This window comes from Klebsiella sp. JN_Kp121 (assembly GCF_040062145.1).
Classification (GTDB): Bacteria; Pseudomonadota; Gammaproteobacteria; order Enterobacterales; family Enterobacteriaceae; genus Klebsiella; species Klebsiella aerogenes.
The window spans coordinates 685078-800420 of sequence record NZ_JBEAHX010000002.1; the positions used below are offsets into that span (position 1 = coordinate 685078).

A 115343-nucleotide genomic window follows, 5' to 3' on the forward strand; every position below is an offset into this window, starting at 1 on the left:
CTATCTGCAGCATATTCCGGGTGCTTTCGTCAGCATAGGGAGCGCCAGTGAATTCGGCCTGCATCATCCGGCCTTTAATCCGGATGAAAACGTCATTGCCCCAGCCGCGCGCTATTTCGCGGATCTGGCGGAACAGGCATTACACCATATTTAATTTTTGACAGGGTAAGGGGTCACTATGTCTGAAAAACGGCAATTACGTCTGGGGACGATTTTACATGGCGCCTCAGGAAATATGTCCGCCTGGCGTCATCCGGCGGCGCTGGCGGATGCCAGTATTAATTTTGAATTTGTGAAAGAAACGGCGCAAAAAGCCGAGCAGGGGAAACTCGATTTTATTTTTGTCGCCGACGGGTTATATATTAACGAAAAATCCATCCCGCACTTTTTAAATCGTTTTGAGCCGTTAACGGTATTATCAACGCTGGCGGCGGTGACCGATCGTCTGGGGCTGGTCGGCACGCTCTCCACCTCCTATAGCGAACCGTTCACGACCGCGCGACAGTTCGCCAGCCTTGACCATTTAAGCCACGGGCGCGCTGGCTGGAACGTGGTGACGTCGCCGCTGGAAGGCTCGGCGAAAAACTTCTCTCGCGCCCAGCATCCCGATCATGCGCTGCGCTATCGCATCGCCGACGAATATCTTCAGGTGGTTAAAGGATTATGGGATTCCTGGGAAGACGGCGCTTTTGTGCGTAATAAAGAGAGCGGTCAGTTTTTTGATAAAAATAAACTGCATACGCTTAATCATCATGGCGATTTCTTTAAAGTCGCTGGTCCTTTGAATATTGCCCGCACGCCGCAGGGACGGCCCATTATTTTCCAGGCCGGCGCCTCCGATGACGGCAAAAAATTAGCCGCTCGCCACGCCGATGCCATTTTTACCCACCAGGAATCGTTAGCCGAGGCGCAGGCGTTTTATCAGGATGTCAAAAGCCAACTGGCTGCCTATCAGCGCAGTGCGGATCAACTGCATATTTTCCAGGGCGTCAGCGTAATCGTCGGTGACGACGCGGAGGATGCGGAGCGTCAATACCAGACCACGGCGGCGCTGGTCTCGATCGACGACGCGTTGAATTACCTGGGTCGTTACTTCGAGCATCATGATTTTGCGCAATATCCACTGGATGAACCCTTCCCGGATATTGGCGACCTTGGGCAAAACAGCTTCCGCAGCACCACCGATGAGATTAAACGCAATGCCCGTGAACGGGGATTAACCCTGCGCCAGGTGGCGCTGGAGGCCGCCAGCCCACGCCCGCGCTTCTCCGGCACGGCCAGCGATGTCGCCGACGGCTTACAGCTGTGGTTCGAGCAACGCGCCGCCGATGGCTTCATTATTCAGGGCGGCACGCCGGAAACCTTCCCGCGTTTCGTTGATGAAGTGGTGCCATTGCTGCAGGCGCGCGGATTGTTCCGCCGCGACTATCCAGGCACCACGCTGCGGGAAAGCCTGGGGCTGGATCTGCCCATTAACCAATTCGAAAAATAATAAAAGAGAACCGCGCTATGCAGAAATCAACGCTATTGCTGGCCTTCGCGTTGGCAATTAGCGCCCCGTCGTGGGCGCAGGACGTCAATATCAATGGCACCGGAGTTAGCCTGGAAGCCAATAAAACCCCGATTCATACGGCAAAAAATCCGCAGGCAATTGCACTGTTGCCGAAAGATCTGCACCTGGCGGTGCCGGGGAAATTTACCGTCGCGGTTGCGGCGCTAAACTCGCCGCCGCTGACGGTGTTTTCTGATGATAACAAAACGTTGCTCGGTAGCGAGGCGGATATTGCGCGTCTGGTGGCTGACAGCCTCGGCCTCGAAGTCAACGTTGTTCCGACCTCGTGGGAAGACTGGCCGCTTGGCGTCGCCTCCGGCAAATATGATGCCGCGATCAGCAATATTACCGTCACCAAAGAGCGCAAAGAGAAGTTCGATTTCGCCACTTATCGTAAAGATTCGCTGGGTTTTTACGTTAAAAGCACCAGCCCACTGAACAAGATCGACAAAGCGGAAGATATTGCCGGGCTGAAGATTATCGTCGGCTCCGGCACCAATCAGGAGGCAATCTTACTCGCATGGAATGCGGAAAACGTTAAGCGCGGGCTTAAACCGTTTATACCGGTCTACACCAAGGATGACGCCGCACAGACGCTGGCTCTGCAAACGGGCCGCGCCGATGCTTACTTTGGCCCTAACGTCATAGGCGCCTGGAAAGCGGCCCTTACTGGCAAAACCAAGCTGGTGGGCAGCGTGGACGGCGGCTGGCCGAAGGCGGCGCATATCGCGGTGACGCTGAAGAAAGGCAGCGGTCTGGTCAATGCCGTCCAGGCGGCGCTGAATGGCGCTATCGCCAGCGGCGATTATGCCAAAGTGCTCAATCGTTGGGGCGAAGGCGTGGAGAGCATTCCACAATCGGAAATTAACCCCGCCGGGCTGGGCGATTAACAGGAGGCGCTATGAGCGAAGCATTCCGTGATATCTCTCCGGACGCGCCGGAGCTACAGCCGATTATTAGCGGCCTATTTGCCGAGTACGCCGCCCGTTACGGCGACTATTTTTCTCGTGATGCGGAAGTGGAGTTAACCGAATGGTATCTGCCGCCGCAGGGGCTGTTTATTGTACTGGAGCGTGACGGCGAAATCATCGCCACCGGCGCTTACAAGCCGAAAGATCCGCACACCGCGGAAATTAAGCGGATCTGGACGCATCGTCGGCTGCGTCAACAGGGGCTGGCAGCCAGGGTTGTACAGGAACTCGAGCGCCGGGCGGTGCTGGCAGGGTATAGCCATATTTATCTCACCACCGGTTTTCGCCAGCCGGAAGCGGTAAAGCTCTATTTAAGCCAGGGGTACGAAGCACAGTTTGACCTCACTCGCGACCCGGAAGAGTACAGCCGCCCGCCTTATGATGGGCGGTTGCGGTTCACTAAAGCGCTGGCGGTTAGCGCCCTCAGCCACAGCGCTTAAGGAGGCGTCATGCAATCATCTGAAACGATTAAAGTGGTTCCGGCTCGCTATCCGCTGCGCGTCGCCGGGGCGGTATTGGCCCTACTGGTGCTGGCGGTCGTCGTGCAGTCGGTCGCGTTCAACCCGCGCTGGGAGTGGGGGGTGTTCGCACACTGGTTCTTCGACCCGGTGATCCTTGAGGGGTTGGGGCAAACGCTGCTGCTCACGCTACTTGGTACCTTTTTAAGCGTCATCTTCGGCGGCCTGTTGGCGCTGGCCCGCTTGTCGTCGTCGTGGCTGCTCAGCAGCCTGGCATGGGGATATATCTGGCTGTTTCGTTCGCTGCCGCTAATCGTGGTGTTGATCATTCTGTACAACTTTTCATATCTCTACGACAGCTTATCGTTGGGGATCCCCTTCACCGGCATAACCTGGGCGAGCTACCAGACTATCAACGTACTGGGGCAGTTTTCCACGGCAGTGGTCGGTCTGACGCTGGTGCAGAGCGCCTATACTGCCGAAATTATCCGCGGAGGCTTTTTGGGCGTGGATCACGGGCAGTATGAGGCCGCCGCCGCGCTGGGACTCCCCGCCTGGCGACGTACGCTGCGGATCATTTTGCCGCAAGCGCTGCGCACCATTCTGCCTGCGGGGTTCAATGAAATCATTAGCCTGGCAAAAGGGACGGCGATGGTTTACGTGCTGGCGATGCCGGAATTGTTCTACACCATTCAGATGATCTATAACCGCACCCAGGAAGTGATCCCGTTACTGATGGTGGGCGCCGCGTGGTACCTGGTGATTACCAGCGTGCTTTCTGCAATTCAGTACCTGGTTGAACGCGCGCTGGCGCGCAGCGAACGGCGCTCAGCGGTGAACAGCGTGCGTAATAATCGCGTTAACCAACCGGCTCGTCAGCCGCAGGAGGCCGTCCATGCTCAACTCTCGTAATGGTCATATTTCGATAACCGGGGTCAGTAAATACTTTGGTCGTCATAAAGCGCTGGATGATGTCTCCCTGGAGATTGCGCCGGGAACGGTGACGGTGATCCTGGGGCCGTCCGGTTCGGGAAAATCGACGCTGCTGCGCACCATTAACCATCTTGAACGGGTCGATGAAGGGTTTATCCAGATTGATGGCGACTATATCGGCTATCGCCGTCAAGGCGACAAGCTGTATGAGCTGAAAGAAAAAGAGATCCTCCGCCAGCGGGTTAACGTGGGCTATGTATTTCAGAACTTCAATTTGTTCCCGCATCTGACGGTGCTGGAGAATCTGATTGAAGCGCCGATTGCCCATAAACAGGCCAGTCGCAAAGAGGCGATTGCTCGTGCGTATGAACTGTTGGACATTGTCGGTTTGCGCAACAAAGCCGATGCCTGGTCACGGCATCTTTCCGGCGGCCAGCAGCAGCGCATCGCCATCGCCCGCGCGCTGGCGCTCAATCCGCGCGTGATCTTGTTTGATGAACCTACTTCCGCGCTGGATCCAGAACTAGTTGGCGAAGTGCTCGATGTAATTAAAAAACTTGCCCGCTCCGGGACGACGCTTGTGGTGGTAACGCATGAAATCGGCTTTGCCCGCGAGGTTGCCGACCAGGTGGTGTTTATGGTCGATGGCAAAATCGTTGAACAGGGCAGCAGCGATGAAGTGTTAAATAATCCGCAACACCAGCGCACCCGGCAATTTTTATCACGGGTGCTGGCATGAGGAAATTAGCTGCCGCTCTCATGCTGCTCCTGAGCATCAGCGAGGCGCGCGCCGAACTTGATTTGCGCGCCAATGAACGGCCATTGCCGGTGACGCGAGATGATAACGCGATTAGCAAAATCCCGCCGAACTATCGTTTTGTGGAGCCCGGCGTGCTGACGGTGGCGATTTCGGCGTTAAATTCGCCGCCGCTGGCGCTGCTGGCCAGCGACAACCGTACGCGCATCGGCAGCGACCCGGACATTGCCCGTTTACTGGCGGGTAGCCTTGGACTGAAACTGAAGCTGGTGCCTACGGCCTGGGAGGACTGGCCTTTGGGGATCGCGTCAGGGCGTTACGATGTGGCATTGATTAACATTGCGGTGACCGAGAAGCGCAAAGAGAAGTTCGATTTCGCCACCTACCGCGTTGACTCGCTGGCCTTTTCGGTCAAATCAACCAGTGAGATCACGCGGATTTCAGATGCGCAGGATCTCTCGGGGCGTAAAGTCATTGTCGGTTCTGGCACCAACCAGGAGCGGATCCTGCTGGGGTGGAATGCGGAAAACGAAGCCGCCGGCCGTCAGCCGGCGTTACCGGTTTATCTTACTGACGATGCCTCCGGCAATTTGTATATTCAGTCGGGAAGGGCGGATATCTTTTTTGGCCCGCAGTCGGTGGCCTCTTATAAGGCTGCATTAAACGGGAAAACTAAAGTCGTCGGGTTGGGACCCAAAAAAGCCTGGGTGGCGACTACTACTAAAAAAGGCAATGGGCTGGTATACGCGCTGCAGGCGGCGCTAAACGGCGCGATCGCTCGCGGCGAGTATCAGCAGGTGCTCGCGCGCTGGGGGGAACAGGGGGAGGAAGTCAGGCAATCGGAGGTCAATCCGCCGGGGATAACCTATTGATGCAATGATTATTCATAGCAGGGATTGCTATACTCATGGCTACATCGTGTGTCTTTTTAATGGATTAATCACTGTGGCTGAAAACCAACTCTTACTGGAGCAACGCTGGCAGCACCATCGTGAACCCGCGTTGCTCGCCGCTTCCGGCGGCGCTATCGACACCATCAGCTTCATCACCTTGTTTGGCCTGTTTACCGCCCACGTCACGGGAAACCTGGTGGTGGCCGGTGCAGCACTGGCCACCAACAGCGAAGGTATTTTATCCAAACTGCTCGCCATTCCTGTTTTTATGCTGGCAGTGGCGCTCGTTACGCTGGTTATCAAACGTCGAAAAATTATCACGCCACGCTTCCTTGGCGGCTTGTTCGTCGTCGAGATCCTGCTGTTACTGCTTTTCGGCCTGTTGGGGCTGCTGTGGCAGCCCTTTGTCGGCGCGGATAGCGCGACCGCGTTAATCACCGGCATGGCAGGGGTAATGGCGATGGGGGTGAGGAATGCAACCACCCGTTTATTATTACCCACCACCAGCCCGAGTACGATGATGACCGGCAACGTCACGCAGTTAACCATCGATGTGGTGAACTGGTGCCAGGCGCCTAACCGCGAGAATAGAGAGAAAATCAAAAAATCGGGGGCTTCGGTGCTCGGTTTTCTGCTGGGCGCAGGGCTCGGAGCGCTGGGCTACATCCTGGCGGGCTTTTACTCGGTACTTATTCCGGTGGTACTGGTGGCCATCGTCGCCTGGCGCGAATTCAGCGCCGCGCGGAATTAGTGCTACGCTAAAAGTTTTCTACGCGGGAGCTGACGATGATGAAATTGTATGGCGTGCCGGGGTGGGGCTCGGCGATAAGCGAGATGATGCTAACGTTGGCCAATATCCCTTATCACTTTATCAATGTCGATGGCTTTGACCAGCCAGGCGCGCAGCGAGAGAAACTGTTGGCGATCAACCCGCTGTGTCAGGTGCCCACTTTGCTGCTGGCTGATGGCAGCGTAATGACGGAGTCGGCGTCGATAGCGCTGATGATCCTCGACGAGCGCCCGGATCTGGCGCCGCCAGCCGGTACGCCACAGCGCCGGCAGTTTCAACGTTTGCTGATCTGGCTGGTGGCTAACGTTTATCCTACCTTCACCTATGCCGACTATCCCGAACGTTGGACAGCCTCAGCGCCTGACGAACTGCGTGAGAGCTGTCAGCAATACCGCAAATCACTGTATCTATGGCTGGAACAACAGCTGGCTGCCGCGCCTTACGCCTTGGGCGGGGATATCACGCTGTTGGATTGCTATATTGCCGCGATGTACAGTTGGGGGCCGCGCCGAGAGTGGTTCGCGGCGCATACGCCAAAGTTTGCCGCCGTGGCGCAGGCGGTTTATCGCCGTACGGAGCTGCAGCAGGTACTGCATGACAACAATCTTCTTTAAAGCACTAATTGTGACTTGCATCAGGAAACCTGTGATAGTTTTAAATTCCCAAGAATAAGGAGCCTGCTATGCCACATGTCGATATTAAATGTTTTCCCCGTGAACTGAGCGAAGAGCAAAAAAATGCGCTGGCTGCGGAAATCACTGAAGTTCTGATCCGCCATCTTAGTACAAAAGACAGTTCAGTTAGCGTTGCGCTCAATCAGGTGCAGCAGAGCGACTGGCAGCAGGTATGGGATAATGAAATCGCGCCGCAGATGGATTCTTTGATTAAGAAACCGGGATACCGAATGTAAAAGACCGGCCGCCGTTAGCGCATTTTCGTCACGCTAAATAGACTACCATCGGCCGAGGTCAATTTTACTTGAGCGAAAGATATGCCACTTTATTGATTCAGATCAATAAAAGTGGCTTTTTTTTGATTTCCATACCTTTCATTAATTTACCTTTTGTAAAGTAATTGGCCATTTAAGAATAATCCTAATCAACATAAATAACTGATAATACTGCACTATATAGTGCATTGCGCTTTATATGTATTTAAATGTAGTTTTATGTTTTGATTATTATGCATATCAAAATTGTTTAGGCGATTGCTGATTTGCCATGTAACCTGCCTTTGAAATGATGATTTTTATCATGGAGAGATGAATGATAATAGGTAGTGCGTTACTTGGTTACCAATTAGAGGATGATTTTTTTTACTTCTTGAAGTACCGGGAAATAGCTACTGTAAGTGGTAATAGAAAAAACATCCGTCTACGAAAAACGATGGCCTGTTTAATTGAGTATTTATTTGAACATGGTCTTGAAAGAATGGTTAGTGATGAAGAGTTGATGGTACATGTCTGGGAGAAAAATGATTTAAGGCCCTCATCACAACGTTTATGGCAAGTGATGCAAAATTTACGTCGGATCCTGAAGGATATCGGCATCGAACAAGAGATTATATTACGCGTTAAGACTCAGGGTTATTATATCAATAGTCATTACGTTACGAGTGTTTATTCGGTAAGAACTCATAAACCATTCTGCCAGAATAATGATGCGACCGTTCAGCTTTGTGAGCTGTCCGAGCTAAATTAATAGCCATAGGGTCTGCCGTATTCAAGGTATGCCTGTCGTTTTCATGTTAAGGTTATAAAATTGAAGGTGATAATTAATAGTAAGGATATTTGGTTCCGACTGGGCGTGGAACACTGTCTGCAACAGATAGCTTCTGACGATAATGAGATCGATTACGCTGATTTGGATTTTTGTAATCATTCTATACAGCAAGCGGATCTCATTATATTGCCGTTACATGGCTATCAAGATTACAAGCATATTTATGCGCTATCTCAATTTTATCAGGGCATGATTCTGGGTGTGAGCACCTCCAGAAACGTTCACTCACGGCGGCTTTTATTTCGCCAAAATATATTATGGATAAGCAGTCGTGAAACCATAGACAATGTTCAAAAATTATTGTTAACGATCAAGCATCGGCAATTATATCATCATGATGGTCAACCGGATTTTAGTGTAATGAAGGCAAAAGATGGGGCTCCGCTCAGCGAAAGAGAAATGATGATTATTGATCATGTCGCCAAAGGCACTCCGGTGAACGCCATTGCCAGAGCGTTGGGACTGCGGGTAAAAACCATTTATGCGCATTTAGATAAAATTAAAGCTAACTTCAACCTTAAAGGTGGAAGTCACTTTCATCGCTTCATGATAAGCCCGCCGTCTTATCACTTACTCTAAAAGATGGTGAAAGGGAATGACGGCAAAGTTGCCGTCATTCTGTTAATTATGTGGCGTATTCGCCTGCACGTGACGGCCGCTGGCGACAAAATTGCCGGTACCGAGATGGTGAATAGTATTGAGTTTGTCATCATCAAACTGCCAGCGCCCGCTGACGAAGGCTCGTTCATCGGCCGCGGCGGCAACTACTTCGCCAAACAGCGTATCGTATTGCTCTTGTGCCGCGGTGGCGGGTAGCAGACGGCATTCCATCCACGCCAGGCATTTCTCTTCAATTAACGGTAGCCCCAGTTCGGGCCCATTCACCACCGGGATTCCGTAAGCATTGAACTTATCTTCATCACGCCCGCTCACGCTGCCGACTGCATAGACCCAACTGGCGGCGGCCACGCCCGGCACCACAATGCCAAAGGCGCCGTTACGCTCAATGATCTCCCGCGTCCAGGTGCTTTTATCCACCACAATAGCCACTCGCGGCGGGGCAAACTCAACCGGCATCGACCAGGCGGCGGACATCACGTTACGCCGTCCTGACTGCGCATCATAACTGGTGATCATAATGGTCGGGCCGTGGTTGAGCAGGCGGCTGGCGTACTGAAGTTCCACGTGGCGAAAACGGCTCATAAGCGTTCCTTGGTGAGTGGGCGGATGCCTGTAAGTAGTTTATTCACAATACAAAGGTAATCAATACATCAACGGCTATGTAAATCAGATATCAGCTGGCGCGATCGCACAAAATACACCGTCGCGGGGAAAAAATAGGCTATAAATGTCGGACACCAAAAGCTGGAGGCGTTGATGACCCCATTTTTAAGCGCGTATTTTACTCGTCTGGCCTGGACGGGAACCCCCGATGTTTCCATTGACACCCTGCGAGAGTTGCATAGCCATCATAATAGCGCGATCCCGTTTGAAAACCTGGACGTTCTGCTACCGCGTGAAATCCACCTTGACGATCGGGCGCTGGAAGAGAAGTTAATCACCGCCCGCCGCGGCGGCTACTGCTTTGAACAGAACGGGCTGTTGCAGCGGGCGCTAAGCGAGATCGGTTTCTCGGTTCGCAGCCTGTTGGGCCGCGTGGTGCTGGCGAATCCGCCGCAGATGCCGCCGCGCACCCATCGCTTGCTGCTGGTGGAGGTCGAAGGCGAACGCTGGATTGCTGATGTCGGCTTTGGGGGGCAAACCCTGAACGCGCCGATTAAGCTGCTGGCCGATATTCCGCAGCATACGCCGCATGGTGTTTACCGCCTGGTGCATGAAGGCGATGAGTGGACGCTGCAGTTTAATCATCATGAACACTGGCAGTCGATGTACCATTTCGATCTGGGGCGACAATATGCCTCTGATTATGTGATGGGTAACTTCTGGTCGGCGCACTGGCCGCAGTCCCATTTCCGCCATCATCTGCTGATGTGTCGTCATCTGCCGGACGGCGGAAAAATGACGCTCACCAATTTCCATTTTACCCACTGGGAAAATAACCATGTAGTGGAGAAGGTGGATCTTGCGGACGTGTCGGCGCTTTATGAAACGCTGCAAACCCGCTTCGGACTTGGTGTAGATGACCCGAAGCACGGCTTCAGCGAAGCCGCGCTGGCAGCAGTGATGGCGGCGTTCGATACCCATCCGGAAGCCGGGAAGTAACGCTGATGACGACGGCGAAGAAAGCGCAGTTTCGCCGTTGTAGGCCGGATAAGGCGTAGCCGCCATCCGGCATAAAGGCTGGAGCCGGGGCTGATGAATATGACCCGGAGTCGGCGCAGGCGCCTCGTCCGGGCTATTGGTAAACGGGCATGGCTGGGGCCGCCAGCGCTCAGCGCCGGGAGCGCACCACCTGGTAGCGGCGGGTGAAATACTCTATCGGCGCGCTCCAGACGTGAACCAGCCGGGTGAACGGGAAGATAAGGAAGATAGTCATTCCCAGCACCAGATGGACGCGATACACCCACGCGACGCCGTCCAGATGCGCCGATGCGCCGCCGTGGAAGGTGACTACCGCCTGCGCCCAATCCACCAGTTTCAGCATTTCGCTGCCGTCCGTATGCTGGGCGGAGAACGGGATGGTCGTCAGCCCCAGCGCGCACTGAATCAGCAGAATGCACAGGATCAGGATATCCGCAGTGGTGGAGGTGGCGCGAATGCGCGGGTTGGTCAGGCGGCGCGCCAGCAGGCCAATACCGCCGACCAGAGTCAGTACGCCGCAGACACCGCCCAGCACCATCGCCATTACCTGTTTCTGCGACATCGGCAGGAACCATGAATAGACCCAGTGCGGCGTCAGCATCCCGAAGAAGTGGCCGAAGAAAATGCCGAGGATGCCGATATGGAATAAGTTCGACCACAGCACCATGCCCCGTTTATCGAGCATCTGGCTGGATGACGCGCGCCAGGTATACTGCCCGTAGTCATAGCGCAGCCAACTGCCCACCAGGAACACGGTGCCGCAGAGATAAGGGTAGATATCGTAAAAGAAGACGTTTAAGTACTGTATCATTTCGGGCCTCCGGCGCGGATGTCGACGTACTGCGGCGCCACATCCTGGCTAAAGCGTCGTTGATAAGCTTGCATTGGCGAGCTATCGCAAGCGGTTGCATTATCTTCAATAAACTTCACCTGTTCCTCTTCCCACACCGCATCCAGCGCCTGGCGCGTGTCGTCACGCTTCTCACTCGCTACCTGCCTGGTGACACTGTCACTATTAAGTGGGCTATCCGCCAGCGCAAGAAGGGTGTCAAAGAGTTGATAGTAATCGCATTCGCGCTGCTTTAAGCGTCCACCGAGCAACGCCAGAATAGGCGCGACGTTCTGCAGTCCTTCACGGGCATCGGCTAATGGGAGAATGCTGAGGTATTCAAGATATAAAGGCAGGTGGTCCGGCAGTTCGCGACAATCGATCTGCAGGCCCGCCTGTTCATACTGGTTCATCAGATCGACCATCGCCTGGCCGCGATCGCGTGATTCGGCGTGAACGTGTTCAAACAGCAACAGCGAGGTGGCGCGACCGCGTTCAAATACCTCACACCATTCGGCCTGGCGGTCGAGCAGCGGCGCCGCCAGTAATCGCCTAACAAACGGCGTCAGGGCAGGCGCATCGGCGCTGACCAGCGCCAGCGCCTCCTCGCGGTTATCCCACAGCGCGTCGTCGGGATACTCCAGCAACAGAGCAATGACTTTGAGGATCCGCATTACTCTCCCTCCCCATGTCGACGAACGTCCCCGACGTCAATAGCGTCGATGCGACGACTGTTGAACAGGTTGAATTTAGTATCAGAACCATGGCAACCATCGCCGAAGGTAAAACCGCAGCCGTTGCGTTCAGGGAAGGCGTCCTCCGCCAGTTCGCGGTGGCTGGTGGGGATCACGAAGCGGTCTTCATAATTGGCGATCGCCAGGTAGCGATACATCTCTTCCACCTGTTCGACGCTGAGGCCCACTTCTTCAATCGCACGGGTATCGGTCACGCCTTCGACGGTTTGCGAACGTTTGTAATGGCGCATCGCCATCATGCGTTTTAACGCGCGCAAGACCGGGCCGGTATCACCGGCGCTCAGCAGGTTCGCCAGATACTGTACCGGTATACGCAGGCTTTCTACCGCCGGCAGGATGTTACCGTTACTCGGCAGGCCGCCAGCGTCGGCGACCGACTGAATCGGCGACAGCGGCGGCACGTACCAGACCATCGGTAAGGTGCGGTATTCCGGGTGCAGCGGCAGCGCCAGCTTCCAGTCCATCGCCAGTTTATACACCGGTGATTTCTGCGCGGCGTCGATCACGTTATGTGGAATACCCTGTTTCAACGCCTCTTCGATGACCGCCGGATCGTTGGGGTTAAGGAACACATCACACTGGCGCTCGTAGAGGTCGGTTTCATGTTCAGTGCTGGCCGCTTCTTCGATACGGTCCGCGTCGTACAGCAGCACGCCAAGGTAGCGGATGCGGCCAACGCAGGTTTCTGAACAGACTGTCGGTTGCCCGGACTCAATACGCGGATAGCAGAAGATGCATTTTTCCGATTTGCCGCTCTTCCAGTTAAAGTAGATTTTTTTGTACGGACAACCGCTGATGCACATCCGCCAGCCGCGGCATTTATCCTGGTCGATCAGCACGATACCGTCTTCTTCACGCTTATAGATGGCGCCGCTTGGGCAGGTCGCTACGCAGCTCGGATTGAGGCAATGTTCGCAAAGACGCGGCAGATACATCATGAAGGTGTTTTCAAACTGGCCGTACATCTCTTTTTGCATCGCTTCGAAGTTGCGGTCTTTGGCGCGTTTTTCAAACTCGCCGCCGAGCAGTTCCTCCCAGTTTGGCCCCCAGGTGATCTTATCCATCCGTTCGCCGCTAATCAGCGAACGCGGGCGGGCGGTAGGCAAGTATTTGCCCTCCGGCGCGTTGTGCAGGTGCTGATAATCGTAGGTAAAGGGTTCGTAATAATCGTCAATCTGCGGCAGCACCGGGTTGGCGAAAATCTTCGACAACACGCTGACGCGGTTGCCCAGACGCGGAGTAAGCTTGCCGCTGATACCGCGGATCCAGCCGCCTTGCCACTCGTCCTGATCTTCCCAGTTTTTGGGGTAACCAATACCTGGCTTGGTTTCCACGTTGTTGAACCACGCATATTCCATCCCTTCGCGGCTGCTCCAGACGTTTTTACAGGTGACGGAGCAGGTATGGCATCCGATGCATTTATCCAGATTCAGCACCATTCCGACTTGTGAACGTATTTTCATTTCTTCGCCTCCTGTACCTGGTCACGACCTTCGCCATCCAGCCAGTCAATATTTTTCATTTTGCGGATCATAATGAACTCGTCGCGGTTGGAGCCGACGGTGCCGTAGTAGTTAAAGCCGTAAGCCAGTTGGGCATAGCCGCCAATCATATGCGTGGGTTTAGGACAGACGCGGGTCACGGAGTTGTGGATGCCGCCCCGGCGACCGGTCACCTCCGAACCAGGAATGTTCATAATGCGTTCCTGAGCGTGATACATCATGGTCATGCCCGGCGGCACGCGCTGGCTCACCACCGCACGCGCGGTGAGGGCGCCGTTGGCGTTGAAGGCTTCGATCCAGTCGTTATCTTCAATCCCCAGTTCTTTTGCGTCGGTTTCGCTTAGCCAGACGATGGGCCCGCCGCGCGACAACGTCAGCATCAGCAGGTTTTCGCTATAGGTCGAGTGGATACCCCATTTCTGATGCGGGGTCAGGAAGTTCAGCGCTTTTTCCGGGAAGCCGTTTGGCGGCACTTCCTTCATCTGGCTGACGCTGCGCGTATCGATCGGTGGGCGATAGGCCACCAGACTCTCGCCGAAGGCGCGCATCCAGGGATGATCCTGATACAGCTGTTGCCGCCCGGAGAGGGTACGCCACGGGATCAGTTCGTGAACGTTGGTATAACCGGCATTATAGGAGACATGTTCGCTTTCCAGACCAGACCACGTTGGGCTGGAGATGATCTTGCGCGGCTGCGCCTGAATATCGCGGAAGCGGATTTTCTCATCCTCTTTATTCAGCGCCAGATGAGTGTGGTCGCGGCCGGTAAATTCTCCCAGCGCTTGCCAGGCTTTCACCGCCACCTGGCCGTTGGTTTCCGGCGCCAGGCTTAAGATGACTTCACTGGCGTCGATAGCGCTGTCGATACGCGGACGGCCTTTGGCCGGACCGTCTGGCTTGACGTAGTTAAGTTTGCCGAGGAAGTCGACCTCGCTTTGCGTATTCCACGAAATGCCTTTACCGCCGTTGCCGAGCTTATCGAGTAACGGCCCCAGCGAGGTGAAGCGTTCCCAGGTGGCCGGGTAGTCACGTTCAACCAGCGCAATTGACGGCGCGGTTTTGCCTGGAATGAGATCGCATTCGCCCTTGCGCCAGTCGAGGACATCGAACGGCTGTGACAGCTCCGCCGGAGAGTCATGCTGCAGCGGTACCAGTACCACATCGGTCTCTTTATCAAGGTGGCCGACGCACACTTCAGAGAAACTTTTGGCGATGTCCTTGTAGATTTCCCAGTCGCTTTTCGCCTCCCAGGCCGGGTCGACGGCGGCGGAAAGGGGGTGGATAAACGGGTGCATGTCTGAGGTGTTCATATCGTCTTTTTCATACCAGGTGGCGGTCGGCAGGACGATATCGGAGAACAGGCAGGTACTGGACATGCGGAAATCGAGGGTCACCAGTAGATCAAGTTTGCCCTCGATCGCCGCGGTCTGCCACTCGACTTCCTCCGGCTTCACGTCAGCGGTGGAGCCAAACTCCTCGCCCTGAATACCGTTATCGGTACCGAGCAGGTACTTGAGCATGTACTCATGGCCCTTACCGGACGAACCCAGCAGGTTCGAACGCCAGATAAACAGGTTGCGCGGGTGGTTGTTGCCGCTATCCGGCTGCTCGGCGGCAAAGCGAATATCGCCTGCTTTTAACGACTGGACGGTGAAATCGGCCGGTGACAGCCCGGCGGCCTCGGCCTGCTGCCTGATGCTCAGCGGATTAACGTTAAGCTGCGGCGCGGAAGGCAGCCAGCCCATGCGCTCGGCGCGAACGTTGAAGTCAATCATATGGCCGCTGAATTTGCTGGCGTCGGCCAGCGGCGACAGCAGCTCCTGAGCGGTCAGTTTTTCGTAGCGCCACTGGCTGGCGTGGTTGTAGAAATAAGAGGTACTGTTCATCTGCCGCGGCGGACGAGTCCAGTCCAGCGCGAACGCCAGCGGCAGCCAGCCGGTCTGCGGGCGCAGTTTCTCCTGGCCGACATAGTGCGACCAGCCGCCGCCGCTCTGTCCGACGCAGCCGCAGAACACCAGCATGTTGATCATCCCGCGGTAGTTCATATCCATGTGGTACCAGTGGTTCACACCGGCGCCGAGGATAATCATCGAACGGCCATGGGTTTTATGCGCCGTATCGGCGAACTCGCGGGCGATTTGTTCGATATGTTGACGCGGCACGCCGGTGATCTGCTCGGCCCATGCCGGGGTATAGGCTTTGACATCCGCGAAGTCGCGCGCGGCATTGGCGTCGTCAAGACCGCGATCCAGACCGTAGTTAGCCAGCACCAGGTCATACACGCTCACCACCAAAGCGCTCTCACCATTGGCCAACGGTAGCTGTTTAGCTGGCAGCTGATGAAGCGTTACCGGCTCCTGCTTCACGCTGCGGAAATGCGGGTTTTCGTTGCCGCCGAAGTAGGGGAAACCGACCGACACCACGCTATCGTGCATATCCAGCAGCGACAATTTTAATTCGACGTCCCGGCCGTTAGCCTGTTGTTCGAGATTCCATTTGCCTTTTTCGCCCCAACGAAAGCCGATGGAGCCGTTCGGCGCGACCAGTTCGCCATCGGCGTTATAGGCGACGGTTTTCCATTCCGGGTTATTACTTTCTCCCAGCCCGTCAAGCAGGTCGGCGGCGCGCAGCATACGGCCAGGCGCATAGCTGCCGTCGTCACGACGGTCGAGCATTACCAGCATCGGCATATCGGTATAGGTACGGCAGTAGTTGAGAAAGTAATCGCTTGGGTTATCGAGGTGGAAGGTTTTGAGGATCACGTGGCCCATCGCCATCGTCAGCGCGCTGTCGGTACCTTGCTTCGGCGCCAGCCACTGGTCGCAGAGCTTGGCGACTTCCGAATAATCCGGAGTAATGGCGATGGTTTTGGTGCCCTTGTAGCGCACTTCGGTGAAGAAGTGCGCGTCCGGGGTCCGGGTCTGCGGGACGTTTGAACCCCAGGCAATAATGTAGCTGGAGTTATACCAGTCGGCGGATTCCGGCACGTCGGTCTGTTCGCCCCAGGTCATCGGTGAGGCGGGGGGTAAATCGCAGTACCAGTCATAAAAGCTCAGGCAGGTGCCGCCGATCAACGATAAATAGCGGGTACCCGCGGCGTAGGAAACCATCGACATCGCCGGGATCGGCGAAAAGCCCGCGACGCGGTCCGGACCGTAGTTTTTGATGGTCCAGACGTTGGCTGCGGCGATCAGTTGATTTAACTCTTTCCAACTGGAGCGAACAAAACCGCCTTTACCGCGGATTTGTTTGTAGCTGCGGGTTTTCAGGGGGGCCTGCATGATGCTATCCCAGGCCTGTACCGGGTCGGGATGCTGTGTAAGTGCTTCGCGCCACAGCTCAATCAGCCGTTTGCGCGCCAGCGGGTACTTCAGGCGGTTGGCGCTGTAGAGATACCAGGAGTAGCTGGCGCCGCGCGGACAGCCGCGCGGTTCGTGATTTGGCAGGTCCGGTCGGGTGCGCGGATAATCGGTCTGCTGGGTTTCCCAGGTGACCAGACCGTTTTTGACATAAATTTTCCAGCTACAGGAGCCGGTACAGTTCACACCGTGCGTGGAGCGGACAATTTTGTCGAATTGCCAGCGTTGCCGGTAGCTATCTTCCCAGTCACGGTTATTGTCGTAGACCTGACCGTGGCCGTTGGCAAAGGTCTCGCGTTTCTGCTTAAAGTAGCGAAAGCGATCCAGTAATTTACTCATGACATTTCTCCTGCTCCGCTAATGTCCGGCATCGTGCCATCCGGTAAATAGGTCGTTATGGTTGTGCTGGTTTACGGCGCCCGTAGACCAGCCAGGTCACCAGCACGCAAACCACATAGAAGACAAAAAAGACTTTCATCGCGCCCACCGGCGAGCCGGTCATGGCCAGAGAGGTACCGAAGGCTTTTGGAATAAAGAAGCCGCCGATGGCGCCAATTGCAGCGATGAAACCGAGCGCGGCGGCGGTATCGGTCACCGCTTCATGCTGGGCCTGTTCGTCGCTGCCGCCGCGCTTTTTCACGCTATCAATGGTGAGCTGACGGAAGATCACGGCGATCATCTGGAAGGTGGAACCGCTGCCAAGCCCGGCGGTTAAGAACAGGCCCATAAACACCACGTAGAAGGCGAAGAAGCTGCCGGAACCGGAGCCCGGCAGGGTGAGGAAAAGCAGCCCGGTAAAGACCGCCATCAGAATGAAGTTGACCAGCGTCACCCGTACGCCGCCCAGGCGGTCGGAAATGATACCGCCGAAGGAGCGCGCCAGCGCGCCGATAAACGGGCCGAAGAAGGCCAGTTTCAGGATATCGACATCCGGAAACTGGGTTTTCGCCAGCATCGCGAAGCCGGCGGAGAAGCCAATAAACGAGCCGAAGGTGGCCAGATACAACAGACTTAGCAGCCACATATGCGGGCGTTTCAACACCGGTAGCTGATCGCGAATTGAAGCTTTGGAACTGGCAATATCGTTCATGCCGAACCACGCGAAAACGGTGGCGATAACCAGTAACGGCACCCACAGCAGCGGTGAGTTGCCAAGCCACAGCATGGCGCCGCCAGGTTGCTCAACGCCGCGAACGCCCAGAAAGGTAAAAATCGGCAGAAAGATAAAAATAGGAGAGACCAGTTGCATCACGCTGACCCCGAGATTGCCGAGCCCGCCGTTAATCCCTAATGCGCTGCCTTGTTTGGCCTTGGGGAAGAAGAAGCTGATGTTGCCCATACTGGAGGCGAAGTTGGCGCCGGCAAAACCGCAGAGTAACGAAATTGCGATAAATACCCAGTACTGGGTAGTTGGATTTTGTACTGCCAAACCCAGCCATAAACAGGGAATCACTAGAATAACCGTGCTAATAACCGTCCAGTATCGCCCACCCATAATAGGTACCATAAAGGAGTAGGGTACGCGTAATATTGCGCCGGAAAGCGAAGGTAGCGCCGTTAATAAAAAGAGCTGGTCAGTAGTGAAATTAAAACCCACTTTATTGAGATTGACCGCAACTGCGCTAAATAACATCCAGACGCAGAAGGCGAGTAACAGACAAAATACGGAAATCCATAAGTTCCTGCGCGCAATCGCTTTTCCTTTATTTTCCCAGAAGGCTTCATTTTCTGGTCGCCAATCTTTTAAAAGATAATGATTCTTTTTATCACCTTCTATCGACATAACACCCTCACTAAAGCGTACGAGATCAAAAGGATAAATAAAAAACAGCTGAAACTATGCAGGCTGGAATTAAGCTTCAGCTGTTTTTAATAATTGTATTGTTTGAGGATAGATAAGAATCGAGGCGTGAAAGAATTCACGCCGACAATGAAGGGCGGTCAATTGTTACTAAATGTAACCTAAACCTGAGGGAGTTCCAGCGCGATATAATGTTTTAAGTAACGGATAAATGCCGCGTCGTCAATCGCTTGCATCCCCAGCGCGTAAATGCCATCCAGCCCGCAAACCAGAGCAATCAGACGCCAGGCGATATTATCAGCCGTATCCTGCGGCTGAAATTCACCGGCTTCGGCGCCGCGGTTAATCGCCGTGACCGTTTCATCATGCCACATGCTCATGGTAAGCAGATATGCGGCCTTAATTTCCTCATCGCTATCGGACAAAATCTGCGCTTCCCGCCACAGGCGGATATAGGGTTCGAGACGGCCATCTTCGCTGCCAAGTAATGAAAACAGGCGTTCGCTCCAGGAGGCGTCATCGGTCAGCAGTTGAATATCGAGCATTTCGCGGATCAAACGGATAAAGGCCTGCGCTTTCAGCTCGCCGGTCGAGGTAAAATGATGATGTAACTGACCTGCGGCGACGCCGGCTTCGCTGGCTATCTGTCGCACGGTCATGGCGCTGAAGCCGCCATTTAGCGCCACTCGCATGGCGGCCTGCATGATAACTTCCCGACGCGCTTCCCGATTTAAATAGTGCATAGCGACCCGTAACCAAGAGGTGATGGGATGATGGTAACAAAAAGTTGGACAGGCGTTCAACAATCCGGCAGGATCGCAATCCTGGACGCGTGTCCAATTTGATAAATTGAGGAAAAGAAGTATGTCTCGGCAATGGTTAACGCTGATGGCGATTTTGCTGGTTTATATCCCGGTGGCGATTGACGCAACGGTACTGCATGTGGCCGCCCCGACGCTCAGCGTCGCGCTTGGCACCAGCGGCAATGAGCTACTGTGGATCATTGATATCTATTCGTTGGTGATGGCCGGTATGGTGCTGCCGATGGGCGCATTAGGCGATAAAATCGGCTTTAAGCGCCTGTTGCTGCTCGGTAGCGCCATTTTTGGCATCGCTTCGCTGTGCGCCGCGCTGTCGCCGTCGGCGATAACGCTGATTATTTCCCGCGCGCTGCTGGCGGTTGGTGCGGCGATGATTGTGCCGGCGACGCTTGCCGGGATCCGCGGCACTTTCGCCGAAGCCAGCCAGCGTAACATGGCGCTGGGATTATGGGCCGCGGTGGGCTCCGGCGGCGCGGCATTTGGCCCGCTGGTGGGCGGCATGCTGCTGGAACATTTCTACTGGGGATCTGTTTTCCTGATCAACGTGCCAATTGTGCTGCTGGTCATCGCCATCAACGCTAAGGTTGTGCCTCGTCAGCCCGCCCGCCGCGAGCAGCCGCTGAATCTGCCGCAGGCGCTGATCCTGATTGCGGCCATTCTGATGCTGGTATTTAGCGCTAAGTCAGCGTTAAAGGGGCAGTTGGCGCTGTGGCTGATTGTGCTGGTGGCTATCGGCGGCGCGGCCATGTTGACCTGGTTTGTCCGCAAGCAGCTGTCGATGCCGACGCCGATGGTGGATATGCGTCTCTTCACCCACCGCATTATTTTGAGCGGGGTGATGATGGCGATGACCGCGCTCATTACGCTGGTCGGTTTTGAATTGCTGATGGCGCAGGAGCTGCAGTTTGTGCATCAGAAAACACCGTTTGAGGCCGGGCTGTTTATGCTACCGGTGATGGTCGCCAGCGGCTTTAGCGGGCCGATTGCCGGAATGCTGGTATCTAAACTGGGGCTGCGGCAGGTGGCGACCGGCGGTATGTTGCTGAGCGCGTTGAGTTTCCTGGGGCTGTCGATGACCGACTTCAGCACCCAACAGTGGCAGGCGTGGGGGTTAATGACGCTGCTGGGCTTTAGCGCCGCCAGCGCGCTGCTGGCGTCAACGTCGGCGATCATGGCGGCGGCACCGAAAGAGAAGGCGTCGGCGGCAGGCGCCATTGAAACCATGGCCTATGAATTGGGCGCGGGGCTTGGTATTGCGCTGTTCGGCCTGATCCTGACCCGTAGCTACAGTTCGGCGATTGAACTGCCTGCCGGGATTGGTGGTGAGGCAGCGGTACAGGCCTCATCGTCCATCGGCGAGGCGATGAAGGTGGCGCAATCGCTCCCCGCGATACCGGCAGATTCACTGATTGCGGCGGCGAAAACCGCGTTCATTAGCGCCCATAGCATTTCGCTGGCGACGGCTGGCGTTCTGCTGTTGTTGCTGGCGCTGGGGATCTGGCGCGGGCTGGCCAATACGCCGGCGCCACGGTAATGTCATAGCTGAAGAGAAAGCTCCATCGCCGCGCGACGCAGCGGCGCGAGGGCTTTCTCCTTCAGCGCCGCGGCGCTCATCGAAGAGGCGGGGACGCCAACGTTGAGGGCCGCCACCACCTGGCCGCTGCGCGACAGCAGCGGTACCGCAAGCGAGCATAATCCAACTTCAATTTGCCTGTCCGCCAGCGCATAGCCCTGCATGCGAACTTTAGCTATTTCCGCGCGTAATGCCGTGGGGTCGCACAGGGTATGCGGGGTGTAGCGCATAAGATGTGCGCGTGACAGTGTCACTTCAAGTTGTTCTTCTGGCAGCGCGCTCAGCAATACCCGTCCCATTGAAGTCGTCCATGCCGGGAGGCGACTGCCGCGTCCCAGATCGACGCTCAGTAAGTTATTGACCGCCGCGCGGGCGATATACAGTACGTTGTCGCCATCAAGCGTGGCGGCGGAGCAGCTTTCACCTAACGTCTTACCAAGATTGTCCAGCGCCGTTTGCGCCACCTTCGCCAGCGGGGTTCCCGCCAGATAGGCGTGGCCCACTGCCAGCACGCGCGGCAGAAGTTCATAGCTGCGGCCGTCCGGGCTGTGCACCATCCCCAGCGCCGCCAGGGTATACAGGCAGCGGCGCACCGCCGCGCGGGAAATTTGCGTTTTTTGACTTAACTGCGAAATGGTCAGCCGCTGGCGCTGGGGAGTAAAAGCATTGAGCACCTCCAGCCCGCGGGCGAGTGACAGCATAAAATTGGGGTCGTGCTCGGCCTGCCTGGCGCTCAGCGTAGTGTGGGTATTGTCGCTCATTGCATCTTTCTCCGTTGCAACGTAAAGCTCACGGGGAATTACTATACCGCGCGCAAACCAGGGCGCGCCGAATTGTGCCTGTTTTACCACCTCGATCACATTATTAACCGCAATTTAACAAGCGTGCCGATAATCGCACAACATTTCGATTATCGCCGTTGACCATCCGCCAGGCTGGACCCTATTGTCAAAGCACAGACATCCCCGTTATGGATGTGGGTACAAAAAGTTATGCATCTTTCAGGAACAAAAAATGACTGCGACCGTAGAACGCATTGAGAGCTGGTTAGTGGATGTACCGACTATCCGGCCACATAAATTATCGATGACCACCATGGGCTGCCAGACGCTGGTCATCGTGCGCATTACCCGTTCCGATGGCGTATGCGGTATCGGTGAAGCGACGACCATCGGCGGGCTGAGCTACGGCGTCGAGAGCCCGGAGGCTATCGCATCGGCCTTGAACCACTATTTGACGCCGCTGCTGAAAGGGCAGCCGGCCGATAATCTGAATGCGCTGACGGCGCGTATGAACAGCGCCATTAAAGGCAATACTTTCGCAAAGTCTGCCATTGAAACCGCGCTGCTGGACGCCCAGGGGAAAGCCTTAGGCTTACCGGTCTCGGCGCTGCTCGGCGGCGCGCTGCAAACGTCGTTGCCGGTGCTGTGGACGTTAGCCAGCGGCGACACCGCAAAAGATATTGCCGAAGGGGAAAAGCTGTTAGCCGAGCGCCGCCATCAGGCATTCAAGTTGAAAATTGGCGCGCGGGAATTAGCCACCGATCTCCGCCATACCCGCGCCATTGTCGAAGCTTTAGGCGATCGCGCCAGCATTCGCGTTGACGTTAACCAGGCCTGGGATGCCGCCACCGGCGCGAAAGGGTGCCGAGAGCTGGCGGCGATGGGGGTCGATCTCATCGAACAGCCGGTGAGCGCGCAGGACAATGCAGCGCTGGTGCGCCTGAGCCAGCAAATCGAGACAGCGATTCTGGCGGATGAAGCGGTCGCGACCGCATACGATGGTTATCAACTGGCGCAGCAGGGCTTTACCGGCGCTTACGCGCTGAAGATCGCCAAAGCGGGCGGGCCGAATAGCGTGCTGGCGCTGGCCCGCGTCGCGCAGGCGGCGGGGGTTGGCCTGTATGGCGGCACGATGCTGGAAGGAACCGTGGGTACCGTTGCTTCTCTGCATGCCTGGTCGACATTGCCAATGCAGTGGGGAACCGAGATGTTCGGCCCGCTGCTACTCAAAGACGATATTGTCAGCGTTCCGCTGACCTTTGCCGACGGTCAGGTGGTGTTGCCGCAAACGCCAGGGCTCGGGGTGGAGCTGGATGAAGACAAGCTGCGCTTCTATTCCCGTAAAGCATAACAGGAGAAAATAATGCTATTTAAAGTTGATATGACCGTTAATATTCCGATCGGTTTTCCTGCCGCCGAAGCGGATGAAATTAAACAACGCGAAAAAGCCTATTCGCAACAATTACAACGTGAAGGCAAGTGGCGACATATCTGGCGTGTCGCCGGTCTTTACGCCAATGTCAGCATTTTCGATGTAAAAGATGCCGAAGAGCTGCATCAAATTTTAATGGGATTGCCGCTGTATCCATTTATGGATATTCGCGTAGAGGCGCTGTGCCGTCATCCCTCGTCGATTCGTGAAGACGATAGCTAATAATAATAACGTCGACCTCATGCCGGGGGCACCCGGCAAATATCCTACAATGATAAGAGAGAATAATTATGAGTAATGCTTTCGTACAACAAGAAGCCGTGCAGAAATTATTACGTGAAGGCGCGGGTTTAAATGTCCCTGGCGGTAATGAACGCTTTAAAGCCATTGTCCACCGTTTACTGGAAAATATCTGCACGCTGATCGATGACTATAACGTCACCGAAGAAGAGTTCTGGCATGCGGTGAACTATTTGCACGAGCTGGGTGGGCGCCAGGAGGCGGCGCTGCTGGCTGCGGGTCTTGGTCTTGAGCACTTCCTCGACCTGCGTCAGGACGCTATCGACGCGGCGGCGCATCGTGAAACCGGTACCCCGCGCACCATCGAAGGGCCGCTGTATGTAGCCAATGCCCCGCTGGCCGACAGCCATGCCCGCATGGATGATGGCACCGATGCCGGCGAAGTGATGTGGCTGCACGGCCAGGTTAAAGATAATCAGGGCCAGCCGATTGCTAACGCCATCGTTGATATCTGGCACGCCAATACCCTGGGTAATTACTCGTTCTTCGATCAAAGCCAGAGCGACTACAACCTGCGTCGTCGTATTCGCACCGGCGCCGATGGCCGCTATAGCGTGCGCAGTATCATGCCATCCGGCTACGGCTGCCCGCCGGATGGTCCAACTCAGAAGTTGCTGGACCAGTTAGGCCGCCACGGTAACCGTCCGGCGCACATTCACTTCTTCGTCTCCGCGCCGGGCCATAAACATCTGACCAGCCAGATCAACCTCAGCGGCGACAAATACCTGTGGGATGATTTTGCCTTTGCCACCCGCGATGGTCTGATTGCCGACCCGGTGAAAGTGAGCGACCGCGAGACGATTGCACAGCGTGAACTGGACGGCGAGCATACCGAAGTGCGCTTTGATTTCACCCTCTGTAAAGCGCTGAGCCCCGACGAAGAGCATCGCGGCGCCCGTCTGCGCGCCAAAGAGTAATCTGCTTTAGCGGCCCCGGTCACGCTGCTGGCCCGGGCCGCGCTCTACACCCGATAGTCACCACATTTGCCAAATATCTTTAATCCTGAATCCTGCAGGAGGAGTTAACTCATGCAAAAAACGCTATCAGCGCTTAAAGACAAAATTAACAACGCGTTAATTGTCGACCGTGAAAATCATATTTACCGTTGCCACCGCTCTATATTTACCGACCAGCAGTTGTTTGATTTTGAAATGAAACATATCTTCGAAGGAAATTGGGTTTTTCTTGCCCATGAAAGCCAGATTGCCGAGCCGGGAGATTATTATACCCTGACGCTGGGACGGCAGCCGGTTATTATTACCCGTGATAAAAAGAATGAATTGCATGCATTAATTAATAGCTGCGCCCACCGCGGCGCCATGTTATGCCGACGCAAAACCGGGAATAAAAATTCGTTTACCTGTCCGTTCCACGGCTGGACCTTCAGCAATAACGGCAAATTATTAAAAGCCAAAGATGAGAGCACCGGCGCCTATCCTGACACCTTCAAACATGAAGGGTCTCACGATCTGCAAAAACTGCCGCGTTTTCAGTCTTACCGCGGTTTCTTATTCGGTAGCCTCAATGCCGACGTGCAGCCGCTGGAGGCGTATCTCGGCGAAACCAGCAAAATCATCGATCTGATCGTCGATCAGGCGCCGGAAGGGCTGGAAGTGCTGAAGGGCTCGTCGAGCTACGTTTACGAAGGCAACTGGAAGCTGGGCGCAGAGAACGGCGCCGATGGTTATCACGTCAGCGTGGTGCACTGGAACTATGCCTCAACCATGTCACGCCGCAACTATGAAGCGGAAGGGACGCATGCGGTTGACGCCAACGGTTGGTCAAAGAGCGTCGGCGGCGGCTACGGTTTTGACAATGGCCACATGTTGCTGTGGACCCGGGCGCTGAACCCGGAAGTGCGCCCGGTCTATGCCCACCGCGAGCGTCTGCAGGCGGAATTCGGCGAACTACGCGCCGACCAGATGGTCAATGAAACCCGCAACCTGTGCCTGTACCCCAACGTCTATCTGATGGATCAGTTTTCTACCCAGATCCGCGTGATCCGCCCGATTGCGGTCGATAAAACCGAAGTCACCATTTGGTGCTTTGCGCCTAAAGGCGAAGCCGACCAGGCGCGGGCGCTACGCATCCGCCAGTACGAAGATTTCTTTAACGTCAGCGGGATGGGGACGCCGGACGATCTGGAAGAGTTCAGCGCCTGTCAGCGCGGCTATCTTGGCGAAAATCTGGCATGGAGCGACCTCAGCCGCGGCGCGCTACGTTGGGTCGACGGCCCGGATGAACACGCCAGGCATGCGGGCTTTACGCCGCGGCTAAGCGGGGTGAAATCGGAAGATGAAGCGCTGTATATCGCCCATCATCACCATTGGCAAACGGTCATGCTGGCGGCGCTGGAACAGGAACAACAGCGTTACGACCAGTCTATTACCCAGCGCGTGGAGGTGGCCTGATGTTGAATCTCGAACAAGTTCGCCAGTTTCTCTATTACGAAGCCCGTCTGTTAGATGACCGTCAGTGGGATGAGTGGCTGAGCTGTTACAGCCCGCAGGTGGTCTACTGGATGCCGGCATGGGGCGACGATGACCAACTGACGCGCGACCCGCAAAAAGAGATTTCCCTTATCTACTACCCCAACCGGGAAGGACTGGAAGATCGCGTCTATCGCATTAAAACCGAGCGTTCCGGCGCCAGTACGCCGGAGCCGCGCACCACGCACATTATCAGCAATGTCGAGCTGATGGGCGAAAGGGATGAGGGGCTTGCGGTGCGCTACAACTGGGTTACGTGGAGCCATCGCTATCAACACACGGATGCCTATTTTGGCTCTACCTGCTGCACGCTAATTGAGCAGGACGGCAGGCCGCAGATCGTTCGTAAAACGGTACGCCTGAATAACGACTATATCCGTCAGGTTATCGACGTTTACCACATTTAAGAGGCGCTTATGACTTTTAATATTGCTCTTAATTTCGAGGACGGCATTACCCGCTTTATTCAATGCCATGCCGGGGAGAAGGTGCTGGATGCGGCCTATCGCCAGAAGGTAAACCTGCCGATGGACTGTTCGGACGGCGTTTGCGGCACCTGCAAATGCCATTGCGCCAGCGGTGAATACGATCTGGGTGAAGATTATCTCGACGAGGCGTTAAGCGACGACGAGGCGCAGGCTCGCCAGGTGCTGACCTGCCAGATGGTCCCGACCAGCGATTGTGTGATCGATGTGCCGGTGGCCGCCGCGCAGTGTAAAACCGCGCTGACCAACACCGGGGCGCAGGTGCGGCAGGTGAATTTACTGTCCGATACCGCCATCGAACTGGTGGTCGCGCTGGATGAGCCGCTGGCTTTTCTGCCGGGGCAATATATCAATATTCAGGTGCCGGGCACGACTCATGTGCGCGCCTACTCATTCAGCTCGCTGCCGGGTTCTCTCGAAGGGCGTTTTCTGATTCGTAACGTGCCTGGCGGCATGATGAGCCAGTGGTTAACCCAGCAGGCGCGGCCCGGCGATCGCCTGACCCTCAGCGGCCCCATGGGCAGCTTCTATTTGCGCAGCGGCGAACGCCCGCTGCTCATGCTGGCGGGCGGTACCGGGCTGGCGCCGCTGCTGTCTATGTTACACACCCTGCAGACACAGGGTAGTCAGCGTCCGGTAACGCTACTGTACGGGGTGACCCGTGACGGTGATCTGGTGAAAACCGACGCGCTGGACACCTTTGCTCAACAGCTTACGGGGTATCGCTGGCTGCCGGTGGTGGCGGATGAAAGCAGTTCCTGCCCACAGCGCGGCTTTGTCACCGAACATCTGGATGACGCGATGCTGAATAACGGCGACGTTGACATCTATCTTTGCGGACCGCCGCCGATGGTAAATGCGGTCGCCACGGCGCTGCGCGAAAGGGGAATTTCCCCGGCAGGGTTCTGGTATGAGAAATTTATCGCCAGCCAGAGCGCGGCGGCATAAGGAGGCATGATGCGTTTTACCGATAAAGTCGTCGCTATTACCGGCGCGGCGCAGGGGATTGGCAGGCAGACCGCGGAGCAGGCGGCAACTGAAGGCGGCGCCCTGTTGCTGATTGACCGCTCGCCTTACGTACACGAACTGGCTGCCGTTTTAGCCCAGGCCGGAAGTCAGGTACTGGCGCTGGAGGCTGACCTTGAGCAGTGGCAGAGTACTGAACAGGCGTTTGCCGCCGGGGTCGCGCATTTTGGCCGCCTCGACGTGCTAATCAACAATGTCGGCGGTACCATCTGGGCGCGACCTTTCGCTGAGTATCAGCCAGAACAAATTGAGAAAGAGATCCGCCGCTCGCTGTTCCCCACCTTGTGGGGCTGCCGCGCGGCGCTCCCCTGGATGCTGAAGCAGGGGAAAGGCAGCATCGTCAATATCTCGTCGGTGGCGACGGCAGGGGTGAACCGGGTGCCTTATTCGGCGGCGAAGGGAGGCGTGAATGCGCTGACCCGCTCGATTGCCATGGAGTACAGCGGTAGCGGCATTCGGATTAACGCCGTCGCGCCGGGCGGTACGGAGGCGCCGCCGCGCCTGACGCCGCGCAACGAAGAGCTGCCGAGCGAGCAGGAAAAGGCGTGGTATCAGCAGGTTGTCGATCAGACGGTGGCGAGCAGCCTGATGCACCGTTACGGCACGCTGGCGGAACAGGCGAATGCGATCCTGTTTCTCGCCAGCGATGAGGCCAGCTATATCACCGGCGTAACGATACCGGTGGCGGGCGGCGATCTCGGCTAGCGGCGAGTGGCATACCAGCAGAGCAGGGAGCCGAGACACACCATCCCGGCCCCCTGCCAGAATGACCATGAGAGCGCGGCGCTGAGCAGCACCGCCGCCAGCGCGGAAGAGAGTACAGGCGTGAAGTACGACGCCGCCGCCAGCAGGCTGACGTTGCCGTGCAGGATGCCAACGTTCCATGCCGCGTAGGCTAGCCCCAGCGCCACGGAGACCGTAATCAGCTTAATGACTACCGGCCAGCTGAACAGCATCGGCGGCTGCGCGCTGGCCAAAAATTTCAGCCACAGGGTGAGCGCCGTTAATAAGACGAAGAGGGTAATGCCATTTTTGCCTTTGGCATATTTCGCGGTAACCGTGCAGTAGGCCGCCCAGATAAACGCGCCGATAAATGCCAGAAAGTAGCTTAGCGGGCTGGAGATGACGTTATTGATAATTTCATCAAGGTTGAGTCCATGCTCGCCGCCGAGCACCCAGCTCACGCCGAACAGCGCCAGCAATAAGCCGGGGATCACCAGCCAGCTACTTTTCTGGCCGTTAAAAAGAATGGCGAACAAAATGGTCAGGCTGGGCCACAGATAATTGACCATCCCCACTTCGATAGCCTGCTGGCGGGTGGCGGCGAAACCCAGCGACAGGGCGAGGCAGATCTCGTAGCTGACAAACAGCACGCTGCCGGCCAACAGATAGCGGCGCGGGATTTGGCGCAGGTTGGGAAAGCCGACGGTGAAAATGAGCAGCAGGCCGCTCAGGCTATAAATCATCGCCGCGCCGCCGACAGGGCCAAGCCCTTCGCTGACGCCGCGGATCAAACCGACCATTGTGCTCCATAAGATAATGGCGGCGAAGCCGATTGACGTCGCTCTCTTTTTTTCCATGTTTAACCCGATAATGACTCAAACGCAGCCGGAATTTATAACATCTTTTGCCTCCCGGCGGTCGATCTTTTCCGCTTCGCATAACTCTTTGGGGTTAGTCAAACTCGCCACCGCTGACTCTTAAGGGGGCGAGCGTTGGCGACCTTGATTTGACGCAATAAAAAAAGGGATATTGCTGTTAGTTTCCTCCGCGCGATGAACAAACATCCTGCATGGAGGAATCAATGGACGTCAGCCGCAGAAAGTTTTTTAAAATCTGCGCAGGCGGTATGGCCGGAACAACAGCTGCTGCACTGGGCTTTGCCCCGAAAATGGCGCTGGCTCAGGCACGCAATTTCAAATTGCTGCGCGCAAAAGAGATCCGCAACACCTGCACTTACTGCTCCGTGGGCTGCGGGCTATTAATGTATAGCCTGGGCGACGGCGCGAAAAACGCCAAAGAAGCGATTTATCATATCGAAGGGGATCCGGATCATCCGGTAAGTCGCGGCGCCCTGTGCCCGAAAGGCGCCGGTCTGCTGGACTACGTCCACAGCGAAAACCGCCTGCGGTATCCGCAATACCGTGCTCCGGGCTCGGATAAATGGCAGCGCATCTCCTGGGATGAAGCTTTTAACCGCATCGCCAAATTGATGAAAGCCGACCGCGACGCCAACTTTATTGAAAAGAACGAGCAGGGCGTGACGGTTAACCGCTGGCTTTCCACCGGCATGCTGTGCGCCTCGGCGGCGAGTAATGAGACCGGCATGCTGACGCAAAAATTTGTGCGCTCGCTCGGCATGCTGGCGGTAGACAACCAGGCGCGCGTCTGACACGGACCAACGGTAGCAAGTCTTGCTCCAACATTTGGTCGCGGTGCGATGACCAACCACTGGGTTGATATCAAAAACGCTAACGTCGTGATGGTGATGGGCGGCAACGCCGCGGAAGCGCATCCGGTGGGATTCCGCTGGGCGATGGAAGCGAAAAACAATAACGATGCCACGCTTATCGTCGTCGACCCACGCTTTACGCGTACCGCGTCGGTGGCCGATATCTATGCGCCGATTCGTTCCGGTACCGACATTACGTTCCTGTCGGGCGTGCTGCTGTATCTGATCGAAAATAATAAGATCAATGCCGAGTACGTTAAGCATTACACCAACGCCAGCCTGCTGGTACGGGATGATTTTACCTTCGAAGATGGCCTGTTCAGCGGCTACGATGCGGAAAAGCGCCAGTATGATAAATCGTCCTGGAACTACCAGTTCGATGAAAATGGCTACGCGAAACGCGATGTAACGCTCAGCCATCCTCGCTGCGTGTGGAATCTGCTCAAGCAGCACGTTTCACGCTACACGCCGGAAGTGGTTGAAAACATCTGCGGTACGCCGAAAGAAGACTTCCTCAAAGTGTGCGAGGTGCTGGCTTCAACCAGCGTCGCGGATCGCACCACCACCTTCCTGTATGCGCTGGGCTGGACGCAGCACACCGTCGGCGCGCAGAACATCCGCACCATGGCGATGATCCAGCTGCTGCTTGGCAACATGGGCATGGCAGGCGGCGGCGTCAACGCCCTGCGCGGACACTCCAATATTCAGGGTCTGACAGATTTGGGCCTGTTGTCGACCAGTCTGCCGGGTTATTTGACGCTGCCGTCCGATAAACAGAGCGATCTGCAAAGTTATCTTAGCGCCAACACGCCAAAAGCGACGCTGGCCGACCAGGTGAACTACTGGAGCAACTACCCGAAATTCTTCGTCAGCCTGATGAAATCGTTCTACGGCGATGCGGCGCAGAAAGAGAATGACTGGGGCTTCAACTGGTTGCCGAAATGGGATCAGGCCTACGACGTTATCAAGTACTTCAATATGATGGATAACGGCAACGTCACCGGCTATATCTGCCAGGGTTTCAATCCGGTAGCGTCCTTCCCGGACAAAAACAAAGTGGTGCGTAGCCTCAGTAAGCTGAAATATATGGTGGTTATCGACCCTCTGGTGACCGAAACCTCCACCTTCTGGCAGAACCACGGCGAGTCTAATGATGTCGACCCGACCGCGATTCAGACCGAAGTCTTCCGTCTGCCGTCGACCTGCTTTGCCGAAGAGGATGGCTCGATCGCCAACTCCGGGCGCTGGCTGCAGTGGCACTGGAAAGGCCAGGACGCGCCGGGCGAAGCGCGCAACGATGGCGAAATTCTTGCCGGGATCTATCACCGTCTACGTGAGCTGTACCGTCGCGAAGGCGGTAAGGGCGCGGAACCGTTGCTGAAAATGAGCTGGAGCTATAAGCAGCCAGATCATCCGGAATCGGAAGAAGTAGCAAAAGAGAACAACGGCTATGCGCTGGCGGATCTCTACGATGGTAATGGGGGGCTGCTGGCGAAAAAAGGAGAGTTGCTGAATAGCTTCGCGCTGTTGCGCGATGACGGCAGCACCGCGTCGTCCTGCTGGATCTACACCGGCTGCTGGACCGAGCAGGGTAACCAGATGGCGAATCGCGACAACGCCGATCCTTCGGGACTTGGCAATACGCTGGGATGGGCCTGGGCCTGGCCGCTCAACCGCCGCGTGCTGTATAACCGCGCATCAGCCGACATTAATGGCAAGCCGTGGGATGCGAAGCGGATGCTGATCCAGTGGAACGGCAGTAAGTGGGTCGGTAATGATATTCCGGACTTCAATACCGCGCCGCCGGGGAGCAACACCGGACCGTTTATTATGCAGCAAGAGGGGCTTGGGCGCCTGTTTGCGCTCGATAAACTGGCAGAAGGGCCGTTCCCGGAACACTACGAGCCGATGGAAACGCCGCTTGGCACCAACCCGCTGCACCCCAATGTGGTCTCCAGCCCGGTGGTGCGTTTATACGAAGATGACGCCATTCGCTTAGGTAAGAAGGATAAGTTCCCGTATGTCGGTACTACCTATCGTCTGACCGAACACTTCCATACCTGGACCAAGCACGCGCTGCTCAATGCGATTGTGCAGCCGGAACAGTTTGTCGAAATCAGCGAAGGGCTGGCGAAAAGCAAAGGTATCGCTAATGGTGACTGGGTGAAAGTCAGCAGCAAGCGCGGCTTTATTCGCGCGGTTGCCGTGGTGACCCGCCGACTGCGCACGCTGAACGTCAACGGCCAGCAGGTAGAAACTGTTGGTATCCCGCTGCACTGGGGCTTTGAAGGCGTGGCCCGTAAAGGCTATATCGCCAACACCCTGACGCCTAACGTCGGCGATTCCAACTCGCAAACGCCGGAGTATAAGGCGTTTCTGGTCAACATCGAGAAAGCGTAAGGAGCGATTAAATGGCGATGGAAACACAAGACATTATTAAACGCTCCGCGACCAACCCGATAACTCCCGCGCCACGCGCGCGGGACTATAAGGTCGAAGTCGCCAAGCTTATCGATGTCTCCTCCTGCGTGGGTTGTAAAGCCTGCCAGGTGGCCTGTTCCGAGTGGAATGACATTCGCGATGAAGTGGGGCACTGCGTCGGCGTGTACGACAACCCGGCGGATCTCAGCGCTAAATCCTGGACGGTAATGCGCTTTAGCGAGACCGAACAGAACGGCAAGCTGGAGTGGCTTATCCGCAAGGATGGCTGTATGCACTGCGAGGAGCCGGGTTGCCTGAAAGCCTGCCCGTCCGCCGGGGCGATTATTCAGTACGCCAACGGCATCGTCGATTTCCAGCAGGAAAACTGCATTGGTTGCGGCTACTGCATTGCCGGGTGTCCGTTTAATATTCCACGCCTCAATAAAGAGGATAACCGGGTCTATAAATGCACGCTGTGTGTGGATAGGGTCAGCGTCGGTCAGGAACCGGCCTGCGTGAAAACCTGTCCTACCGGCGCAATCCACTTCGGCACGAAAAAAGAGATGCTGGAAGTGGCGCAGGAGCGGGTGGATAAGCTTAAAAAGCGCGGTTATGCCAACGCTGGGATCTACAACCCGCAGGGCGTAGGCGGCACCCACGTGATGTACGTACTGCATCATGCCGACCAGCCGGAGCTGTATCACAAGCTGCCGAAAGCGCCGCAGATCGATACCAGTATCAATCTGTGGAAGGGGGCGCTGAAACCGCTGTCGGCGGCGGGCTTTATTGCCACCTTTGCCGGGCTGATTTACCACTACATCGGTATCGGGCCGAACAAGGAAGTTGATGACGATGAGGAGGAGCATGATGAATAAATCGAAAATGATAGTGCGCACCAAATTTATCGACCGCGCCTGTCACTGGACGGTGGTTATCTGTTTCTTCCTGGTGGCGCTGTCGGGGATTTCGTTTTTCTTCCCGACCCTGCAGTGGTTGACGGAAACCTTCGGCACACCGCAGATGGGGCGTATCCTGCACCCGTTTTTCGGGGGGCTGATTTTTGTCGCGCTGATGTTTATGTTTGTGCGTTTTGTCCACCACAATATCCCTGATAAACAGGATATCCCCTGGCTGAAAGGCATCGTGGAGGTTCTGAAAGGCAACGAACATAAGGTCGCGCGCGTCGGTAAATATAACGCCGGGCAGAAGATGATGTTCTGGACCATTATGAGCATGATTTTTGTGCTGCTGGTGACCGGGGTGATTATCTGGCGCCCATATTTTGCGGAATATTTCCCGATACCGGTTATTCGTTACAGCCTGCTGATACACGCCACTTCGGCGATTATCCTGATCCACGCGATCCTCATCCATATGTATATGGCATTCTGGGTCAAAGGGTCGATTAAAGGCATGATCGAAGGCAAGGTGAGCCGCCGTTGGGCGAAGAAACATCACCCGCGCTGGTATCGCGATGTCGAACGCCTGGAAGCGCAAAAAGAGAGCCGTGAGGGAATGAAGTAAGCCTTTACGGGGGAAACCCGCTCCGAAGATATCGGGGCGGGTTTACGTATTTGTTATAAGCGCATCGATGTTGGAAATAACCGCCGTTCTTTCTTTATGTAAATTACAGACGAAATATTTATTATTCAGGCGCTGCTTTGCTACGCTGGTTATTCCCGGGGTGTTGAGAAATAGCTTTTGAAAGTCAAGATTTACTAGTGGAGCTGCAGGGTGATAATGACTCGCCATATGTATATGATAACTCAATGGCAAAGCTAACCTTGATGATAAATCATCATAATAATCATGTTGAATCCCCATAAGATAAGGTTGGAGTTCATTTGTCCTCGGTGATGGATTGCGAAAAACATCAAATTGCATGATAACTAAATCCCTTAGAAGAAGGGGTCTTCCGACAGTAAACCGGCGCGCGCGGTAAATTCATTCATGGCATTTATGAATTCCTGGTGTTGCTGTAGGCTTTCCGCATCACTAATGGTTTGCCGATCGAAGGTCTGTTTAATCGCCACATCAGACTCGTTGAGCTGTTTTTTATTGATCGCATTGCTTTTCATTTTCTACTCCCTGTGATTGACAATCTGATTATCCCTGCATTCAACCGAAAAATAAACGTCGTTAATAACGCTTTTTTATATTTTGCGAGGCGGATTCCAGCGCAACGCAACAGATGAAATATTAACGTTAGTTGTAATAATCCTTTGCGCAGGGGTAATACTGCGCAAAGGTGATAAAGCTATTCATTCAAAATTTCTCAGGAATAAACCGGAAAGGAAAATGGGTCGGTTTCACTTTGCCAATTTTGCGTTTCGGTAAGGTAATGTGTTCCGTTGGCAGAGACTCGTAGGGGATCTGCGAAAGCAAATGGGTAATAATATTCAGGCGTACGCGTTTTTTATCTTCCGAACGGGCGACAAACCACGGCGCCCAGGCGGTATCGGTGGCGGCAAACATCGCATCGCGCGCTGTAGTGTAGTCATCCCAGCGGTTGAAGGATTTTATATCCATCGGCGATAGCTTCCAGATTTTGCGCCCATCATCGATACGGTCGCGCAGGCGCCGTTCTTGCTCCTGCGGCGTCACCTCCAGCCAGTATTTCAGTAAAATAATGCCGGAATCAACCATCCCTCTCTCCACCATTGGCGCGCCGTCGAGGAATTTTTGCACCTCCTCCTCGGTACAAAATCCCATCACCCGCTCAACGCCGGCCCGGTTGTACCAGCTGCGATCGAAAATCACTATCTCGCCGGCGGCGGGAAGATGCTTGATATAGCGCTGAAAATAGAGCTGGCTGCGTTCGCGCTCGGTTGGCGCGGGCAGGGCGACGACGCGGAAAACCCGCGGGCTGACGCGTTCGGTTATCGCTTTGATGGTGCCGCCTTTGCCGGCGCCATCGCGACCCTCGAAGACGATGCATATCTTAAGCCCTTTATGCACGACCCACCGCTGTAGCTTGACCAACTCGACGTGCAGTTTACGCAATGCCTGCTGATATTCTTTCTCGCTTAACGGCTCCGTTTTGGCGGGTATGACGGGCGCAACGGTGTTCTTTTTGTTTCCCATGGCTGTCCTCATGCGTGGTGGCCTGAAAGGCAGGTCGCTGTTTAAAGTGTAATCAGAGCCAGGCAAAGCGGCGGAAAACTTCTCATCCAGTGGAGGGCGCAAGATAGCCATTAAGCGCATCAACTCACTGTTGCTTAATGAGGAATCGGGTAGGATAGTCTCGTCAATTTACTAAAATCATTCAGGGAGAGAGTATGTCGAATAAACTTCTGCAAGTGCACTTTGCTTTTAGCGGACCGTTTGGCGATGAAATGTCGACGCAATTAGCCGAACTCGCGCAATCTATTAACCAGGAGCCCGGTTTTATCTGGAAGATCTGGACGGAGAATCGCGCCACGCAGGAAGCCGGCGGCATATATCTGTTCGAAGATGAACAGAGCGCGCAGGCTTATGCGAAAAAACACGCCGCACGCCTGCGGCAATTTGGCGTGCAGGAGATGTTCTACAAGATTTTCGACGTCAATTTACCACTCAGCCAGATTAACCACGGGCCGCTCAATTAATATGAGACCGTGGTTACATATAGCGCTCAAACTGCCATGCCGCCACGGCTTCGAGGATAAACAGCCCGGATACAACAATACCCGCCACGCGATGGCGGGAATAGAAAAGTATTCCCGCGACCACGGCTAACACCGGTAACGTAATGGGCCAGCAGGCGACAATAGTAATCCAGGCGATGATCAGATAATCCTTCATCATGGCGAATACTCCATGGTCAACGTTTATCGGCGCGAACAATGCGCCGGTATAAATCAGAATTCGACGACGCCGCCTTGTTCAATACGGTCAATATCATTGGTAACGGGGTTCACCTTTTCGTTGTAATAGGTGTAGGCGTTAACGTCGGGGGTCATCGTTAATTTTGGTTGTTCCGTTTTCGATTCAGGCGATTCTGTAGGTGGATTAGCGGCAAGGTCTGCCGGTTCCGGCGGCGTATAGTGTAACTGGTCGGCGAGACTCCCCGCCGCGAAGGCGCAGGCGTTAATAGAAAGCGCGCTGAAGGCAATAATAATTAATTTTTTTAAAGTCATGATTTTCATCCATGAGGCAAAACCCGCCACGGCGGCAGGTAAAAAGAGCAAGGCTTAAGATAATACGTAAAAGAAGTTAATGTTTCAAAGCGTAAACGCCGTCTGGTCGCATAAAATTGCTACTCCTCGATAATTCTTTATGGTAGCTGCCTGTAATACCGAGCATTCCCCATCACTTGTCATTGATTTCACATTAATGCAGCAAAATTTTCACTAGTTTTGATCATCTCCGCACTTTTGCACCAGCCCGGTGCGCAAGGTTGCTAAAGACGTTCTATGTTTAGCTCACTGTCGGTATGGACACCAGCGTTCCCGGCAGGCCACGTGACGGCAACAGACCTCCTGACCTGTAAAGACTGGCGCATCGCCGGGGTGGTACCGATTGCGGTCACGCTACGCGACTATTAGTAATCGATCTGGCGATACCTCTCTTCCTGGCGGGTTTTTTGCTTTATCTACCGAAGCCGCTACGGCTTATTCCAGCATTGGCACGTTACGCTGTAAGTGGTTTTTACTGCGCCAGTTTATGGCGTCTGTTCGATATCGCTGAGGACTATCCGAATGTCTTTAAAACTTAAAAAGTTGACTCTGCATTTTGCAATAGCAGGTTGTTTGAGCGCGGCATTTTATGCACAGGCGGATGTGAAGATTGGCGTGGCCGGCCCATTTACCGGGCCGAATGCGACCTATGGCGCCCAATACTGGAAAGGGGCATCGCAGGCGGCGGCGGATATTAATGCCGCCGGGGGAATTAAAGGCGAAAAAATTGTGCTGGTGCAGGGCGATGATGCCTGTGAACCCAAGCAGGCAGTGGCGGTGGCTAACCGCCTGGTTGATGATTCCGGCGTCTCGGCGGTGGTGGGCCATTTCTGCTCTTCCTCGACGATGCCCGCTTCCGAGGTCTATGACGAAGCCGGGATCCTGACCATCACGCCGGGCTCCACCAATCCGCAGATCACCGAACGCGGAATGAAAGATATGTTCCGCATGTGCGGGCGCGATGACCAGCAAGGGGTGATTGCTGCCAACTACATGCTGGATGTGCTGAAGGCGAAGAAGATCGCCGTCATTCACGATAAAGATACCTACGGTCAGGGCTTAGCCGATGCGACGCGCGCGGCGCTCGCGAAACGCGGGACGAAAGAGGTGTTGTATGAAGGCTTATCCCGCGGGGAAAAAGATTTTAATGCCCTGGTAACCAAAATCGGCGCCCTGAAACCGGATGTGGTTTATTTTGGCGGCTGCCATCCGGAAGCCGGCCCGCTGGTGCGCCAGATGCGCGAGCAGGGCGTCCAGGCTAAGTTCTTCTCCGGCGACTGCGTGGTGACCGAAGAGTTGGTTACCGCCGCGGGCGGGCCGCAGTTTACTAATGGCGTGTTAATGACCTTCGGTAAGGATCCGCGCACCATTCCAGAAGGTAAAGCGGTGATCGACAAATTCCGCGCCAGCGGTTTTGAACCGGAGGGCTATACCCTTTACGCCTATGCGTCCATTCAGGCTATCGCCGCCGCCTATAACGCCGCCGGTACCGATAATGCCAAAGCCAGCGAATGGCTGAAAAACCACAGCGTCGATACCGTGATGGGGAAAAAGGCCTGGGATGGCAAAGGCGACCTGAAAGTATCGGATTACGTGGTTTATCAATGGGATGATAAAGGCAAATATCATCAGCTGTAACCCGGGATTGTAGTGCGCATAACGCCCTCATCAGAGGGGCGTCGTACCACCGTAAGCAGCAGACGTTAAGGGCTCGGCGTCTGCTGCACCTTGACTGGCAGGATGGTTCCTATGGCGGCATTCTTTCTGCAACAACTGATCAATGGCTTAACGCTTGGCGCGGTATATGGGCTTATCGCCATTGGCTACACCATGGTTTATGGCATCATCGGTATGATTAACTTCGCCCACGGCGAGGTATATATGGTCTCAGCCTACCTGTGCGCTATCGGGCTGGCGCTGCTGGCCTACTTCGGTATTCACTCTTTCCCGCTGCTTATTTTCGGCACGCTGGTGTTTACGATTATCGTCACCGGGGTGTACGGCTGGGCCATCGAACGCATTGCTTATCGGCCGCTACGTAACTCAACGCGTCTGGCGCCGCTGATTTCGGCTATTGGCATGTCGCTGATTTTACAAAACTACGTCCAACTGAGTCAGGGCCCCAATCAACAGGGGATCCCGACGTTGATGCACGGCGTACTGCGGCTTACGGTAGGAGATGGCGTGGTGCAAATCACCTGGACCAAAATCTTCATCCTGCTCGCCGCCTTTATCGGCATGGTGGTGCTGAGCTGGATAATCAACCACACGCAGCTCGGGCGCGTATGCCGCGCGACCCAGCAGGATCGGCGGATGGCGGCCATTCTCGGCATTAACACCGATCGGGTGATTTCGCTGGTATTTATGATTGGCGCCGCCATGGCGGGCCTCGCCGGGGTGCTGGTGACCATGAATTACGGCACGTTTGATTTTTATATCGGCTTCATTATCGGCATTAAGGCCTTCACCGCGGCGGTACTGGGCGGGATCGGTTCGCTACCGGGGGCGATGCTTGGCGGCCTGCTGCTGGGCGTCGCCGAGGCGCAGTTCGCCGGGTTAGTGAACTCGGATTATAAGGATGTCTTCTCGTTCGCATTGCTGGTGGCGATTCTGATTTTTCGTCCGCAGGGGCTTCTGGGCCGTCCTGTGGTGGCTAAGGTCTAAGGGGGGACATATGACCGATATTTCCCGTTTAGACGGCATCGACGTCAAACGCAGCGTTATCGATAGCGTATTGGCCGGTTTATGCGCGCTGATAGTCTTTGGCCCGATCGTGGGGATCGTGCTGAAGGGGTACAGTTTTACGCTTTCCCCGCAGCGCGTCATCGTGCTGGTGGCGGTGGTGATGGCGGGGCGGCTGTTGCTCAGCCTGCTTTTGCAAACCCGCGGGGGGAAGCGGTTTGTCGGACGTTTTGAAGGCAATGACCAGGGGGTATTTGTCCGTCCTCCCGGCTATCGTAGTCGGCTGCGTTTTGTCCTGCCGCTGCTGGTGATTGCGGCTATCGCTTTCCCGTTAATGGCCAGTAAGTATCTGCTCACCGTGGCGATCCTCGGGCTCATCTACGTCCTGTTGGGGCTGGGATTAAACATCGTGGTGGGTCTCGCAGGGTTACTTGATTTGGGGTACGTTGCCTTCTACGCCATTGGCGCCTATGGTCTGGCGCTTGGCTATCAATACCTTGGCTTAGGTTTCTGGGCAATGCTGCCGCTGGGGGCGGTGATGGCGGCGCTGGCAGGAGCATTATTGGGTTTTCCGGTATTACGAATGCATGGCGACTACCTGGCTATTGTTACCCTCGGATTCGGCGAGATCATCCGTCTGGTGCTCAACAACTGGGTAAGTTTCACCGGCGGCCCCAACGGCGTTTCGGTGCCGTCGCCAACGCTCTTCGGCCTCGAGTTTGCCCGGCGAGCCAAAGAGGGCGGCACCCCGATTCATGAATTTCTGCATATCGCCTACAACCCCAACCTTAAATTTATTTTTATCTATGCCGTGTTATTTATCGTGGTAATGATGGTGCTGCTGATAAAGCACCGCCTGACCCGAATGCCGATTGGCCGCGCCTGGGAGGCGCTGCGGGAAGATGAAATCGCCTGCCGGGCGATGGGGCTGAATCACGTACTGGTTAAGCTGTCCGCGTTTATGCTCGGCGCGTCGACGGCCGGCATCGCCGGGGTCTTTTTCGCCACTTATCAGGGGTTCGTCAACCCGACCTCGTTCACCTTTTTCGAGTCGGCGCTGATTCTCGCTATCGTGGTATTAGGCGGCATGGGCTCGACATTAGGTGTGGTGCTGGCGGCTTTCGTGCTAACGGTCACGCCGGAGTTACTGCGCGGCTTTGACGAATACCGGGTTTTGCTCTTTGGCGTGCTGATGGTCCTGATGATGATCTGGCGCCCGCGCGGGCTGGTGCGCACCGGGCGTATCGGGGTGGAAATCCGCAAAGGAGTCGCGCCATGAGCGATGCAATATTGCAGGTCGAGCATCTGATGATGCATTTTGGCGGGATTAAAGCGCTGAATGATGTCAACCTTGAGGTTGAACGCGGATCGATTACCGCCCTGATTGGCCCGAACGGCGCGGGGAAGACCACGGTGTTCAATTGCCTGACCGGGTTTTACCGCGCCAGCGGCGGCGCCATTCGGCTTAATGCCCGGCAACGAATGACCGATGTGATTCAGGTTCTCGGGCAGAAACTGCATGCCGATGATTTTTTCCATCCCGCGCGCCTGGGACGGCGGATGTACTACAAAATGTTCGGCGGCGCGCATCTGGTCAACCGCGCCGGGCTGGCGCGTACCTTCCAGAATATCCGCCTGTTTCGAGAAATGACGGTGATTGAAAATCTGATGGTGGCCCAGCATATGCAGGTTAACCGCCATCTGATCGCCGGGATCCTGAATACCCGCGGCTATCGCCAGGCGGAGAACCGCGCAGTAGAGCGGGCCTTTTACTGGCTGGAAGTGGTGGAGATGGTTGACTGCGCCAATCGACTGGCGGGAACGCTCTCTTATGGCCAGCAGCGGCGGCTGGAGATCGCCCGCGCGATGTGTACCGGGCCGGAAATATTGTGTCTTGACGAACCCGCGGCCGGGCTCAACCCGGCGGAAACGCGTGCCCTGAGCCGGATTATTCGTTTTCTGCGTGAACATCATGGCGTCAGCGTACTGTTGATAGAACACGATATGAGCATGGTGATGGAAATCTCCGATCGCGTGATCGTGCTCGACCACGGCGATGTTATTGCTCATGGCACCCCGGCCGAGATCCAGGCCAACCTGAGCGTGATCGCCGCATACCTGGGTACCGATGAACAGGAGATCGCCTGATGAGCCAACCGTTGCTGGAATTTCGCGAGGTGAACGTCTATTACGGGCAAATCCAGGCGCTGAAGTCGGTATCGCTAATGGTCAATGAAGGCGAAACGGTGGCGTTAATCGGCGCTAACGGCGCCGGAAAATCCACGCTGCTGATGTCGATTTTCGGCCAGCCGCGGATTACCGATGGCAGTATTATCTATCGCGGACATGATATCAGCCGCCAGTCGACGCACTATATCGCCACCAACGGTATTGCTCAGGCGCCGGAAGGACGGCGTATTTTTGCCGATATGACGGTGGAAGAAAACCTGCTGATGGGCACTATTCCCATAGGTAATCGTTATCAGAATGAAGATAAAGCGCGGATGTATCAGCTGTTTCCACGGCTGGAAGAACGTCGCGCGCAGCGGGCGATGACGCTCTCCGGCGGCGAGCAGCAAATGCTGGCAATCGCCCGCGCGCTGATGAGCCGGCCAAAGCTATTGCTATTAGACGAACCGAGCCTGGGTCTGGCGCCGCTGGTGGTGAAGCAGATCTTCAGCGTTTTGCGCGAGTTGACCGACCAGGGCATGACGCTGCTGCTGGTGGAACAAAATGCGCACCACGCGCTGAAACTGGCTAACCGCGCGTATGTGCTGGTCAACGGCGAAATACGTCTGAGCGGTAGCGGCGCAGAGTTGCTGGATAACCCGGAGGTGAGAAATGCTTATCTGGGGATGGGTTAAGTTGTCGTCGGTCGTAAGGGGAGAAAACAGGGTGTGAAATCGGTTACACTAGCGTCGTGAACGCACATTAAAGTGACCGAATAGATGAAGAAAACGATTTTTTCCTTAGCGCTGGGGACCTTTGGCCTCGGAATGGCGGAGTTCGGCATCATGGGGGTATTGCCGGAAATCGCCCATGATGTTGGCATTACCATCCCCGCGGCCGGCAACATGATCTCGTGGTACGCCTTTGGCGTGGTGTTTGGCGCGCCTGTCATGGCGTTGTTTTCCAGCCGTTTTTCGCTGAAATCAGTGATGCTGTTTCTGGTGGCGCTGTGTGTGGCAGGCAACGCGTTGTTTACCTTCTCCTCAAGTTATCCCATGCTGGCGCTCGGGCGCTTTATTTCCGGTTTTCCTCACGGCGCTTATTTTGGCGTCGGAGCGATTATCTTGTCGAAAATCGCCTCGCCGGGCAGGGTTACCGCGGCGGTCGCCGGGATGATAGCGGGTATGACGGTGGCAAACCTGCTTGGCGTACCGGCGGGCACCTGGCTTGGCCATCAGTTCAACTGGCGTTATACCTTCACGGCCATCGCGCTATTTGATGTGCTGGTGCTTTTGGCGATACTGCGCTGGGTGCCAACGCTGTATGACAAATCAACCACCCGGCTTAGTGAACAATTCCATTTCCTTAAATCCCCGGCGCCATGGTTTATTTTCGCCGCCACGATGTTCGGAAATGCCGGCGTTTTTGCCTGGTTTAGCTATATCAAGCCCTTCATGATAAATGTCTCCGGCTTTAGCGAGTCGGCGATGATGTTCATTATGATGCTGGTCGGATTGGGGATGGTTTTAGGTAATCTCTTTAGCGGCAGGATCTCTGGGCGTTACAGTCCGCTGCGTATTGCGGCGATGACCAACGGCGTCATTGTTGCGGTGTTACTGCTCATCTTTGCCTTTGGCATACAGCCGCTGGCTTCGCTGGTGCTGGCGTTTATCTGCTGCGCCGGGCTTTTCGCGCTCGCCGCGCCGCTGCAAATATTACTGCTACAAAATGCCAGAGGCGGCGAAATGCTCGGGGCGGCGGGCGGGCAGATAGCGTTTAACCTCGGCAGCGCGATTGGCGCTTACTGCGGCGGGATGATGATTACCTTTGGCGCGGGTTGGCGTTCGGTCGCGCTGCCGGCGGCAGCGCTGTCGTTCCTGGCGATGAGCTCGTTGCTGCTGTATGCGCGATACCAGCGGCGGGTAACGCGTCATCGCGTTACCCAGGCAGAGCAGGCCTGATTAATCCCGCCACGGTTCGCCAAGGGTTAGCATCAGGCGGTTAGCCCAGGCGAAGAATGCCGTCGATTGCAGCAGGTCCAGCTGTTCGACGATATCCAGACCCTGCTGCTCCAGCGCGCTGAGATGCGCTGGGGTTATCGCGGGCGGGGTGACGGAAAGCGCGGCGGCGGCGTCAATCTCCGCCTGCCAGCGCGGCCCTTGGCCATCGCTGAGATTCTCCCCAGGCGTTACCGCCAGCAGGGTCTCCACCGCTCGCTCATCTTTGGACAACTGCGCCGCCTTGCGTGCGTGTACCGACGCGCAGTAGATGCAGCCGTTGATTTTACTCGCCACCGTGGCCGCCAGTTCACGCTCGGCGCGCGGCAGGCCGCCCGGCGTATAGAAAATCCCTTTATCGGTCAGCGTGCGCTGTTCAAGCACCGGCTGATTGCGCGCCAGTAAGCGAAAGTAGGGGGAATCAGTGTGGCCGAACTGCGCCAGCAGCGCCTGCTCGGCGGCGTTAAATTCAGCGAGAGGCTTATCGGCAATCCACGGTTCCCAGTGTAATTCATCACGAGTAAAGGCCACCGGCGCAGGTTTACCGCTAACCGTCCGGGGATGAGTGTGCCAGTAGCCGGCAACCACCGGGGTCCCGGCTGCGGAAATTGGTTTGCCATTTAACAATCGTAATCCGCTCAGCAATCGGCTTTGAAAACTGACAAACGCAACAAGCTGCGCCAGCGTTACAATACCGCGCAGGCTCCAGCCCGCGTCGCCCAGCGTTTGCAGCGCCGCGGGCGTCGCTTCCACCGGGGTGAAGGTCAACAGGCGGGCAAACCCCAGCGCAGCGGCAAGCCGTGGGGTTGTCGGGTCGGCAATACCGAAACCGGCGTAATGCGCCGCCAGCGCGTCTGCCTGATGAAGTCTGGCCACTTTTGCGGCGACGGCGAACCGTTCTTCGAGCGGAAAATCCTCATCCTGTTGGCTAAATAGCACCTCGTAACTTCCCTGGGCGTGGCGGGTCGCAGCCTCGCGCAAAGCGCGGGCCTTGCCCAGCGCTGAATCGGCGGCGATCTCCGCCAGTTCAGCCAAAATATCCTGACTTAAGCTCATAGCGACTCCTTATCTGAATTGCGGGGCAATGTGTTTAGCGATGAGTTCGATAGAACGCAGCGTGTCCTGATGTGATGGCTCCACCGAATGGACCTGAAACGAAATATCAGTCACCCGGGTTAGCACACTGTCTTTAGCCAGCGATGCAAGCACATGTGGCGCATCGCCAATGTGGGCATCCAACTGGCGAGCGTAATCCGTGACGGTGTCACCAATAATCTCATGGCCGGCGGCGCGATGGGCTGCCGCCTGTTTACTTAATCCCGGCTCTGCGGCCTGTAGCGCGTACCCCTGACTGTCGGCAATAAACGCGGTGCGGGAAGCCAGAATTCGCGGCGCCACGCCGGCTGGCAGCGCGGCGAGGTAGGCGTCGATAATCGGGTTCTGAATCGCATCCAGCGGCAGTTCGCTTTGACCTGGCGGACGCGGCTGTGTGCGCGATAGCATCAACCCGTGGCCGGATTTCGCGGCCCGAATAGCGCCTTCAATCGAAAAGGTGGCGATCCAAATCCGTTTTGCCAGCTGCGGCGCGGGCGGATAAAGATGGTTGTCCGGATGAGCCAACGTATCGCCGCGCCAGGCGCTTTCAATCAAATGCAGATGATCGGCGAAGACCGCGCCGCGTTGTTCGCAGGCCAGGCCAAAGGGGAGAAAAGAGGTTGGCGTCCCGCCGGAACCAAAACCCACTTCCAGGCGACCCTCTGCGAGTAAATCCAGTACTGCCGCATCTTCTGCGACACGTAGCGGGTTCTCCATCGGCAGCGTAATGATGGCGGTGCCGAGTCGGATCCGTTGCGTATGGGCCGCCGCGTAGGCAAGAAACACCAGCGGCGACGGTAAACCGCCTTCATTTTCATGAAAATGGTGTTGCGCCACCCAGGCGCTATCAAAGCCCAGCCGTTCCGCGTGGCGGATCTGCTCCGTCGCCAGTTGATAGCGCTCTTGCGGCGTGGCGTGGTCGAGTAAACGGGTAAAAAACCCCAGGCGTTTAGGCGTCATGCAACCTCCGTGCTCGGTGCGTGATAATGAGGAATGGCGGCGAGCAGCTCGCGGGTATAGTCGTGCTGCGGCGCGGCGAACAACTGCTTAACCTCGCCCTGTTCGATGACTTGCCCGGCGCGCAGCACCGTCACGCTATGGGCGATGCGGCGTACTGTCGCCAGATCGTGGGTGATAAACAGATAGCTCAACCCGAGCTGTTGCTGTAATTGCAGCAACAGGGCGAGAATTTGCGCCTGCACCGTGACATCCAGCGCTGAGGTGGCCTCATCGAGCACCAGAATCGTGGGGTCGAGGATCAATGCCCTGGCGATAGCGACCCGCTGCCGCTGACCGCCGGAGAGCTCACGAGCGGTTCGGTTGAGTAGCTCCGGCGCCAGCGCGACGCGGGCGGCGACGGACTCTACCCGCTGGCGCCGGGCATCTTTGGGCAGGCGCTGAAAATTCTTCAGCGGCTCTTCGATAATGTCGAACAAGGTCTGGCGAGGGTCGAGTGAGGCGAAAGGGTTCTGATAAACAAACTGAATTTTGCGCCGTAGCTGGCGCTGGGCCTCGCGGCTCAATTGTCCGCTGGCAATACCGTCAATGGTCACCTGTCCGCTATCAGCCTGCTCAAAGCCCAGCAAGATGCGGGCGAGGGTGGTTTTTCCTGAACCCGATTCGCCGACCAGCGCATGGGTACTGCCACGCGGTAAAATAAAGCTTACGTGATCCAGCGCCTGGAGATGACTGCTCCCTAACGCAAAGCGTTTGCTCACGCCTTCAACCCGAATTGCCGGCGTAACAAACGGGCGAATCGTGGTGGTTAAGTGCAGGTTCTGTCCCTGCAGATCGCACAGCAACTGGCGGGTATAGCCGTGCTGCGGGGTGCGAATAACATCACCCGTATTGCCCTGTTCCTGAATTTCACCGTGACGAAAAACCACCAGCCGGTCGGCACGCTGCGCCGCCAGCGCGAGGTCATGGGTGACAAATAGCACCGCGGTGCCGGATTCACGGCGCAAATGATCGAGCAGATTGAGGATTCTTTTTTGTACCGTCACGTCGAGCGCGCTGGTCGGCTCATCGGCAATAATCAAATCCGGCTTCAGGGCGATGGCAATGGCGATCAGCACCCGCTGCTTCATACCACCAGAGAGCTGGTGCGGATACTGGTCGAAACGCTGCTCTGGATGGCTTAAGCCGACTTTTTCCAGCAGGGCGATAACCTGCTGTCGACGCTCGGTTTTACTGCTTTTTTGATGCAGGCGGAGTATTTCGCTGACCTGCGCGCCGATGGTTTGCACCGGGTTCAGCGAGTTGCCGGGATCCTGCGGCACCAGGCTGATTCTGGCCCCGCGCAGGTTATCCAGCCGTTTGCCTGACCAGCGGCTAATCTCTTCACCGTTGAGACGAACCGTCCCGGCATCGAGGCGGGCGTTTTCCGCCAGCAGACCGATAATCGCCTGGGCGGTGGTGGTTTTTCCCGAACCGGATTCGCCGACGAACGCCAGCATCTCGCCGCGTTTAATCGTAAAACTGACCCGGTGAACCACTTCGCGCCACAACCCGCCAGAGCGGTAGCTGATGGTGAGGTTTTCTACGCTAAGCACGTTCATCGGCGCTCCCTATTGAGTTGTTGGCTGATACGATTGGCTGCCAGTACCACGGCAATGACCGCGATCCCGGGGAAAGTGGTGAGCCACCAGGCGGTGGAAAGATAGTTGCGCCCCTCGGCGATAAGTAATCCCCATTCCGGCACCGGCGGCGGAGTGCCGTAGCCGAGAAAACTCAGGGTTGAGAGGGCGAGAATAGCCTGGCCAAATTGAAGGGTGGCGAAAGCCAGCACCGGCGAAAGCGCGTTAGGCAGAATATGCCGCCAGAACACGGCCAAAAAGGTTCCCCCGCTACCATAGGCTGCTTCGACATAGTCGCTGTGACGAATGCGCACGACTTCGGCGCGCGACAGTCGAGCGAAACTGGCGATCGCGGCAACGCCGACCGCCATGGCGGCGTTCAGAGTGCCAAAACCAAGCAGTATGATTACCGTTAGCGAAAGCAGGAGCGAAGGAATCGCCAGCAGAATATCGACAATCCGCATGACGACCGCTTCGACCCGCCCGCCCAGCGCGCCGGCAACGGTGCCCAACGCCGTACCGAAAACCAGGCCCATGGCGACGGCGGCCAGGGCCGCGGAAAGCGAATGTCCTGCGCCGTAGACGATGCGGCTCCACACATCGCGACCGAGTTGGTCGGTACCTAACCAGTGTCCCGCCTGCGGCGCCAGACGTTGGGCGCCAGCGATGCCGTCGAGTGGATTAAACTCGGTGAACCATTGCGGCGCGAAAGCCATTAGCACCGCAACCGTCATTACCAACCATGCCAGCCACAGCCCCGGCTGCAAGGAAAAACGGCGCCAGTTGACCGGACGGCGTCGCACCGCCGAGGCGTAATCGACCAGACTCATAGCGCACCTCCGCGCAGGGGTTTTAAGCGCGGGTCGAGCATCGGCATCAGCAGATCGACCAGCAGATTGATGACGACGAAGCCCAGCGCTGAAATCATCACCACGGCCTGAAGAATGGCAATATCCTGATTATTCACCGCCTGCTGCGTCAGTTGGCCGAGCCCGCTGCGGCCAAAAACGGTTTCGGTAATTAAGGCCCCGGCGATCAGTTCTCCCAACAGCAGGCCGGCAATGTTTAATGTCGGTAACAGAGCATTGCCGGTGACATGCCGCCATAACACCCGTGTTTCGCTCATTCCCTTGGCGCGAGCAACGGCGACGAAGGGTTGTGCGGCGATGTGATCCATGGTGCGTAACAGAATTTGCGCCAGCGGCGCGGAAATCGGTATCGCCACCGCGATAACCGGCAGCACCAGGCCTTGCAGAGGTCCGGGATTGATAACCGGGACCCAGTGCAATTGGAATGAAAAGATCTGGATTAAGGCGATGCCGAGCCAGAAGGTCGGCAGTGAGATAAACAGCACCGGCAGCGACTGTAGCAGATTGCTGATACCGCGTAGCCACGGCAAACGCGAAGCGGTAGCGATCGCAAAGGCCAGCAGAACCGCCAGCACGAAGGCCGGCAACGCCAGCGCCAGCGTGTCGGGTAAATTGCTGGCAATCAGGGAACTGACAGGCAGTCCCGCCTGCAGTGAATAGCCGAAATCCCCCTGCAGCATGGCCAGCAACGTGTGCAAATATTGCCTCCACAGCGGGCTGTCTGCAGCATATGCCACACGCATTTCGGCGATCTGTTGCGGGCTCAGCCCCAGATCGGGGTTCTGAAACTTAATCAAAATCGCGTCGCCGGGCAGTACCTGCAGCAGAAAAAAGGTCAGGGTGAAGGCCGCCCACAGTACCAGCACGCCTTGTGCCAACCGTCGCCAAAGATAGTGGCTCATGCCGCCCCCTTAGTGTTTATCCAGCCATGCGCCGTAAAACGACGGACGTCCCACGGCTTCAAAACGTACGCCTTTTACCCATGGCGCGCCGGCAAAGACCTGCGGTTCTTCAAAGATGGGAATGACGTAGGCGTTGTCCAGCAGATAACGCTGCGCATCGCCAGTTAACTGCAGACGCTTTTGCGCATCCACTTCGGCAGAGATTGCGGTTAACAGGGCGTTGAGCTTATCGTCACGGAAGGTTTTAACTTTGTCGCTCGAACCGCCCTGTTGCAGTAGGGCATCGCGGTTGGCGGGGAAGAACATACTCTTCACCACATCCGGGTCGGCGCGGCCGACTTCAGAGACGGTTAATGGCGTTTTCAGCGGGTCGAGATTATCCAGTACCCGGCTGCCGGCGTCGCCGGCTTTCACGTTTAAGGCCACGCCAACCTGACGCCACTGCTGCGCAACCAGCTGTAGCACCTCTTTGTTCTGCGGCTGCGGCAGGGATTCATAGACCGTGAGCGCCAGCCGCTGTCCCGCTTTTTGTCGGATACCATCCGCGCCCGCCGTCCAGCCCGCCTCATCCAGCAGCTGTTTAGCTTTCTGCTGATCGAAGGCCAGTTTGTCGCTTAAATCGACGTATCCCGCCGCGGTGCGGGCGATAACGGAACTTGCCTGCGGATAGTTTGGCGAGAAAAGGGTCTCAACAACCTGTTTGGCGTTGGTAGCATGCAGTAGCGCCTGGCGTACCCGCAGGTCGGCAACCAGCGGGTTATCCGGACGGAAGCTCAGGCTATCGTTTACGCCGCGCGTCGGCGCAGCGTAAATATTAAAGCCCTGGTCGGTTGCCTGTTTTTCATCATAGGCTTGCACCTGGCGAATAAACCCGGCCTGTCCCGCCAGTAGCGCGCCAATACGTACGCTATCTTCCGGCGTTACGATATAGGTAATGCCGTCGAGGTTCGCCGGGCCTTGCTGAGCAAGATTTTTCGGCCCCCATTGATAATCTTTCCGCGCCACCAGCGTTAATTCGCGTCCGGGTTTTTCATCTTTTACCGTAAAGGGGCCGGAACCGATGATATGGCGGGCATCGCCCAGCGCCTCAAAGCTCCGCGCCAGAGTGCTGAGGGAAACCAGCCCGGAGCCAATCGTTGCGGTACCTTGCAGGAATCCCGGGGAGGGCTTTTTGAAGTAGAATTTGACGGTCAACGGATCGATGACTTCACTGCGATCGTAATTGTTGATCACTTCGGAAACCGGCAGACGCAGTGCTTTATTGCCCAAACCGTAGGTATCAAAGTTCTTTGCGACCGCATTGGCATCGAGTGGGGTACCGTCAGAGAAGGTGACGCCAGGCCGCAGCTTAAAGGTATATTCGGTCTTCTCGTCGTTGCTACTCCAGCTTTCGGCGATCCACGGCTCGATAGCTAGCGTTTCCGGGTTTTGCCAGGTTAGCTTGTCGGTTATCTGATTGAGGATCCCGCCGTTAGGGTAAAAACCGCCGGCCGGCGGATAGAGATTAGTATGCGGCTGTTGTTCCAGATAAATTAAGGTGCCGCCTTTGATCGGCGTTTGCGCCGCCGAAACCGAAAACGCGCCTGCAATAAAAAGGGCGGCAAGCGTAGGCAGGCGAAAGCGATTTTGCATGGTGAATTCCTTTGTTATCTATTGTCTTGCCATCATCGGGCGCGACGGAATACAAAGGAACCAACGATTTGCGCTAAGCATTTGCGAAATCTGACTATTCCCATCATGCGGGAATAGTCAGCAGGTTAGGCTCTTTCGTCTGGCATAGTCAGACAGAATTAACGGCGGAAATCGATAACCATACGGCCGCGGATTTGACCCTGTTCCATCTCCTTAAAGATGGCGTTGATATCGCCGAGCGGGCGCAGAGTGACTTTCGGCAACACTTTGCCTTCGGCGGCAAACTGGAAGGCTTCAATCAGATCCTGACGGGTACCTACCAGTGAACCTACTACTTCAATCCCGTCCAGCACCAGACGCGGAATATCGAGGCTCATTGCTTCCGGCGGTAGGCCAACGGCGACGACGCGGCCGCCGGCGCGAACCGCATCCACGGCAGAGTTAAATGCCGCTTTAGCAACCGCGGTAACCACGGCCGCGTGGGCGCCGCCGGTTTTCTCCTGAATGATTTTGGCGGCGTCTTCGTTGCGGGAATTTACCGTCAGGTCGGCGCCCATCGAGGCGGCAAGCTCCAGCTGCCCGTCGTTGACGTCAACGGCGATCACTTTGGCATTAAAGACGTTTTTGGCATATTGCAGCGCCAGGTTACCCAGGCCGCCGAGGCCATAAATGGCAATCCACTGGCCGGGCTTGATGTGTGAGACCTTCACCGCTTTATAGGTGGTGACGCCGGCGCAGGTGATGCTGCTGGCGGCGGAATCCAGTCCATCCGGCACTTTGACCGCGTAATCGGCGGTGACGATACACTCTTCGGCCATCCCGCCATCGACGGTATAACCGGCATTTTTCACCGAGCGGCACAGGGTTTCGTTGCCGCTGTTACAGTATTCGCAGTGGCCGCAACCTTCAAAGAACCACGCCACGCTGGCGCGATCGCCCGGCTTCAGCGACGTCACGCCAGGGCCGACTTTTTCCACGATGCCGATGCCCTCATGGCCGAGAATGACGCCGGTTTTATCGCCGAAATCGCCGTTTTTCACGTGCAGGTCAGTGTGGCAGACCCCGCAGCATTCCATTTTCAGCAGCGCTTCGCCATGCTCCAGCGGGCGTAACTTTTTATCGGTTACATCAATCTGGTGGTCGTGGGTGACTACAGCAGCTTTCATGCGTTTCTCCTTGTTAATGATACGAAGGTGCTAACAGCGAAAATAATACTCATTAAGGATTAGATCTTATGTCGCTAATTACAAGCGGTATGGTTGGGAATGGGGGGATTTGCCGCATATTTGGCACAATATTCATCCGTTTATACCAATTTTAGGGGGCGCAACCTGAAAGGAGCGGAGTATGCCAGGGCCATTGACAGAGCGTGTTGATAATGGTTGTATTATGCAACTACCTTTCGCGGATATTACCATGCCTGACACTTTACTTATCAATCAAATTCGTTCCGCATCACGATTGATGGTGCGCGAGCTCGGCTTTATGAACAGCACGCTGGCGGCGACCGACTATTCACCTTCAGCGGTGCATGCGCTGCTGGAGATTTCTACTCATGGCGCGATGACCGCCGCGCAACTGGTGCAGGTATTGGGGCTGGACAAATCGAGCGTCAGCCGAATGTTATCGCGCCTGCAGACCGCTAACGAGATAGAGGAAAATGGTTGTGTTGATGACGGGCGTTTTAAACAACTCTCATTGACAACCAAAGGGCAGGCGACGGTCGCCCGCATTCATGACTACGGCGCCATGCGGGTGATTGAGGCGCTGGCGCATTTGGATAGCGCACAGCAGCAGATCGTTGCCGAGGGGTTGACGGCCTATTCGTGGGCGCTTGAGCGCTGTCGTCAGCAGCCGGTCACGAGCAGGCCAAACGACATCACGATAGTTACCGGCTATCAGCCGGGAATGATTGGCCGCATTGCGCAAATGCACGGTGAGTATTACGCCCGTCATTACGGCTTCGGGCATTTTTTTGAAGGTAAAGTCGCCAGCGGTCTGGCTGAATTTTCTGGCAGGCTGAACAATCAACGTAACCAGATTTGGCTGGCGGTCAAAAATGGCGTCATCGTCGGCTCTGTCGCCATTGATGGCGAAGACCTCGGGAATAATGAAGCGCATCTACGTTGGTTTATTCTCGGCGATGGCTGTCGGGGCAGCGGCGTGGGGCGCTGCTTGCTGACTGAAGCTATCAACTTTTGTGATAATCAGCGCTTCGATGCGGTTCAGCTATGGACGTTTAGCGGCTTGCAGGCGGCGCGTAAATTATATGAATCCTTTGGGTTTACGCTGAGTAAAGAGTGGCAGGGCGATCAATGGGGGAAGACCATGCTTGAGCAGCAGTTTACCCGCCGGTAAAGCTGTTATGCCACCGGGGCGCTGACGCTCCGGTGACATAGGCATTTAACTCAGATGGGTATTTATCTCCTCAATCTCCTGACGCCACAGCGCCTGTAGCTGCGGCTTCTGATGCTTCGGCTTACGCTGCAGATCGTCCGCCAATAGCTGTTCCAGCATCACCAGACGTTCCAGCAAATCCTCTTGCAGGTCGTCGACGGGCGGCGCCTGCGGCGGCGTTTGCGTCGCCGGGCTCTGAAGGCGCTCGTTGCCGCGCAGACGGGCGTACACCTCGTCGACGTCGTGCCACTCGCTTAACCCGTTTTCATCAATTAACCAGAAGCGGTTACAGCTCTGGCTGATGAGCTGTCGATCGTGGCTAACCAGCAGCAGGCCCCCGGGATACTCCCGCAACGTCGCCGCCAGCGCCTCTTTTCCCTCCATATCCAGATGGTTGGTGGGTTCATCGAGCAGCAGCAGGCTATAGCTCGCCAGCGACAGGCCGACAAACAGCAGCCGTGAACGTTCGCCGCCGCTGAGGGTGCTGACCTTCTGCCCGTGTCGCGCCCAGCCGAAGCCGGCGGAAATCAGCGCCCGCTTGCGCGTTTCCGGCGAAGGCTCAAAGGGCTCCAGCGCCTCCAGCAGGCTGGCCTCATCCGCCAGTTGATGCAGGGTTTGATCGTAATAACCCGGATGTAGTCGAGGATGTAAACGCAGCCCGGCTTCGCTAGCCGGTTGCTGCATTTGTCGCCATAACAGGCGCAGCAGCGACGATTTCCCACCGCCGTTGCGCCCCATTATCGCTACCCGGTCGCCGCTTTGCAGCCGCGCCAGACCGGTGGTGAACAGGGCGGGGAGACCGGGCGCCGGCGGCACGGGGAGATTTTCCATCTCCAGCAGACGGTCGGCGCGAACGGCGTCGCCATGCACCTCAAGACGCCACGGCGTGCCGGCGGTGAGTTCCGTCTGGCTATCCTTCAGGCGTGAAACCTGCTTTTCCATCTGCTTGGCTTTACGCGCCAGATCTTCGTTATCGTAAACCCGACCCCAGATGGCCAGCCGTTTGGCGCTGGCAGCGACGCGGTCGATCTCCTTTTGTTCCGCTTTGTGGCGCAGAGCATCGCTTGCATCTTGTTCCTGCAGCGCTTGACGGGCGGCGCTGCAGGGTAGTGAGAAAGCGTGCAGCGTGTTATCACGTAAAATCCAACTGGTATTAGTTACAGCATCCAGTAAGAGGTTATCGTGCGACACCACCACGAAGCTCCCCTGCCAGGTTTGCAAGAAGCTTTCCAGCCACAGCAGGGTCGGCAGATCGAGATGGTTGCCTGGCTCATCCAGCAACAGCAAATCGGGTTGTTGGATCAACGCGCGGGCGAGCAACAGACGAGTATGTTGTCCGCCGCTCAGGGTGGCGGCTTGCTGTTGGGTCTGTTGAACCGTAAAACCCATTTCAGCGAGCAGTCGCTCCGCTTGCCAGCGCAGCGAATCCCGTTCGCCCGGCGCCAGTTTTTCCAGTACCACCTGCAATAGCGGTTGGCTGAGTAGGGCGTCAGGCAGATGTTGTTCTACGCGCGCCAGCAGGCAGTGATTAGCCCGCGATACGCTGCCAGAATTCGGCGTGAGAGTGCCGTCCAGCACCTGCAATAACGTGCTTTTCCCGCAACCGTTATAGCCAATCAGGCCAATGCGATCGCCTTTTTTCAGGGTAAAGGAGAGGTCGTTGAAAAGTGGGCCAAAGGCCGTATCAACGTGGAGAGATTGTGCGCTTAAAAGTGTGCTCATTGTGAACTTACTCAAGAGTTACAGGCATGAGAATGCCTCGTCAAACATCGCTGACGATAACCCGGTAAGCCCGAGGAAGGGATTTAGTCGTTGGCTTCTTCGCTCAAGCTAAAGTTATCGCAGCACGATACCGATAACGCTTGAGCTGGTGCGATCGCCAAATGTATGTGAAACATTAAACAGTTCACAGTACAGCATGGGGATCCTCCTTATTTTTTCAGTAGGTTGATGGATGCAGGGAGTGTAGTGGCTAAATTGTCTTTTGACCAGATACCAGCATTGAGGATCGCGCCGCCGGTCTTATCGGCGGCGGGTATGACGATTAGGCCGGGGCCACGGTGAGTAGTAGGTTGGCAAAACGACGCTGTTCGCCGGAAGCGATGACCAGTTGGGTCAATGGCAGCCGGGACCTTGCGTAGAAAGCTTCGCGTTCGACATATTCAAGCGGGCAGTTTGTCGGTAGAAGCTCCCGGTATTCACTGGCAATGGTGTTAGTGAATTCCGCTGGTGATGCCATCAGCGTCGCGTGTTCGACATTAACGCAGGTAAGCAGTTTTTCGACGATATAAGTTGCCGGTACCATGCCTGGCGCGAGGTTGAGCTGAATCAACGTGGCATCGGCATTGGCATTAACGCGACAGGCAAAATTGCTATCCGCAATGAGAATTTGTGATTTATGGCCGCACCACGCCAGAGCAGCCAGCAGTTGTGGATGGATAATTTCGAATTTGATCATCAGGAACTCCCTGGCGGGCGGCGATTTCTGGCCGCCCGGTTTGCATTACATGCGATAAATTCCGCCGTTAATATCGATAGTGGCGCCGGAGATAAATCCGTCATACTCGCCGGCAAGGAAAGTGATGGCGCGGGCGACGTCATCGGGCGTTCCCGCGCGCTGAAGCGGAATTTGCCGGATGGTTTCGTCAGCCGAAGCCTGTGTGGTGTGGCGGTTATGAAAACGGGTGCCGAGAATAAGCCCCGGCGCAACCGCATTGACGCGCACGCCGTGCTCGCCCAGTTCAGCCGCCAGCGAGCGTGTCCAGGTCAGGATGGCCCCTTTTGTGGTTGAATAGGCGAGAGAACCGGCATGCCCCCCGGAGCGCCCCGCCAGCGAGGCGAGGTTAATGATGCTGGCGCCATCCGTTGCCGATTTAAGCCAGGGAAGCGCCGCCTGGGTGACGTTAAGTATGGTGGTCATATTGACGTCTAACACCGTTTGCCAGAACTGACGGTCAATTTCGCCAAGCCACTTACGCCCGACGATACCGCCGACGTTATTCACCAGGATATCGATACCGCCGAGGAATTCCGCGGCGGCCTGCACGCAGGCGGTCGCGTCCTCAGTGTCAATTAAGTCCGCATAGCGCCAGGCCGCTTTTTGCCCTCGCGCGCTGGCGATAGCCGCCAACTTTTGCGGGCCTTCTTCACCGCTGTGATAGTGCAAAAAGACATCGCATCCCGCCAGAATCAGTTTTTCCGCCGTAGCCCAGCCGATACCTTGTTCAGAGCCGGTGATAAATGCTTTTTTTCCAATAAGAGTTCCCATGATGTTTCCTTAAATTTTCAGGATTGAATGACGCCTTCGCGCTGTCTGGCGCAGTAGAAAATGCAAATCAGGCCGGTGATCAGCAGGCACATGGCGAGGAATATCAGTCCCGGCGTGCTGCTGTGGCTGAAGTCGTTAAGGAGGCCGACCACGTAAGGGGCGACGAAGCCGCCCAGGTTGCCGATGCAGCTCACCACGGCGAGACCCGCGGCCGTCGCTGCGCCTGCCGAGACGTTGGCAGGCATCGATAAGAAACACGGTACCGCGGTATAGATACCAATGGCGGCAATGGTCAGGAATGAGAGTGAAATCGCGACGTTGAACTTAAAGAACACCACCGCGCCGGCGAGCCCTAATGCGGCGACGACCATACTGATACCGGCAAAAACGGCGATTTTGCGTGTTTTACTGGCCAGCATACTCCATGGATAAACCAGTAGCGCCGCCAGGCCGTAGGGGATAAGGGCAATCAGGCTTACGCGAAGAATATCATCGCCGGAAATAGCGGTAATAATCGACGGTAGCCACATCCCGAAGCCGTAAATCCCACAAACCATCCCGAAATTCAGCAGCGCATAAAGCAGGTATTTGGGATTTTTAATACCGCTGGCGAACTCAGCCAGCGAGACTTTACTCCCTGATTTTGAACGGTTCGTACTACTCATTAACCACGCCTTTTCTTCAGCGTTGAGATAGCCGACTTCTTGCGGTGAATTCTTAATAATAAAAGGGATGAACAGGCCGATAACGATCGGCGGAATACCTTCGAGGATAAATAACCACTGCCAGGATTCAAGGCCAAACCAGCCGTTATCGATATGCAGAATTAAGCCTGAAATCGGTGAACCCACGGCGTTGGATAGCGGCTGGACAATAATGAACATGCCGAGAATTTTGGTCCGCCAGGCTGGCGGAAAAAAGATCGTGAAGTAGTACACCACTGAAGGGAAGAAACCGGCTTCGCACACGCCAAGCATAAAACGACAGATATAGAGTTCGGTCGGCGTTCTGACGAACCCCATCAAAGTGGCAAATATTCCCCAGGTGATCAGAATACGCGCGAACCACAGCCGCGGACCGAACTTAATCGTGCCGGCGTTGCTGGGAATTTCAAACATAAAATAACCGATGAAAAATATTCCCGAAGCAAAGCCAAAGGCGGTGGCCGTCAGGCCAAGGCTATCTTCCAGCGCCATTGCGGCGTAGGCCATATTATTACGGTCAAGAAAAGCCAGAAAATAAAGCAATATCATTAATGGAACAATATGCCATGTCAATTTCTTAATGGCGCTCTTTTCTATATCTTGCGCAGATTGTAGGTTCATCATTATTTCCGGTTATACTCGTTAAAGTACAAAAGAATGGGATGGAAATCCCGACATTAATATTCGTTTTGAATGTAATAGGGTATAGGTCTCCCTGCAGATAATAACTATTATCTGCACCATGCTATTTATTTATAAAAACAACTAGGGTTGCTTTATTTTTACCGACTGACGCTGTATCACTTCCGGTGCAAAGATAAATTCGTCGGTTTGTAATCCCGGCTCAGCAATTCTCTGGACAAGCCGCTCAACCATCATCGACGCCATTGCCGAAAGCGGGGCCATTACCGAGGTGAGGCCCGGTGATGATAACGCCGACAGGGAGATGTTATCGATGCCAATCACCGAAATATCTTCCGCTATTTTCAGGCCCTGCGCGCGTAGCCCAACCATCAGGCCGATGGCTAAAGCATCGTTAATCGCTACCACGCCATCCACTCGCGGCGTTAAGGCGCTAATTTTTTGCGCCAGGCTTACGCCCAGTTCGAACATCTCGGCGTCGCCGAATTCCCGATTGCCTTTGCCTTCTATCACCACGCCTCTGGCCGCTGTACCGCTTTGGGAAAGCGCGGACTGAAAGCCGAGGATTTTATGGCTGCGTCCCAGCGTTAACCCGCTTTCGGTGGCAAAGACGATATTACGGCAACCGTTGTCCAGCAGATGTTGCGCCGCCAGACGTCCCGCTTCAACGTTGTCCATTGAGACACTATCGAAGTAGCGCGCCCGAGGCGGGACGCTTTCGGCCAGACGGTTGTCATAGCTAATAATGGTCATGCCTTGTTCCGCTGCGCGCACAAAGTGGGTTTTGCGTACGTCGCTGGCGGCAACTATCAACCCGCGCACGCCATGGGAGAACATATCCGCGATAAAGGCTGACTCCTCGTCGGCATCGCGGCAGCAAATGCCTAATAACAGCCGGTGGCGAAACGCGCGTGCCGCAGTATCCAGTTCATGCGCTAGCGCTGAAAAGCTGGGATTGACGATAGACGGTACCATCAGGCCGAGCATTTTGGTTGCTGAATCGGCGACCGGCGGAGCGCAACGCGCAGGGCGGTAATTTAGCTCAGCCATCGTTTTGACTATCCGCTGTCGGGTCTCTTCGCGCATCTGTTGCGTGCGATTATTAAGTACGTTGGACACGCTACTAATTGAAACTCCAGCCCGCCGGGCGACATCACGAATATTCGCCATACTTAAACCTTCTGTTTTCTGCTGCGCGCTTATTTCAGCGCCGCGGTATCTGTTTGCTAATTTATCGGTGAGCGAACAGGCGGGCAAGGTTTTTACCTCCCGGCAAGCGAGTGAAATAAAGCATCTGTGAAGCGCCTCGTAAGGATCGGCAGGTGTTTAGTAAACAAAGGGGAATAAATAACGGCAAAGGGCGGGGATAAAAAAACGGGCCCGATCTCCGGGCCCGTTGAAATAAAGCGTTAAATTGAGGTTCGGCGATAGTTGCGATATTCCGGCTGCCAGAAATTATCGCTAATGGCCTGCAGCAGCGCTTCGGCCGATGTTTTCACCGCCACGCCCTGTTCCTGAGCCACTTTACCGACCGCAAACGCGATAGCGCGCGACACGGCCTGAATATCTTTCAGTTCCGGCAGTACCGGGCCTTCGCCGTTATTCACCAGCGGCGAGTGGTTAGCTAAGGTTTCGCTTGCCGCCATCAGCATTTCGTCGGTGACGCGTGATGCCCCCGCAGCGATCACGCCAAGGCCGATGCCCGGGAAGATATAGGAGTTGTTACACTGCGCGATGGCGTACTGCTTGCCCTTAACCGTCACCGGGGTGAACGGGCTGCCGGTGGCCACCAGTGCTTCGCCGTCGGTCCAGGTCAGGATGTTCTGCGGCGTGGCTTCAACGCGGGAGGTCGGATTCGACAGCGGCATGACGATCGGCCGCGGGCAGTGCTTGTGCATTTCACGAATAATTTCTTCCGTGAACAGCCCCGGCTGGCCGGAGACGCCAATCAGGATATTCGGCTTAACGTTACGCACCACGTCGAGCAGCGAGAGCGCTTCGTTGGTCGTATCCCAACCTTGCAGGTTTTCGCGTTTCTGCACCAGCTTGCTCTGGAACGACAGCAGATTCGGCATACCGTCGGTCAACAGGCCGAAGCGGTCCACCATAAATACGCGCTGGCGGGCTTCTTCTTCGCTTAACCCTTCGCGCATGATTTGCGCGATGATCTGTTCAGCAATACCGCAACCGGCGGAGCCCGCGCCGAGGAAGACAATTTTTTGCTCGCTGAGCTGGCTGCCCGCGCCACGGCTGGCGGCGATTAATGTGCCGACGGTGACCGCCGCGGTGCCCTGAATATCATCGTTAAACGAGCAAATCTCGTTACGATAGCGGTTAAGCAGCGGCATGGCGTTTTTCTGCGCGAAGTCTTCAAACTGCAGCAGCACGTCCGGCCAACGGTTTTTGATGGCCTGGATAACGTCATCAACGAATTGATAATACTCGTCGTCGGTCACGCGCGGATGACGCCAGCCCATATACAGCGGGTCGTCGAGCAGTTGCTGGTTGTTGGTGCCGACATCCAGCACGATAGGCAGGGTGTAGGCCGGGCTGATACCGCCGCAGGTAGTATAGAGCGACAGCTTACCGATAGGGATGCCCATACCGCCGATACCCTGGTCGCCGAGACCGAGAATACGCTCGCCGTCGGTCACCACGATCACTTTGACGTTATGGTTCGGTACGTTTTGCAGGATATCGTCGAGGTTGTGCCGATTCTGGTAGGAGATGAACACGCCGCGCGCGCGACGGTAGATTTCCGAGAAACGCTCACAGGCGGCGCCGACGGTGGGGGTATAGATAACCGGCATCATCTCATCAAGATGGTTGCCAATCAGGCGATAAAACAGGGTTTCGTTGGTGTCCTGGATGTTGCGCAGATAAATGTGCTTATCAATCTCAGTTTTAAATCCCTGATACTGGATCCACGCGCGTTCAGCTTGTTCTTCGATGGTTTCGACCACTTCCGGCAGCAGGCCCAGCAGGTTGAAGCTGCTACGCTCTTCCATGCTGAAGGCGCTTCCTTTGTTGAGTAACGGAAACTCAAGCAGAACCGGGCCAGCGTAGGGGATATAAAGAGAGCGGTTTTTTTTATAGATGAATTGCATCGCACTAACTCCTTGATGTTCACTTCAGACCCGGGCGCGGCGATAAGCGATCGGTCTGGCAGGAAATGCAGCGGGCAGAGTATAAAGCAGATGGTAACAAAAGAAGGATGCGAAGCGTGGGATTGTCTTAAAAAAACACCATCCCGTTTGGCGGATGGTGTTTTTATCATCACTCAGCTGAAAAATTAACCACCGCGGCGTTTGCGGCCCGTAGCATGGATATGGTTAACGGTAGTTTCTTCGTCGCCTTCGAGCACCACTTTTTTCTGGCGGGAAAGCTTGTAGTTCAGACCGAGAAGATGACGTGCCTGATGGTTCGATTTCATTCTTACTCCTTAATCCTGTTCTGGTTTCAAGGACAAGCCCGACGCAAGCCGGACGAAACGTAACCCTAAGTACGCCGCGCTTTTTAACGCGACGGGATTATCGTGGTCCATTTTTTTGCGAATAGCAACCTTGCGTCGGCAGATTAAGAGCGTTCTCGATTCAGGCGTGGCCGATTACCACTTCATTTCGCCGGTGTTCACTTTCGCGCTCAGCTCCAGCGAGCTTTCTTCAGCGAGACCCGGATATTGCGCCTTCATGGCTTTGATGACGCTGGCGGAATCTTTATGCGCTTTCAGCGCCTGCTCGAATTTCTCCAGATAGTCGCGGGTAAAGACGATAGCCTTGTCGCCCGCCGGCGGCGTGCCGAGATAGTGGCCCGGGATCACCTGTTGCGGATGCAGCGCGGCCATATCGCTAAGGGTCTGGCGCCACTGCTGACGGCTCGCCGCGCTTTGGGTATCGGCGGTCCAGACGTGCATGCCCCAGGCGACGCCGGTGCCGCCAAGAATCGCTTTATTCGCCGGGATCCAGACGAACGCGGCGTAGTTCTGCGGCTGACGAATTTCCACTTTCTCGCCGTCAATGGTGAAGCTATCTGCGGCTAATACCTGTGGAACATAGACCTGCTTCGGCGCGCCGTCTTTCATCTGTGGGCCCCAGTATGCCAGCTTCGCCGCTTTGGTCTCTTCAATATGCTTAACCACTTGCTCGGTTGCCACCACTTTGGCCTGCGGGAAGGCTTTCACCAGCGGCTCGAGGCCAAAATAGAAATCCGGATCGCCAGAGGTGATCACAATGTGCGTGAGCTTCTTACCGCTTTTGTTGATCATCTCAACCAGCTTTTCGCCATCTTTAACGCTGAACTGGGCGTCAAACAGCACCGCTTCGTGCGGGCCGGAGGCCAGCGTGGAGTTCACCGCGAAGATCGCGTTCTCCTGCGGGTTGTAGGTTTGCAGGGTCAACGGCGCGGCAAAAGCGGTGGTGCTGAACAGGGCGGTGGCGATAGCCAGGGCAGATACTTTCATGTTGGTTTTCTCTCTTTCAGGTGAATAGGTTCATTTTACGTCATTCTTGATTTGCGAAAATTCCTGAAAAAAGAGATGCTGAGTTTCATAAAACGTGCAGATGGATACGGATATGGATCGAGTTATCGCCGCCCAGGTATATATGCGGATATGCGAGCTGGGCAGTTTGAGCGCGGCGGCCAGGGCGCTTGGTATGTCGCGGCCGATGGTGAGTCGCTATCTGGAGCAGATGGAACACTGGGCCGGTACCCGGCTCATTCATCGTTCGACGCGCAAACTGACCTTAACCAGCGCAGGCGAAAAGGTATTGCAGAAAACGCGTAGCCTGACGCAATTGGCGGATGAGATAGCGGGGCAGACGGAACGCGCGGTGCCGAGCGGCACGTTGCGGGTCGCCTGCGCGCACTTTACCGCCATGCAGTTGCTCTCACCGCTGCTACCGGAGTTTTTGGCCCGTTACCCCCAACTGCGCCTCGAACTGGATATCAACAACCATCCGGTGAGCCTGATTGGCGAGCGTATCGATGTCGCCATCCGAATCACCGATAATCCGGAGCCGGGGGCGATAGCGCGGCGGCTCGGCATTTGCCGCTCGGTGCTCTGCGCCTCGCCACGGTGGCTACAGCAGCATGGCCAGATAAATTCGCCGGAGGAGCTTAGTCAACATAACTGTCTCCACTATAGCCATTTCGCCACCCCAACATGGCAGTTTACCGATCCGCAGGGCGAACCCGTGTCGGTGGCCGTCTCCGGCAACCTGAGCGCCGGGATCTCCTCTCTGCTGATGGAAGCGGCGGTGGCGGGGTGCGGCATCGCCATGCTGCCGGAACTGGAAGCCCGGCGCGCGCTAAACAGCGGCGCGCTGAAACAGGTGCTGCCTGGCTATACGCCAAAATCCCTGGCCGTCTATGGCATCTATCTGTCACGAGATTATCAGCCCAGCGCGCTGCCGCTGTTTCTGGAGGCCATTCAGCAACAGTTGTCCCAGGTCAGCTAGAGCTGTCTATACTTACTCCTTTAACGTCAAAAAGGAGTGAAACGATGGCAATTCATAAGAAAGGTCAGGCGCATTGGGAAGGGGATCTGAAAAGCGGTAAAGGCACCGTCTCGACGGAAAGCGGCGCGCTTAACCAACAACCTTATGGTTTTAATACCCGCTTTGAAGGCGTTAAAGGGACTAACCCGGAAGAGCTTATCGGCGCGGCCCATGCCGCCTGTTTCTCAATGGCGCTATCATTAATGCTTAGCGAAGAGGGCTATACGGCGACCTCTATCGATACCGTTGCGGTGGTCACGCTGGATAAGAGCGGCGGCGGCTTCGCCATCACCAAGATCGCGCTGCAGAGCAATATTGTCCTGCCGGGTATCGATAAAGCGGCCTTTGATCCGATTATCCAGAAAGCCAAAGCTGGCTGCCCGGTTTCGCAGGTACTGAAAGCCGACATCTCCCTCGATTATCAGCTCAACGCTTGATCCGTGGCGTGCCCGCGGGAACGCGGGCGCGTTGGCGTTTAAAGTCACCGTCGGCAAATGCCAGCCGCCGCGAATGGTGTTATGTTGGTGGCGTTACGGATAGCGACGGGCAACGCAATGACCAGCATACGCGGCATGATTGAATCACAGGTCCTGGGTTTAACCGGGATGGCGTTAAAAGAGATTGATTTTGAAAACCCGAAGGGCGAGCCGGGCTTATTTGGCCCGCGGTCGGCTATCTGGCAGGTACACGGCGACTTTACCTCAATGCTCTGCGGCGGCATTAGCGCGCTACTGTTACAGATGCTGCATCCGCTGGCGCTGGCCGGTGTGTGGGATCATTCGCGTTTTCGCGAGGATATCTTTGGCCGTCTGCGCCGCACCAGTCAATTTATCTCAGCCACCACGTTTGGCGCTACCGCGGATGCCGAAAGATTAATCGCTAAAGTGCAGGGGATCCATCAGCGCATCAGCGGCGTTGCGCCGGACGGCACACCCTATCACGCCAGCGATCCGGCGCTCTTAACCTGGGTTCACGTGGCCGAATGCAGCAGCTTTATGGCTTCTCATCTGCGTTATAAGCGCACCATCGTCACTGCCGTCCGTCAGGAGCAGTACTACCGCGAAGCGGCAGAGATCGCCCGGCGACTTGGCGCCGCAGACATCCCCGAAACGCCACGTCAGGTGGCGGAGTATTTGCAGGATATGCGCCCCCAGTTACGTTGTGATGAACGAACGCAAGAAGTGGCGCAGGTGCTGCTCACCACCCGTCTGCCGGGCCGGCTAAGCCAGCCGGTAGGGCGCTGGATGATGGTCGCCGGAATCGATCTGCTTCCCGATTGGGCGCAGCAGATGCTGGCGATCCCCATCAATCCGCTGCAGCGGCGAACCGCCAGAGTGGCGGTCAATGGCGTGGCGCGGGTACTTCGCGCTTCGGTGCGCAATGGGGCTTATCATTGCGCTATGCGTCGAATGGCAACGTCATAAAAATAAAAAATAGCCACTCAATGTCGGCTATTTTTAAAGCGCAATCATTCGCATTTATATATTATAACTCAGGCTATTTATTTTAAATTTATTATCAACGAGCTATTAATATTGAATATCGCTGATTCATATCAGGCTATCATCCATACTTTATTCGGGAGGGATGATGGCAAATAAAAATCTACAGAATGATAATAAATATCATCAGCGTTCACAGGCTGCACGTAAAAGCACCCTGGTTAGCGTCGTGGTTAATCTGTTTTTATCGACCGGGCAAATTATCGCCGGCCTGTTTTCAGGGTCGCAAGGGCTTATTGCCGATGGCATCCACTCTCTTTCCGATTTAATTGCTGATTTTGTGGTTCTGATTGCCAATAAGAAAAGCCGTAAACCTTCCGACAGCGATCATCATTATGGCCACTGGCGCTATGAAAATGGCGCGTCGCTGATATTGGGCGCGATTTTAATGATTGTCGGCGTCGGCATGTTGTGGTCGGCGGTGGATAAACTACTCCATCCGGAAACCATTCAATCCGTGCATGTAACGGCATTATGGGTAGCCCTTGCAGCGCTGATCGCAAAAGAGACGCTGTTCCGTTATATGCTGGCGGTAGCAAAGCGCATTCAGTCGTCATTATTAGTTGCCAACGCCTGGCATGCGCGCTCGGATGCGGCGTCGTCGGTAGTGGTGGCGGTGGGGATTGTTGGCAACCTCGCCGGTATTGTCTGGTTGGATCCTGTAGCAGCATTGTTAGTAGGGGTATTGATTTCCCGAATGGGTTACACTTTTGCTGGCGATGCTTTACATGATTTAATGGATCGTTCGGTCGACGCGGGAACCCAAAACGCAATACGTGACACCATCGCCGCAACCTGCGGCGTTGTGGGGCTGCACGATCTTAAAACCCGCAAGGCGGGCGACCTGATCCTCGTCGATGTCCATATTGAAGTTCCGGGCGAGCTGTCGGTTCGTGCAGGCCATGCTATTGCGCTGGCGGTGCGGGAAAATGTGCTCGCGCGCCATGAGGTGCTACAGGTGATGATTCACATTGATCCCTACGAAGCGCCCGGCGGTGAACTGGCTCACGCGTAAACAACTTTCGACTCCTGCCTGCAGGAGCCAACGCTACCTTGCCGTTAATTGGCAATAACAGAGGATGATATGAAAATTAACGAACCTCAGGCGATTACTTTACCGCTGCCGCGAACGGCGATATTCATCGTCGCGACCGTAGCGCGCAGCGCTGAGAGCCTGAGCCGCGTGCGCGACTGGTGCGATGATTTTGCCGCGGTGGTGCGTTCCGTTGGTACCCGCATGCCGGAGGCGGGGATTTCCTGCATCTGCGGATTTGGCGCTGAGATCTGGCCGCAGTTGTTTGGTCAACCCACCCCGCAGCAACTGCATCCTTTCCGCCGCGTGGGCAGCGGAGAGCGCGTGGCGGTCTCTACGCCGGGCGATCTGCTGCTGCATATCCGTTCCGATGATATGGGGCTTAGCTTCGAGCTGGCGACGCAGTTGATGGATAAGTTGGGGGATGCCGTAACGGTCGTCGATGAAGTTCACGGCTTCCGCTATTTCGACCGTCGGGCGATGATCGGTTTCGTTGACGGTAGCGAAAACCCGCAGGGGCGCGCGGCGGCGGATTTCACCATTATCGGTGACGAAGACCCGGATTTCGCCGGTGGTAGCTACGTGATTGTTCAGAAATATCTGCACGATATGGCGGGCTGGAATGCGTTAACCGTCGAACAGCAGGAGCGTATTATCGGGCGTAAAAAAATGACCAACATCGAACTGGATGCCGATGTCAAACCCAGCTGTTCGCACAGTTCGCTGACCACCCTTGAAGAGAACGGCGAGGAGATTAAAATCCTGCGCGACAACATGCCGTTCGGCAAGCCCGGCATGGGCGAGTTTGGGACCTATTTTATCGGTTATGCGCGCAGCCCGGCGCCCATCGAACAGATGCTGGAAAACATGTTCGTCGGTCGCCCTGCCGGTAATTACGATCGACTGCTCGATTATAGCCGCCCGGTTACCGGCAGTTTGTTCTTTGTACCTTCCGCGACGCTACTTGAAGAATTATCCAGCCGCCAGGCTGAATAACCCTGCATAATATCGGCCATTAAGCCGTTACTGATAGTTTATTTCTCCGGCCTGCTTGCAGGCCGTATATTGCATGGAAAATAAAAAGAGCCCATAATTAAACCACCATTAATTCATCGCTAATTAATGGCGGTTATCAACGCGATGTCGTGTTTGTGTACAATAAAATTAACCAATGGCTTAATAGATAATATCTATACCCTAAATAATTCGAGTTGCAGGAAGGCGGCGACGCAGGGAATCCCCAGGAGCTTACTCCAGTAAGTGACTGGGGTGAGCGAGGACAAATTCGTCAGGAACGAATTTGAACGCAGTTCACTGCGCCCGTAAGGGCGAGGCCCAGGGATGGGCCGAGTTATTGCCAACGCACATGCAACTTGAAGTATGACGGGTATATACCCATCATTTTTCATTAGGGTATGTACTGAGCATCATTGGGTCTTCAGGAAGTAATACAATGATCATCCGGCCAGAACAACACTGGTTTTTTCGTCTGTTTGACTGGCACGGTTCCGTGCTGTCAAAAATTGTTTTCCGTCTGTTATTGAACGTTCTGATGTCGGTCATCGCCATCATCAGCTATCAATGGTATGAACAACTTGGCATTCACTTAACCGTTGCGCCATTTAGCCTGTTGGGGATCGCGATTGCGATTTTTCTCGGCTTTCGTAATAGCGCGAGCTACAGCCGTTTCGTTGAGGCGCGTAATTTATGGGGAACCGTGCTGATTGCCGAACGAACCCTGGTCAGGCAATTGAAAAATATCCTTCCCGCTGAGGAGGAAACGCATAAAACGTTAGTCAGTTATCTGGTGGCGTTCAGCTGGAGCCTTAAGCATCAGCTGCGTAAAACCGACCCGGCGGTTGACCTCTATCGCTTGTTGCCGAAAGAAAAAGTGGCGGAAATTCTCGCCAGCTCAATGCCGACTAACCGAATATTATTATTGATTGGTAATGAGTTAGGTAAGCTGCGCGAGCAGGGTAAGCTCAGCGATATTACCTACGGCTTGATGGATAATAAACTCGATGAGTTAGCCCATGTCCTGGGAGGCTGCGAGCGTCTGGCGAGCACGCCAGTGCCGTTTGCCTACACCTTGATTTTGCAGCGTACCGTTTATCTTTTCTGCGCGTTATTGCCCTTCGCGCTGGTGGGGGATTTGCATTACATGACGCCGTTTGTTTCGGTGTTTATCTCCTACACCTTCCTGTCATGGGATTCCCTGGCGGAAGAGCTGGAAGATCCGTTTGGCACCTCGGCCAACGACCTGCCGCTGAATGCAATGTGCAATACCATTGAACGTAATTTGATGGATATGACCGGGCAACATCCGTTACCGGAAAAAATGCAGCCCGACCGTTATTACAACCTTACATAAAAAAACGCCGGGCGGGTCAGCCCGTCCGGCGTTGAGTATTAGTGAGTGCGCATTCCTGCCGCCGTCATCAATAGCTTAAAGAAGGTGGCGACCACGCCGAGCGCCAGCACGCTGGCCCCCCAGATAATCACCAGCCACATCAGTTTGTGCCAGAACGGACGATGATGCGTCGTTAACGTTTTATCAGATTGAGTCGCCATCAATGATACCCCTCATCGGGTTTGATTTTGCCGCGGAACACGTAGTAGCTCCAACAGGTGTACATCAAAATAACCGGAATGATCAGCAATCCGCCGACCAGCATAAAGCCCTGACTCTGCGGCGGCGAAGCGGCCTGCCAGATTGAGATTGCCGGTGGAATAATATTCGGCCAGATGCTGATCCCAAGGCCGCTGAACCCGAGGAACACCAGCGCCAGGGTGAGTAAAAACGGCCCATAGCTGGCCTGACGATTATAGGCGCTACGGACAATCCCCCAGCAGCAAACCAGCACCAGCAACGGCACCGGCATAAACCAGATGATATTGGGGAAGGTAAACCAGCGGTGAGCGATTTCCGGGTGAGTCAGCGGCGTCCAGATGCTGATAATGGCGACCACTGCCAGCAAAGCAAGCGTCAGTGGGATCGCCAGCTCAGACATTTTGCGATGCAGAGCGCCTTCGGTTTTCATTATCAGCCAGGTGCAGCCCAGTAAGGCGTAGGCAATCACCAGCCCGATGCCGCAAAACAGCGGGAAGGGCGCCAGCCAGTCGAGGGTCGAGCCGCTAAATTCGCGACCCGTGACGCTGAGGCCGTTGAGCAGGGTGCCTACGGCGATCCCCTGACTAAACGTCGCCAGTAGCGAGCCGCCGATAAACGCCTTATCCCACAACGGACGATGTTCCGGCGTCGCCTTAAAGCGGAATTCAAACGCTACGCCGCGGAAAATAAGACCCAGTAACATGGCGGTTAACGGGATGCTGAGCGCATCGATAATCACCGCGTAGGCCAGTGGAAACGCGCCATACAGCGCCGCGCCGCCCAGCACCATCCAGGTTTCATTGCCGTCCCACACCGGCGCCACGCTATTCATCATCATATCGCGGTCGGTTTCATTTTTATTAAACGGGAACAGAATGCCGATCCCGAGATCGAAACCGTCCATCACAATATACATCAGGGTGGCAAAAACGATGATCGTGAACCAGATAATTGACAGGTCGATACCCATATTATTTTCTCCCCGAAGTATTCATAGGTTCGCGTACCGCGGACAGCGGGCGGGCTGGAGTTTGGTTCTGAGTCGGGTCTTCTGGCGTGTGCGCACTTTCCGGCCCTTTTTTTATCAGGCGAATCAGATACACGTAGCCGACGCCAAACACCGAGGCGTAGACCACGATAAAGGCCAGCAGGCTGAGGGACATATGCAGATCGCCATGGGCGGAGACCGCATCCCGGGTGCGCTGAACGCCATAGACTACCCACGGCTGACGGCCAATCTCAGTAGTAAACCAGCCAGCCAGTAGCGCGACCAGCCCGGAAGGGCCCATCAACAGGGCAAAACGCAGGAACGGTTTTGAGGTGTAGAGCCGGCCACGCCAACGCAGCCAGGCGCTGACCACGCCGAGCAGTACCATTAACATACCGAGCCCTGCCATCACCCTGAACGACCAGAAGATAATGGTGGAATTTGGGCGATCTTCTTTCGGGAAACTTTTTAAGGCTGGAACCTGTTTATCGAGGCTATGGGTCAGGATGATGCTACCAAGATAGGGAACCTCAATTTTATATTTGGTGCGCTCCTCATCCATATCCGGCAGACCAAACAGCACCAATGGCGTGGCTTCACCCGGTTTATTCTCCCAGTGCCCTTCAATCGCGGCGATTTTTGCCGGTTGATGTTCGAGCGTATTCAGGCCGTGCGCATCGCCAATCATCGCCTGAATGGGGGCGACGATCAGCGCCATCCACAGCGCCATCGAGAACATCTTGCGGATTGCCGGCGTATCATTGCCTTTCAGCAGATGCCAGGCTGCCGAAGCGCCGACGAAAAAGGCGCTGGCAAGGAAGGCGGCGGTAGACATGTGCAGCAGGCGATACGGGAATGAAGGGTTAAAAACGACCTTCAGCCAGTCTACCGGCACCACGATGCCATTCTCGATAATGTAGCCCTGGGGCGTGTGCATCCAGCTATTGGACGCGAGGATCCAGAAAGTGGAAAACAGCGTGCCCAGCGCCACCATACAGGTCGCGAAGAAGTGCAGGCCGCGGCCGACGCGATGCCAGCCGAACAGCATGACGCCAAGAAAGCCAGCTTCGAGGAAGAAGGCGGTCAGGACTTCATAGGTCAACAGCGGCCCGGTAATACTACCGGCGAACTGCGAGAACCCGCTCCAGTTAGTGCCAAACTGATAGGCCATCACCAGCCCGGAAACGACGCCCATACCAAAATTAACGGCAAATATTTTTGACCAGAAATGGTAAAGCTGGCGGTAGGTATCCTCTTTTGTTTTTAACCACAGCCCTTCCAGTACCGCAAGGTAGCTGGCGAGACCAATGGTAATAGCGGGGAAAATGATGTGGAAAGATACAGTAAATGCAAACTGTATCCTGGCTAAATAAAAGGCATCTAATCCGAACATGGCTCACCCCTGTACGACATTACTTCATTGTATTTATGGAATATTTTCTGCATAGCGGATACGGCTTTACCTGCGTAAAGCCTCCTGTTGATGACAATTAAATTACGGCGTTGACGGGCATTGAAATATGTTAATGCCCTTGATAATAAAGTTTAAAAATAATTCTTTAATTATCAAATAGGTTAAATTTAACACCTGATAGATAACATCTATTATACAACACGAAATGAGATGTTATTATTTAGTTAACGAGTAAATTTGCTCATTTCATTTTAACCAGACATTTAGTTAAAGATTAAAAACAACGAGTTAACCCTGTCATTTGCTATTCGTTGGAAAATGAAATGTGGTATTTCCCGCTTAATTAATGTGGTTATTTAACATCGCCGCAAAAAATCGTGACCAATGTTGTTAATAACATCCGTTAGCTGAAGAGAGTATTCAGGAGTTCATATGAATAAGAAAAAACGCGCTGTCCCCGGTGTTCATCCCTATGATGGCCCAGCGGGTGGATGGGGTGCGTTAAAAGCGACCGCCATCGCCGTGCGTACGCAAATGGACGCGCTTGACGCCCCGGTCACGCTGCTGCGTACCAACCAGCCTGACGGTTTTGACTGCCCCGGCTGCGCCTGGCCGGATAAAGAACATAAATCAACCTTCCAGTTTTGTGAGAACGGCGCGAAGGCGGTTACCTGGGAAGCCACCAGCAAACGCGTGACGCCAGAGTTCCTCGCCGCCAATACCGTGACCTCACTGCTGGCGAAAAGCGACTTTGAACTGGAAGGTTACGGACGTATTACCCATCCCTTGTCTTACGATCGTGAGAGCGACACGCTGCGCCCGGTCTCCTGGGAAAGCGCGTTTGCCCGCATTGGCGAAGTATTACAGGGCATGCAGCCCGATGAAGTTGAGTTCTATACCTCCGGGCGCGCCTCTAACGAAGCGGCATATCTGTTCCAGCTTTACGCCCGCGAGTTCGGCACCAATAACTTCCCGGACTGCTCCAATATGTGCCACGAGGCGACCAGCGTCGGTCTGCCGCAATCGATCGGCATCGGCAAAGGCACGGTGTCTTTGGACGACTTTGATAAAACCGAACTGGTTATTTCCATCGGTCACAACCCAGGAACCAACCATCCGCGCATGATGGGCACGTTGCATGAACTGTCCCGCCGCGGTGTGCCGATTATCGTCTTTAACCCGCTGCGTGAAAGGGCGCTGGAACGTTTTGCCGACCCGCAGAACGTCATCGAAATGGCAACCTACAGTTCGACGAATATCGCCTCAACCTATTTCCAGGTGAAAGCGGGCGGCGATGCCGCGGCGCTGAAAGGGATCGCTAAAGCATTACTGGAGATCGAAGCGGACCAGGGCCAGGTGCTGGACCAGGCGTTTATTAACGAGCACACCCTGGGCTTCGAGGCTTTTGCCGAAGATTTACGTCAGACCAGCTGGCCGGAAATTGAGCGTGAGTCCGGATTAACCCGCGACGATCTGCAGCGCGTTGCCATTGCCTACGCCAAATCCAACGCCACTATCGTGACCTATGGCATGGGGATCACCCAGCATAACAAAGGCACCTCTAACGTCCGGTTGATTGCCGACCTTCTGCTGATGCGCGGCAATATCGGCAAACCGGGGGCTGGGATCTGCCCGCTGCGCGGTCACTCTAACGTGCAGGGCAACCGTACCGTCGGCATTACCGAAAAACCGAGTGCGGAGTTTCTGAATAACCTCGAAAGCGTGTTCGGTTTTGTCGCTCCACGCGGACATGGCCACGATGCGGTGAAAGCGCTGCAGGCAATGGTTGCCGGCGACGCGAAAGCGCTGATCTGTCTTGGCGGTAATTTCGCGGTGGCGATGCCGGATCATGAACGGGCGTTCCCGGCGATGCGCGGGCTGGATCTTAGCGTGCACATCGGCACCAAATTGAACCGTTCGCATCTACTGGTGGCGAAAGAGACCTTTATTCTGCCTTGTCTGGGCCGCACCGAACTCGATATGCAGGAGAGCGGACGTCAGTCGATTACCGTGGAAGACTCGATGTCGATGGTCCATGCCTCATCCGGCAAATTGAAACCGGCCTCTGATCGTCTGCGCTCGGAACCGGCTATCGTCGCCGGGATGGCGGCGGCGACGCTGCCGAACAGTAAGATCGACTGGTTATCGCTGGTGGCTGATTACGACCGCATCCGCGATCTCATCGAGCAGACTATCCCCGGGTTCGAGGATTATAACGAACGTATTCGTCATCCGGGCGGTTTCCGTATGCCGCTGCCGCCAACCGAGCGGATCTGGCCGACGTCGACCGGCAAAGCGATGTTCTCGGTGTTCAAAGGCGTCCATGAGAACTTCCGCGTTGACGGCGACGACGTGATGCGCCTGGTTACGCTGCGCAGTCACGATCAGTACAACACCACGATTTACGCGATGGACGATCGCTATCGCGGAGTGTTTGGCCGCCGCGATGTGCTGTTTATGAATGAGCAGGATATGGCCGAGCAGGGGCTGGAGCATGGCGACCGCGTCGATATTTTCACCGCGCTGCCGGATAGCGACCTGCGCCTTGAGGATATCACCGTGGTTGCTTACAGCATTGCGCCGGGCACCGTTGGCGCCTATTACCCGGAAGCCAACGTGCTGGTGCCGCTGGATTACATCGATGAAGAGAGCGGCACGCCGTCGTACAAATCAGTTCCTATCCGCCTGACGCTGCGTTCGAAAGAGGTGCGCGCCGTCCCCGGTCTGCGTTAATTTGCTGAATATTGCCAGTGGCCTGCGATCGGGCCACTGGCAAATGGCATCTTGAAATCAGCCCCTACCGCAAGTAACATTTAAATAACATATCTTATCGCAGCTGTGTTCTGCATCGCGTCCACCACTGACCCGCGGACGTCACTATTCTGGAAGTTAAGATGGACATTAAACAGCTGAAATATCTGATCGCGCTCGATCAGACGCGCCATTTCGGCCAGGCCGCGGCGGCCTGCCATATCACCCAACCGACGCTTTCAATGCGCATTCGCAACCTGGAAGACGAACTTAATCTCACGCTGATTCAGCGCGGCCAACGCTTCGAAGGCTTCACCCCGGAAGGGGAACGCATTCTGGCCTGGGCGCGGGCGCTGCTGGCGGCGCACGACGGCCTGGCGGCTGAAGCGGCGATTTGTCGCGGCCAGATGGTGGGCCAGTTACGCGTAGGCATGGTGCCGTTAGCCAGCCTGAACCCGATGCAGCTGATCAAACCGCTGGCGGAAAAATACCCTGAACTACAGTTCAGTCTGCTGTCGATGACCTCTGAGCAAATTATTGACGGCGTCAGCCGTAATCAGCTCGATCTAGGCATCTGCTATTTGCACCACGTCGATAGCGCATTATTTAACGTCACCTGGCTGCCGAAAACGCGAATGGGCCTGCTGCACGACAGTCGCCATTTCCAGTTTGACGCAGGCATACCCGAGTGGGAGACATTAGCGGGGCTGCCGCTCGGTTTCCTTACCAAGGGAATGTATTATCGTGAATCGATTGAAATGAGCTTTAAAGCCAAAGGGTTAACGCCGAAATATGTCTTTGAAAGCGATTCGACATTTCAGATAATCCAGGCGGTACAGGCCGGGATCTGTTGCGCCATCATGCCGCTCAATAACGGCCTGGAGGCGCTGAGCGACAATCTGGCGATTATGCCTATCGGGGAAACCGAGGTTGATTCCACGCTTGCGCTTATCATGCGCAACCAGGAGCCGGTGTCGTCGTTGGCGGAAAAATGTTTCGCCGATGCGCAGATGATTTTTGGCGAAGCGCCGCAAATTTAATTGGCGGCCAAATGCTGCTGCATGAAATCGAGCCAGACGCGAGATCGGGCTGGTAAAAAGTGGCGTTCGCGATACAGCGCCACTAAATGTAGCGGTGCCGGCGGTAGCTCCAGTTCAACCACCTTTAACTGACCTGAGGCGATAAACGGGCGGCAAGCCTGTTCAGCGAGGATGGCGAAACCTACGCCGGCGACGGCGGCATGAAGGGCGATCTCTCCGCTATTCACCCGAAAATGAGCCTGGACGTTCACTTTTTTAAACGCGTTTCGTGCGGTGATAAATTGCCAGGCTTGCCCCTTCAGCGCGCTGACGGTGGTGATGCAGGGAAGCGAGGTAAGTTGCTCGCAACGTACTGGCTGTCCGCATTTTTCCAGCAGCGAAGGCGCAGCGACAACACAACAGGGAAATGTCGCCAATGGCCTGGCGATATAGCTGGCATCCTCCATTTTGCCTCGGACGATGGCGACGGCAATGTCGATATCTTCTTTAAGCGCGTCGGCTCCGGCAAGGCTGATCACACAGCTTACTTCGATTTTGGGATAACGCATGGCGAACCGCGCCAGCATGGGGCCAAAAAGCGTCGGTCCAATCTCGTTGGGAAGACATAAGCGCAACAGCCCCTCAGGATCGGCCTGCTGTTGAGTTAAGGCCGCTTCGGTTGCCGCGAGCTGATCAAGCATGGGGCGCATACTATTAAAAAAAGCCTGCCCGGCATCGGTGAGATGCATGTGTCTGGTGCTGCGCTGGATAAGGCGCAATTGCAGTTTTTCTTCCAGTTGAGAAATCTGGCGACTGACATTTGACGAAGGCATACGTAATGCCCGCGCCGCCCCGCTGAAGCTGCCGTTTTCCACGACATTCACAAACACGCGTAGTGCATTCAAATCCAGTTTACTCACCGCTGATTATCCCATTTTTGATAATTAACCAGCCCATTTTTACCGGCTTATGCGCTTTATTACTAGCCGATAAACTGACGCTTCCCCTGATGAGAGGACGTGTAATGACCATAAATCTACGGCGAATGGGCGCGATCATCGCTTTTATCCAATTTACCAACGCGCTCGAATATATGATTTTTAATCCGCTATTTGTCTACATGGCGCCAGCTTTTCAGGTGCCGGTGAGCTGGGCAGGTTATGTCAGCGGTATTTATACGCTTGCGTCGGTCATTTCTGGAATCGGCGCGTGGCGCCTGGTGGGAAAGCTAAATCCGCGTAAGTTTCTACTGGTTAATATGGCCTTACTGGGAGCATTAACGCTGATGGTTCTGGCTACCCAGCACTTTATATTGTTGCTGATACTGCGTTTTTTGGCCGGGCTCCTCGGCGGAATGACGATGGGGGTGGCCAGCAGTTTACTGATCAACGCGGCGGACCAGAAACATCGCGCGCGATTGTTGGCCACGGTCATCTCTGCCTTTTCGCTGGTCAGTATTATCGGCATGCCTGCCATGTTGTTTCTCTGCGAACGTTTCGGCTGGCAGACGGCGCCGGCATTGATTGGCGTTCTCTGCCTGCTGGCGCTCATCATGATCTATGTTGGTCTGCCGAAGGCTTCCGGCGGCGCTGGCTCTGGTACAAAGATACGCATCACGCCAACGATGCTGTTATTTGCCAGCGGCAATGCGTTAACCCAGTTTAGCCCGATGCTATTACTGCCGATCCTGGTGCCTTTGCTGCTGGGCAATATGCGGGCAAGCAGCGAGGCGCTACCGTGGTTATTCTTTCTCGGCGGTATGGCGGGATTCGCGGCGACAAAGTTGAGCGGCAGCCTGTGTCAACGCTTTGGCGGCTATCGGCTGAGCCTGGCGGCAACCGCAGTTTTTATCATCAGTTTGCTGATGGTCCTGTGGCTGGACGGCGCGAGTTGGTTGTTTATGATTACCTTCCTTGGGGCATCTTATAGCCGGCTGGTTGCCTCCTCGGCGGTGGCGATTCGTTTCCCGGACGATGACTGGCGCGCGGGATTTACCACTCTGCAAGGCGGTGTCATGTCATTCAGTACGGCACTTGCTTTTATGCTCTGCTCACTGTGGCTGGCCGACGGCGAGATGAGTCAGCAGGCGTCTACTGGGTTGATTGCATTTAGCGGCGCTAGCGCCTTGCTGCTGCCATGTTTACTGCGCTATCAAGAAAAAATACTCGTACGCAACGCCGCCGAACGGGCAACCGGCGGCGTTGGTGAGCTTTAAATATTCTCCAGACGAATACCCCGGGTTCTTGGCCCAAATATGCCTACCGACAGCATGACCATCAGCATACTGGCGACGATAAAGCTAATCACGCCCGGCGTTCCGGCATATTGCAGGATCACGCCAATCATAATGCTGGTAACCGCGGTGGACAGACGGCTAAAGGAGTAACAGAAGCCCACCGCCCGGGCGCGGATGTGGGTAGGGAACACCTCCGCCTGATAGGCGTGATAGCTGATGGTGAGCCAGGCATTGGACCAGGTGATCATAAAGCCGCAGATAACCAGCAGTACCGGACTATTTTGTAAAGCGAACAGTGTGCCGAAGATCACCGTCATCAGCGCTGACAGAACAATTTGCCATTTGTTTTCAAAACGATGGACAAAGCGAGTACAGAACAGGCAGCCAAGTGGATAAGCAAGAGTGATAAAGAAGGCGTACAGCAGGCTATGGGTAATACTGGCGCCCTGGCCGGAGAGCAGCGCGGGCAGCCAGTTACCGAAACCAAAGAAGCCGATGGCCTGGAAAAAGTTCATCACCATTAACATGAGGGTGCGTTGACGGTACTGCGGCGCCCATATCGCTTTAAAATTGCTGCGTTGCGGCACCGCTACCGCCGGACTGGCATGGCGCCGGGAAGGCGATAAACCGCAGCGTTGTTCCATTTCACCCATAACCCGGTGCGCGTCATCGTGGCGACCTTTGCTTTCCAGCCAGCGGGCGGATTCCGGCAGCTTTTTGCGGATAACCCAAATGACCAGTGAACACAGTGCGCCGAGAATAATCACCCAACGCCAGCCGCTCAGGCCGAGAATGGTCATTGGCACCAGTAGCCAGGACATCAGCGCCACCGTCGGTACCGAGAGAAACTGAATAAAGAAGGCGTAAGCGAAGGCTTTATTACGTAAATGCGTCGGCATCCATTCACTGAGATAAGTATCGATAGTCACCAGTTCAATTCCCAGGCCGATCCCCACCAGGAAACGAAAGAAAATAACCCCTTCAGCGCTATTTTGCAGCGCCATAATCAGCGAAAAGATGCCATACCACGCCAGCGCGAACATAAAGGTCAGGCGGCGTCCAAGTCTGTCCGCCAGCGGCGCGAGCAAACTGGCGCCGATAAACAGCCCCATAAAGGTCGAGGAAGCGAAGGCTGCCTGATCGGCAATACCAAATACCCCATCTTTCCCGGTATGGAAAATACCCTCGGCGAGCAGGCCGGTGCTGATATAACCGGTCTGGAACAGGTCGTAGAGTTCGAAAAAGCCGCCTAATGCCAGTAGGGTGATAAAGGACCAAAGACCGGGGGAGGAGGGCAGAGCGTCGATACGCGCGGTTAAGCTATCGGGATGTTGTCCTGGCGGGCTAAAGGAGGCGTCGCCGAGAACCTGGGTAGTAGACATATTATTATTTTCCTCAGGAGAAATGTTTGCCTGCTAATGTTAATTGGTTGTTAATGGTTTTAAATTTTTAATTGTGAGCGGTGTGGCGATTTAACAGTCGGAAATCATGTTTAATACGCTGATAGATGATAAATATGCTGCTTTTTTGTCAGCACAGACGGCAGAATTGAAGTAAACGACCAGCAGCGATCAATCAGACTAAGAGAAATGGTGACTTCGGTGAAAATCACCTACATTTGCAGTGTGTATCTATGTCTACCAGGGAAAAGAATATGTTAAAGCGTCAGGCAATAAAAACGGCGTTGGCAATGGTGATGTCGGTAACGATGGCCGCGGCACCGGCGCTTGCTAATCCCGGGAACGGTAATGGCAATGGTGAACATGGCAATAGCGGTAAAAACATCTATCATGGCGATAAAGGTAATCATGGTCATAGCGCCAGCCAAAGCGATAACGGCGGCGGCAAGGGCCAGCGTAAGAATTACGGCAAACCGGATCACGTCGATAGTGATATCAGCTATACCACCGCTCGCGCGCTAGCGGTGAACTACGGCTTGACCGGCTATAAAGCGCTGCCTCCGGGGATTGCGAAAAATCTCGCGCGTGGAAAACCATTACCTCCGGGCATTGCCAAAAAAACGGTGCCTGCCTCGATGCTCAACCAATTACCTTATTATCCTGGCTATGAGTGGCGGGTGGTGGGTGACGATCTGGTTCTGATTGCTCTCAGTACCGCCGTGGTCACCGCGATCATTAATAGCGTCTTTGATTAACATAGAGGCCCCGTGATAAATGGGGCTTTGCTTTTCTAATAACATTTGATCTCTTTCTTAAACCAATCCTCACCGGGGAGAGTATTAAACTTTACAGCTATTATTGGCGGGCTATACTAAGCACAATTTTATACAGGAGAGATATGTTGGACAGTCACCCTTATTTAAACATCAAGGCAAACTGACGCTATCTATTCTGCGCTGTTTGCCAACCGGCAGGCAGCAATCCTTTCCCAATCCTGATTGCCTCCTGAGAACTGGAATTCGCTTTTTTGCGAGGTAATTCATCATGCTATTATTTTTCTACGCCCTGTTCCCTCCGCCTTTTACGCGGTAACACACGCTCACACAGGCCATTAAGGCTATCTCACTGCGGTTAAGCAATCTACGCAGGAATATCTACTACGCGCAATTTGTGAGTGTAAAAAATAACATCTAACTATGCATGATTTATTTATGCAGGGATTACCACATCTAAATTTGGGGATGAATCATGACTGACATGAAAGTAGAAAACCGGAATACCAACCGGTCTGCGTCAGAAAATGATAAGCAGCATAAAAAGAGCTTTGCGATTGAAACGGAGGCCTTTAATAGTCCGGACCATACGTTGGCACGTTTAAATAGCAGTCGGCAGGGACTAACGACCGCCGATGCACTGGAACGGCTGGACGACTATGGTCGCAACGAAGTGGCACGCGAACGTGTGCCGCCGTTTTTTATTCAATTACTGCAGGCATTTAATAACCCGTTTATTTACGTACTGATGGCGCTGGCGGCAGTCAGTTTTATTACCGATTACTGGCTACCGCTGCGAAACGGTGAAGAGACAGACCTCACCGGCGTTATTATTATCCTGACGATGGTGAGCCTGAGTGGTCTATTACGCTTCTGGCAGGAGTTCAGGACCAATAAAGCCGCGCAGGCGCTGAAATCCATGGTCCGTACCACCGCAACGGTACTGCGCCGCGGGCCGGGTAATATTGGCCCCAGCCAGGAGGAAATACCCATTGAAGAGCTGGTGCCGGGCGATATTATTTTCCTTGCCGCAGGCGATCTGGTGCCGGCAGATGTTCGTCTGCTGGAATCACGGGACCTCTTTGTTAGTCAGTCCATTCTTAGCGGTGAATCACTTCCGGTAGAAAAATATGATCTGATGGCCAGCGTGTCGGGAAAATGCAGCGACCGTCTACCGACGCCGGATAAAAATAAAAGTCTGTTAGAGATGGGCAATATCTGTCTGATGGGGACGAACGTCACCAGCGGCAGGGCGCAGGCGGTGGTGGTGGCGACCGGCGACCGGACCTGGTTTGGCTCGCTGGCAAAATCGATCGTCGGCACCCGCACGCAAACCGCCTTCGATCGCGGGGTGAATAGCGTGAGCTGGTTGTTAATCCGCTTCATGCTGATCATGGTACCGATCGTGTTGTTGATTAATGGTTTCAGTAAAGGCGATTGGGTAGAAGCCTCGCTTTTTGCCCTGGCGGTGGCGGTCGGTTTAACGCCGGAGATGTTACCCATGATCGTCAGTTCGAACCTCGCGAAGGGCGCGATTGCCATGTCGCGGCGTAAGGTGATCGTTAAGCGTCTCAATGCCATTCAAAACTTTGGCGCAATGGATGTGCTGTGTACGGATAAAACAGGCACCCTGACCCAGGACAATATCATCCTTGAGCATCATCTCGACGTTGGCGGCGCGGAAAGCAATCGAGTATTAATGCTGGCGTGGCTGAATAGCAGCAGCCAAAGCGGAGCGCGTAATCTGATGGACAGAGCCGTGTTGCGCTATGGGGAAGGGCGGCTGGCGCCGGCGGAAAAAGAGCGTTTCGTGAAGCTCGATGAATTGCCGTTCGATTTTGTACGCCGCCGCGTATCGGTCTCGGTGGAAGACAGCCGCTATGGCGATAAATGCCTGATTTGTAAAGGGGCGGTTGAAGAGATGCTCGAAGCCGCGACCCATATTCGTGAGGGCGACAAGATCGTTGAACTGGACGCGCTGCGCCGGGAACTATTGCTGACGAAAACCGAAGATTATAACGCTCAGGGTTTTCGGGTATTGCTGGTCGCTACCCGCAAGCTGGATGATGCCGCGCTAAACGTGCCGCTCACCGCAGCTGATGAACAGGGGCTCACCGTCGAGGGCATGTTGACGTTCCTCGACCCGCCGAAGGAAAGCGCGGGCAAAGCCATTACCGCACTGCGTGATAACGGTGTCGCGGTCAAGGTACTTACCGGTGATAACCCGGTTGTAACGGCGCGGATTTGTCTTGAAGTGGGCATTGATGCGCACGACATACTCACCGGCCAAAAGGTTGAGTCAATGACTGACCGCCAGCTTCAGCAGGAGGTCGAGAAACGCGCGGTGTTCGCCAAACTGACGCCGCTGCAGAAGTCGCGCATTCTGCAGATGCTACAGAAAAATGGCCATACCGTTGGTTTTCTGGGCGATGGCATTAACGACGCCCCGGCGCTGCGCGATGCCGATGTGGGTATTTCTGTCGATAGCGCGGCGGATATCGCGAAGGAGTCCTCGGATATTATTCTGCTGGAAAAAGACCTGATGGTGCTGGAAGAGGGGGTGATTAAAGGACGCGAGACCTTTGGCAACATTATTAAGTATCTGAACATGACCGCCAGCTCCAACTTCGGCAACGTGTTTTCGGTATTAGTCGCCAGCGCGTTTATCCCGTTCCTGCCGATGCTGGCGATTCATCTGTTGATTCAGAATCTGATGTACGACATCTCACAGCTGTCGCTGCCGTGGGACAAAATGGATAAGGAGTTTTTGCGTAAGCCGCGCAAGTGGGATGCGAAGAACATTGGCCGCTTTATGCTGTGGATTGGCCCCACGTCGTCGATATTCGATATCACCACCTTTGCTCTGATGTGGTACGTCTTCGCCGCCAATCATGTGGAAGCGCAGGCCTTGTTCCAGTCCGGCTGGTTTATCGAAGGGCTGCTGTCGCAGACGCTGGTGGTGCATATGTTGAGAACGCAGAAAATTCCGTTCATTCAGAGCCGCGCGACGCTGCCGGTTTTGCTCACCACCGCCGCCATTATGGCCATCGGCATCTATATCCCGTTCTCGCCGCTTGGCGCCATGGTGGGGCTTGAGCCGCTGCCGCTGAGTTATTTCCCGTGGCTCGTTGCCACGTTGCTGAGCTACTGCCTGGTGGCGCAGGGTATGAAACGTTTCTATATCAAGCGCTTTGGCCAGTGGTTTTGATGACAAAAAGGAGGATGACGATGAATCGTTCACCGGAGGATCTCATCGCCTGGATGTTTTTACTGGCCGGTTTGCTGGTACTGGCGCTGGCGATACGGCAAATCTTTGAATAGCGGGGGGACTATGCGCAAAACGTCGTTAGACCCAATCTTTCTCCAGGCCGTGTTGATGATGGTGGTGATAGTCTTACTTACCGTCTGGATTAGGTAGTTTAAGTCCCGGGGCGTTATCGCTCCGGGCCTGAGGTAAAGCCCCTGCGGTATTCCTGCAACATGGCAAATGGTACTTTCCACCACGGGGAACACGTCGATTAACTCAATAATGGTAGAGCTTCGAGCATATTCTTCAGGTTTAAGGTATCCCAGGGCAGGTGTTCGGCGACGGTGAGGCCGACCGGTTTGGCCTCCGCGGCGGCTTGATTGATAAGATTAACCACTTCGGCAATCGTCAGTTTCCCTTCGGCGACATCGCCAAAATCGTGTACGCCGCGCCCCGGACGAGCAAACAGCACTGCTCGAAACAGGGCCGGGTCGAGGACATCAAGATCGAGATGGATGGCCAGGTACTCAATACGTTCACGCGCTATCCACTCGTCAATCGCCTGCGGATTCTGACGCAGCTCTGATGGGCTTAAGGTGGCGATGCCGCGTTCACTAATAAACTGTTTTTCGACATCGAGCGGGCTATGGATCCCGGCAATGAGCGCTTTGCCTGGTGATAATGGCTTTCTGACCACCTGGGTTAATTCCGCGCCGCCATTGCCCATTAACGCCCCAAGAACGTGGGCATGGGCATGTGGGAACTGCTCTGGCGTCATAACGTCCGGGTGAGAATCAATCCATAATACCCCCAATTTATCGCCATATTTTTCCACAAGCCAGGCGAAAGGAGCCAGGGAGACCAGGCAATCGCCCCCTAAGGTGACAATGGTCTCTGGCTGATTTCGAGTGATTTTGTCTTGTGCATCAAGCAACTGTTCAACGATCGCCCGGCGGCCGACAATTCCATCTTCATTTGCCAGTTGAGCGTGTCCTGGTTCGGGGACACAGACCTCCTCGACAACGCCTTGCGCAGGCGGCGCCAGCCAGGACAGCATCCGGGAGCCGAAGAAGTAGGGCGGATTGTTGCCGCCTTGCCATTGCGGAAAAAGCAAACGCAGACTGGATTGGGTATTTGGCATCATGGTTCTCCTCATATTTATCATCACAAATGAACGAACGTTCATTCATTAATAATGAGGCGCACTGTCGGTGATGGCAAGTAAAAACGGGTTATTTACCCTAACATTAGGCTGCTAGCCAAAAAGCGCTTGAAGCAGGTAGAATTGCCCATCGCCGGAGGTAGTTGAAATGTTAAATAATTCAGAAACGTACCATAAGCTGATTGTCGCCGCGGCGGCGTGCTTTGCCGAAAAAGGATTTAATGGAACCAGCGTGCGCGAAATTGCACTGCGCGCAGGTATTAGCCTCGGCGCGATGTACACCTACTTCAAAGGCAAAGATGAACTCATTGAGGCGATTATCCTTGAAGAGCAAAAATCGGCATTAGCTAAGCATCAGGAGCGCTTCGAAGGTTCCCATTTTGCGCAGATTTGCGCCTTAGCCGTTTCCTGTATAGAAGAAGTGGGGTATCCCTCTTCGCACCAGCTGTGGGTGGAAATTATTGCGGAATCGGCAAGAAAGCCGGCGCTGCGGCAGATTTTCGTCAATAGCGACAGGATCATGCGCGACGGAATGGCACAGATTATTGCTCAAGGAATTGCCGCAGGCGAGCTCAGCCCACACGTTAACGTCGAAGAAGCAACGCTCACCATCTTTGCATTCATCGATGGTCTGATTGGCCGTAAAGCGATGAATCCCGCATTTACCGTGGCTAAGGATCTGCCGCATTTTGACAACGTCATGGCGACCATTCTCAATAAAAATAGCGCTAGTGAATCCCATGCAACAGTACGCTGATTTCTGTTTTAGCGCCGTGATGGCTCAACGGGCGGCAAAAGAAAATCTCACCCTTGATGCCGACCAGCTCGCGTTGGTCGCCAACTTGCAAACGCTGAGCCAGCAGTTATTCCGGCAGCAAACGGCAATACAAGGATTGTACGTCTGGGGGCGAACCGGGCGCGGGAAGAGCTTTATTCTCGATAGCTTCTTTGCCAGCTTGCCGCTGCGTGAAAAGCGGCGGGTGCATTTTCATCACTTTTTCCGCGAGCTCCATCAGCGGCTGAACGCCCCTTCGGCGCCGCGGTTGCAAGAGGTCGTCGCGCAAATGACCGACAACTGTCGTCTGCTCTGTTTTGATGAGTTTCATCTTCATGACCCGGCTGATGCGATGTTGATAAAGGTGCTACTGGAGCATTTGTTCGCGCGAAATATCGTCTTATTAGCGACCTCCAATTATCCCCCCGACCGTTTGCTGGCGAATCCGCTCTATCACGAACGTTTTTTGCCTTCCATTAACCTCATTAAACGTCATATGACGGTAACGGCGCTCAACGGCGAACAGGATTACCGCGAGCGACATGCCTTGCTGGAGAATGATTTCTGCCAGGGAAAACTGTTGGTGCAGCCAACCCCCAGTACTCGCGCGGCGCTCGGTTTGCCGGATATTGCCCCGCAGGCGCAGGCTCTGCAAGTAGGTTATCGCACCCTGCAGACGGCATCTCGGCAAGATGCCTTTCTGCATTTCACTTTCGACCAGCTCTGCCTTGCGCCTACCTCGGTCATGGATTACCTGACGCTATGTGAGCAACACCAGAACTGGCTTGTCGAGAAGGTTCCACCGTTGGCGCGAGTTAGCCCTGCGGCACAGCAGCGCTTTATCAACGTGGTGGATATTTTGTATGAAAAACAGTGCCGCTTAATTTTAATTACCGATTGCGGGCTGGAAACACTGGTGGCGGATGTGGAGCTGGATGATATTCAACGCACCTACAGTCGGTTACAGCAGCTCGCTCGGGAAGCATAAAAAAGCGCCACTCGATAATGAGCGGCGCTTTAACAGAGTAACCTGCCGCCGGTTGTTCACCGGCGGGCAGGGGAATTACAGATCGAAACGATCCAGATTCATTACCTTGGTCCATGCGGCAACGAAATCAGTAACGAATTTCTGTTGCGCATCGGCACAGGCATAGACTTCGGCCAGCGCGCGCAGGACCGAGTTAGAACCGAACACCAGATCGACGCGAGTGGCGGTATATTTCTCTTCGCCGCTCTTACGGTCGTGACCGGTAAACAGCTCAGCCTGTTCATCCGCGGCTTTCCATACGGTGCCCATATCCAGCAGGTTGACGAAGAAGTCAGTGCTGAGGACGCCGACGCGATCGGTGAAGACGCCATGTTGGCTGCCATCGAAGTTAGCGCCCAGCACGCGCAGGCCGCCGACCAGCGCCGTCATTTCCGGCGCCGTCAGGGTTAGCTGCTGCGCTTTATCGATAAGCAGGGTTTCCGTTGATACGCCGCCTTCGATGCGACGGTAATTACGGAAACCGTCGGCCAGCGGCTGCAGCAGATCCATTGCTTCAACATCGGTCTGATCCTGGCGCGCATCAACGCGACCCGGCGCAAACGGCACGTTTACTTGAACGCCGGCAGCCGCTGCGGCCTGCTCAACCCCCACGACGCCCGCCAGAACAATGATATCCGCCAGCGACGCTTTACCCGATGCTTTCTGGATGGCCTGTAGCGTTGGCAGCACTTTGCTGGCAATGGCGTTGACCGGCCATTCTCTCTGTGGCAGCAGGGCCAGACGCGCGCCGTTAGCGCCGCCGCGTTTATCACCGCCGCGGAAGGTTGAGGCGGAAGCCCAGGCCACGGAGACCAGTTCGCTGACCGACAGGCCTGAATCCGCAATGGCCGTTTTCAGCGTAGCGATGTCGGAGGCGGTCGGGTTATGCGTCGGAGCCGGTAATGGATCCTGCCAAATCAGATCTTCTTTTGGCACTTCCGGACCGAGATAACGGGATTTTGGCCCCATATCGCGGTGAATTAGTTTGAACCAGGCGCGGGCGAAGGCTTCGTTAAAGGCCTGCGGATCGTTCAGGAAACGGCGCGAGATTTTGCCGAATTCCGGGTCGAAGCGCAGCGTCAGGTCCGTCACCAGCATGGTCGGCTTGCGTTTTTTATTCGGATCAAACGGATCGGGAATAATCTCCGGCGCATCTTTCGCTTCAAACTGAATAGCGCCCGCCGGGCTACGCGTCTGTACCCACTCGTATTTGAACAGGTTCTCGAAGAAGTAGTTGCTCCATTGGGTCGGGGTTTGCGTCCATACGACTTCCAGACCCGAGGTGATGGCGTCCGCGCCTACACCGCTGCCGTAAGTACTGCTCCAGCCAAGACCCTGAGATTCCAGCGGGGCGGCTTCCGGTTCCGGGCCAACGTGGCTTGCCGGTGCGGCGCCGTGCGTTTTACCCAGCGTATGGCCGCCGGCGATCAGCGCGACGATTTCTTCATCGTCCATCGCCATATTGCCGAAGGTCGCACGAATGGCTGCCGCGGCGGAAAGCGGATCGCCGCTGGCGTTAGGGCCTTCCGGGTTGACATAGATGAGACCCATTTCTGTGGCGCCCAGCGCCTGTTTTTCCAGGCTTTCCGGGTGGCGGTGTTTCAGCCACTCTTTCTCATCGCCCCAGTCAACATCGAGGTCAGGTTCCCACACGTCTTCACGCCCTGCGCCGAAACCGAAGGTACGGAAGCCGGCGTTTTCTAATGCCACGTTACCCGCCAGCATATACAGGTCGGCCCAGGAGATTTTCTGACCATATTTTTGTTTCACCGGCCACAGCAGACGACGGGCTTTATCAAGGCTGACGTTATCTGGCCAGGAGTTAAGCGGGGCGAAGCGCTGCTGCCCGCGACCCGCGCCGCCGCGGCCATCGACGGTACGGTAAGTCCCCGCGCCGTGCCACGCCATACGGATAAACAGGCCAATGTAGCTGCCCCAATCGGCAGGCCACCACTCCTGAGAGTCGGTCAGCAGCGCGCGAAGGTCGGCTTTCAATGCGGAGTAGTCGAGCTTTTTGAACTCTTCCCGATAGTTGAAGTTTTCACCCAACGGGTTAGAACGATTGGAGTGCTGATTCAGCAGGTCAACACGAAGTTGGTTGGGCCACCAGTCACGGTTGGCGGTACCGCTGCCGGCGCTTTGCTTCGGCGTGCCGGCGTGGAAAGGGCATTTCCCTGCGGATGGGTTGTTAGTGGGATCATTTGACGTGCTCATATCAGGCTCCGTTTGCTTTTGTGAATGCCATTACGATATACACTGCTACCAATAAGCGATATTTGAATGAGTCTACGGATTTAATAGCTTTTACCGTTCAACAAACATAATTAAAACCAGTGTTTTAGTGTGTTTACTCGGCGAAATTCAAAACCACACCTTTAAACATAGTCGTAACGCAGCGGTAAAGGAAACGTTATGATGCGTTAGCCGCAACGGATCGCTAATTGTTTGAGATATGACAATTTTACTGCGATGAAAGGATTAGCGTTGCCAGTAAAGCGGCGTGCCGAAAACGTCGGTAAAATAATCAATAACGGTGCGTACATTGAGCGACGGATGACGAGCATGCGGATAAATCGCGGCAATGTAAGAGGGCAAATGGTTAATGCCAACGCTGTAGTCATTCATCAGCGCTACTAATGTTCCCTGCGCCAGCGCGTCGCTCACCATCCAGTCCGGAAACAAAACAATGCCCATTCCGCCAATCGCTGAAGTGAGAAGGGCATCGGCGTTGTTTGAGATTAGCCGCGGTGTTTGCGGGTAATGGGTCCACTCTTCTTCCCTCTGGCGAAAAAGCCAACGGTTAGCGCCCTGTGAACCGCGATACACCAGCGTGCGGTGTTGATTAAGCTCAGAAGGCGATTGCGGCGCGCCGAAACGGGAAAGGTAACCAGGCGCTGCGGCGAGGTAATAGCGCTGGGCGCCAAAAACCTTTGCGTGATAGCTGGCGTCAGGCAGGGCGCTGATACGAAAAATGATATCAGTCGCCTGGCGATGAGGATCGACAAAGTCATCGGTCAGGATTAATTCGTACTCCAGCTCGGGATAACGATCGGCCAGTCCCGCTAACCATGGCGCGATATGCCGTTGGCCAAAGTAGACCGGGGCGTTGATGCGCACGAGTCCGCCAGGTTGTTGGGCGCGATCCTGTAATTCGCGTTGCGCGTGAGCGAATTGCTCGGTCATCCCGCGGGCATAGTCAGCAAACAGGTTTCCGGCCTCCGTTGGAACGACCGCACGGGTATTGCGGTAGAACAGCTGCTGGCCTAGCGCATCCTCGAGTTGCTGGATGACCCGTGAGATAAGAGAAGGGGACACGCCTTCACGGCGCGCGACAACGGAAAAACTATGGCTGTCATACACGGCGATAAACAGCTGGAGGGCGCGGAGATTGATGTTACCTACGTCGGCCATTAATGCAAATCCTGCAAAGGTGTTTGCAAAACTATACTATTTTTTGCATTAGCGCGCCGTTCTATTCTCTTCCGCTCTTAACAACTGAAGAGTATTTAACATGCAGCGTGTGCTGATTTTTTTAGTGATTGCCGGCGGAATGGGGCTGTCCGTAGAGGCAGGTCTATTGGGGCCGCTGGCGGGTCAGGTCGGTGATTTATGGGCAACAATGAGTATTTTCGCCATTGGCGCGGCATTAACGTTTTTACTGATGCTTTTTTTTAGCCCGCGACAAAGTCCCTCTTTTTTTTCGCTCCCCGGTTGGCAATTAACCGGAGGTCTATTGGGGCCAGGTTATGTGCTGATATTAACGATTGTTACTCCGACGATCGGTATCGCAATGACGATTACCGGTATTCTCGCCGGTCAAGTATGTAAGAGTCTGTTAATCGATCATTTTGGCTGGTTTGGTAGCCCGCGGCGAAAAATAGATCGCCGCCGGGTTATTGCTCTGTTGTTCATTGTGGCGGCATTAGTGCTGATTGCCGTTGATTGAGGTGCTGATATGAATATGCTGATGATTATTTTGTCGCTGATTGGCGGTGCATTGCTAAGCGTACAGGCTGCGGTGAATGGCCGTCTTGGCGCGCAAGTCGGAATATTGCGTAGCGCCTTTTTGACCTTTTCCATTGGCGCGTTGGTGACCGGTTTATTGATCGTTTTCTTTGCTCCGCAGCAGTCGATGACGCTGCTGGATGTGCCAAAGTGGCAACTGCTTGGCGCGTTCTGCGGGGTACCCTATATTGTCATCATGGTGCTGGCAGTACAGCGAATCGGCACGGCAACGGCGACGGTGGCGGTAATATTTGGTCAACTCGCGATGAGCTTGCTGATTGATAATTTCGGGTGGTTGGGAAATAGCGCTATTGCCTTTTCGCCACAACGCCTGGCAGCGGTGCTGTGTTTGGCGTTAGCACTGTACTTTATATACGCCTCTGGCGTATCAGGAGCAGTTGCACCTCCTAAACGGCCGGGAAAGGCGAAATGGTTGTCGACCGAACGGGAATAAGCTAATACTTAGACACCATGTGACTGGCGCTAAAGACAGAATACTGTTGGGGAGCATGGTCAAGTACGCCGCGCGCCTGGGCATTACCCCTATCTGGAGATAAGTTATGCCTGAATTAGCTTCATTATCGGCTTTTGCCGCGGTGGCGTTGGGGTTGGTGTTAACGCCTGGCCCCAACATGATGTACCTCACTTCGCGGTCGATTTGCCAGGGAAAACGCGCCGGCTTTATATCCCTTGCTGGCGTTGCGGTGGGGTTTTTCTTTTATATGCTGTGCGCGGCTTTTGGCATAACCGCGCTGGTTTTCGCCGTACCCTATGCCTACGATGCGTTGCGAATTTGCGGAGTGGCTTATTTACTCTATTTAGCGTGGCAGGCGATTAAACCCGGTGGGCGGCCGATTTTCGCGGTGCGCGACTTACCGGCTGATAGCGGGCGTAAGCTGTTTCTGATGGGCTTTCTTACCAGCCTGGCGAATCCTAAAGTGGCTATCTTGTATTTGTCTTTGCTGCCGCAGTTTATCACCCCCGGACTCGGTAGCGTGCTGAGTCAGTCCCTAATACTAGGCTGCACCCAGGCGCTAATAAGCGTGGCGGTTAACGGGCTTATTATTATGCTGGCCGGGCAGGTGGCGCTGTTTCTTGGGCGGCGACCGGGCTGGCAACACTTTCAGCGTTGGCTGATGGCGACGGTACTTGCCGGAATGGCGGTAAAGATCGCTTTTGAGGCCAAAAAATAATCGTTACCACCTGACAACGCGTTCTTATGCCTTTCTCTCGTTGAGAAAGGCAACTCACGTTCTAACATACTGATACATTTCTGCCAGTTCATTAGCAACCTTTCAGTAGGGCTAATGCGTCAATAAAGCTATTCTTCCCCGCCTTTAGTTTTTGTGCTTTCCAGTGACGCAGGTAAATTGCCGCCAATGGCCCTATTGAGAGATGAGATCCGCGACCACTCGGCAGAAGAGATGCTGTTTATCCGCCGCGCCGTTATTGCTTTCCTGTTGGTGGTGGTCTGCTTTGGGGTGTTGATTTTCAATCTCTACCATCTCCAGGTAGAGCAGCACGACTTTTATCAGACCCGCTCCAATCAAAATGACATTAAAATGTTGCCGATCGCGCCAAGCCGGGGGCTGATTTTCGACCGCAACGGTATTCCGCTGGTACAAAATATCACCCTGTATCGCCTGCAGGTGATCCCCAGCAAGATTGCCGATATGTCGGCGCTGCTGCAGGCGTTAAGCCCGATTGTCGACCTGACGGCGGATGATATCGCCAGTTTCCGCGACGATATGCACCACAATAGCCGCTATAAAGAAGTGACGCTGAAATCCGATCTTACCGATGTGGAAGTGGCGCGATTCGCGGTCAACGAATTCCGTTTTCCCGGCGTCACCGTCGAGAGCTACCAGCAGCGAAGTTATCCCTATGGCGCGGAACTGGCGCACGTTGTCGGTTACGTTTCGAAAATTAACGATAACGATTTACAACGGCTGGCGAAAAACGGCGAAGCAGAAAACTACGCGGCCGATCGCAATATCGGTAAACAGGGGATTGAAGGCTATTACGAGAAAGAGCTGCATGGCACCACCGGTTATCAGGAAGTCGAGGTAGACAACCACGGTCGCGTCGTTCGCCTGTTGAAAGAAGTCCCGCCGGTCGCCGGCAAAAATATCTATCTGACGCTAGACCTGCATTTGCAGCAGTACATCGAGTCGGTCCTGAAGGGCCAGCGCGCCGCGGTCGTGGCCGTCGACCCGCGCGACGGCGGCGTACTGGCAATGGTCTCCAGCCCCAGCTATGACCCCAACCCCTTCGTTAAGGGGATTGGCTACCAGGCTTACAAATCGCTGCTCGATAACCAGGATCGCCCGCTGATTAACCGCGTCACTCAGGGCTTGTATCCCCCGGCTTCCACGGTCAAGCCGTATATGGCGCTCTCAGCCCTTTCCGCCGGGGTGATTACGCCAAATACCACCTTCTTCGGCGCGCCGACCTGGACGCTACCGGGTACTCAGCGCCGCTATCGCGACTGGTTAAAAACGGGACATGGTATGTTGAATGTGACCAAAGCGATTGAAGAGTCGGCGGATACCTTCTTCTACCAGGTCGCTTTTGAGATGGGCATCGATCGTATACACGAGTGGTTGAGCAAGTTTGGCTACGGACAATCGACCGGCATCGATCTCAATGAAGAATACGCCGGGGTTTTGCCGAGCCGCGAATGGAAACAGCGGGTACATAAAAAACCGTGGTATCAGGGCGATACGATTTCCGTCGGTATCGGCCAGGGCTACTGGATCGCGACGCCAATCCAGATGGTGAAAGCGCTGACCACCCTAATCAACAACGGCAAGGTACAAAACCCGCATCTTTTGTACTCAATGAAGCAGGGGAATAAGGTCGAACGGTACCAGCAGCCAGCCAATTTACCGCAGGTCGGCGATCCGAAATCGCCATATTGGGGTGTTGTCCGCAATGGTATGTATGGCATGGCGAACCTGCCGAACGGAACGGGATATAAGCTGTTTCATACCGCGCCGTACCAGATTGCGGCGAAGTCCGGCACCTCGCAGGTGTTTAGCCTGAAGGAGAACCAGACCTACAATGCCAAAATGATCCCGGTACGTCTGCGCGACCACATTTTTTATACCCTGTTTGCGCCGTATCAGCATCCGAAAGTGGCGATGGCGCTCATTCTCGAAAATGGCGGCGGCGATGGCGTTGTCGCCGGCCCGACGGCGCGTGCGATTCTCGACCATATCTTCGACCCGGCGAATGCGCCGGCTGCGGATAGCGCGCAAAGTAACGTTCCGCAGGTCGAAAGCGCCGATGCGCAGTAACCACTTTAAGTGGCGGACGTCGTCGGCGCGCTAAACAGGATTCGCCAGCTGCGGCGACGGCGAGTTATCTCACGCCATAGCGCGATGACCTCGTCCAGCCGCAGGTCGTTAACGTTCTGCGGCGTGGCTACCGGTAGATGATAGCGCTGGCGCAGGGCGGAGAGTGCGGTGGCGCTGGCGTCCTGCGGCAGACCGTTCTGCTCAGCCAGCTGGTGTTGTAACTGGCTGAACTCAGCTTGCCCACACAGCGTTAACTGGCGGAGAAAGGTTTTACAGCAGCGTAGCAGGTTACTGATGGAACGATCTGGCGACTGCAGCGCCAGCAGCAGGCCATCGCGATCGGCGATCCGCTGATAACGGCAGCTCACCACGTAGCCAATCTGCTGTTCGACCCGCAGACGCTGGAAGAATTGCGGCTCGCAAAGTAGCGCCAGCAGTTGCAGCGCGGCCAGCGATGCCCCCTCGGGCAATGGAATAAAAACTAATAGCGCGTTATCCGAGCTGGCGTGAGGAATACGCTGAATACCGCGGCGACAGCCCGCCGAAGAGTGAAGTTCGGCGTTAACCGGGGTATTGAGCAGCGTCAACTGACGGGCAACCTGCTGCGCCAGATTGCCGCTGCCGCCCACCATCGCCGCCAGCCAACCCTCTTGCGCCCGGGCGATAGTCAGATGTTCAGGTAATTGTTGCAGTAGCTGGCGAATCGCAATGGTTTCAGACGCGACCGTCGTCCCCGGCGCGGGTTGGGCTAATCGGCGCATGATCGCGGTGACGACGCGTTCCGCTACGCCGCCGGATTCCGGTAGCTGTAGGGTAAGCTGCCAGTTGCCGTCCACCGTTCGCCACTCACCGCTGCCGCCAGCATGGCGAAGTTGCGCGAGCATGGGACGGAGTTGCTGGCTTATCGCCATACCCTGCGCCTGACTAAGCACGCTATAGAAAGGCTTGCGAACGATCAGCGTTGGCGTTTGATTATCTGCAATGACATGCAGCAGCGGGCTGGTCGTTGGCGGCAGGTCAGGCGCTGCCGCGGTCGCTGCCTGCGGATAGAAGCTAAATGCCAGCGGATCAATCACGACTGTCCGTGGCTGCCTGCGGCCGAGCGGCAAGGTAAAGCCCTGGGTTGCCACGCCATCGCCAGCCGCTATTTTGCGGCACACCAGCGAAGAGGCTGGCGCCGTCAGCAAGCTGGCGCAGAAACGGGCAAAGTCGACGGGCGGGGAATTGGGCGCAAAACCCAATGCCCGCTGACGTAACTGTTCGAGCGGGGTGAGTGCGTTAAAACGCCGCTGCGCCAGCCTGTAATAGTGCAACTGCTGTTCAGGCGAGGTGTGGCGCAATGCCTGCAGCCATCGCTCGAGATGCTGATTGATGGCGTCGGGTTGGTCGCTGCTGAATACCAGCGCCAGCCAGCCGACACGTTCATCCTGGTAAAGCCAGTTCAGCGCGACATCGTCCGCGAGCCCGCATTCACGTAGCCCGGCCAGCAGGCTGCCGGGCGCTTCATCCAGTAAGAATTCACGAAAAATAGTGACGTTGTCACTTACTGCAATGAGCGGACAACGCCATACCGCCGGTTTGTCTTCAACGGCCAGTTGAAGATCCGAATTGTTGCTAAAATACGCAGACGGCGGGCTTTCCGGCGGCAGGCCGCCAGGGAACCCCGCGGCAAAAAAATGGGCCAATGCGGCTAATTCATCAAGCGACTGCGGCCCCTGAAGCCATAGCTGCAGATGGCTGGCGACATAATAGCGCTGATGAAACTCGCCGAGCGCAACCTGCAGCGCAGGCAAGTTTCCGCCCAGAGAATCCATGCTGCCGACCTGAAAACGGCGAAAAGCCGCGGGCGCCGCCATCGCGTGACGGGCTGCGGCTTCACGGCGGGAGGGATCGTGCTGCTGGATAAGCCGGTTTTCCGCATCGATGACCGCCAGTTCCTGACGGATATCTTCAGGCGACAGCAGCGGCGCCTGGAGCGTATCCCGTAGACGGGTGATGCCCTCGGCCAGACTACTGGCGGCGACCTCGAAGAAAAAGGCGCTGTGGCGGGCAAGGGTGGTGGCGTTGACGCAGCCGCCCTGGCGTTGGATCCACGCCATTAATCGCTCGTCTGCGTGATAGCGCTGGCTGCCGCGAAACAGCAAATGTTCCAGTAAATGGGCCAGCCCCGGCAGGGCATCGGTTTCGTGATGGCTTCCGGCCCCCACCTTAACCAACGCCGCAGCACGCGTCGCCTGCGGCTGATGAACCAGCGTTGCGCGAATCCCGCCTGCCAGTTCCACGATGCGGGTGGCGGTGGTCATCACAATTCCCGGGTTTTATAAATCAGCTGTGAACGGGTGCGGTTGCGGAACTGCAGCTGGCTGATTTTGATGTCGCTACAGGCCGCTTCGCGCCTCGCTTCGAGGATTTTATGATGGTGCGGCGATTTGCTGCACACCGGGTCAGCGTTATCTGCATTGCCGGTCAGCATAAAGGCCTGACAGCGGCAGCCGCCGAAATCTTTCTCTTTTTCATCACAGGAACGGCACGGCTCCGGCATCCAGTCGAAGCCGCGGTAGCGGTTGAAGCCAAACGAGTCATACCAGATCGATTCCAGGCTCTGCTCCAGCACCGACGGGAACTCGACCGGTAACTGGCGCGCGCTGTGACACGGCAGCGCGGTGCCTTCCGGGGTCACGCTGAGGAATATTGAGCCCCAGCCGCCCATACAGCCTTTAGGGCGTTCTTCGTAGTAGTCCGGGGTGACAAAGAGCAGATTGGTCAGATTACCGTTAGCCGCCATTTTATGGCGGTAATCAGCAACGACCTGTTCAGCTCGGGCGATCTGTTCGCGGGTCGGCAGTAACCCCTGACGATTGAGAAACGCCCAGCCGTAAAACTGGCAGGTGGCGAGCTCAACATCATCCGCTTCCAGCTCGATACACAGCTCGATGATTTTATCGATCTGGTCGATATTGTGGCGATGTAGGACAAAGTTCAGCACCATCGGGTAGTCGCGTGCTTTTACCGCTTTCGCCATCGCCAGCTTCTGCTGGAACGCTTTTTTGTTGCCCGCCAGCGCTGCGTTAAGCACTTCATCGCTGGCCTGGAAGCTAATCTGGATATGATCCAGCCCGGCCTCGCTGAAGGCGTCGAGTTTGCTCTCGGTGAGCCCAATGCCTGACGTAATCAGATTGGTGTAAAAACCGAGATCGCGCGCGGCGCGGATAAGCTCCGGCAGATCTTTGCGCGTCAGCGGTTCGCCGCCGGAGAAACCCATCTGCACGCTACCCATGGCCCGCGCCTGGCGAAAGACCTCAATCCACTGTTCGGTGGTGAGTTCTTTCTCCTGCTGAGCAAAGTCCAGTGGGTTAGAGCAGTAGGGGCACTGCAACGGACAGCGATAGGTCAGCTCCGCCAGTAGCCACAGCGGCGGATTAACGGCGGGTTTATTCTGGCTCACGGAAGATAATCCACTTCTGTTGGTAAGCTATCTGCAGGAATTCGATGACGTCGTCATCGACGCCGCCGGCTTCCGGGAAACGGGCGTTGAGTTCGGCGATTATTTTTGCCGCGTCGCGTTGACCATCGACCAGTTCGAGGATCGCGGCGGCGGTTTCATTCAGTTTCGCCATTCCTTCCGGATAGAGGATCACGTGGCTATCCTGAGCAGCTTCCCACTGCAGGCGGTAGCCGCGACGAAAGGCGATGATTGCGCTTTTTTGCATAGTTATACCAGTCGGGTCGTGTGCCAGGCCGCCTTGTCGGTGACCGTATGATAGGGCGGGCGCTGCAACGCGTAGGCCATGGTCATGGCATCCAGCATCGACCACAGAATGTCGAGCTTAAACTGCAGGATCTCCAGCATCCGGTTCTGCTTTTCCGCGCTATCGCAGTAGATCTTCGCCAGTTCCAACCCATGTTCGACGTCGCGATTGGCCTGGCTTAAGCGGCTGCGGAAGTAGAAATAGCCTTCTTCTTTGATCCATGGGTAGTGCTGCGGCCAGCTGTCGAGGCGCGACTGATGAATTTGCGGGGCAAACAGTTCGGTCAGCGAACTGCACGCCGCTTCCTGCCAGTTGGCCCTGCGGGCAAAATTGACGTAGGCGTCGACGGCAAAACGCACCCCGGGCAGCACGTGGCGCTCGCTGAGTAACTCATCACGGCTTAGCCCCACGGCTTCACCCAACTGCAGCCAGGCTTCAATACCGCCTTCCTGGCCGTAACTGCCATCGTGGTCGAGGATCCGCTGCACCCATTTGCGTCGGGTGTGTGGATCGGGGCAGTTTGCCATAATCGCCGCGTCTTTTAGTGGGATATTGGTCTGGTAGTAAAAACGGTTCGCCACCCAGCCCTGGATTTGTTCGCGGCTGGCCTCGCCGTTATGCATCGCAATATGGTACGGATGATGGATATGGTAGTAGGCGCCTTTTTCCCGTAGCGCTTGTTCAAACGCTTGTGGCGATAGGGTTTCGCGTATCTGCATAGTTAGTCCTGAAGCGTGATAGGCATCCCGTCCCAGCTCACTTCAATTCCCTGTTGCGTCAGGGCCTTGCGCTGCGGCGATTGCTCGTTAAGGATAGGATTCGTGTTATTGATATGAATCAGAATTTTGCGCTTTGCCGGGAGTGAGGCCAGCAACGCCATCATGCCGTGTTCATCGCCAAGCGCCAGGTGGCCCATATCACGACCGGTATTGCGCCCGACGCCGGCAGCCTGTAGTTCATCATCCTGCCAGACGGTACCGTCAATCAGCAGGCAGTCCGCTTTTTTCAGCCACGGCAGGAGCGCTTCATCCGGTTCGCCAAGCCCCGGCGCATAGAACAGCGTCTGGCCGTTACGGCGGTTTTCGATAAACAGCGCCACGTTATGGCCCGGCAGCGGGCGATCGCGAAACGGCGAGTAGGGCGGCGCATTGCTGGCGATGGGGACGGCGGTAAACTGCAGATCGGGACAGGCGTCAACGGTAAAACTATTCAGCGGGGTGACAGGATGGTGAATCAGGCCGCCGTTCCAGTGCCGTAACATAGTAAAAATGGGAAAACCCGTGCTGAGATCCTCATGTACCTCCGGCGTGCACCAGACCTGATGGGGACACCCTTCGCGTAGGCTCAGCAGCCCGGTAGTATGGTCAATCTGGCTATCGGTAAGGATAATGCCGCCAATATGCGTACCGCGCAGCACTCCTTGTTTGTTTAACTCTGGCGTGTGGGCAATTTGCTGGCTGATATCGGGAGAGGCGTTACACAGCACCCACTCTTTGCCGTTATCGCTAACGATAATGGAAGACTGGGTGCGGGCGGTGGCCTGAATTGTGCCATTGCGCAGCCCCTGACAGTTGGCGCAGTTACAATTCCACTGCGGAAAACCTCCGCCAGCGGCGGAACCGAGGACTTTTATAAACATGAAGACGGACCAGATAAAAAAACAAAATGCCCGCACGGACGGCGGGCGGAGCGATTAGCGGTTGGAAATGTACAGCGTCACTTCCAGACCCAGACGTAAATCAATAAAAGCAGGTTTCTTCCACATCGTTTTTTCCTCTATAAAAATGCGACATCAACGTCTTCGGTTGTGTCGGTTTTGTGATGGCCATCAAATATTGCCCCTCAGGGAGACAAAGGTCAACCGGCAACATGTAAGCATTTAACCTTATGTTTACAATATAACCTATTGTTGCCAAACATTTTTTAATACCTTTTGCCAGTTGCCCCAAAGCAGTTTATCCAGCACCAATTGTTCATAACCGCTATGGCGCAACGCGTTGATTAGCCGTGGTAAACCGCTCACGTCGCCCAATTCGTCCGGCAGGCTGATGCCGTCAAAATCGGACCCCAACGCCACGTGATCGTCGCCCATAATGTTAATAAGATAGTCGATATGGTGAACGATGGTAGCTAATGGGGTGTCGCTGTCGCGTTTGCCGTCGGCGCGCAGGAAAGCGTTGCCGAAATTGACGCCGACCACGCCGCCGCTGTCGCGAATCGCCCGCAGTTGTTCATCGGTGAGATTACGTGGCTGCGGGCATAGCGCGTGGGCATTAGAGTGGGTGGCGACCAGCGGTGACGTCGAGTGCTGGGCGGTATCCCAGAACGCTTTTTCATTCATATGAGACACGTCAATCTGCATCTTCAAGGCATTGGCCTGCTTAATCAGATCGATACCTGCCGCTGTCAGTCCAGGCCCAGTGTCCGGGCTACCGGGAAAGGAACCGTTAACGCCGCTGCCGAAGCGGTTCGCAATGTTCCAGAACGGACCAATGCTGCGCACCCCGGCGGCATAAAAGGCCTGCAGGTCGTGGCCCTCGCCATCAAAACCTCCGGCGCCCTCAATATGCGCCACCATCGCCAGTACCTTATCCTCGCGGCAGCGTTCGATATCCGCCGCGCTCAGACATAATCGCAAGCGTCCAGCGGAGTGCGCGACAAGTTGTTTCAGGATGGCCAGTTGCTGCCAGAGGATATCGATCGGATCCCATCGTTGGCTGGCGTATTGCGGCGCCATACGGGCAATATATTCCTGCGGCGGCACGAATAGCGCGAATAGCCCGCCGGCAAATCCGCCTTGCAGCATGCGCGGATAGTCGAGATGACCGTTCTCAATCCCGGCAAAGAAAGCGGTTGAAGGATCCTCGCGATGGTGAAGCCATAAATTGAGCAGCAGGTCATTGTGACCATCAAAAATCGCCATAGCGCGCTCCATCTGGTGGTTGTACTGGAAATGCCTGACACGGTAACTGATTTGTTCGCGGCGGCAAGTTGAAATTCACAACTTAGCAACAATCGCCAAATCTGGCGTTTGTATCACACTGTATCAATCGGCAAACCTCATACATGGCGATGCAAAAACACGATAAATCCCACACATGCTGGATACACAGGCCTGATTAACTGTTCACGTACTTGCTTAACGCTTCCAGATAAAAGGTGAAATGAGGATGAACAGATTATCCGCAATCCGTCATGTCAGCGCTACGGCGCTGTGTCTCTCCACGCTGTGGTCCGCCAGCGTGTGCGCTGCTGAAGACGCAGGCGCTTTCGACAAGGTGCAACAAATCAACGCCGGCGATTTGAATATCGGTTATGTCGATATTGGGCCACGCGATGGCCAGGCGGTAATTTTGCTGCACGGCTGGCCGTATGATATTCAAAGCTACGCGCAGGTAGCCCCGGCGCTGGCGCAGAAGGGTTACCGGGTCATCGTGCCGTATCTGCGCGGCTACGGCTCCACCCGTTTCCTGTCGGCTAAAACGCCGCGTAACGGTCAGCCATCGGCGATGGCGGCGGATATAGTGCATCTGATGGATGCGCTAAATATTAAGCAAGCGGATTTCGCTGGCTTTGACTGGGGCGCGCGTACAGCGGATATCGTCGCGGCGCTCTGGCCGCAGCGGGTTAAGTCGCTGGTATCGGTGAGCGGTTATCTGATTAGCAGTCAGCGAATTGGCGAGAAGCCGTTACCGCCGCAGGCGGAACTGTCGTGGTGGTATCAATTCTACTTTGCCACCCCGCGCGGCGAGGCGGGCTACCGGCAAAATACCCATGACTTTGCCAAATTTATCTGGCATCAGGCTTCGCCGCGGTGGACATTCACGGATGCCACGTTCGCCAATAGCGCGAAAGCGCTGGATAACCCGGATCACGTTGCCGTCACCATCAGCAACTACCGCTGGCGCCTGGGGTTGGAGCATGGCGAAGCGAAATATGCGGCCTACGAACAGCGACTCGCGAAACTGCCGGCGATTAGCGTACCCACGATTACCATCGAGGGGGAAAACAATGGCGCGCCGCATCCGGCGCCGGATAGCTATCGGGCGAAATTCACCGGTAAATATGAGCATCGGGATTTCAAAGACGCAGTGGGACATAACCCGCCGCAGGAGGCGCCAGCGGAATTTGTCCAGGCGGTTATTGACGCCGATCGCTTATAAGCCTCACCACGCCGCAAGCGCAGAGTTGCGCTTGCGGAAAAGCCGCATATGCTTTTCATGAGCTTATTTTTCCGCAGGAGCCGCCTTTGGAACGTATTGACCACATCCTGGTTGTCGATGACGACCGCGATATCCGCGAACTGATCGTTGGGTATCTGGAGAAATCGGGCTATCGCGCCAGCGGCGCAGCTAATGGCAAAGCGATGTGGTCTGTACTTAAAAACCATCAAATCGATTTGATTGTCCTCGATATCATGCTGCCCGGCGACGATGGTTTAACCCTTTGTCGACAGTTGCGCAATGATGGCCAACAGGATATCCCGGTGCTGATGCTGACCGCGCGTAGCGAAGATAGCGACCGTATACTTGGTCTCGAAATGGGGGCCGACGATTATCTGGTGAAACCGTTCGTGGCCCGGGAGCTACTGGCGCGGATCAAAGCCATCTTACGCCGCGCCCGCGCGCTTCCCCCCAATTTACAAATCAGCGAAGCCGGCAGGCTTATCGCCTTTGGCGACTGGCTGCTCGATACCTCGGCGCGGCATCTACTGGACGAGAGTGGCACAATTGTGGCGCTAAGCGGGGCGGAATATCGCCTGCTGCGGGTGTTTCTTGATCATCCTCAACGTGTGCTCAACCGCGATCAGTTGTTGAATCTTACCCAGGGGCGTGATGCCGAACTGTTTGAACGGTCTATCGATCTGTTGGTGAGCCGCCTGCGTCAGCGCCTGCGGGAGGACGCGCGTGAGCCCGCCTATATCAAAACCGTGCGCAGCGAGGGTTACGTGCTGTCAGTGCCGGTGTCGATCCGCGAGGCGCGATAATGAAAGTGTGGCCGGCGTCATTGCAGTCGCGCTTAATGATAATGATTTTTCTCGCTCTGCTGCTCGCTAATGCCCTGACGCTATCGCTTCTGCTCTACGAGCGCATGAGCAGTGCCCGTAGCGTCATGCTGGGCAACCTTGAATACGATGTCGCCACCAGCGTGGCTATCCTTGATCGTCTTCCTGCGCAAGAACGGCCGCATTGGTTGGCGCGTCTGGCGCGCGGTAACTACCGCTATCAGCTTTCTGCCGGACAAACTGGCGATTATCCCACCAGCTGGCGTACCCGTGATGCGGTACGCTCGTTACAGGAAGCCCTGAGCGGTCGCTATCCTGTGAGTATTATCGCCGTCCCTGGACCGCGCGAACATATTCAGGCCCACGTGACCCTGCGCGACGGCGCGCCGTTAAGCATTGACCTGTGGCCAAAGCTGCCGGCCATCGCACGTTGGCTACCGCTGGTGCTGGTCGCGCAGTTTCTGTTACTGCTATTTTGCGCCTGGTACGCCGTCCGCCAGGTGGTCGCGCCGATGACCCGCTTTACCCGCGCCATTGATACGCTGCAACCGGCTACTCCGGCTGCAGGGTCGCTGGCCGAGAAGGGACCACAAGAGGTGCAGCGCGCGGCGCGCGCCTTCAACGCGATGCAAAAGCGAATACAGGACCATTTGCAGGAGCGCGCGCGGATCCTGGCGGCGATCTCCCACGATTTGCAGACGCCGATTACCCGTATGAAGCTAAGAGTCGAGATGGCCGACCAACCGGCACTCCGCGATAAGCTGTTACAGGATCTCGATAGCATGACCCGACTGGTTCGCGAAGGCATCGCGCTGGCACGATCGGCCGAACCGCTGGCAGAAGCGCCGCAGCGGATGAGTCTCAATGCGTTACTGGATAGCATCGCCTGTGATTATGCCGATATCGGTAAAGCGGTCAGTTTTCGTGCCGGTAAAGGGGCGGACGTCATGACGCTTCAGCCGCAGGCGCTGCGGCGGATCATGAGTAACTTAATCGATAATGGGCTGAAATACGCCGAAAAGGTGGAAATCAGCCTGAGTTACCCGCCGAATGGCGATGTTATCATTCACGTTGTTGATGACGGCCCCGGCATCCCGGAAGGAGAGCTCACCGCCGTACTGCAGCCGTTCTATCGCCTCGAGCAGTCACGTAATCGCGATACCGGCGGTACCGGTTTGGGGCTGGCAATCGCCGCCCAGCTCGCCGGGCAGATGCAGGGAAGTTTGACCCTGCACAATCTGCAACAGGGCGGTCTTGAGGCGCGGGTACGTCTCAATGCCGCCGTTTTGTATCCTTCTGTATCCATTCCAACTGCAGATAAATCCATATACTAAACCGCCGTTTCACGGACATATCCGCCATACAGTCGCCTGTTGTAATGCTGACGTTGCCACTTCGGCAACGTTGCGAAGGAGAATGATCATGGCTGTTGTGATTGCATTTTTGGCCGGTATGTTGACGCTGCTCAGCCCCTGTACCTTACCGGTGATCCCGCTGGTGTTTGCCAGCGTTCGCGGGCGTAAGGGACAACTGATCCTGTTGTTGTTCGGTATGGGATTGATGTTTACCGCTGTATCGCTGCTGGCCACGGCGGCAGGGGGATGGTTAGTCAATCTGACCATCGTCGGGCGTTGGCTGGCGCTGGGCTTTTTGGTCGTTGTGGCTATCAGTTTGCTGTCATCACGCGTTGCAGGCTGGCTCGGATCGCCAGCGGTTGCGCTGGGTAATCAACTTAACCAACAGAGCTATCGTTATGGCAGTGGTCTCGCTTCAGTGTTTGCCGGACTGGCGATTGGACTACTTTGGGCGCCGTGCGCGGGACCGGTGCTGGGGGCGATATTTAGCCTGGCGTTGTTGCAAGGAAATTCAGTGACTACCGGTATCTTGCTGCTTTCCTATGCCAGCGGATGCGCGCTGATGTTGCTGCTATTGGGGTGGTTCGGCGCGCGGCTGATTTCCCGTTTGCGCGGTGGTCAGGTGATAAGTGGGCGGTTACGCCAACTGGCTGGCGTGGCAATGTTGGCCGCAGTGGCATTAATCGCCAGCGGTAGCGATCGTTATCTGCAGGGCGCCAGCGGTTTAACCCATCGTCTGGAGCAGCGGCTCAGCGCGTTTATGCCCCAGGATCAACAACGAGTTCGTCTGGAGCCGATCGTTGCGCCGCGGCCAACCAGCGCTATGCCGGAATTGCAAGGCGGTACCGCATGGATTAATAGCCCGCCCCTTACCAATACGGCGTTAAAGGGCAAGGTGGTGCTGATTGATTTTTGGACCCGCGATTGCATCAACTGTCAGCATACGCTGCCTTATGTACGGACGTGGGCCAATAAGTATCGCGATGCGGGGCTGGTGGTGATTGGCGTACATACGCCGGAATATCCGTGGGAACGGTCGTTGCCGCAGCTTCGTGAAGCGGTCAGCCAGCGGCAGCTAAACTATCCGGTTGTCGCAGATAACAACTACGCCATCTGGAATGCGTTTGGTAATCAGTACTGGCCGGCGCATTATTTCTTCGACGCGCGGGGGCAACTGCGTTATACCGCCTTTGGCGAAGGCGATTATGCCCGTCAGGAGCAGGTGATCCAACAACTGCTGCGCGAAGCGCGGACGTGAGAGGGAAATAAAAAAGCCGATAACAGCAGTTATCGGCTTTGCAGGACACTTGCTAATCGGCAGTGTCTTATTTCGCCAGCAGTTCCTGGGCGGTGCGTTCAACGAGGCTCAGCAAGACCTTCACATCGTCCAGCGTCACCACCGGGTTGAGCAGCGTCAGCTTCAGGCAGGTTACGCCGTTATGCTCGGTCACGCCGACGTTGGCGCGGCCGGATTCCAGCAGGGCGTCGCCCACGCGCTGGTTGAGCAGGGCGATCGCGGCGCTATCACTACCAGCCATTTGCGCCGGACGTGAGCGGAACAGTACGCTTGCCAGCTGCGGCTGCATGACCAGCTCCAGCGTTGGCTGAGATTTCACAAATTCCGCGACGTTTTTCGCCATCGTCACGCCATGATCGATGATTGAAGCGTATTGTTTCTTGCCCAGTGCCTCAAGCCCCATCCACAGCTTCAGCGCGTCGAAGCGGCGGGTGGTCTGCAGCGATTTGGAGACCAGGTTCGGAACGCCGTGTTCTTCATCAAACTCGGAGTTCAGATAGGCCGCCTGATAGCGCATCAGCTCGTAGTGGCGAGCATCTTTCAGCAGGAAGGCGCCGCAGCTAATGGTCTGGAAGAACTGCTTATGGAAGTCCAGGGTAACTGAATCCACTAACTCCAGGCCATCGAGGTAATCGCGATACTGCTCGGAGAGCAGCAGCGCGCCGCCCCACGCGGCATCAACGTGCAGCCAGATCTGGTGCTCCGCCGCGATACCGGCGATATCACGCAGCGGGTCAATCGCGCCCGCGTCGGTGGTACCAGCGGTGGCGACGATGGCCATGATCTGCTCGCCGTTGGCCTGCGCTTGCGCAATCTTGGCCTTCAGGTCGGTGACGTCCATACGGGCGAATTCATCGGTTTTCACCAGCGTGACCGAGCGGTAGCCAAGCCCCATCAGCGCCATGTTCTTCTGCACCGAGAAGTGGGCGTTTTCCGAGCACAGCACTTTGTACTGACGAATGTCGCCCGGAATACCATCCTGTTGGATGGAATGCCCCTGACGAGCGAAGAAGGCGTCGCGTGCCAGCATCAGGCCCATCAGATTGCTCTGGGTGCCGCCGCTGGTGAAGACGCCGGCATCGCCAGCCGGATAACCGACCTGCGCACGTAACCACTCGATCAGCTTCATCTCAATGATGGTGGCTGAAGGGCTCTGATCCCAGGAGTCCATGCTCTGGTTGGTGGCGTTGATCAGCACTTCCGCCGCCTGGCTGATAACCAGGCTTGGGCAGTGCAGGTGCGCCACGCACTGCGGATGGTGCACCGACAGGCTGTCTTTCAGGAAGTACTCGATCGCACGTTCAATCGCCGCCTGGTTGCCCAGACCCTGTTCGTTAAAATCAAGGGTGATGCGCTCACGGAGTTCATCAACGCTTTTCCCCTGATACATTTCAGGTTGTTGCAGCCACTGCGCAACCGCCTGGCTGGCCTGGGAAATGACCTGCTGGTAAGCGTCAATGCTTGCCGCGGACCCAGCCAGAATCGGATTCAATTTGGACATTGCGGTCACTTACTCCACTCAGACCGGTTTTACGCCGGCGGCCAGCAGGGCCTGTTCAAACTTATCGAGGAACACTTCCAGCTCCGCGTCGCTAATCAGCAGGGACGGCAGCAGACGCAGTACGCAACCGTGACGGCCACCGCGTTCCAGGATCAGGCCAGCTTCGAAGCATTTCTTCTGCAGCAGCGCGGAGAGTTCGCCGTCAGCGGGGTAGCAGCCCATATGATCCTGCGCCTCGTTCGGCTTCACGATTTCGATACCGATCATCAGACCGAGACCGCGTACGTGACCGATAACCGGATAGCGTTTTTGCATTTCCGCCAGTTTGCCTTTCAGCCACTCGCCCTGGGCGGCGACTTTGTCGGCAATCTTGTTATCACGCAGATGGCGCAGGGTGGTCAGACCGGTGGCCATCGCCAGCTGGTTGCCGCGGAAGGTACCGGTATGATGGCCAGGTTCCCAGGCATCGAACTCTTTCTTAATGCCCAGAACCGCCATTGGCAGACCGCCGCCGACGGCTTTCGACATCACGATGATGTCCGGCTCGATGCCGGCGTGTTCGAAGGCGAAGAATTTACCGGTACGGGCAAAGCCTGCCTGAACTTCATCGATGATCAGCAGAATGCCGTGCTCTTTGGTGACTTTGCGGATGCGCTGCAGCCACTCAACCGGCGCCGGGTTCACGCCGCCTTCGCCCTGTACGGCTTCAAGGATAACCGCTGCAGGTTTGCGAACGCCGCTTTCCACGTCGTTGATCAGGTTTTCGAAGTAGTAGGTCAATGCCTTGACGCCCGCTTCGCCGCCGATACCCAGCGGGCAACGGTAAAGGTGTGGATAAGGCATAAATTGGACTTCCGGCATCATGCCGTTGACCGCCGCTTTGGGCGACAGATTGCCGGTCACGGACAGCGCGCCGTGGGTCATCCCGTGATAACCGCCGGAGAAGCTGATCACCGCCGTACGGCCGGTGTATTTTTTCGCCAGTTTCAGCGCGGCTTCAACGGCGTCAGCGCCGGAAGGACCGGTGAATTGCAGGCAATAATCTTTCCCTTCGCCCGGCAGGCAAGAGAGCAGGTATTCAGAGAAGCGATCTTTTAACGGTGTTGTCAGATCGAGGGTATGTAACGGCAAGCCGCTGGTAATGACACTTTGGATGCTCTGCAGTACTTCAGGGTGGTTATGGCCCAGCGCGAGGGTCCCGGCGCCGGCGAGGCAGTCCAGGTACTGTTTGTTATCCGCATCGGTCAGCCAAACGCCTTCGGCTTTGGTGATAGCGAGCGGTAACTTGCGAGGGTAACTCCTGACATTCGATTCGAATTCAGCCTGACGAGCCAAAAAGGTTTCGTTGTTCGCGTCCAATAAATCTGCACTTAAAGTATCAATACGGACTTTATCCGTCATCATATCACTCCCACAACCAGCGTTACGTTTGAACTCTGGTTGAATAAAAAGGTTTAGAAAATTGAATCGGCATTCATAAAGCGCGCACAATATATGGCTTTTTAAATCCGCATTCAATCTTTAATTTAAGGCGCTATTTTGACGCGATTATTACATACAGGAATGTCAATATAATTGGCTGATTTTAAAACTAAATTTCGATTGTTTTTAAAACCATGGAAAGTGTAATTATTAGTGAGAAAGTCTATATATTTTTATTACCGCTTCGCTGAATGACTGACGGAAATACTTCCGTCAGTTTTATGGTTACTTAACGCAGTTCGATCGCATAATTTGCTAAAGGTGTTACTTTTTTCACCAACTTATTGTTATATAAAAATTGTTCATACGCGTCGTAGCGCGGCTTATCTAACGCTGCCGGATCGGTGGCGAACAGCGGCACACTCTGCAACCACGCCTGCTGGTTCAGTTCGGTATTGAGTTCCGGATGCGCTTTGGCAAACCGCTGCCAGGTTTGCTGCGGATGCGCGCGCAAATAGCTCACGCCCTGCTGTAATGCGTCGAGAAACTTTTTGATTTTAGGGGCGTTGACCTCGGCTTTGTTTGCCACGATCACCAGTTCGTCGTAAGCGGGCACGCCATAGTCTTCCACATTCATGACCACCGGTCTTTTGCCCTGCAGTTTGAGTTCCAGCGCTTCGATATTGCGATAACCGCCGATAACAGCATCGACCTGGCCGGCCAGCAGAGCGCTGGTGAGCTGGAAATTAACGTTGATCAGTTTAATGCTGTCAGGGGCGATGTTGGCGTGCTGCGCCATGGTGGCCAGCGTCGCTTGTTCAATACCGCTCACCGAATATCCCACTTTTTTCCCTTGTAGATCGGCCGGAGATTTGATGCGCGGATCCAGCGCAATCACGGTATTCAGCGGCGAGTGGATCAGCGTCCCGACGCGAACCAGCGGCAGTCCTTCATCGGCGAAGAAGTGAACCTGCGGTTGATAGGTTATCGCTAAATCCGCCTGGCGTGCGGCAACCAGGCGCGGAGGGAGCGCCGGGTCGGAAGGGGGGATGATGTTGACATCCAGCCCGGCATCCCGAAAGGCGCCAATCTGTTCCGCCACCATAATGGGCGCATGATCCGGGTTGATGTACCAGTCCAGTACCAGGGTCAGCTTTTCATTTGCCGATGCCTGGCCGCAAACCAGCAGAGTGAGGCCGGCCAACAGAGGTATACGCATATCTCTTCCTTATTATCTCTTGATAAGTTATTCCGGCGACCAATTGATCAGCCGGTGCAAAAAGGCGTCGACCGCCAACCACAGCGCGATGGTCAGCAGCACTAAAATAAACAATGCGGCGAAGCAGATATCGGTTTGCAGGCGAGCATTGGCATTTAGCATTACGTAGCCAAGCCCCTCGGCGGAGCCGACCCATTCGCCAATAATCGCGCCAATGGGGGCGACGGCGGCGGCCATCCGCAGGCCGGAACCGAGCGCGGGTAGCGCCGCCATCAGTCGAACATGGCGCAACTGAGCGCCAAAGGAGGCGCCCATGGTGCGGGCCAGATCGAGATAGTCGCGATTGACCCGTTGCAGACCGTCAAAGAAAGCCGAGGTGACGGGAAAGAAGATAACCAGCACCGCCATCATAACCTTGGCGCTCATACCAAAACCAAACCACAGCACCAGCAGCGGGGCGAGGGCGAATACCGGAATGGCCTGGCTGGTCAGTACCAGCGGCATTACCCACCGTTGTAATCGCGGAGACATGGTCATACAGAACGCTAACACCATACCGAGCGTGACGCCGAGCGCCATTCCGCTGAGAATTTCGCTCAGGGTGACAAGGGTATGGCTGGCCAGATAGCTACGGTTATTCCACAGCGCTTCAGCGACCGCCGCCGGAGAAGGCAACAAAAAAGTGGGAATGCCGCTGTAGCTCGCCAACTGCCAGAGCAACAGTAGGCCACAAAATACGCTGCACCCGCGCAGTAACTTGCCCCTCATCCGTTCGCCCTCATCAATTGCTGCAGCAGCTGCGCCTGGCTTGCCAGCAGCGCGGGATCATCCGGGGCGCGAGGCGGGATTCCGCTTAAATGATGACTATCATCAATCCTGCCCGTCGGCGAAAGCACCAGCAGCCGATGGCTGAGGCGGCAGGCTTCCATCGGGTCGTGGGTAATGAGCACCACGGTACGCCCGGTGAGCAAGCGTGCGGCCAGGGTCTGTATCCGCGTACGGGTAAGCGTATCGAGGGCGGAGAACGGTTCATCCATCAGCACAATGGGGCGATCCTCATAGAGGGTGCGTGCCAACGCCGCGCGCTGGCGCATCCCACCGGACAGCGCGGCCGGGCGTTCATCAGCGCAGGAGGCGAGCCCGACCAGCTCAAGAAGCTCGTTTACCCGCGCGTTATCGGCCTTTTCACCGCGCAGCCTGGCGCCGAGGGCGACATTTTCCCGCACGTTAAGCCACGGATAGAGCAGATCTTTTTGCCCCATCCACGCCAATCGCGTAGTAACAGGAAGGCCATCGCTGGCGACGACGGTTCCGCGGGTTGGCGCCGCCAGCCCGGCGATAATACGCAACAGGCTGGTTTTGCCCGCGCCGCTGGCCCCTAGCAGCGATACCCATTGCCCGGCGGCAATATCAAAGGAGAGATCGCGAAAGAGGGTCCGGGTGCCAAAGCGCAGACATAAATCGCGAATGTGAATACCTGGCGCCATCACCCCTGGTCCTGCCCGGCGGCGTTCAGTCCCATCTGCCAGAAATTACCTTCCAGCCGGGTAGCGGTAGTGAATATGTCGCTCAGTCCGGCTAACCGGGATTCCGCGCCGCGCTGTTGCCAGAGCGTTTCCAGCAGGTCGATCGCCGCGTTGACGCCGTGAAGATAGCTCTCGTCGCCGTAATTGCGGATCCACGGCGCGTAGGGGTTATCGTGCAAGTTGGTTTGTGGGTTGTGCAGCAGACCAAGCCCGATCTCCGCATAGCCCGCGACGCAGGGCAGCAGCGCCGCCAGTAGATCCAACGCGTCGCCGGAGTGGCCGATATCCAGTACGTAGCGGGTGTAGTTGATGGTTTCCATCGCTTCGCTTTGCAGGGCCATAGCGTCTTCACTCAACCCCCATTGCTCGCAATAGCCTACATGTAGCGGTAGCTCAGCAAGGATGGCATTCATCGAGGCGGCGGCGGCGCGCATCTCCGGCAACGTGCGAAGTTTGCTGACCAGCAGGGCATAGCTGCGGGCGAAATGGATTAGGAAAAGATAATCCTGGGTCAGATAGCGCCGAAAGGCTGCCTGCGGCAGCGTACCCGCGGCTAATTGCTGGAGGAAAGGGGGCGACACGTAGCGTTGCCATTCGCCACCGGCCTGCTCGCGCAGTCGACCGTAAAGACCTTGGGTAAAAGCGGGAATCATCATGGGACCTCCTGAAAATAGGGGGAGATCCGGGCGTGCAGAAGTGTGAACAGGCAAAACTGAAAACTGGCGAACATGCCGACCCGTCCCTTCGCTGGCATGACCCAGATCAGGTTCAAAGGGTTCGGCTTTTACGCCATCTCAGCCCTCACGGGACACCCCTCGGTTGCGACATGTTATACGTCATTCACTTTTTGATTACAACGGCGGCGAACTAAAAACCATCGCACATGGTGACACTGTCACTTATTAATGGTCATGAACCAGAACGATAAATAACATTTATCAATTTGTGTGATTAACCACGCTTTTTTATCCAAAAATAAGCAAAGTAAGGAGAGGGTAAGTTGGCGAAGAACAAGGGCTTACGATATATTTTTAGCTCATTCCCTTAATATTCCCTTATGAATGCGTCAGTGCTGGAGACCGCATGAAGCTGGCAGGCCTTACTCTTTTACTGATGCTTGCTCTCGCGCCTGGCGCGTCTCGTGCCGCCCAATTGTTCGACCCTGAAGATGGCATGCTCGATATGAGCCAGTATCTGCAGGATAACCCGTACGGTTTTTTGCCGGTGCCGGTGATGATTACCGAACCGGCTATCGGCTACGGCGGCGGTCTGTTTGGTTTATTTCTGCATGGTAAAGGCTCCCGCGAGGGCGATCGTTTTATTCCACCGGCGCTGACCGGATTCGGCGGCGGTGGGACGCAAAATGGTACCTGGTTCATCGGCGCCGCGCATCGTCATACCTGGAATCATGACAGTATTCGTTATCTGGTTGGCGCGGGCTACGCCAATGTCAATCTCGATATCTATTCGGGTGACATTGCCGGGTTTAACAAAAATGTGGCAGTGCAAACCCATACCAAAGGCTTTGGCGGTCTGCAAAAGCTGTTGTTCCGCGTGGGGGACTCACCGGTTTTTCTCGGCGCCTCGCAACTCTATGCGCACACCGATGTAACCGCGGACAATCAGCTGATCAACAAGGTGTGGCAGCGGGTGTTGGGGGAAAACAGCACCTCTTCGGCCTTGGGCGTGGTGGCGGAATATGACACCACTGATAATTTTTTCTACCCTAAGAAAGGGTTATCACTGCAGGGCGAGTACCGTTTTTACCGCGCTCTTCTCGGCGGCGACTATCATTACAATCAGTTGTCGCTGGATGGTAAATACTTTATCCCGCTGGCGCCGACCTTAACCCTGGCGCTGGCGGCAAATTATCAGTCGCTGACTCATCATGACAAGCATCTAACGCCAATGGCCCGGCCTTACATCGAACTGCGCGGCATCTCGCGTTTTCGCTATCAGGGCGATTATGTCGCTGTCGCCCAGACGCAACTGGCCTGGCAATTTGCGCCGCGCTGGATCCTGCAAGGTTTTGTCGGTATCGGCAGCGCGAGCGATGAGGCGGGGTCGCTGTGGCAGCAAACCGAAGTGGCGTGGGGCTCCGGGTTTCGTTATCTGGTCGCCCGTCAGTATGGTTTATTTACCGGCGTCGATGTCGCATTTAGCGAACACGAACAGGCGGTCTATTTTAACGTGGGTTCCGGACTGTAAAGGTACGAATAAAAATGAGATGGAAAATAACCGTCATGACGCTGTTGTTGACCTCTGGCGCCGTGTGGAATGCCTGTGCGGCGGAAAGTGACGACAGTGATAGCTACTTTCCCATCTGGGGAGACGAAGCCCGCGCCCGCGGTTATTCCATCCCGATGCCGTTTGGCGTCAATCTCAGCTATATGAATATGCGCCAGGATATTATGGTCGACAGCATCACCTTTTCCGGACTGAAGCTGGGTAACCATCCGATCCCCAGCGACATGTTCGCCATCGATGCCGGGCACACGCGGGAGAAGAGCAAAACCGAGAATCTTCGTCTCGATATGTGGGTGTTTCCCTTCCTTAATGTCTACGGGATTTTAGGCCACACCCGCGGTTCGTCGGTGTCGAATGTGTCGGTCGATGCCGACCCAACGCAATACCGCGGTCTGGATCGCATCATCGCCGGCGCAGTGCATAACCTTAATCAAAGTGGCGAGTTGCAAAATATCGATTTTGTTCTCGATTTTAAAGGTACCACCTGGGGAGGCGGGTTCACGCTGGCTGGCGGCTATGAGAACTGGTTTGCCCTCGTCGATACAAACTACACCCGCACCGATTTCGATATTCTCGACGGCAGTATTTCTGCCGTGACAGTGTCACCTCGCGTTGGCTATCGCTTCAACCTTCAGGGGATTTCCGGCCCTTCGCATCTCAGCGTGTGGGTCGGCAGTATGTATCAGGATGTGCAGCAGGAATTTAAAGGCAACCTGGCCGATTTGCATATGCCGCCACAGCTGCAGCCATTGATTGCCGCGGTCAATAAAGACGGCGACGGCAAGTTTGATGTCAAACAGAAACTCACTTCACCATGGAATATGCTGATCGGCGCCCAGTACGAAATCACGCGTAACTTCAACGTTCTGACCGAATTTGGCTTTAACGATCGCAATAGTTTCTTTGTCGCCGGTGAATACCGTTTTTGACTTAACGGCGTGTAGCCATCGGCGAGTATGATGCGCGCTGTTTTTGTGTCATGGAGAACGCTTTTGATGCGTAAGAGTTTGTGGTGGTTATTGGCGGCTGCTTTTTCGGTATTTGCCCAGGACCCGGTATTACCGACGATTCCCGTTAACCATGTCAGCCCGGTAGTGGGTGAATTATCGCCGCCGGAATCGCTGCGCCCATGCTGCGCCTTCGGTTTCGATCTGCGGGTGCGCGCCATTGGCGTGCCAATCCCGGTTTATCAGATTGGTAATGTGCTGACGCTCGATACCTTAGGTGAGCATCATTACAACGATAGCGCGCTCGGCGCGGTCAAAAATCTGGTTGGCTTAAGCGATGAGCATAATGGCCTTATTTATACCCGCCGCGGCGGTTTTATTGATATTGCCCATGTGCGTGATACCGCTGATTACACCTTTTATTTATTCAGCCGAATTTACCCGACGCTGGGGCAGCCAGGACGCATCTTTTATAGCGAGGAACTGGGCGTACGCCGCGTCCAGTTAAATGCCTTTACGCCGCCGGCTTCAATGCCGCAGCGATATACGATTGCCGCCTGGCTTGCCGGCCATCTGGCCTTCGAAATTGCGCAATGGCATGAGATCGCCCAATGGTATGGTTTCCAGTCGGTTCCGGGTTTTTCAGAAGAAATTTCCGCCTTTTCGCCGGAGGACCTCTATTCCAATCTGCTTGGCGCGCGTCTGGCGATTAACGTTATTTTGCAAGGGCAAGCGGGTTCAGTCGATGCTTATAACCGGGCGATGGAAGCGGCGTTAAAACAGGCGCTGGTCAAACTGTTGGTCGCGCCGCAAAGTGAGACCGAGAGGATGTTCCGTGAAGTCGACGGCGACTGGTGGAACAGTAAACGGCGAGTGCCGGATAAATTTCTGGTGCTGAAGCGGAATTACGATCTCAGCGAAAATCGCCTGCCAACGCCGGTTCCTTTTGAACGCACGCCGCCGTATCGCCTGACGATGCCAAAGGAAGTTGCCGGGTTTACGCTCGCGGAACTGGGTCAACTGCAAATCCATCCGGGGCAGGATATGCAGTCGCTGCCAGCGCCGCATAATTTTTATTCTCCGCAGCAGTTCCAGGAGCTCGCTGATAAAGCGCAGCAGGCGGATGCCATTCAGCTGCAGCGTATTGAAAAATAACTAACGTTTGGACGCTGCTGGCTATACTCAATCAAACGAATCCCCCCGTTGAGGTAGTATCAGACCATGGTATTTGTCGTTCCGCGCGCGTCCTGGCTACTGCTGGCGGTGCTATTAGTTAGTCAGGAATGTTATGCCCTGGACGGCAGTCGGCTAAAGCAGCGCGCGGACGCGGTGCTCACCTTAATGAGTTACACCGTGGTACCTGACGTTACCGCCAGCGATCTGAATATTGGCTCCGGCGCGAATGAGAAAAACGAACTAACCCTCACGCAATTTGGCGGCGGCGCCACCTTGAGTGAGGATTTTCCGCTCTATCTGGAAGGCACCCTCGGTTACAGTCGCTACGATCCGCAATTTGTGGTCAGCGATGGTGCCCAGAGCCGTACCATTCCCACCAAATGGAACAGTCTGACCGCTACCGGCGGCGTCGGCTGGGACTTTCCATTGTATCAGGACCGATGGGGCGGAAAACTGGTGCTACGGCCTATCTTCAATATGATGCTGGGCACCATGGCCAGCGATGCACGCCTCGGTCGCTGGGCGCTCGAACGTAAAACGGAGGTTGATATTCGCTTCCTCGATGGTGGGCGACTGAACGCTTATGGGTTGGGCGGTTCGTTAATGCTTGATTATGAACTGTTTTCCAAAACGCAGGATATTGACATAGAAGCGCGCTATTCCGCGATGAATTTGCAAACCTTCGGTAGCACATCAGAAGCGGTCCAGGGGCAGGCCAGCGCCGAAAATCTGGGTATCTACCTTCGTCGACGCGCGCCAATAGCCGACTGGACGCTGCTGAAAAGCCCGGTGCGCTACGTGCTGGAAGGCGCTCATACTATCTATCTTGGCGACCAGCGCGGTGAACTCGGCTTTGATAGCCTGAGTTCGCTCGGCATTGGTCTGGAACTCGACAGCAGCCAGTATCCGGTATTTATCACCCGTACCCGACTGGTGGCCCGCTATATGTTCGGTAATAACACCGAAGGGTATGGCCTCGGTTTAGCGATGAGTTTCTGAGTCATTTACCCGTTTTCATGATTGCGCTATTTTTTTCATTTTTATTGGCAATATTTTCTTCGCTGATTCGTCTACCTCGATACATACATTTTTATGAGGTAATTGACGATGAGAGATTTTGAACGACACGGGCATCATCACCAGGGTTTTGGACGTCACAGAATGGCGCGGCCGCTGATTATCGGCGCGGTGATTGTTGTGGTGCTGAGTCTGGTCGTGATGTCGCTATGGAACGCATTGCTGCCAGCTATCTTCGGGGTGAAAAGCATCGGTTTCTGGCAGGCTTTGGGATTACTGGCGCTGTGCCGTATCTTGTTTGGCGGTTTAGGTTTTCATCGCGGTATGTTTGGTATGGCGCAGGCGCGTCGACGCATGCATGAACGCTGGATGACCATGACCCCGGAGCAGCGAGAGGAGTTTGCCCAACGTTTCGGCCGCCACGGACATCGCGGCCGTTGCGGCTGGCATGAACGTCGCGGTGGGCAACCGACTGACGATAACCCATCGGCGAAAGCGCCGGATGCCGAGTGAACGAGGTAAACAATGCGATGGCGGGGGAATCACGGCTGCTGTCTGCGCTTGCCGCCTGTCGTGCGCGTTTAAGCGCGTTTATTCGCGGTAGAACCGCCGTACGTGACGATGCCGATGA

At 55.5% G+C, this 115343-nt stretch carries 109 protein-coding genes, 2 pseudogenes and 2 riboswitches (2 of these 113 only partly in view); of the genes and pseudogenes, 61 read left to right on the plus strand and 50 right to left on the minus strand.

Annotated elements, in window-relative coordinates; genetic code table 11:
- The 11 genes and pseudogenes from ABLU86_RS05880 to ABLU86_RS05930 all read left to right on the plus strand — a co-directional run.
- Positions 1–154, plus strand: partial view of an amidohydrolase gene (locus ABLU86_RS05880; RefSeq protein ID WP_015366430.1) — the 3' portion only. It extends 968 nt beyond the left edge of the window; only the last 154 of its 1122 coding nucleotides appear in the window; its start codon lies off the left edge, out of view; its stop codon occupies positions 152–154.
- Positions 155–178: 24 nt separating this feature from the next.
- A pseudogene (locus ABLU86_RS05885) lies at positions 179–2442 on the plus strand (NtaA/DmoA family FMN-dependent monooxygenase).
- An 11-nt stretch (positions 2443–2453) separates the two neighbouring features.
- The gene (locus ABLU86_RS05890; RefSeq protein ID WP_020078687.1) at positions 2454–2963 is read left to right on the plus strand and encodes a GNAT family N-acetyltransferase; all 510 of its coding nucleotides are present in this window, start codon (positions 2454–2456) and stop codon (positions 2961–2963) included.
- Positions 2964–2972: 9 nt separating this feature from the next.
- On the plus strand, positions 2973–3893 hold the full coding sequence (locus ABLU86_RS05895) for an amino acid ABC transporter permease (RefSeq protein WP_015366434.1): 921 nt from the start codon (positions 2973–2975) through the stop codon (positions 3891–3893).
- Positions 3877–4653 (plus strand): amino acid ABC transporter ATP-binding protein, encoded by a 777-nt coding sequence (locus ABLU86_RS05900; protein ID WP_015366435.1) that lies wholly within the window; start codon positions 3877–3879, stop codon positions 4651–4653. Before ABLU86_RS05895 ends, ABLU86_RS05900 begins: the two co-directional genes overlap by 17 nt.
- Before the next feature lie 20 nt (positions 4654–4673).
- The gene (locus ABLU86_RS05905; RefSeq protein WP_126026698.1) at positions 4674–5543 is read left to right on the plus strand and encodes a transporter substrate-binding domain-containing protein; all 870 of its coding nucleotides are present in this window, start codon (positions 4674–4676) and stop codon (positions 5541–5543) included.
- A gap of 73 nt (positions 5544–5616) precedes the next feature.
- Entirely contained in the window at positions 5617–6315 is a 699-nt protein-coding gene (locus ABLU86_RS05910; RefSeq protein WP_015705540.1) for a YoaK family protein, read from the plus strand.
- 35 nt (positions 6316–6350) lie between these two features.
- Entirely contained in the window at positions 6351–6968 is a 618-nt protein-coding gene (locus tag ABLU86_RS05915; protein WP_348795987.1) for a glutathione S-transferase family protein, read from the plus strand.
- A gap of 68 nt (positions 6969–7036) precedes the next feature.
- On the plus strand, positions 7037–7264 hold the full coding sequence (pptA, locus tag ABLU86_RS05920) for a tautomerase PptA (RefSeq protein ID WP_015366439.1): 228 nt from the start codon (positions 7037–7039) through the stop codon (positions 7262–7264).
- 355 nt (positions 7265–7619) lie between these two features.
- A complete protein-coding gene (locus tag ABLU86_RS05925; RefSeq protein ID WP_020078688.1) occupies positions 7620–8054 on the plus strand; it encodes a winged helix-turn-helix domain-containing protein in 435 nt (144 codons plus the stop codon).
- Positions 8055–8120: 66 nt separating this feature from the next.
- Positions 8121–8714 carry a LuxR C-terminal-related transcriptional regulator gene (locus ABLU86_RS05930; RefSeq protein ID WP_223848511.1) on the plus strand — a complete coding sequence of 198 codons (594 nt, stop codon included), beginning with the start codon at positions 8121–8123 and terminating at the stop codon, positions 8712–8714.
- 42 nt (positions 8715–8756) lie between these two features.
- On the opposite strand, the gene ABLU86_RS05935 is transcribed toward ABLU86_RS05930, so the two are convergent.
- On the minus strand, positions 8757–9338 hold the full coding sequence (locus tag ABLU86_RS05935) for a flavin reductase family protein (protein WP_015366443.1): 582 nt from the start codon (positions 9336–9338) through the stop codon (positions 8757–8759).
- Positions 9339–9512: 174 nt separating this feature from the next.
- Between ABLU86_RS05935 and nhoA the strand changes: the two genes are divergently transcribed.
- Positions 9513–10358 (plus strand): N-hydroxyarylamine O-acetyltransferase, encoded by an 846-nt coding sequence (gene nhoA, locus ABLU86_RS05940; RefSeq protein WP_348795988.1) that lies wholly within the window; start codon positions 9513–9515, stop codon positions 10356–10358.
- 169 nt (positions 10359–10527) lie between these two features.
- Here the strand turns inward: nhoA and narI are convergent, their stop codons facing one another.
- From narI to ABLU86_RS05970, 6 genes are all read right to left on the minus strand, one after another.
- Complete coding sequence (gene narI, locus ABLU86_RS05945) at positions 10528–11208, minus strand: respiratory nitrate reductase subunit gamma (RefSeq protein ID WP_116299734.1); 681 nt, start codon at positions 11206–11208, stop codon at positions 10528–10530.
- On the minus strand, positions 11205–11900 hold the full coding sequence (gene narW, locus ABLU86_RS05950) for a nitrate reductase molybdenum cofactor assembly chaperone (protein WP_015705535.1): 696 nt from the start codon (positions 11898–11900) through the stop codon (positions 11205–11207). The genes narI and narW overlap by 4 nt, the downstream gene beginning before the upstream one ends.
- Positions 11900–13444 (minus strand): nitrate reductase subunit beta, encoded by a 1545-nt coding sequence (gene narH, locus ABLU86_RS05955; RefSeq protein ID WP_015366447.1) that lies wholly within the window; start codon positions 13442–13444, stop codon positions 11900–11902. Before narH ends, narW begins: the two co-directional genes overlap by 1 nt.
- Entirely contained in the window at positions 13441–17181 is a 3741-nt protein-coding gene (locus ABLU86_RS05960; RefSeq protein WP_348795989.1) for a nitrate reductase subunit alpha, read from the minus strand. Before ABLU86_RS05960 ends, narH begins: the two co-directional genes overlap by 4 nt.
- 55 nt (positions 17182–17236) lie before the next feature.
- Positions 17237–18625: a NarK family nitrate/nitrite MFS transporter gene (locus ABLU86_RS05965; protein WP_163389007.1), complete on the minus strand. Its 1389-nt coding sequence runs from the start codon at positions 18623–18625 to the stop codon at positions 17237–17239.
- Positions 18626–18804: 179 nt separating this feature from the next.
- Positions 18805–19386 carry a TetR family transcriptional regulator gene (locus ABLU86_RS05970; protein WP_047053636.1) on the minus strand — a complete coding sequence of 194 codons (582 nt, stop codon included), beginning with the start codon at positions 19384–19386 and terminating at the stop codon, positions 18805–18807.
- A gap of 121 nt (positions 19387–19507) precedes the next feature.
- Between ABLU86_RS05970 and ABLU86_RS05975 the strand changes: the two genes are divergently transcribed.
- Entirely contained in the window at positions 19508–20998 is a 1491-nt protein-coding gene (locus tag ABLU86_RS05975; protein ID WP_020078692.1) for an MFS transporter, read from the plus strand.
- 2 nt (positions 20999–21000) lie between these two features.
- Here ABLU86_RS05975 and ABLU86_RS05980 read toward each other — a convergent pair whose 3' ends face one another.
- Complete coding sequence (locus tag ABLU86_RS05980; protein ID WP_015705530.1) at positions 21001–21798, minus strand: IclR family transcriptional regulator C-terminal domain-containing protein; 798 nt, start codon at positions 21796–21798, stop codon at positions 21001–21003.
- 209 nt (positions 21799–22007) lie between these two features.
- Here ABLU86_RS05980 and ABLU86_RS05985 point away from each other — a divergent pair.
- From ABLU86_RS05985 to ABLU86_RS06015, 7 genes and pseudogenes are all read left to right on the plus strand, one after another.
- Positions 22008–23170, plus strand: a pseudogene (locus ABLU86_RS05985) (muconate cycloisomerase family protein).
- 12 nt (positions 23171–23182) lie between these two features.
- On the plus strand, positions 23183–23473 hold the full coding sequence (catC, locus tag ABLU86_RS05990; protein ID WP_015366454.1) for a muconolactone Delta-isomerase: 291 nt from the start codon (positions 23183–23185) through the stop codon (positions 23471–23473).
- Between the two features lie 68 nt (positions 23474–23541).
- The gene (catA, locus tag ABLU86_RS05995) at positions 23542–24468 is read left to right on the plus strand and encodes a catechol 1,2-dioxygenase (protein WP_015366455.1); all 927 of its coding nucleotides are present in this window, start codon (positions 23542–23544) and stop codon (positions 24466–24468) included.
- Between the two features lie 111 nt (positions 24469–24579).
- Positions 24580–25962, plus strand: a complete 1383-nt coding sequence (locus ABLU86_RS06000; RefSeq protein WP_020078693.1) for a Rieske 2Fe-2S domain-containing protein — start codon at positions 24580–24582, stop codon at positions 25960–25962.
- On the plus strand, positions 25962–26447 hold the full coding sequence (gene benB, locus ABLU86_RS06005) for a benzoate 1,2-dioxygenase small subunit (RefSeq protein ID WP_032708146.1): 486 nt from the start codon (positions 25962–25964) through the stop codon (positions 26445–26447). Before ABLU86_RS06000 ends, benB begins: the two co-directional genes overlap by 1 nt.
- A 9-nt stretch (positions 26448–26456) precedes the next feature.
- Entirely contained in the window at positions 26457–27473 is a 1017-nt protein-coding gene (gene benC, locus ABLU86_RS06010) for a benzoate 1,2-dioxygenase electron transfer component BenC (RefSeq protein WP_032708145.1), read from the plus strand.
- 9 nt (positions 27474–27482) lie between these two features.
- Positions 27483–28256 carry a 1,6-dihydroxycyclohexa-2,4-diene-1-carboxylate dehydrogenase gene (locus ABLU86_RS06015; RefSeq protein WP_045366164.1) on the plus strand — a complete coding sequence of 258 codons (774 nt, stop codon included), beginning with the start codon at positions 27483–27485 and terminating at the stop codon, positions 28254–28256.
- On the opposite strand, the gene yddG is transcribed toward ABLU86_RS06015, so the two are convergent.
- Complete coding sequence (yddG, locus tag ABLU86_RS06020) at positions 28253–29131, minus strand: aromatic amino acid DMT transporter YddG (protein ID WP_047064740.1); 879 nt, start codon at positions 29129–29131, stop codon at positions 28253–28255. The genes ABLU86_RS06015 and yddG overlap by 4 nt on opposite strands.
- Positions 29132–29355: 224 nt before the next feature.
- Between yddG and fdnG the strand changes: the two genes are divergently transcribed.
- From fdnG to fdnI, 3 genes are read left to right on the plus strand one after another with little or no spacing between them, the layout of a single operon-like run.
- Positions 29356–32403 (plus strand): formate dehydrogenase-N subunit alpha, encoded by a 3048-nt coding sequence (gene fdnG / locus ABLU86_RS06025; RefSeq protein ID WP_126028012.1) that lies wholly within the window; start codon positions 29356–29358, stop codon positions 32401–32403.
- Between the two features lie 11 nt (positions 32404–32414).
- Positions 32415–33299: a formate dehydrogenase subunit beta gene (gene fdxH / locus ABLU86_RS06030; protein ID WP_126028011.1), complete on the plus strand. Its 885-nt coding sequence runs from the start codon at positions 32415–32417 to the stop codon at positions 33297–33299.
- Complete coding sequence (gene fdnI, locus ABLU86_RS06035; RefSeq protein ID WP_163389010.1) at positions 33292–33948, plus strand: formate dehydrogenase-N subunit gamma; 657 nt, start codon at positions 33292–33294, stop codon at positions 33946–33948. Before fdxH ends, fdnI begins: the two co-directional genes overlap by 8 nt.
- A gap of 42 nt (positions 33949–33990) precedes the next feature.
- On the opposite strand, the gene ABLU86_RS06040 is transcribed toward fdnI, so the two are convergent.
- The 3 genes from ABLU86_RS06040 to ppk2 form a co-directional block, all read right to left on the minus strand.
- Positions 33991–34308 (minus strand): CcdB family protein, encoded by a 318-nt coding sequence (locus tag ABLU86_RS06040; protein ID WP_142689164.1) that lies wholly within the window; start codon positions 34306–34308, stop codon positions 33991–33993.
- A 14-nt stretch (positions 34309–34322) separates the two neighbouring features.
- Positions 34323–34502, minus strand: coding sequence for a hypothetical protein (locus tag ABLU86_RS06045; RefSeq protein ID WP_142689166.1), 180 nt, complete (start codon positions 34500–34502; stop codon positions 34323–34325).
- 187 nt (positions 34503–34689) lie between these two features.
- Entirely contained in the window at positions 34690–35508 is an 819-nt protein-coding gene (gene ppk2 / locus ABLU86_RS06050; protein WP_163389006.1) for a polyphosphate kinase 2, read from the minus strand.
- A 194-nt stretch (positions 35509–35702) separates the two neighbouring features.
- Here ppk2 and ABLU86_RS06055 point away from each other — a divergent pair, with 194 nt between their 5' ends.
- The gene (locus ABLU86_RS06055; protein ID WP_020078702.1) at positions 35703–36011 is read left to right on the plus strand and encodes a monooxygenase; all 309 of its coding nucleotides are present in this window, start codon (positions 35703–35705) and stop codon (positions 36009–36011) included.
- Between the two features lie 13 nt (positions 36012–36024).
- Here the strand turns inward: ABLU86_RS06055 and ABLU86_RS06060 are convergent, their stop codons facing one another.
- Entirely contained in the window at positions 36025–36210 is a 186-nt protein-coding gene (locus tag ABLU86_RS06060) for a hypothetical protein (RefSeq protein ID WP_045382390.1), read from the minus strand.
- A 53-nt stretch (positions 36211–36263) separates the two neighbouring features.
- Positions 36264–36542, minus strand: coding sequence for a hypothetical protein (locus ABLU86_RS06065; protein ID WP_015705515.1), 279 nt, complete (start codon positions 36540–36542; stop codon positions 36264–36266).
- Positions 36543–36818: 276 nt separating this feature from the next.
- Between ABLU86_RS06065 and ABLU86_RS06070 the strand changes: the two genes are divergently transcribed.
- From ABLU86_RS06070 to araJ, 7 genes are all read left to right on the plus strand, one after another.
- The gene (locus tag ABLU86_RS06070; protein ID WP_015366472.1) at positions 36819–36950 is read left to right on the plus strand and encodes a hypothetical protein; all 132 of its coding nucleotides are present in this window, start codon (positions 36819–36821) and stop codon (positions 36948–36950) included.
- 153 nt (positions 36951–37103) lie between these two features.
- Entirely contained in the window at positions 37104–38219 is a 1116-nt protein-coding gene (locus tag ABLU86_RS06075) for a branched-chain amino acid ABC transporter substrate-binding protein (RefSeq protein WP_015366474.1), read from the plus strand.
- Between the two features lie 111 nt (positions 38220–38330).
- Positions 38331–39245 carry a branched-chain amino acid ABC transporter permease gene (locus tag ABLU86_RS06080; RefSeq protein WP_015366475.1) on the plus strand — a complete coding sequence of 305 codons (915 nt, stop codon included), beginning with the start codon at positions 38331–38333 and terminating at the stop codon, positions 39243–39245.
- 10 nt (positions 39246–39255) lie between these two features.
- Positions 39256–40542, plus strand: coding sequence for a high-affinity branched-chain amino acid ABC transporter permease LivM (livM, locus tag ABLU86_RS06085; protein WP_348795990.1), 1287 nt, complete (start codon positions 39256–39258; stop codon positions 40540–40542).
- Entirely contained in the window at positions 40539–41411 is an 873-nt protein-coding gene (locus tag ABLU86_RS06090) for an ATP-binding cassette domain-containing protein (protein ID WP_015366477.1), read from the plus strand. The genes livM and ABLU86_RS06090 overlap by 4 nt, the downstream gene beginning before the upstream one ends.
- Positions 41411–42127 carry an ABC transporter ATP-binding protein gene (locus tag ABLU86_RS06095; protein WP_032714576.1) on the plus strand — a complete coding sequence of 239 codons (717 nt, stop codon included), beginning with the start codon at positions 41411–41413 and terminating at the stop codon, positions 42125–42127. The genes ABLU86_RS06090 and ABLU86_RS06095 overlap by 1 nt, the downstream gene beginning before the upstream one ends.
- Before the next feature lie 84 nt (positions 42128–42211).
- Positions 42212–43393, plus strand: coding sequence for an MFS transporter AraJ (gene araJ / locus ABLU86_RS06100; RefSeq protein ID WP_015705512.1), 1182 nt, complete (start codon positions 42212–42214; stop codon positions 43391–43393).
- Here the strand turns inward: araJ and ABLU86_RS06105 are convergent, their stop codons facing one another.
- The 7 genes from ABLU86_RS06105 to adhP all read right to left on the minus strand — a co-directional run bounded on the left by ABLU86_RS06105 (position 43394) and on the right by adhP (position 51669).
- The gene (locus tag ABLU86_RS06105; protein WP_047038434.1) at positions 43394–44485 is read right to left on the minus strand and encodes an alkylhydroperoxidase domain protein; all 1092 of its coding nucleotides are present in this window, start codon (positions 44483–44485) and stop codon (positions 43394–43396) included.
- A 9-nt stretch (positions 44486–44494) separates the two neighbouring features.
- Complete coding sequence (locus tag ABLU86_RS06110) at positions 44495–45484, minus strand: putative FMN-dependent luciferase-like monooxygenase (RefSeq protein WP_047049164.1); 990 nt, start codon at positions 45482–45484, stop codon at positions 44495–44497.
- Entirely contained in the window at positions 45481–47082 is a 1602-nt protein-coding gene (locus tag ABLU86_RS06115; RefSeq protein WP_348795991.1) for an ABC transporter ATP-binding protein, read from the minus strand. The genes ABLU86_RS06110 and ABLU86_RS06115 overlap by 4 nt, the downstream gene beginning before the upstream one ends.
- Positions 47079–47930 (minus strand): ABC transporter permease, encoded by an 852-nt coding sequence (locus ABLU86_RS06120; protein WP_015366483.1) that lies wholly within the window; start codon positions 47928–47930, stop codon positions 47079–47081. Before ABLU86_RS06120 ends, ABLU86_RS06115 begins: the two co-directional genes overlap by 4 nt.
- Entirely contained in the window at positions 47927–48871 is a 945-nt protein-coding gene (locus tag ABLU86_RS06125) for an ABC transporter permease (protein WP_348795992.1), read from the minus strand. The genes ABLU86_RS06120 and ABLU86_RS06125 overlap by 4 nt, the downstream gene beginning before the upstream one ends.
- Positions 48872–48880: 9 nt before the next feature.
- Positions 48881–50503 (minus strand): TIGR04028 family ABC transporter substrate-binding protein, encoded by a 1623-nt coding sequence (locus ABLU86_RS06130; protein ID WP_230249617.1) that lies wholly within the window; start codon positions 50501–50503, stop codon positions 48881–48883.
- Positions 50504–50661: 158 nt separating this feature from the next.
- Entirely contained in the window at positions 50662–51669 is a 1008-nt protein-coding gene (gene adhP, locus ABLU86_RS06135; RefSeq protein ID WP_348795993.1) for an alcohol dehydrogenase AdhP, read from the minus strand.
- 250 nt (positions 51670–51919) lie between these two features.
- On the opposite strand from adhP, the gene ABLU86_RS06140 reads away from it, so the two are divergent.
- Positions 51920–52861: a bifunctional helix-turn-helix transcriptional regulator/GNAT family N-acetyltransferase gene (locus tag ABLU86_RS06140; RefSeq protein ID WP_047077606.1), complete on the plus strand. Its 942-nt coding sequence runs from the start codon at positions 51920–51922 to the stop codon at positions 52859–52861.
- A gap of 45 nt (positions 52862–52906) precedes the next feature.
- Here ABLU86_RS06140 and ABLU86_RS06145 read toward each other — a convergent pair whose 3' ends face one another.
- The 8 genes from ABLU86_RS06145 to ABLU86_RS06180 form a co-directional block, all read right to left on the minus strand.
- Positions 52907–54622 carry an ABC-F family ATP-binding cassette domain-containing protein gene (locus tag ABLU86_RS06145; protein ID WP_032714567.1) on the minus strand — a complete coding sequence of 572 codons (1716 nt, stop codon included), beginning with the start codon at positions 54620–54622 and terminating at the stop codon, positions 52907–52909.
- A gap of 322 nt (positions 54623–54944) precedes the next feature.
- A complete protein-coding gene (locus ABLU86_RS06150; protein WP_116289194.1) occupies positions 54945–55358 on the minus strand; it encodes an RbsD/FucU domain-containing protein in 414 nt (137 codons plus the stop codon).
- A gap of 45 nt (positions 55359–55403) precedes the next feature.
- Positions 55404–56168 (minus strand): SDR family NAD(P)-dependent oxidoreductase, encoded by a 765-nt coding sequence (locus ABLU86_RS06155; protein ID WP_116289193.1) that lies wholly within the window; start codon positions 56166–56168, stop codon positions 55404–55406.
- A 17-nt stretch (positions 56169–56185) separates the two neighbouring features.
- On the minus strand, positions 56186–57493 hold the full coding sequence (locus ABLU86_RS06160) for an MFS transporter (RefSeq protein WP_015705501.1): 1308 nt from the start codon (positions 57491–57493) through the stop codon (positions 56186–56188).
- A gap of 144 nt (positions 57494–57637) precedes the next feature.
- Positions 57638–58684 carry a LacI family DNA-binding transcriptional regulator gene (locus ABLU86_RS06165; RefSeq protein ID WP_047058824.1) on the minus strand — a complete coding sequence of 349 codons (1047 nt, stop codon included), beginning with the start codon at positions 58682–58684 and terminating at the stop codon, positions 57638–57640.
- 239 nt (positions 58685–58923) lie between these two features.
- Positions 58924–60621, minus strand: a complete 1698-nt coding sequence (locus ABLU86_RS06170) for an NAD-dependent malic enzyme (RefSeq protein WP_015366493.1) — start codon at positions 60619–60621, stop codon at positions 58924–58926.
- A 185-nt stretch (positions 60622–60806) separates the two neighbouring features.
- Positions 60807–60947 carry a stationary-phase-induced ribosome-associated protein gene (sra, locus tag ABLU86_RS06175; RefSeq protein ID WP_015366494.1) on the minus strand — a complete coding sequence of 47 codons (141 nt, stop codon included), beginning with the start codon at positions 60945–60947 and terminating at the stop codon, positions 60807–60809.
- A gap of 174 nt (positions 60948–61121) precedes the next feature.
- Positions 61122–61973, minus strand: a complete 852-nt coding sequence (locus ABLU86_RS06180) for a Vmh family MBL fold metallo-hydrolase (RefSeq protein ID WP_015366495.1) — start codon at positions 61971–61973, stop codon at positions 61122–61124.
- A gap of 112 nt (positions 61974–62085) precedes the next feature.
- Between ABLU86_RS06180 and ABLU86_RS06185 the strand changes: the two genes are divergently transcribed.
- The 6 genes from ABLU86_RS06185 to ABLU86_RS06210 all read left to right on the plus strand — a co-directional run bounded on the left by ABLU86_RS06185 (position 62086) and on the right by ABLU86_RS06210 (position 67915).
- Entirely contained in the window at positions 62086–62970 is an 885-nt protein-coding gene (locus tag ABLU86_RS06185) for a LysR family transcriptional regulator (RefSeq protein ID WP_015366496.1), read from the plus strand.
- Between the two features lie 44 nt (positions 62971–63014).
- A complete protein-coding gene (locus ABLU86_RS06190) occupies positions 63015–63446 on the plus strand; it encodes an OsmC family protein (protein ID WP_015366497.1) in 432 nt (143 codons plus the stop codon).
- A 117-nt stretch (positions 63447–63563) separates the two neighbouring features.
- On the plus strand, positions 63564–64433 hold the full coding sequence (locus tag ABLU86_RS06195; protein ID WP_047038442.1) for an oxygenase MpaB family protein: 870 nt from the start codon (positions 63564–63566) through the stop codon (positions 64431–64433).
- Positions 64434–64599: 166 nt separating this feature from the next.
- Positions 64600–65526, plus strand: coding sequence for a cation diffusion facilitator family transporter (locus ABLU86_RS06200; protein WP_015366500.1), 927 nt, complete (start codon positions 64600–64602; stop codon positions 65524–65526).
- A gap of 69 nt (positions 65527–65595) precedes the next feature.
- Entirely contained in the window at positions 65596–66540 is a 945-nt protein-coding gene (locus tag ABLU86_RS06205) for a Dyp-type peroxidase (RefSeq protein ID WP_015366501.1), read from the plus strand.
- Positions 66541–66997: 457 nt separating this feature from the next.
- Positions 66998–67915 (plus strand): bestrophin family ion channel, encoded by a 918-nt coding sequence (locus ABLU86_RS06210; RefSeq protein WP_015366502.1) that lies wholly within the window; start codon positions 66998–67000, stop codon positions 67913–67915.
- Between the two features lie 38 nt (positions 67916–67953).
- Here the strand turns inward: ABLU86_RS06210 and ABLU86_RS06215 are convergent, their stop codons facing one another.
- The 3 genes from ABLU86_RS06215 to ABLU86_RS06225 are packed head-to-tail and all read right to left on the minus strand — an operon-like array spanning position 67954 to position 70536.
- Positions 67954–68115 carry a DUF2474 domain-containing protein gene (locus ABLU86_RS06215; protein ID WP_064568862.1) on the minus strand — a complete coding sequence of 54 codons (162 nt, stop codon included), beginning with the start codon at positions 68113–68115 and terminating at the stop codon, positions 67954–67956.
- The gene (gene cydB, locus ABLU86_RS06220) at positions 68115–69125 is read right to left on the minus strand and encodes a cytochrome d ubiquinol oxidase subunit II (RefSeq protein WP_020078720.1); all 1011 of its coding nucleotides are present in this window, start codon (positions 69123–69125) and stop codon (positions 68115–68117) included. Before cydB ends, ABLU86_RS06215 begins: the two co-directional genes overlap by 1 nt.
- A 1-nt stretch (position 69126) precedes the next feature.
- Entirely contained in the window at positions 69127–70536 is a 1410-nt protein-coding gene (locus tag ABLU86_RS06225) for a cytochrome ubiquinol oxidase subunit I (RefSeq protein WP_015366505.1), read from the minus strand.
- Between the two features lie 453 nt (positions 70537–70989).
- Between ABLU86_RS06225 and ABLU86_RS06230 the strand changes: the two genes are divergently transcribed.
- Together ABLU86_RS06230 and ABLU86_RS06235 are read left to right on the plus strand one after the other, a co-directional pair.
- On the plus strand, positions 70990–73290 hold the full coding sequence (locus ABLU86_RS06230) for an FdhF/YdeP family oxidoreductase (protein ID WP_348795994.1): 2301 nt from the start codon (positions 70990–70992) through the stop codon (positions 73288–73290).
- Between the two features lie 161 nt (positions 73291–73451).
- Positions 73452–74348, plus strand: coding sequence for a LysR family transcriptional regulator (locus tag ABLU86_RS06235; RefSeq protein WP_015366507.1), 897 nt, complete (start codon positions 73452–73454; stop codon positions 74346–74348).
- On the opposite strand, the gene ABLU86_RS06240 is transcribed toward ABLU86_RS06235, so the two are convergent.
- Complete coding sequence (locus ABLU86_RS06240) at positions 74345–75247, minus strand: LysR family transcriptional regulator (protein ID WP_163311806.1); 903 nt, start codon at positions 75245–75247, stop codon at positions 74345–74347. The two genes, ABLU86_RS06235 and ABLU86_RS06240, sit on opposite strands and share 4 nt — an antisense overlap.
- Positions 75248–75351: 104 nt before the next feature.
- On the opposite strand from ABLU86_RS06240, the gene ABLU86_RS06245 reads away from it, so the two are divergent.
- A complete protein-coding gene (locus ABLU86_RS06245; RefSeq protein WP_241233061.1) occupies positions 75352–76542 on the plus strand; it encodes an MFS transporter in 1191 nt (396 codons plus the stop codon).
- On the opposite strand, the gene ABLU86_RS06250 is transcribed toward ABLU86_RS06245, so the two are convergent.
- Positions 76539–77945, minus strand: a complete 1407-nt coding sequence (locus ABLU86_RS06250) for an MFS transporter (protein ID WP_103825775.1) — start codon at positions 77943–77945, stop codon at positions 76539–76541. The two genes, ABLU86_RS06245 and ABLU86_RS06250, sit on opposite strands and share 4 nt — an antisense overlap.
- Positions 77946–78217: 272 nt before the next feature.
- Between ABLU86_RS06250 and ABLU86_RS06255 the strand changes: the two genes are divergently transcribed.
- The 4 genes from ABLU86_RS06255 (at position 78218) to mgtU (ending at position 82154) form a co-directional block, all read left to right on the plus strand.
- On the plus strand, positions 78218–78718 hold the full coding sequence (locus ABLU86_RS06255; protein WP_032705814.1) for an anti-virulence regulator CigR family protein: 501 nt from the start codon (positions 78218–78220) through the stop codon (positions 78716–78718).
- Positions 78719–79211: 493 nt separating this feature from the next.
- A complete protein-coding gene (mgtA, locus tag ABLU86_RS06260; protein WP_348795995.1) occupies positions 79212–81944 on the plus strand; it encodes a magnesium-translocating P-type ATPase in 2733 nt (910 codons plus the stop codon).
- A 20-nt stretch (positions 81945–81964) separates the two neighbouring features.
- The gene (mgtR, locus tag ABLU86_RS06265; protein WP_020078726.1) at positions 81965–82057 is read left to right on the plus strand and encodes a protein MgtR; all 93 of its coding nucleotides are present in this window, start codon (positions 81965–81967) and stop codon (positions 82055–82057) included.
- Positions 82058–82067: 10 nt separating this feature from the next.
- Entirely contained in the window at positions 82068–82154 is an 87-nt protein-coding gene (mgtU, locus tag ABLU86_RS06270; RefSeq protein ID WP_251009860.1) for a magnesium transporter protection protein MgtU, read from the plus strand.
- A gap of 100 nt (positions 82155–82254) precedes the next feature.
- Here mgtU and ABLU86_RS06275 read toward each other — a convergent pair whose 3' ends face one another.
- Entirely contained in the window at positions 82255–83124 is an 870-nt protein-coding gene (locus ABLU86_RS06275; RefSeq protein ID WP_116326264.1) for an arginase family protein, read from the minus strand.
- A gap of 169 nt (positions 83125–83293) precedes the next feature.
- On the opposite strand from ABLU86_RS06275, the gene ABLU86_RS06280 reads away from it, so the two are divergent.
- Entirely contained in the window at positions 83294–83902 is a 609-nt protein-coding gene (locus tag ABLU86_RS06280; protein WP_015366516.1) for a TetR/AcrR family transcriptional regulator, read from the plus strand.
- The gene (gene zapE / locus ABLU86_RS06285; RefSeq protein ID WP_348795996.1) at positions 83886–84908 is read left to right on the plus strand and encodes a cell division protein ZapE; all 1023 of its coding nucleotides are present in this window, start codon (positions 83886–83888) and stop codon (positions 84906–84908) included. The genes ABLU86_RS06280 and zapE overlap by 17 nt, the downstream gene beginning before the upstream one ends.
- Before the next feature lie 75 nt (positions 84909–84983).
- Here zapE and katG read toward each other — a convergent pair whose 3' ends face one another.
- Together katG and ABLU86_RS06295 are read right to left on the minus strand one after the other, a co-directional pair.
- Positions 84984–87161, minus strand: coding sequence for a catalase/peroxidase HPI (gene katG / locus ABLU86_RS06290; RefSeq protein WP_015366518.1), 2178 nt, complete (start codon positions 87159–87161; stop codon positions 84984–84986).
- A gap of 264 nt (positions 87162–87425) precedes the next feature.
- On the minus strand, positions 87426–88358 hold the full coding sequence (locus ABLU86_RS06295) for a LysR family transcriptional regulator (protein WP_015705486.1): 933 nt from the start codon (positions 88356–88358) through the stop codon (positions 87426–87428).
- 100 nt (positions 88359–88458) lie between these two features.
- Here ABLU86_RS06295 and ABLU86_RS06300 point away from each other — a divergent pair, with 100 nt between their 5' ends.
- From ABLU86_RS06300 to mrdA, 4 genes are all read left to right on the plus strand, one after another.
- Entirely contained in the window at positions 88459–88893 is a 435-nt protein-coding gene (locus ABLU86_RS06300) for a DMT family transporter (protein ID WP_032708113.1), read from the plus strand.
- Between the two features lie 9 nt (positions 88894–88902).
- Positions 88903–89406 carry a DMT family transporter gene (locus tag ABLU86_RS06305; RefSeq protein WP_117025753.1) on the plus strand — a complete coding sequence of 168 codons (504 nt, stop codon included), beginning with the start codon at positions 88903–88905 and terminating at the stop codon, positions 89404–89406.
- A 9-nt stretch (positions 89407–89415) separates the two neighbouring features.
- Positions 89416–89495, plus strand: a riboswitch (ZMP/ZTP riboswitch).
- Positions 89496–89512: 17 nt separating this feature from the next.
- Complete coding sequence (locus tag ABLU86_RS06310) at positions 89513–90145, plus strand: LysE family translocator (protein WP_020078729.1); 633 nt, start codon at positions 89513–89515, stop codon at positions 90143–90145.
- 186 nt (positions 90146–90331) lie between these two features.
- Entirely contained in the window at positions 90332–92251 is a 1920-nt protein-coding gene (gene mrdA / locus ABLU86_RS06315; protein ID WP_032711686.1) for a penicillin-binding protein 2, read from the plus strand.
- 5 nt (positions 92252–92256) lie between these two features.
- Here the strand turns inward: mrdA and pqqF are convergent, their stop codons facing one another.
- The 7 genes from pqqF to ABLU86_RS06350 form a co-directional block, all read right to left on the minus strand.
- Entirely contained in the window at positions 92257–94554 is a 2298-nt protein-coding gene (gene pqqF, locus ABLU86_RS06320; protein WP_348795997.1) for a pyrroloquinoline quinone biosynthesis protein PqqF, read from the minus strand.
- Positions 94554–95696: a pyrroloquinoline quinone biosynthesis protein PqqE gene (pqqE, locus tag ABLU86_RS06325; RefSeq protein WP_020078732.1), complete on the minus strand. Its 1143-nt coding sequence runs from the start codon at positions 95694–95696 to the stop codon at positions 94554–94556. The genes pqqF and pqqE overlap by 1 nt, the downstream gene beginning before the upstream one ends.
- Positions 95683–95961 carry a pyrroloquinoline quinone biosynthesis peptide chaperone PqqD gene (gene pqqD, locus ABLU86_RS06330; RefSeq protein ID WP_015366526.1) on the minus strand — a complete coding sequence of 93 codons (279 nt, stop codon included), beginning with the start codon at positions 95959–95961 and terminating at the stop codon, positions 95683–95685. Before pqqD ends, pqqE begins: the two co-directional genes overlap by 14 nt.
- A gap of 2 nt (positions 95962–95963) precedes the next feature.
- Positions 95964–96719: a pyrroloquinoline-quinone synthase PqqC gene (pqqC, locus tag ABLU86_RS06335; RefSeq protein WP_045366084.1), complete on the minus strand. Its 756-nt coding sequence runs from the start codon at positions 96717–96719 to the stop codon at positions 95964–95966.
- Positions 96720–96721: 2 nt separating this feature from the next.
- Positions 96722–97639: a pyrroloquinoline quinone biosynthesis protein PqqB gene (gene pqqB, locus ABLU86_RS06340; protein ID WP_015366528.1), complete on the minus strand. Its 918-nt coding sequence runs from the start codon at positions 97637–97639 to the stop codon at positions 96722–96724.
- A 54-nt stretch (positions 97640–97693) separates the two neighbouring features.
- Complete coding sequence (pqqA, locus tag ABLU86_RS06345) at positions 97694–97765, minus strand: pyrroloquinoline quinone precursor peptide PqqA (protein WP_002905689.1); 72 nt, start codon at positions 97763–97765, stop codon at positions 97694–97696.
- 138 nt (positions 97766–97903) lie between these two features.
- On the minus strand, positions 97904–98923 hold the full coding sequence (locus ABLU86_RS06350) for a dipeptidase (RefSeq protein ID WP_045366081.1): 1020 nt from the start codon (positions 98921–98923) through the stop codon (positions 97904–97906).
- A gap of 247 nt (positions 98924–99170) precedes the next feature.
- Here ABLU86_RS06350 and ABLU86_RS06355 point away from each other — a divergent pair, with 247 nt between their 5' ends.
- The 4 genes from ABLU86_RS06355 (at position 99171) to ABLU86_RS06370 (ending at position 103618) form a co-directional block, all read left to right on the plus strand.
- Entirely contained in the window at positions 99171–100163 is a 993-nt protein-coding gene (locus tag ABLU86_RS06355; protein WP_045366079.1) for an alpha/beta hydrolase, read from the plus strand.
- A gap of 86 nt (positions 100164–100249) precedes the next feature.
- A complete protein-coding gene (locus ABLU86_RS06360) occupies positions 100250–100987 on the plus strand; it encodes a response regulator (protein WP_032708104.1) in 738 nt (245 codons plus the stop codon).
- Positions 100987–102339 (plus strand): ATP-binding protein, encoded by a 1353-nt coding sequence (locus tag ABLU86_RS06365; RefSeq protein ID WP_348795998.1) that lies wholly within the window; start codon positions 100987–100989, stop codon positions 102337–102339. Before ABLU86_RS06360 ends, ABLU86_RS06365 begins: the two co-directional genes overlap by 1 nt.
- An 88-nt stretch (positions 102340–102427) precedes the next feature.
- Positions 102428–103618: a cytochrome c biogenesis protein/redoxin gene (locus ABLU86_RS06370; RefSeq protein ID WP_348795999.1), complete on the plus strand. Its 1191-nt coding sequence runs from the start codon at positions 102428–102430 to the stop codon at positions 103616–103618.
- 67 nt (positions 103619–103685) lie between these two features.
- Here the strand turns inward: ABLU86_RS06370 and ABLU86_RS06375 are convergent, their stop codons facing one another.
- The 6 genes from ABLU86_RS06375 to ABLU86_RS06400 form a co-directional block, all read right to left on the minus strand.
- On the minus strand, positions 103686–105167 hold the full coding sequence (locus tag ABLU86_RS06375; protein ID WP_161798787.1) for an aspartate aminotransferase family protein: 1482 nt from the start codon (positions 105165–105167) through the stop codon (positions 103686–103688).
- Positions 105168–105176: 9 nt separating this feature from the next.
- Positions 105177–106562, minus strand: coding sequence for a diaminobutyrate--2-oxoglutarate transaminase (locus tag ABLU86_RS06380; protein ID WP_072255000.1), 1386 nt, complete (start codon positions 106560–106562; stop codon positions 105177–105179).
- Between the two features lie 307 nt (positions 106563–106869).
- A complete protein-coding gene (locus ABLU86_RS06385; RefSeq protein ID WP_348796000.1) occupies positions 106870–107799 on the minus strand; it encodes an ABC transporter substrate-binding protein in 930 nt (309 codons plus the stop codon).
- 27 nt (positions 107800–107826) lie between these two features.
- Complete coding sequence (locus ABLU86_RS06390; RefSeq protein ID WP_032708099.1) at positions 107827–108567, minus strand: ABC transporter permease; 741 nt, start codon at positions 108565–108567, stop codon at positions 107827–107829.
- Positions 108564–109289: an ABC transporter ATP-binding protein gene (locus ABLU86_RS06395; protein ID WP_032711677.1), complete on the minus strand. Its 726-nt coding sequence runs from the start codon at positions 109287–109289 to the stop codon at positions 108564–108566. The genes ABLU86_RS06390 and ABLU86_RS06395 overlap by 4 nt, the downstream gene beginning before the upstream one ends.
- Positions 109286–109981 carry a TenA family protein gene (locus ABLU86_RS06400; RefSeq protein WP_348796001.1) on the minus strand — a complete coding sequence of 232 codons (696 nt, stop codon included), beginning with the start codon at positions 109979–109981 and terminating at the stop codon, positions 109286–109288. The genes ABLU86_RS06395 and ABLU86_RS06400 overlap by 4 nt, the downstream gene beginning before the upstream one ends.
- A 66-nt stretch (positions 109982–110047) precedes the next feature.
- Positions 110048–110151: riboswitch (TPP riboswitch) on the minus strand.
- Positions 110152–110408: 257 nt separating this feature from the next.
- Between ABLU86_RS06400 and ABLU86_RS06405 the strand changes: the two genes are divergently transcribed.
- From ABLU86_RS06405 to ABLU86_RS06430, 6 genes are all read left to right on the plus strand, one after another.
- On the plus strand, positions 110409–111533 hold the full coding sequence (locus ABLU86_RS06405; RefSeq protein WP_125992240.1) for a BamA/TamA family outer membrane protein: 1125 nt from the start codon (positions 110409–110411) through the stop codon (positions 111531–111533).
- Positions 111534–111547: 14 nt separating this feature from the next.
- A complete protein-coding gene (locus tag ABLU86_RS06410; RefSeq protein WP_163389206.1) occupies positions 111548–112501 on the plus strand; it encodes a hypothetical protein in 954 nt (317 codons plus the stop codon).
- 66 nt (positions 112502–112567) lie between these two features.
- Positions 112568–113674, plus strand: a complete 1107-nt coding sequence (locus ABLU86_RS06415) for a DUF4056 domain-containing protein (RefSeq protein WP_015705469.1) — start codon at positions 112568–112570, stop codon at positions 113672–113674.
- A 66-nt stretch (positions 113675–113740) separates the two neighbouring features.
- Positions 113741–114694, plus strand: coding sequence for a hypothetical protein (locus ABLU86_RS06420; RefSeq protein ID WP_020078744.1), 954 nt, complete (start codon positions 113741–113743; stop codon positions 114692–114694).
- Between the two features lie 108 nt (positions 114695–114802).
- The gene (locus ABLU86_RS06425) at positions 114803–115225 is read left to right on the plus strand and encodes a hypothetical protein (protein ID WP_026612304.1); all 423 of its coding nucleotides are present in this window, start codon (positions 114803–114805) and stop codon (positions 115223–115225) included.
- Positions 115226–115242: 17 nt separating this feature from the next.
- Positions 115243–115343, plus strand: partial view of an RNA polymerase sigma factor gene (locus tag ABLU86_RS06430; RefSeq protein ID WP_015366547.1) — the beginning only. It continues 448 nt past the right edge of the window; the window shows 101 of its 549 coding nt (coding positions 1–101); the start codon lies at positions 115243–115245; its stop codon lies off the right edge, out of view.

Excerpts from the sequence above, each read along its gene's own strand:
- ABLU86_RS06125 (WP_348795992.1), bottom strand. The coding sequence starts at position 48,871 with ATGAGCCACTATCTTTGGCGACGGTTGGCACAAGGCGTGCTGGTACTG.
- ABLU86_RS06090 (WP_015366477.1), top strand. The coding sequence starts at position 40,539 with ATGAGCGATGCAATATTGCAGGTCGAGCATCTGATGATGCATTTTGGC.
- ppk2 (WP_163389006.1), bottom strand. The coding sequence starts at position 35,508 with ATGGGAAACAAAAAGAACACCGTTGCGCCCGTCATACCCGCCAAAACG.
- mgtU (WP_251009860.1), top strand. The coding sequence starts at position 82,068 with ATGCGCAAAACGTCGTTAGACCCAATCTTTCTCCAGGCCGTGTTGATG.
- ABLU86_RS06305 (WP_117025753.1), top strand. The coding sequence starts at position 88,903 with ATGAATATGCTGATGATTATTTTGTCGCTGATTGGCGGTGCATTGCTA.
- ABLU86_RS06380 (WP_072255000.1), bottom strand. The coding sequence starts at position 106,562 with ATGATGACGGATAAAGTCCGTATTGATACTTTAAGTGCAGATTTATTG.
- pqqD (WP_015366526.1), bottom strand. The coding sequence starts at position 95,961 with ATGCAAAAAAGCGCAATCATCGCCTTTCGTCGCGGCTACCGCCTGCAG.
- ABLU86_RS06225 (WP_015366505.1), bottom strand. The coding sequence starts at position 70,536 with ATGTTCGGATTAGATGCCTTTTATTTAGCCAGGATACAGTTTGCATTT.
- fdxH (WP_126028011.1), top strand. The coding sequence starts at position 32,415 with ATGGCGATGGAAACACAAGACATTATTAAACGCTCCGCGACCAACCCG.
- catC (WP_015366454.1), top strand. The coding sequence starts at position 23,183 with ATGCTATTTAAAGTTGATATGACCGTTAATATTCCGATCGGTTTTCCT.
- ABLU86_RS06095 (WP_032714576.1), top strand. The coding sequence starts at position 41,411 with ATGAGCCAACCGTTGCTGGAATTTCGCGAGGTGAACGTCTATTACGGG.
- ABLU86_RS05965 (WP_163389007.1), bottom strand. The coding sequence starts at position 18,625 with ATGTCGATAGAAGGTGATAAAAAGAATCATTATCTTTTAAAAGATTGG.
- ABLU86_RS06230 (WP_348795994.1), top strand. The coding sequence starts at position 70,990 with ATGAATAAGAAAAAACGCGCTGTCCCCGGTGTTCATCCCTATGATGGC.
- ABLU86_RS06390 (WP_032708099.1), bottom strand. The coding sequence starts at position 108,567 with ATGAGGGGCAAGTTACTGCGCGGGTGCAGCGTATTTTGTGGCCTACTG.
- ABLU86_RS06150 (WP_116289194.1), bottom strand. The coding sequence starts at position 55,358 with ATGATCAAATTCGAAATTATCCATCCACAACTGCTGGCTGCTCTGGCG.
- ABLU86_RS06170 (WP_015366493.1), bottom strand. The coding sequence starts at position 60,621 with ATGCAATTCATCTATAAAAAAAACCGCTCTCTTTATATCCCCTACGCT.
- ABLU86_RS06280 (WP_015366516.1), top strand. The coding sequence starts at position 83,294 with ATGTTAAATAATTCAGAAACGTACCATAAGCTGATTGTCGCCGCGGCG.
- cydB (WP_020078720.1), bottom strand. The coding sequence starts at position 69,125 with ATGGGTATCGACCTGTCAATTATCTGGTTCACGATCATCGTTTTTGCC.
- ABLU86_RS06210 (WP_015366502.1), top strand. The coding sequence starts at position 66,998 with ATGATCATCCGGCCAGAACAACACTGGTTTTTTCGTCTGTTTGACTGG.
- ABLU86_RS06000 (WP_020078693.1), top strand. The coding sequence starts at position 24,580 with ATGCAAAAAACGCTATCAGCGCTTAAAGACAAAATTAACAACGCGTTA.
- ABLU86_RS06245 (WP_241233061.1), top strand. The coding sequence starts at position 75,352 with ATGACCATAAATCTACGGCGAATGGGCGCGATCATCGCTTTTATCCAA.
- ABLU86_RS06195 (WP_047038442.1), top strand. The coding sequence starts at position 63,564 with ATGACCAGCATACGCGGCATGATTGAATCACAGGTCCTGGGTTTAACC.
- ABLU86_RS06040 (WP_142689164.1), bottom strand. The coding sequence starts at position 34,308 with ATGCAATTTGATGTTTTTCGCAATCCATCACCGAGGACAAATGAACTC.
- ABLU86_RS06310 (WP_020078729.1), top strand. The coding sequence starts at position 89,513 with ATGCCTGAATTAGCTTCATTATCGGCTTTTGCCGCGGTGGCGTTGGGG.
- ABLU86_RS06115 (WP_348795991.1), bottom strand. The coding sequence starts at position 47,082 with ATGAACGTGCTTAGCGTAGAAAACCTCACCATCAGCTACCGCTCTGGC.
- ABLU86_RS06425 (WP_026612304.1), top strand. The coding sequence starts at position 114,803 with ATGAGAGATTTTGAACGACACGGGCATCATCACCAGGGTTTTGGACGT.
- ABLU86_RS05895 (WP_015366434.1), top strand. The coding sequence starts at position 2,973 with ATGCAATCATCTGAAACGATTAAAGTGGTTCCGGCTCGCTATCCGCTG.
- ABLU86_RS06295 (WP_015705486.1), bottom strand. The coding sequence starts at position 88,358 with ATGGCCGACGTAGGTAACATCAATCTCCGCGCCCTCCAGCTGTTTATC.
- ABLU86_RS06070 (WP_015366472.1), top strand. The coding sequence starts at position 36,819 with ATGTTTAGCTCACTGTCGGTATGGACACCAGCGTTCCCGGCAGGCCAC.
- ABLU86_RS06140 (WP_047077606.1), top strand. The coding sequence starts at position 51,920 with ATGCCTGACACTTTACTTATCAATCAAATTCGTTCCGCATCACGATTG.
- ABLU86_RS06165 (WP_047058824.1), bottom strand. The coding sequence starts at position 58,684 with ATGGCGAATATTCGTGATGTCGCCCGGCGGGCTGGAGTTTCAATTAGT.
- benC (WP_032708145.1), top strand. The coding sequence starts at position 26,457 with ATGACTTTTAATATTGCTCTTAATTTCGAGGACGGCATTACCCGCTTT.
- ABLU86_RS06275 (WP_116326264.1), bottom strand. The coding sequence starts at position 83,124 with ATGCCAAATACCCAATCCAGTCTGCGTTTGCTTTTTCCGCAATGGCAA.
- mgtA (WP_348795995.1), top strand. The coding sequence starts at position 79,212 with ATGACTGACATGAAAGTAGAAAACCGGAATACCAACCGGTCTGCGTCA.
- ABLU86_RS06130 (WP_230249617.1), bottom strand. The coding sequence starts at position 50,503 with ATGCAAAATCGCTTTCGCCTGCCTACGCTTGCCGCCCTTTTTATTGCA.
- ABLU86_RS06065 (WP_015705515.1), bottom strand. The coding sequence starts at position 36,542 with ATGACTTTAAAAAAATTAATTATTATTGCCTTCAGCGCGCTTTCTATT.
- ABLU86_RS06060 (WP_045382390.1), bottom strand. The coding sequence starts at position 36,210 with ATGATGAAGGATTATCTGATCATCGCCTGGATTACTATTGTCGCCTGC.
- pqqC (WP_045366084.1), bottom strand. The coding sequence starts at position 96,719 with ATGCAGATACGCGAAACCCTATCGCCACAAGCGTTTGAACAAGCGCTA.
- ABLU86_RS06420 (WP_020078744.1), top strand. The coding sequence starts at position 113,741 with ATGGTATTTGTCGTTCCGCGCGCGTCCTGGCTACTGCTGGCGGTGCTA.
- ABLU86_RS05925 (WP_020078688.1), top strand. The coding sequence starts at position 7,620 with ATGATAATAGGTAGTGCGTTACTTGGTTACCAATTAGAGGATGATTTT.
- mgtR (WP_020078726.1), top strand. The coding sequence starts at position 81,965 with ATGAATCGTTCACCGGAGGATCTCATCGCCTGGATGTTTTTACTGGCC.
- ABLU86_RS05980 (WP_015705530.1), bottom strand. The coding sequence starts at position 21,798 with ATGAGCGACAATACCCACACTACGCTGAGCGCCAGGCAGGCCGAGCAC.
- ABLU86_RS05905 (WP_126026698.1), top strand. The coding sequence starts at position 4,674 with ATGCTGCTCCTGAGCATCAGCGAGGCGCGCGCCGAACTTGATTTGCGC.
- narI (WP_116299734.1), bottom strand. The coding sequence starts at position 11,208 with ATGATACAGTACTTAAACGTCTTCTTTTACGATATCTACCCTTATCTC.
- ABLU86_RS06110 (WP_047049164.1), bottom strand. The coding sequence starts at position 45,484 with ATGACGCCTAAACGCCTGGGGTTTTTTACCCGTTTACTCGACCACGCC.
- ABLU86_RS05890 (WP_020078687.1), top strand. The coding sequence starts at position 2,454 with ATGAGCGAAGCATTCCGTGATATCTCTCCGGACGCGCCGGAGCTACAG.
- ABLU86_RS06155 (WP_116289193.1), bottom strand. The coding sequence starts at position 56,168 with ATGGGAACTCTTATTGGAAAAAAAGCATTTATCACCGGCTCTGAACAA.
- zapE (WP_348795996.1), top strand. The coding sequence starts at position 83,886 with ATGCAACAGTACGCTGATTTCTGTTTTAGCGCCGTGATGGCTCAACGG.
- pqqB (WP_015366528.1), bottom strand. The coding sequence starts at position 97,639 with ATGTTTATAAAAGTCCTCGGTTCCGCCGCTGGCGGAGGTTTTCCGCAG.
- ABLU86_RS06350 (WP_045366081.1), bottom strand. The coding sequence starts at position 98,923 with ATGGCGATTTTTGATGGTCACAATGACCTGCTGCTCAATTTATGGCTT.
- yddG (WP_047064740.1), bottom strand. The coding sequence starts at position 29,131 with ATGGAAAAAAAGAGAGCGACGTCAATCGGCTTCGCCGCCATTATCTTA.
- ABLU86_RS06105 (WP_047038434.1), bottom strand. The coding sequence starts at position 44,485 with ATGAGCTTAAGTCAGGATATTTTGGCTGAACTGGCGGAGATCGCCGCC.
- ABLU86_RS06400 (WP_348796001.1), bottom strand. The coding sequence starts at position 109,981 with ATGATGATTCCCGCTTTTACCCAAGGTCTTTACGGTCGACTGCGCGAG.
- ABLU86_RS06255 (WP_032705814.1), top strand. The coding sequence starts at position 78,218 with ATGTTAAAGCGTCAGGCAATAAAAACGGCGTTGGCAATGGTGATGTCG.
- ABLU86_RS05935 (WP_015366443.1), bottom strand. The coding sequence starts at position 9,338 with ATGAGCCGTTTTCGCCACGTGGAACTTCAGTACGCCAGCCGCCTGCTC.
- ABLU86_RS06190 (WP_015366497.1), top strand. The coding sequence starts at position 63,015 with ATGGCAATTCATAAGAAAGGTCAGGCGCATTGGGAAGGGGATCTGAAA.
- ABLU86_RS06055 (WP_020078702.1), top strand. The coding sequence starts at position 35,703 with ATGTCGAATAAACTTCTGCAAGTGCACTTTGCTTTTAGCGGACCGTTT.
- ABLU86_RS05915 (WP_348795987.1), top strand. The coding sequence starts at position 6,351 with ATGATGAAATTGTATGGCGTGCCGGGGTGGGGCTCGGCGATAAGCGAG.
- benB (WP_032708146.1), top strand. The coding sequence starts at position 25,962 with ATGTTGAATCTCGAACAAGTTCGCCAGTTTCTCTATTACGAAGCCCGT.
- ABLU86_RS06185 (WP_015366496.1), top strand. The coding sequence starts at position 62,086 with ATGGATCGAGTTATCGCCGCCCAGGTATATATGCGGATATGCGAGCTG.
- katG (WP_015366518.1), bottom strand. The coding sequence starts at position 87,161 with ATGAGCACGTCAAATGATCCCACTAACAACCCATCCGCAGGGAAATGC.
- fdnI (WP_163389010.1), top strand. The coding sequence starts at position 33,292 with ATGAATAAATCGAAAATGATAGTGCGCACCAAATTTATCGACCGCGCC.
- ABLU86_RS06370 (WP_348795999.1), top strand. The coding sequence starts at position 102,428 with ATGGCTGTTGTGATTGCATTTTTGGCCGGTATGTTGACGCTGCTCAGC.
- ABLU86_RS06385 (WP_348796000.1), bottom strand. The coding sequence starts at position 107,799 with ATGCGTATACCTCTGTTGGCCGGCCTCACTCTGCTGGTTTGCGGCCAG.
- ABLU86_RS06160 (WP_015705501.1), bottom strand. The coding sequence starts at position 57,493 with ATGAACCTACAATCTGCGCAAGATATAGAAAAGAGCGCCATTAAGAAA.
- ABLU86_RS06015 (WP_045366164.1), top strand. The coding sequence starts at position 27,483 with ATGCGTTTTACCGATAAAGTCGTCGCTATTACCGGCGCGGCGCAGGGG.
- ABLU86_RS05900 (WP_015366435.1), top strand. The coding sequence starts at position 3,877 with ATGCTCAACTCTCGTAATGGTCATATTTCGATAACCGGGGTCAGTAAA.
- narH (WP_015366447.1), bottom strand. The coding sequence starts at position 13,444 with ATGAAAATACGTTCACAAGTCGGAATGGTGCTGAATCTGGATAAATGC.
- narW (WP_015705535.1), bottom strand. The coding sequence starts at position 11,900 with ATGCGGATCCTCAAAGTCATTGCTCTGTTGCTGGAGTATCCCGACGAC.
- ABLU86_RS06300 (WP_032708113.1), top strand. The coding sequence starts at position 88,459 with ATGCAGCGTGTGCTGATTTTTTTAGTGATTGCCGGCGGAATGGGGCTG.
- ABLU86_RS06355 (WP_045366079.1), top strand. The coding sequence starts at position 99,171 with ATGAACAGATTATCCGCAATCCGTCATGTCAGCGCTACGGCGCTGTGT.
- nhoA (WP_348795988.1), top strand. The coding sequence starts at position 9,513 with ATGACCCCATTTTTAAGCGCGTATTTTACTCGTCTGGCCTGGACGGGA.
- ABLU86_RS06120 (WP_015366483.1), bottom strand. The coding sequence starts at position 47,930 with ATGAGTCTGGTCGATTACGCCTCGGCGGTGCGACGCCGTCCGGTCAAC.
- ABLU86_RS06200 (WP_015366500.1), top strand. The coding sequence starts at position 64,600 with ATGGCAAATAAAAATCTACAGAATGATAATAAATATCATCAGCGTTCA.
- ABLU86_RS05960 (WP_348795989.1), bottom strand. The coding sequence starts at position 17,181 with ATGAGTAAATTACTGGATCGCTTTCGCTACTTTAAGCAGAAACGCGAG.
- sra (WP_015366494.1), bottom strand. The coding sequence starts at position 60,947 with ATGAAATCGAACCATCAGGCACGTCATCTTCTCGGTCTGAACTACAAG.
- ABLU86_RS06250 (WP_103825775.1), bottom strand. The coding sequence starts at position 77,945 with ATGTCTACTACCCAGGTTCTCGGCGACGCCTCCTTTAGCCCGCCAGGA.
- ABLU86_RS06145 (WP_032714567.1), bottom strand. The coding sequence starts at position 54,622 with ATGAGCACACTTTTAAGCGCACAATCTCTCCACGTTGATACGGCCTTT.
- ABLU86_RS06180 (WP_015366495.1), bottom strand. The coding sequence starts at position 61,973 with ATGAAAGTATCTGCCCTGGCTATCGCCACCGCCCTGTTCAGCACCACC.
- catA (WP_015366455.1), top strand. The coding sequence starts at position 23,542 with ATGAGTAATGCTTTCGTACAACAAGAAGCCGTGCAGAAATTATTACGT.
- araJ (WP_015705512.1), top strand. The coding sequence starts at position 42,212 with ATGAAGAAAACGATTTTTTCCTTAGCGCTGGGGACCTTTGGCCTCGGA.
- ABLU86_RS06410 (WP_163389206.1), top strand. The coding sequence starts at position 111,548 with ATGAGATGGAAAATAACCGTCATGACGCTGTTGTTGACCTCTGGCGCC.
- ABLU86_RS05975 (WP_020078692.1), top strand. The coding sequence starts at position 19,508 with ATGTCTCGGCAATGGTTAACGCTGATGGCGATTTTGCTGGTTTATATC.
- ABLU86_RS06415 (WP_015705469.1), top strand. The coding sequence starts at position 112,568 with ATGCGTAAGAGTTTGTGGTGGTTATTGGCGGCTGCTTTTTCGGTATTT.
- pptA (WP_015366439.1), top strand. The coding sequence starts at position 7,037 with ATGCCACATGTCGATATTAAATGTTTTCCCCGTGAACTGAGCGAAGAG.
- ABLU86_RS06080 (WP_015366475.1), top strand. The coding sequence starts at position 38,331 with ATGGCGGCATTCTTTCTGCAACAACTGATCAATGGCTTAACGCTTGGC.
- livM (WP_348795990.1), top strand. The coding sequence starts at position 39,256 with ATGACCGATATTTCCCGTTTAGACGGCATCGACGTCAAACGCAGCGTT.
- ABLU86_RS06215 (WP_064568862.1), bottom strand. The coding sequence starts at position 68,115 with ATGGCGACTCAATCTGATAAAACGTTAACGACGCATCATCGTCCGTTC.
- ABLU86_RS06045 (WP_142689166.1), bottom strand. The coding sequence starts at position 34,502 with ATGAAAAGCAATGCGATCAATAAAAAACAGCTCAACGAGTCTGATGTG.
- pqqF (WP_348795997.1), bottom strand. The coding sequence starts at position 94,554 with ATGACCACCGCCACCCGCATCGTGGAACTGGCAGGCGGGATTCGCGCA.
- ABLU86_RS06405 (WP_125992240.1), top strand. The coding sequence starts at position 110,409 with ATGAAGCTGGCAGGCCTTACTCTTTTACTGATGCTTGCTCTCGCGCCT.
- ABLU86_RS06235 (WP_015366507.1), top strand. The coding sequence starts at position 73,452 with ATGGACATTAAACAGCTGAAATATCTGATCGCGCTCGATCAGACGCGC.
- adhP (WP_348795993.1), bottom strand. The coding sequence starts at position 51,669 with ATGAAAGCTGCTGTAGTCACCCACGACCACCAGATTGATGTAACCGAT.
- mrdA (WP_032711686.1), top strand. The coding sequence starts at position 90,332 with ATGGCCCTATTGAGAGATGAGATCCGCGACCACTCGGCAGAAGAGATG.
- ABLU86_RS06205 (WP_015366501.1), top strand. The coding sequence starts at position 65,596 with ATGAAAATTAACGAACCTCAGGCGATTACTTTACCGCTGCCGCGAACG.
- ABLU86_RS06365 (WP_348795998.1), top strand. The coding sequence starts at position 100,987 with ATGAAAGTGTGGCCGGCGTCATTGCAGTCGCGCTTAATGATAATGATT.
- ABLU86_RS06075 (WP_015366474.1), top strand. The coding sequence starts at position 37,104 with ATGTCTTTAAAACTTAAAAAGTTGACTCTGCATTTTGCAATAGCAGGT.
- ABLU86_RS05970 (WP_047053636.1), bottom strand. The coding sequence starts at position 19,386 with ATGCACTATTTAAATCGGGAAGCGCGTCGGGAAGTTATCATGCAGGCC.